114 protein-coding genes and 4 tRNA genes (1 of these 118 only partly in view) are annotated in these 110,660 nt (G+C 62.3%); 57 read left to right on the top strand and 61 right to left on the bottom strand.

What is annotated here, in order from left to right; all coding sequences use genetic code 11:
- Together HQ843_RS15850 and HQ843_RS30040 are read left to right on the top strand one after the other, a co-directional pair.
- On the top strand, positions 1-638 hold the 3' portion of the coding sequence (locus HQ843_RS15850; protein WP_180897415.1) for a WYL domain-containing protein. Its footprint begins 190 nt before the window's first position; 638 of the gene's 828 nt are visible here — the last part of the coding sequence; its start codon lies off the left edge, out of view; it ends in the stop codon at positions 636-638.
- A 127-nt stretch (positions 639-765) separates the two neighbouring features.
- On the top strand, positions 766-999 hold the full coding sequence (locus HQ843_RS30040) for a transposase (RefSeq protein WP_180902168.1): 234 nt from the start codon (positions 766-768) through the stop codon (positions 997-999).
- Positions 1,000-1,131: 132 nt separating this feature from the next.
- On the opposite strand, the gene HQ843_RS15840 is transcribed toward HQ843_RS30040, so the two are convergent.
- A complete protein-coding gene (locus HQ843_RS15840) occupies positions 1,132-1,851 on the bottom strand; it encodes a GntR family transcriptional regulator (protein WP_180897416.1) in 720 nt (239 codons plus the stop codon).
- A gap of 137 nt (positions 1,852-1,988) precedes the next feature.
- On the opposite strand from HQ843_RS15840, the gene HQ843_RS15835 reads away from it, so the two are divergent.
- The 6 genes from HQ843_RS15835 to HQ843_RS15810 are packed head-to-tail and all read left to right on the top strand — an operon-like array spanning position 1,989 to position 7,277.
- Entirely contained in the window at positions 1,989-3,023 is a 1,035-nt protein-coding gene (locus HQ843_RS15835; RefSeq protein ID WP_180897417.1) for an ABC transporter substrate-binding protein, read from the top strand.
- Positions 3,020-4,459: a dihydropyrimidinase gene (gene hydA / locus HQ843_RS15830; protein WP_180897418.1), complete on the top strand. Its 1,440-nt coding sequence runs from the start codon at positions 3,020-3,022 to the stop codon at positions 4,457-4,459. The genes HQ843_RS15835 and hydA overlap by 4 nt, the downstream gene beginning before the upstream one ends.
- Positions 4,450-5,211 carry an SDR family oxidoreductase gene (locus HQ843_RS15825; protein WP_180897419.1) on the top strand — a complete coding sequence of 254 codons (762 nt, stop codon included), beginning with the start codon at positions 4,450-4,452 and terminating at the stop codon, positions 5,209-5,211. Before hydA ends, HQ843_RS15825 begins: the two co-directional genes overlap by 10 nt.
- Before the next feature lie 25 nt (positions 5,212-5,236).
- The gene (locus tag HQ843_RS15820; RefSeq protein ID WP_180897420.1) at positions 5,237-5,671 is read left to right on the top strand and encodes a GlcG/HbpS family heme-binding protein; all 435 of its coding nucleotides are present in this window, start codon (positions 5,237-5,239) and stop codon (positions 5,669-5,671) included.
- Positions 5,668-6,501, top strand: a complete 834-nt coding sequence (locus HQ843_RS15815; RefSeq protein ID WP_180897421.1) for an ABC transporter ATP-binding protein — start codon at positions 5,668-5,670, stop codon at positions 6,499-6,501. The genes HQ843_RS15820 and HQ843_RS15815 overlap by 4 nt, the downstream gene beginning before the upstream one ends.
- A complete protein-coding gene (locus HQ843_RS15810) occupies positions 6,498-7,277 on the top strand; it encodes an ABC transporter permease (protein WP_180897422.1) in 780 nt (259 codons plus the stop codon). Before HQ843_RS15815 ends, HQ843_RS15810 begins: the two co-directional genes overlap by 4 nt.
- Here the strand turns inward: HQ843_RS15810 and HQ843_RS15805 are convergent.
- The 7 genes from HQ843_RS15805 to HQ843_RS15775 form a co-directional block, all read right to left on the bottom strand.
- Complete coding sequence (locus HQ843_RS15805; protein WP_180897423.1) at positions 7,202-8,086, bottom strand: transcription termination/antitermination NusG family protein; 885 nt, start codon at positions 8,084-8,086, stop codon at positions 7,202-7,204. The two genes, HQ843_RS15810 and HQ843_RS15805, sit on opposite strands and share 76 nt — an antisense overlap.
- 8 nt (positions 8,087-8,094) lie before the next feature.
- A complete protein-coding gene (locus HQ843_RS15800) occupies positions 8,095-8,829 on the bottom strand; it encodes a hypothetical protein (RefSeq protein WP_180897424.1) in 735 nt (244 codons plus the stop codon).
- Positions 8,819-9,277 (bottom strand): hypothetical protein, encoded by a 459-nt coding sequence (locus HQ843_RS15795; RefSeq protein WP_180897425.1) that lies wholly within the window; start codon positions 9,275-9,277, stop codon positions 8,819-8,821. Before HQ843_RS15795 ends, HQ843_RS15800 begins: the two co-directional genes overlap by 11 nt.
- A complete protein-coding gene (locus HQ843_RS15790; RefSeq protein ID WP_180897426.1) occupies positions 9,252-9,647 on the bottom strand; it encodes a hypothetical protein in 396 nt (131 codons plus the stop codon). The genes HQ843_RS15795 and HQ843_RS15790 overlap by 26 nt, the downstream gene beginning before the upstream one ends.
- A gap of 343 nt (positions 9,648-9,990) precedes the next feature.
- Positions 9,991-10,143, bottom strand: coding sequence for a hypothetical protein (locus HQ843_RS15785; RefSeq protein WP_180897427.1), 153 nt, complete (start codon positions 10,141-10,143; stop codon positions 9,991-9,993).
- A 68-nt stretch (positions 10,144-10,211) separates the two neighbouring features.
- The gene (locus HQ843_RS15780; protein WP_180897428.1) at positions 10,212-10,460 is read right to left on the bottom strand and encodes a hypothetical protein; all 249 of its coding nucleotides are present in this window, start codon (positions 10,458-10,460) and stop codon (positions 10,212-10,214) included.
- Positions 10,457-10,960, bottom strand: a complete 504-nt coding sequence (locus HQ843_RS15775; RefSeq protein WP_180897429.1) for a hypothetical protein — start codon at positions 10,958-10,960, stop codon at positions 10,457-10,459. Before HQ843_RS15775 ends, HQ843_RS15780 begins: the two co-directional genes overlap by 4 nt.
- Positions 10,961-11,280: 320 nt before the next feature.
- On the opposite strand from HQ843_RS15775, the gene HQ843_RS15770 reads away from it, so the two are divergent.
- The 4 genes from HQ843_RS15770 (at position 11,281) to HQ843_RS15755 (ending at position 14,497) form a co-directional block, all read left to right on the top strand.
- Positions 11,281-11,466 carry a hypothetical protein gene (locus tag HQ843_RS15770; protein ID WP_180897430.1) on the top strand — a complete coding sequence of 62 codons (186 nt, stop codon included), beginning with the start codon at positions 11,281-11,283 and terminating at the stop codon, positions 11,464-11,466.
- A gap of 197 nt (positions 11,467-11,663) precedes the next feature.
- Positions 11,664-12,518: a hypothetical protein gene (locus tag HQ843_RS15765; protein WP_180897431.1), complete on the top strand. Its 855-nt coding sequence runs from the start codon at positions 11,664-11,666 to the stop codon at positions 12,516-12,518.
- A complete protein-coding gene (locus HQ843_RS15760; protein WP_180897432.1) occupies positions 12,511-13,053 on the top strand; it encodes a hypothetical protein in 543 nt (180 codons plus the stop codon). The genes HQ843_RS15765 and HQ843_RS15760 overlap by 8 nt, the downstream gene beginning before the upstream one ends.
- A 184-nt stretch (positions 13,054-13,237) precedes the next feature.
- Positions 13,238-14,497, top strand: coding sequence for a site-specific integrase (locus HQ843_RS15755; RefSeq protein WP_180897433.1), 1,260 nt, complete (start codon positions 13,238-13,240; stop codon positions 14,495-14,497).
- A gap of 17 nt (positions 14,498-14,514) precedes the next feature.
- On the opposite strand, the gene HQ843_RS15750 is transcribed toward HQ843_RS15755, so the two are convergent.
- The 3 genes from HQ843_RS15750 to HQ843_RS15740 form a co-directional block, all read right to left on the bottom strand.
- A tRNA-Pro gene (locus tag HQ843_RS15750) sits at positions 14,515-14,591 on the bottom strand.
- Positions 14,592-14,653: 62 nt separating this feature from the next.
- Entirely contained in the window at positions 14,654-15,124 is a 471-nt protein-coding gene (locus HQ843_RS15745) for a DUF192 domain-containing protein (RefSeq protein WP_180897434.1), read from the bottom strand.
- Between the two features lie 143 nt (positions 15,125-15,267).
- Positions 15,268-15,846, bottom strand: a complete 579-nt coding sequence (locus HQ843_RS15740) for a cold-shock protein (RefSeq protein WP_180897435.1) — start codon at positions 15,844-15,846, stop codon at positions 15,268-15,270.
- A 160-nt stretch (positions 15,847-16,006) separates the two neighbouring features.
- On the opposite strand from HQ843_RS15740, the gene HQ843_RS15735 reads away from it, so the two are divergent.
- The 3 genes from HQ843_RS15735 (at position 16,007) to HQ843_RS15725 (ending at position 16,873) form a co-directional block, all read left to right on the top strand.
- On the top strand, positions 16,007-16,447 hold the full coding sequence (locus HQ843_RS15735; protein WP_180897436.1) for a VOC family protein: 441 nt from the start codon (positions 16,007-16,009) through the stop codon (positions 16,445-16,447).
- A 167-nt stretch (positions 16,448-16,614) separates the two neighbouring features.
- Positions 16,615-16,689: transfer RNA gene (locus HQ843_RS15730), tRNA-Glu, on the top strand.
- A 109-nt stretch (positions 16,690-16,798) separates the two neighbouring features.
- Positions 16,799-16,873 (top strand) — tRNA-Glu (locus HQ843_RS15725).
- Positions 16,874-16,933: 60 nt separating this feature from the next.
- On the opposite strand, the gene recJ is transcribed toward HQ843_RS15725, so the two are convergent.
- The 6 genes from recJ to HQ843_RS15695 form a co-directional block, all read right to left on the bottom strand.
- The gene (gene recJ, locus HQ843_RS15720; RefSeq protein ID WP_180897437.1) at positions 16,934-18,748 is read right to left on the bottom strand and encodes a single-stranded-DNA-specific exonuclease RecJ; all 1,815 of its coding nucleotides are present in this window, start codon (positions 18,746-18,748) and stop codon (positions 16,934-16,936) included.
- Positions 18,749-18,870: 122 nt separating this feature from the next.
- Positions 18,871-20,184 carry a homoserine dehydrogenase gene (locus HQ843_RS15715; RefSeq protein WP_180897438.1) on the bottom strand — a complete coding sequence of 438 codons (1,314 nt, stop codon included), beginning with the start codon at positions 20,182-20,184 and terminating at the stop codon, positions 18,871-18,873.
- 139 nt (positions 20,185-20,323) lie between these two features.
- On the bottom strand, positions 20,324-20,620 hold the full coding sequence (locus HQ843_RS15710; RefSeq protein WP_180897439.1) for an acyl carrier protein: 297 nt from the start codon (positions 20,618-20,620) through the stop codon (positions 20,324-20,326).
- A 275-nt stretch (positions 20,621-20,895) separates the two neighbouring features.
- On the bottom strand, positions 20,896-22,113 hold the full coding sequence (locus tag HQ843_RS15705; protein ID WP_180897440.1) for an LL-diaminopimelate aminotransferase: 1,218 nt from the start codon (positions 22,111-22,113) through the stop codon (positions 20,896-20,898).
- 177 nt (positions 22,114-22,290) lie between these two features.
- Positions 22,291-22,485, bottom strand: a complete 195-nt coding sequence (locus tag HQ843_RS15700; protein ID WP_180897441.1) for a hypothetical protein — start codon at positions 22,483-22,485, stop codon at positions 22,291-22,293.
- 78 nt (positions 22,486-22,563) lie between these two features.
- On the bottom strand, positions 22,564-22,959 hold the full coding sequence (locus HQ843_RS15695) for a GFA family protein (protein WP_180897442.1): 396 nt from the start codon (positions 22,957-22,959) through the stop codon (positions 22,564-22,566).
- A 65-nt stretch (positions 22,960-23,024) separates the two neighbouring features.
- Between HQ843_RS15695 and sfsA the strand changes: the two genes are divergently transcribed.
- The 5 genes from sfsA (at position 23,025) to HQ843_RS15670 (ending at position 27,846) form a co-directional block, all read left to right on the top strand.
- Positions 23,025-23,732 (top strand): DNA/RNA nuclease SfsA, encoded by a 708-nt coding sequence (sfsA, locus tag HQ843_RS15690; RefSeq protein WP_180897443.1) that lies wholly within the window; start codon positions 23,025-23,027, stop codon positions 23,730-23,732.
- Positions 23,733-23,764: 32 nt separating this feature from the next.
- Positions 23,765-24,598, top strand: a complete 834-nt coding sequence (gene map, locus HQ843_RS15685) for a type I methionyl aminopeptidase (protein ID WP_180897444.1) — start codon at positions 23,765-23,767, stop codon at positions 24,596-24,598.
- A 50-nt stretch (positions 24,599-24,648) separates the two neighbouring features.
- The gene (gene radC / locus HQ843_RS15680; RefSeq protein ID WP_180897445.1) at positions 24,649-25,446 is read left to right on the top strand and encodes a RadC family protein; all 798 of its coding nucleotides are present in this window, start codon (positions 24,649-24,651) and stop codon (positions 25,444-25,446) included.
- A 183-nt stretch (positions 25,447-25,629) separates the two neighbouring features.
- Positions 25,630-27,042 carry a Si-specific NAD(P)(+) transhydrogenase gene (gene sthA / locus HQ843_RS15675; RefSeq protein ID WP_180897446.1) on the top strand — a complete coding sequence of 471 codons (1,413 nt, stop codon included), beginning with the start codon at positions 25,630-25,632 and terminating at the stop codon, positions 27,040-27,042.
- 3 nt (positions 27,043-27,045) lie between these two features.
- Positions 27,046-27,846 (top strand): aminoglycoside phosphotransferase family protein, encoded by an 801-nt coding sequence (locus HQ843_RS15670; RefSeq protein WP_180897447.1) that lies wholly within the window; start codon positions 27,046-27,048, stop codon positions 27,844-27,846.
- A 298-nt stretch (positions 27,847-28,144) separates the two neighbouring features.
- On the opposite strand, the gene tig is transcribed toward HQ843_RS15670, so the two are convergent.
- Both tig and HQ843_RS15660 read right to left on the bottom strand, forming a co-directional pair.
- Positions 28,145-29,728, bottom strand: a complete 1,584-nt coding sequence (tig, locus tag HQ843_RS15665; protein ID WP_246710120.1) for a trigger factor — start codon at positions 29,726-29,728, stop codon at positions 28,145-28,147.
- A gap of 196 nt (positions 29,729-29,924) precedes the next feature.
- Positions 29,925-30,000 (bottom strand) — tRNA-Thr (locus tag HQ843_RS15660).
- A gap of 165 nt (positions 30,001-30,165) precedes the next feature.
- Between HQ843_RS15660 and HQ843_RS15655 the strand changes: the two genes are divergently transcribed.
- Positions 30,166-30,939 carry an NAD kinase gene (locus tag HQ843_RS15655; protein WP_180897449.1) on the top strand — a complete coding sequence of 258 codons (774 nt, stop codon included), beginning with the start codon at positions 30,166-30,168 and terminating at the stop codon, positions 30,937-30,939.
- A 29-nt stretch (positions 30,940-30,968) separates the two neighbouring features.
- Here HQ843_RS15655 and HQ843_RS15650 read toward each other — a convergent pair whose 3' ends face one another.
- On the bottom strand, positions 30,969-31,562 hold the full coding sequence (locus HQ843_RS15650; RefSeq protein ID WP_180897450.1) for an NUDIX domain-containing protein: 594 nt from the start codon (positions 31,560-31,562) through the stop codon (positions 30,969-30,971).
- A gap of 111 nt (positions 31,563-31,673) precedes the next feature.
- Between HQ843_RS15650 and HQ843_RS15645 the strand changes: the two genes are divergently transcribed.
- Both HQ843_RS15645 and HQ843_RS15640 read left to right on the top strand, forming a co-directional pair.
- On the top strand, positions 31,674-32,546 hold the full coding sequence (locus tag HQ843_RS15645; protein WP_180897451.1) for a 23S rRNA (adenine(2030)-N(6))-methyltransferase RlmJ: 873 nt from the start codon (positions 31,674-31,676) through the stop codon (positions 32,544-32,546).
- Complete coding sequence (locus HQ843_RS15640) at positions 32,543-33,145, top strand: glutathione S-transferase (RefSeq protein WP_180897452.1); 603 nt, start codon at positions 32,543-32,545, stop codon at positions 33,143-33,145. Before HQ843_RS15645 ends, HQ843_RS15640 begins: the two co-directional genes overlap by 4 nt.
- A 303-nt stretch (positions 33,146-33,448) precedes the next feature.
- Here the strand turns inward: HQ843_RS15640 and HQ843_RS15635 are convergent, their stop codons facing one another.
- Positions 33,449-34,093 carry an outer membrane protein gene (locus HQ843_RS15635; protein ID WP_180897453.1) on the bottom strand — a complete coding sequence of 215 codons (645 nt, stop codon included), beginning with the start codon at positions 34,091-34,093 and terminating at the stop codon, positions 33,449-33,451.
- Positions 34,094-34,394: 301 nt separating this feature from the next.
- On the opposite strand from HQ843_RS15635, the gene HQ843_RS15630 reads away from it, so the two are divergent.
- The 7 genes from HQ843_RS15630 (at position 34,395) to HQ843_RS15600 (ending at position 40,164) form a co-directional block, all read left to right on the top strand.
- Entirely contained in the window at positions 34,395-35,165 is a 771-nt protein-coding gene (locus tag HQ843_RS15630) for an SDR family oxidoreductase (RefSeq protein ID WP_180897454.1), read from the top strand.
- Positions 35,162-37,198 carry an excinuclease ABC subunit UvrC gene (uvrC, locus tag HQ843_RS15625; RefSeq protein ID WP_180897455.1) on the top strand — a complete coding sequence of 679 codons (2,037 nt, stop codon included), beginning with the start codon at positions 35,162-35,164 and terminating at the stop codon, positions 37,196-37,198. The genes HQ843_RS15630 and uvrC overlap by 4 nt, the downstream gene beginning before the upstream one ends.
- A 128-nt stretch (positions 37,199-37,326) precedes the next feature.
- Positions 37,327-37,923 (top strand): CDP-diacylglycerol--glycerol-3-phosphate 3-phosphatidyltransferase, encoded by a 597-nt coding sequence (gene pgsA / locus HQ843_RS15620; protein ID WP_180897456.1) that lies wholly within the window; start codon positions 37,327-37,329, stop codon positions 37,921-37,923.
- Entirely contained in the window at positions 37,920-38,174 is a 255-nt protein-coding gene (gene moaD / locus HQ843_RS15615) for a molybdopterin converting factor subunit 1 (RefSeq protein ID WP_180897457.1), read from the top strand. Before pgsA ends, moaD begins: the two co-directional genes overlap by 4 nt.
- Before the next feature lie 3 nt (positions 38,175-38,177).
- Positions 38,178-38,639, top strand: coding sequence for a molybdenum cofactor biosynthesis protein MoaE (locus tag HQ843_RS15610; protein WP_180897458.1), 462 nt, complete (start codon positions 38,178-38,180; stop codon positions 38,637-38,639).
- A 116-nt stretch (positions 38,640-38,755) separates the two neighbouring features.
- Positions 38,756-39,463: a DJ-1/PfpI family protein gene (locus tag HQ843_RS15605; protein WP_180897459.1), complete on the top strand. Its 708-nt coding sequence runs from the start codon at positions 38,756-38,758 to the stop codon at positions 39,461-39,463.
- 26 nt (positions 39,464-39,489) lie between these two features.
- Positions 39,490-40,164, top strand: coding sequence for an FkbM family methyltransferase (locus HQ843_RS15600; protein ID WP_180897460.1), 675 nt, complete (start codon positions 39,490-39,492; stop codon positions 40,162-40,164).
- A 54-nt stretch (positions 40,165-40,218) separates the two neighbouring features.
- Here the strand turns inward: HQ843_RS15600 and ndk are convergent, their stop codons facing one another.
- Together ndk and HQ843_RS15590 are read right to left on the bottom strand one after the other, a co-directional pair.
- Positions 40,219-40,641 carry a nucleoside-diphosphate kinase gene (gene ndk, locus HQ843_RS15595; protein WP_180897461.1) on the bottom strand — a complete coding sequence of 141 codons (423 nt, stop codon included), beginning with the start codon at positions 40,639-40,641 and terminating at the stop codon, positions 40,219-40,221.
- Between the two features lie 97 nt (positions 40,642-40,738).
- Positions 40,739-41,407 carry a glutathione S-transferase family protein gene (locus HQ843_RS15590; protein WP_180897462.1) on the bottom strand — a complete coding sequence of 223 codons (669 nt, stop codon included), beginning with the start codon at positions 41,405-41,407 and terminating at the stop codon, positions 40,739-40,741.
- A 137-nt stretch (positions 41,408-41,544) separates the two neighbouring features.
- On the opposite strand from HQ843_RS15590, the gene HQ843_RS15585 reads away from it, so the two are divergent.
- Positions 41,545-42,057, top strand: coding sequence for a DinB family protein (locus tag HQ843_RS15585; protein WP_180897463.1), 513 nt, complete (start codon positions 41,545-41,547; stop codon positions 42,055-42,057).
- Positions 42,058-42,100: 43 nt separating this feature from the next.
- Complete coding sequence (locus tag HQ843_RS15580) at positions 42,101-43,981, top strand: ABC-F family ATP-binding cassette domain-containing protein (protein ID WP_180897464.1); 1,881 nt, start codon at positions 42,101-42,103, stop codon at positions 43,979-43,981.
- An 87-nt stretch (positions 43,982-44,068) separates the two neighbouring features.
- Here HQ843_RS15580 and metF read toward each other — a convergent pair whose 3' ends face one another.
- The 7 genes from metF to HQ843_RS15545 all read right to left on the bottom strand — a co-directional run bounded on the left by metF (position 44,069) and on the right by HQ843_RS15545 (position 51,332).
- Entirely contained in the window at positions 44,069-45,010 is a 942-nt protein-coding gene (gene metF / locus HQ843_RS15575; RefSeq protein WP_180897465.1) for a methylenetetrahydrofolate reductase [NAD(P)H], read from the bottom strand.
- Positions 45,011-45,014: 4 nt separating this feature from the next.
- Positions 45,015-46,019 (bottom strand): ArsR/SmtB family transcription factor, encoded by a 1,005-nt coding sequence (locus HQ843_RS15570; RefSeq protein ID WP_180897466.1) that lies wholly within the window; start codon positions 46,017-46,019, stop codon positions 45,015-45,017.
- Positions 46,020-46,455: 436 nt separating this feature from the next.
- On the bottom strand, positions 46,456-47,814 hold the full coding sequence (locus tag HQ843_RS15565) for a LysM peptidoglycan-binding domain-containing protein (RefSeq protein WP_180897467.1): 1,359 nt from the start codon (positions 47,812-47,814) through the stop codon (positions 46,456-46,458).
- Positions 47,815-48,082: 268 nt separating this feature from the next.
- On the bottom strand, positions 48,083-48,736 hold the full coding sequence (locus tag HQ843_RS15560) for a protein-L-isoaspartate(D-aspartate) O-methyltransferase (protein WP_180902169.1): 654 nt from the start codon (positions 48,734-48,736) through the stop codon (positions 48,083-48,085).
- Positions 48,737-48,753: 17 nt separating this feature from the next.
- On the bottom strand, positions 48,754-49,512 hold the full coding sequence (surE, locus tag HQ843_RS15555; RefSeq protein ID WP_180897468.1) for a 5'/3'-nucleotidase SurE: 759 nt from the start codon (positions 49,510-49,512) through the stop codon (positions 48,754-48,756).
- A 7-nt stretch (positions 49,513-49,519) separates the two neighbouring features.
- Positions 49,520-50,803, bottom strand: a complete 1,284-nt coding sequence (gene serS / locus HQ843_RS15550) for a serine--tRNA ligase (protein ID WP_180897469.1) — start codon at positions 50,801-50,803, stop codon at positions 49,520-49,522.
- A 64-nt stretch (positions 50,804-50,867) separates the two neighbouring features.
- Complete coding sequence (locus HQ843_RS15545; protein ID WP_180897470.1) at positions 50,868-51,332, bottom strand: hypothetical protein; 465 nt, start codon at positions 51,330-51,332, stop codon at positions 50,868-50,870.
- Positions 51,333-51,393: 61 nt separating this feature from the next.
- Between HQ843_RS15545 and HQ843_RS15540 the strand changes: the two genes are divergently transcribed.
- A complete protein-coding gene (locus HQ843_RS15540) occupies positions 51,394-51,696 on the top strand; it encodes a hypothetical protein (protein ID WP_180897471.1) in 303 nt (100 codons plus the stop codon).
- A 111-nt stretch (positions 51,697-51,807) separates the two neighbouring features.
- A complete protein-coding gene (locus tag HQ843_RS15535; protein ID WP_180897472.1) occupies positions 51,808-52,035 on the top strand; it encodes a hypothetical protein in 228 nt (75 codons plus the stop codon).
- Positions 52,036-52,241: 206 nt separating this feature from the next.
- Here the strand turns inward: HQ843_RS15535 and HQ843_RS15530 are convergent, their stop codons facing one another.
- A complete protein-coding gene (locus tag HQ843_RS15530; protein WP_180897473.1) occupies positions 52,242-52,568 on the bottom strand; it encodes an HlyU family transcriptional regulator in 327 nt (108 codons plus the stop codon).
- A gap of 60 nt (positions 52,569-52,628) precedes the next feature.
- Positions 52,629-53,885: a threonine ammonia-lyase gene (ilvA, locus tag HQ843_RS15525; RefSeq protein WP_180897474.1), complete on the bottom strand. Its 1,257-nt coding sequence runs from the start codon at positions 53,883-53,885 to the stop codon at positions 52,629-52,631.
- 103 nt (positions 53,886-53,988) lie between these two features.
- Here ilvA and HQ843_RS15520 point away from each other — a divergent pair, with 103 nt between their 5' ends.
- From HQ843_RS15520 to HQ843_RS15500, 5 genes are all read left to right on the top strand, one after another.
- Positions 53,989-55,443: a TrkH family potassium uptake protein gene (locus HQ843_RS15520; RefSeq protein ID WP_180897475.1), complete on the top strand. Its 1,455-nt coding sequence runs from the start codon at positions 53,989-53,991 to the stop codon at positions 55,441-55,443.
- A 107-nt stretch (positions 55,444-55,550) separates the two neighbouring features.
- Positions 55,551-57,785: a phosphoribosylformylglycinamidine synthase subunit PurL gene (gene purL, locus HQ843_RS15515; protein WP_180897476.1), complete on the top strand. Its 2,235-nt coding sequence runs from the start codon at positions 55,551-55,553 to the stop codon at positions 57,783-57,785.
- Between the two features lie 45 nt (positions 57,786-57,830).
- Positions 57,831-58,064 carry a BolA/IbaG family iron-sulfur metabolism protein gene (locus HQ843_RS15510; RefSeq protein WP_018064326.1) on the top strand — a complete coding sequence of 78 codons (234 nt, stop codon included), beginning with the start codon at positions 57,831-57,833 and terminating at the stop codon, positions 58,062-58,064.
- Between the two features lie 129 nt (positions 58,065-58,193).
- Positions 58,194-58,529 (top strand): Grx4 family monothiol glutaredoxin, encoded by a 336-nt coding sequence (grxD, locus tag HQ843_RS15505; RefSeq protein WP_180897477.1) that lies wholly within the window; start codon positions 58,194-58,196, stop codon positions 58,527-58,529.
- A gap of 278 nt (positions 58,530-58,807) precedes the next feature.
- Entirely contained in the window at positions 58,808-60,058 is a 1,251-nt protein-coding gene (locus tag HQ843_RS15500; protein ID WP_180897478.1) for a multidrug effflux MFS transporter, read from the top strand.
- A 278-nt stretch (positions 60,059-60,336) separates the two neighbouring features.
- On the opposite strand, the gene HQ843_RS15495 is transcribed toward HQ843_RS15500, so the two are convergent.
- The gene (locus HQ843_RS15495) at positions 60,337-61,038 is read right to left on the bottom strand and encodes a DUF899 family protein (protein WP_180897479.1); all 702 of its coding nucleotides are present in this window, start codon (positions 61,036-61,038) and stop codon (positions 60,337-60,339) included.
- A gap of 117 nt (positions 61,039-61,155) precedes the next feature.
- On the bottom strand, positions 61,156-61,983 hold the full coding sequence (locus HQ843_RS15490; RefSeq protein ID WP_180897480.1) for an inositol monophosphatase family protein: 828 nt from the start codon (positions 61,981-61,983) through the stop codon (positions 61,156-61,158).
- Between the two features lie 277 nt (positions 61,984-62,260).
- Between HQ843_RS15490 and rpsD the strand changes: the two genes are divergently transcribed.
- Positions 62,261-62,878, top strand: coding sequence for a 30S ribosomal protein S4 (rpsD, locus tag HQ843_RS15485; protein WP_180897481.1), 618 nt, complete (start codon positions 62,261-62,263; stop codon positions 62,876-62,878).
- A 75-nt stretch (positions 62,879-62,953) separates the two neighbouring features.
- On the opposite strand, the gene ald is transcribed toward rpsD, so the two are convergent.
- Positions 62,954-64,072: an alanine dehydrogenase gene (gene ald, locus HQ843_RS15480; protein WP_180897482.1), complete on the bottom strand. Its 1,119-nt coding sequence runs from the start codon at positions 64,070-64,072 to the stop codon at positions 62,954-62,956.
- Positions 64,073-64,218: 146 nt separating this feature from the next.
- On the opposite strand from ald, the gene HQ843_RS15475 reads away from it, so the two are divergent.
- Positions 64,219-64,680, top strand: a complete 462-nt coding sequence (locus tag HQ843_RS15475) for an Lrp/AsnC family transcriptional regulator (RefSeq protein ID WP_180897483.1) — start codon at positions 64,219-64,221, stop codon at positions 64,678-64,680.
- A 2-nt stretch (positions 64,681-64,682) separates the two neighbouring features.
- Here HQ843_RS15475 and HQ843_RS15470 read toward each other — a convergent pair whose 3' ends face one another.
- Complete coding sequence (locus tag HQ843_RS15470; RefSeq protein WP_180897484.1) at positions 64,683-65,264, bottom strand: GNAT family N-acetyltransferase; 582 nt, start codon at positions 65,262-65,264, stop codon at positions 64,683-64,685.
- Positions 65,265-65,401: 137 nt separating this feature from the next.
- On the opposite strand from HQ843_RS15470, the gene HQ843_RS15465 reads away from it, so the two are divergent.
- Positions 65,402-67,390: a bifunctional 2',3'-cyclic-nucleotide 2'-phosphodiesterase/3'-nucleotidase gene (locus HQ843_RS15465; protein WP_180897485.1), complete on the top strand. Its 1,989-nt coding sequence runs from the start codon at positions 65,402-65,404 to the stop codon at positions 67,388-67,390.
- Between the two features lie 405 nt (positions 67,391-67,795).
- On the opposite strand, the gene HQ843_RS15460 is transcribed toward HQ843_RS15465, so the two are convergent.
- Both HQ843_RS15460 and cckA read right to left on the bottom strand, forming a co-directional pair.
- Complete coding sequence (locus HQ843_RS15460) at positions 67,796-68,926, bottom strand: hypothetical protein (RefSeq protein WP_180897486.1); 1,131 nt, start codon at positions 68,924-68,926, stop codon at positions 67,796-67,798.
- Positions 68,927-68,966: 40 nt separating this feature from the next.
- Complete coding sequence (gene cckA, locus HQ843_RS15455) at positions 68,967-71,561, bottom strand: cell cycle histidine kinase CckA (RefSeq protein WP_180897487.1); 2,595 nt, start codon at positions 71,559-71,561, stop codon at positions 68,967-68,969.
- Between the two features lie 254 nt (positions 71,562-71,815).
- Here cckA and HQ843_RS15450 point away from each other — a divergent pair, with 254 nt between their 5' ends.
- Entirely contained in the window at positions 71,816-72,172 is a 357-nt protein-coding gene (locus tag HQ843_RS15450; protein WP_180897488.1) for a flagellar biosynthetic protein FliO, read from the top strand.
- A 73-nt stretch (positions 72,173-72,245) separates the two neighbouring features.
- Here the strand turns inward: HQ843_RS15450 and dksA are convergent, their stop codons facing one another.
- A complete protein-coding gene (dksA, locus tag HQ843_RS15445; RefSeq protein ID WP_180902170.1) occupies positions 72,246-72,665 on the bottom strand; it encodes an RNA polymerase-binding protein DksA in 420 nt (139 codons plus the stop codon).
- Between the two features lie 357 nt (positions 72,666-73,022).
- Here dksA and HQ843_RS15440 point away from each other — a divergent pair, with 357 nt between their 5' ends.
- The 4 genes from HQ843_RS15440 to HQ843_RS15425 all read left to right on the top strand — a co-directional run bounded on the left by HQ843_RS15440 (position 73,023) and on the right by HQ843_RS15425 (position 77,066).
- Positions 73,023-73,532 (top strand): SixA phosphatase family protein, encoded by a 510-nt coding sequence (locus HQ843_RS15440; protein ID WP_180897489.1) that lies wholly within the window; start codon positions 73,023-73,025, stop codon positions 73,530-73,532.
- Between the two features lie 331 nt (positions 73,533-73,863).
- A complete protein-coding gene (locus HQ843_RS15435; RefSeq protein ID WP_180897490.1) occupies positions 73,864-75,342 on the top strand; it encodes a YcjX family GTP-binding protein in 1,479 nt (492 codons plus the stop codon).
- Positions 75,339-76,415 (top strand): YcjF family protein, encoded by a 1,077-nt coding sequence (locus tag HQ843_RS15430; RefSeq protein WP_180897491.1) that lies wholly within the window; start codon positions 75,339-75,341, stop codon positions 76,413-76,415. The genes HQ843_RS15435 and HQ843_RS15430 overlap by 4 nt, the downstream gene beginning before the upstream one ends.
- Before the next feature lie 105 nt (positions 76,416-76,520).
- Positions 76,521-77,066, top strand: coding sequence for a hypothetical protein (locus HQ843_RS15425; RefSeq protein WP_180897492.1), 546 nt, complete (start codon positions 76,521-76,523; stop codon positions 77,064-77,066).
- Positions 77,067-77,078: 12 nt separating this feature from the next.
- On the opposite strand, the gene folK is transcribed toward HQ843_RS15425, so the two are convergent.
- From folK to HQ843_RS15405, 4 genes are read right to left on the bottom strand one after another with little or no spacing between them, the layout of a single operon-like run.
- Complete coding sequence (gene folK / locus HQ843_RS15420) at positions 77,079-77,591, bottom strand: 2-amino-4-hydroxy-6-hydroxymethyldihydropteridine diphosphokinase (protein WP_180897493.1); 513 nt, start codon at positions 77,589-77,591, stop codon at positions 77,079-77,081.
- Complete coding sequence (folB, locus tag HQ843_RS15415; RefSeq protein WP_180897494.1) at positions 77,581-77,949, bottom strand: dihydroneopterin aldolase; 369 nt, start codon at positions 77,947-77,949, stop codon at positions 77,581-77,583. The genes folK and folB overlap by 11 nt, the downstream gene beginning before the upstream one ends.
- On the bottom strand, positions 77,946-78,818 hold the full coding sequence (gene folP, locus HQ843_RS15410; protein WP_180897495.1) for a dihydropteroate synthase: 873 nt from the start codon (positions 78,816-78,818) through the stop codon (positions 77,946-77,948). The genes folB and folP overlap by 4 nt, the downstream gene beginning before the upstream one ends.
- A 34-nt stretch (positions 78,819-78,852) precedes the next feature.
- Positions 78,853-79,173 carry a 2Fe-2S iron-sulfur cluster-binding protein gene (locus HQ843_RS15405; RefSeq protein ID WP_180897496.1) on the bottom strand — a complete coding sequence of 107 codons (321 nt, stop codon included), beginning with the start codon at positions 79,171-79,173 and terminating at the stop codon, positions 78,853-78,855.
- Between the two features lie 518 nt (positions 79,174-79,691).
- Here HQ843_RS15405 and HQ843_RS15400 point away from each other — a divergent pair.
- Complete coding sequence (locus HQ843_RS15400) at positions 79,692-86,060, top strand: apolipoprotein A-IV repeat region-like domain-containing protein (RefSeq protein ID WP_180897497.1); 6,369 nt, start codon at positions 79,692-79,694, stop codon at positions 86,058-86,060.
- A gap of 309 nt (positions 86,061-86,369) precedes the next feature.
- Here HQ843_RS15400 and HQ843_RS15395 read toward each other — a convergent pair whose 3' ends face one another.
- Entirely contained in the window at positions 86,370-86,906 is a 537-nt protein-coding gene (locus HQ843_RS15395) for a hypothetical protein (protein ID WP_180897498.1), read from the bottom strand.
- Between the two features lie 184 nt (positions 86,907-87,090).
- On the opposite strand from HQ843_RS15395, the gene thrC reads away from it, so the two are divergent.
- From thrC to HQ843_RS15370, 5 genes are all read left to right on the top strand, one after another.
- Positions 87,091-88,485: a threonine synthase gene (gene thrC, locus HQ843_RS15390; protein WP_180897499.1), complete on the top strand. Its 1,395-nt coding sequence runs from the start codon at positions 87,091-87,093 to the stop codon at positions 88,483-88,485.
- 28 nt (positions 88,486-88,513) lie between these two features.
- Positions 88,514-89,812, top strand: coding sequence for a M16 family metallopeptidase (locus HQ843_RS15385; RefSeq protein ID WP_180897500.1), 1,299 nt, complete (start codon positions 88,514-88,516; stop codon positions 89,810-89,812).
- A gap of 126 nt (positions 89,813-89,938) precedes the next feature.
- Entirely contained in the window at positions 89,939-90,532 is a 594-nt protein-coding gene (locus HQ843_RS15380) for a GNAT family N-acetyltransferase (RefSeq protein ID WP_180902171.1), read from the top strand.
- Positions 90,533-90,541: 9 nt separating this feature from the next.
- Positions 90,542-93,433, top strand: coding sequence for an EAL domain-containing protein (locus tag HQ843_RS15375; RefSeq protein ID WP_246710119.1), 2,892 nt, complete (start codon positions 90,542-90,544; stop codon positions 93,431-93,433).
- Positions 93,434-93,907: 474 nt separating this feature from the next.
- Complete coding sequence (locus tag HQ843_RS15370) at positions 93,908-94,858, top strand: IS110 family RNA-guided transposase (RefSeq protein ID WP_180897501.1); 951 nt, start codon at positions 93,908-93,910, stop codon at positions 94,856-94,858.
- A gap of 168 nt (positions 94,859-95,026) precedes the next feature.
- Here HQ843_RS15370 and HQ843_RS15365 read toward each other — a convergent pair whose 3' ends face one another.
- A complete protein-coding gene (locus HQ843_RS15365) occupies positions 95,027-96,091 on the bottom strand; it encodes a zinc-binding metallopeptidase family protein (RefSeq protein ID WP_180897502.1) in 1,065 nt (354 codons plus the stop codon).
- A 69-nt stretch (positions 96,092-96,160) separates the two neighbouring features.
- Positions 96,161-96,811 carry a YqgE/AlgH family protein gene (locus HQ843_RS15360; protein WP_256432916.1) on the bottom strand — a complete coding sequence of 217 codons (651 nt, stop codon included), beginning with the start codon at positions 96,809-96,811 and terminating at the stop codon, positions 96,161-96,163.
- Positions 96,812-96,913: 102 nt separating this feature from the next.
- Here HQ843_RS15360 and HQ843_RS15355 point away from each other — a divergent pair, with 102 nt between their 5' ends.
- From HQ843_RS15355 to HQ843_RS15345, 3 genes are all read left to right on the top strand, one after another.
- Positions 96,914-97,726 (top strand): protein-disulfide reductase DsbD domain-containing protein, encoded by an 813-nt coding sequence (locus HQ843_RS15355; protein ID WP_180897504.1) that lies wholly within the window; start codon positions 96,914-96,916, stop codon positions 97,724-97,726.
- Between the two features lie 38 nt (positions 97,727-97,764).
- On the top strand, positions 97,765-98,250 hold the full coding sequence (locus HQ843_RS15350) for a peroxiredoxin (protein ID WP_180897505.1): 486 nt from the start codon (positions 97,765-97,767) through the stop codon (positions 98,248-98,250).
- Positions 98,251-98,405: 155 nt separating this feature from the next.
- Positions 98,406-99,506, top strand: a complete 1,101-nt coding sequence (locus HQ843_RS15345) for a hypothetical protein (RefSeq protein WP_180897506.1) — start codon at positions 98,406-98,408, stop codon at positions 99,504-99,506.
- A 6-nt stretch (positions 99,507-99,512) separates the two neighbouring features.
- Here HQ843_RS15345 and HQ843_RS15340 read toward each other — a convergent pair whose 3' ends face one another.
- The 15 genes from HQ843_RS15340 to HQ843_RS15275 all read right to left on the bottom strand — a co-directional run bounded on the left by HQ843_RS15340 (position 99,513) and on the right by HQ843_RS15275 (position 110,046).
- Positions 99,513-99,821 (bottom strand): Dabb family protein, encoded by a 309-nt coding sequence (locus tag HQ843_RS15340; protein ID WP_180897507.1) that lies wholly within the window; start codon positions 99,819-99,821, stop codon positions 99,513-99,515.
- Between the two features lie 18 nt (positions 99,822-99,839).
- Positions 99,840-100,292 carry a ribonuclease HI gene (gene rnhA, locus HQ843_RS15335; RefSeq protein WP_180897508.1) on the bottom strand — a complete coding sequence of 151 codons (453 nt, stop codon included), beginning with the start codon at positions 100,290-100,292 and terminating at the stop codon, positions 99,840-99,842.
- Complete coding sequence (locus HQ843_RS15330; RefSeq protein WP_180897509.1) at positions 100,289-101,257, bottom strand: homoserine kinase; 969 nt, start codon at positions 101,255-101,257, stop codon at positions 100,289-100,291. Before HQ843_RS15330 ends, rnhA begins: the two co-directional genes overlap by 4 nt.
- Before the next feature lie 4 nt (positions 101,258-101,261).
- Positions 101,262-102,257 carry a 4-hydroxy-3-methylbut-2-enyl diphosphate reductase gene (gene ispH, locus HQ843_RS15325; protein WP_180902173.1) on the bottom strand — a complete coding sequence of 332 codons (996 nt, stop codon included), beginning with the start codon at positions 102,255-102,257 and terminating at the stop codon, positions 101,262-101,264.
- A gap of 5 nt (positions 102,258-102,262) precedes the next feature.
- Complete coding sequence (locus tag HQ843_RS15320) at positions 102,263-102,742, bottom strand: mismatch-specific DNA-glycosylase (RefSeq protein ID WP_180897510.1); 480 nt, start codon at positions 102,740-102,742, stop codon at positions 102,263-102,265.
- Positions 102,735-103,463: an SURF1 family protein gene (locus HQ843_RS15315; RefSeq protein WP_246710118.1), complete on the bottom strand. Its 729-nt coding sequence runs from the start codon at positions 103,461-103,463 to the stop codon at positions 102,735-102,737. Before HQ843_RS15315 ends, HQ843_RS15320 begins: the two co-directional genes overlap by 8 nt.
- A complete protein-coding gene (locus HQ843_RS15310; RefSeq protein ID WP_180897511.1) occupies positions 103,456-103,842 on the bottom strand; it encodes a DUF983 domain-containing protein in 387 nt (128 codons plus the stop codon). The genes HQ843_RS15315 and HQ843_RS15310 overlap by 8 nt, the downstream gene beginning before the upstream one ends.
- 37 nt (positions 103,843-103,879) lie before the next feature.
- A complete protein-coding gene (locus HQ843_RS15305; protein ID WP_180897512.1) occupies positions 103,880-104,161 on the bottom strand; it encodes a GNAT family N-acetyltransferase in 282 nt (93 codons plus the stop codon).
- A 60-nt stretch (positions 104,162-104,221) separates the two neighbouring features.
- Complete coding sequence (locus HQ843_RS15300) at positions 104,222-105,106, bottom strand: cytochrome c oxidase subunit 3 (protein ID WP_180897513.1); 885 nt, start codon at positions 105,104-105,106, stop codon at positions 104,222-104,224.
- 289 nt (positions 105,107-105,395) lie between these two features.
- Complete coding sequence (locus HQ843_RS15295) at positions 105,396-105,980, bottom strand: cytochrome c oxidase assembly protein (protein WP_180897514.1); 585 nt, start codon at positions 105,978-105,980, stop codon at positions 105,396-105,398.
- 9 nt (positions 105,981-105,989) lie between these two features.
- Entirely contained in the window at positions 105,990-106,124 is a 135-nt protein-coding gene (locus HQ843_RS29780; RefSeq protein WP_256432915.1) for a hypothetical protein, read from the bottom strand.
- A 4-nt stretch (positions 106,125-106,128) separates the two neighbouring features.
- Positions 106,129-107,055: a heme o synthase gene (locus HQ843_RS15290; protein WP_180897515.1), complete on the bottom strand. Its 927-nt coding sequence runs from the start codon at positions 107,053-107,055 to the stop codon at positions 106,129-106,131.
- A gap of 72 nt (positions 107,056-107,127) precedes the next feature.
- Positions 107,128-108,777 (bottom strand): cytochrome c oxidase subunit I, encoded by a 1,650-nt coding sequence (gene ctaD, locus HQ843_RS15285; protein WP_180897516.1) that lies wholly within the window; start codon positions 108,775-108,777, stop codon positions 107,128-107,130.
- Positions 108,778-108,787: 10 nt separating this feature from the next.
- Positions 108,788-109,660, bottom strand: coding sequence for a cytochrome c oxidase subunit II (gene coxB / locus HQ843_RS15280; protein WP_180897517.1), 873 nt, complete (start codon positions 109,658-109,660; stop codon positions 108,788-108,790).
- Between the two features lie 230 nt (positions 109,661-109,890).
- Positions 109,891-110,046, bottom strand: a complete 156-nt coding sequence (locus HQ843_RS15275) for a hypothetical protein (protein WP_180897518.1) — start codon at positions 110,044-110,046, stop codon at positions 109,891-109,893.
- Here HQ843_RS15275 and HQ843_RS15270 point away from each other — a divergent pair.
- The gene (locus HQ843_RS15270) at positions 110,045-110,656 is read left to right on the top strand and encodes an invasion associated locus B family protein (RefSeq protein WP_180897519.1); all 612 of its coding nucleotides are present in this window, start codon (positions 110,045-110,047) and stop codon (positions 110,654-110,656) included. The two genes, HQ843_RS15275 and HQ843_RS15270, sit on opposite strands and share 2 nt — an antisense overlap.
- The last annotated feature ends 4 nt before the right edge of the window (positions 110,657-110,660 follow it).

The following is a 110,660-nucleotide window of genomic DNA, read 5'->3' as shown; positions in this document are numbered from 1 at the left end:
CAAATAACCGGGTTATCGGAGGCCGCCTGGTGCTGTCTGAAATGGCGGCGCTCCCGGAAACGCCTGTGTTTACTAGAATGCCGGCAATCGAGCTTTGGCTAAGGGACAATCTCGGAGGCTCGGGTTATTTTGAAGTGGAGATCGGGCGGCGAAGCCCCGAAGCCTGGTTAATGAGGATGGTGACAAGGTCCATCCGCTCCCGAAAACCATTGAGCATCACCTATCATTCTCGACGCAGTGTTGGCACAAGAATTGTATCCCCGCACGCCATTGTGCGTATAGCGGGGCGTATGCATATCCGCGCATATGACCATTCGAAAAACGAGCATCGCGACTTCGTCTTGTCCAGAATTACCGATGCGACCCTGAGCGTCGAAGGAACACCGTTCATCGGAGCAGAAGAGGACAAAAACTGGAATTGTTTCCAAACAATACTGATCGAAGACCTAAGCAACGGCAATGACCCCACTGCTAGGCTAGGCATTCGTTCCGATTTTGGGCTGAATGCTGAAGGGCAGCGAAACATGCGAGTTCGCGAGCCATTGGTTCAATATTTGATCGACAACATGAATCCCGGGTATTCGCCTCCTGTGCGGGTATCAATGGTAACTCGATTGCAGCGAGAAAATGAATCTTAACCAGCATGAAAGTGATCTTTGAAGGCAGGCACTCAGTGCACGGGATTGTGTGGTCAGGTAGCAATGCCACTCGACTTCGCCCTCACAGTCCGACGACATCATATAGCTTCTCGGCAAAAGCCTTGTCATTCGACAGCTTGAAGCTGCCCCAAGCCGAGAACCGGCACCCGCCAAGGCTCGGCTCGTTAAACAGCCCCGAATCGAGATCGTCGCACCAGACCGCGGTGGCGGATATGCGCAGGCTGCCGCACAAGCCCTGCCACACGCCGATCAGGTTGCCGACCGTTGGCATCTGTTGGAGAACGCCACCACGCCTTTCCGGGCGCCGTTGGCAAATCGATGTGACAGATCCGCATGGTGATTGACACAGCAACCGTCAACCCGAAGCTCCTGACTGCCGCCGAGCGTTTGCAATACGAGGAGTATGCCTCCAGGTCAGACAGAATGGCGGCAAGTCTGGAAAGTGATTTCGAAGTCGTGTTTCAGAAACCGCTTACCGGCCGAACACGCCCAGCATATCGAAGGCGACCGGGCGGCGGCGGTCGAGGATGAGGGCATCCTGCAGTTCGGCGATGTGCTCTCGCATCAGCGCCACGGCCTCGTCGACCTCGCCCTTAGCGCAATGGTTGATCAGTTCATCATGATGATCATGCCAGCCGGCAAGCCCGATCTGGTTGTCGAACAGATTGACGATCAGGCTGGTGCGCGCCACGAGGAGGTGAACCTGTTCGGCCAGGATCGGATTTCCCGAGAGTTCAGCCATCAAGACGTGGAAGCCGCCTGAAAGGTGGATGGCCTCGCGCATGTGGCCCTGTTCGCGGAGCTTGTGCTCCTGTTCGATATTTTCTTGCAGCCGTTCGATCGCCCTTGGATCGGCCGCGCGCGCCACCGCCTCGGTGGTGCCCGCCTCGATGGCGATGCGCGCGGCAAACACGGCGCGTGCCTCGTCCGCGTCAGGGGCGGCAACGAAGGCACCCCGCTTCGGCAGGAAAATCACAAGCTTCTCCCAGGTCAGTCGCTGAAGCGCCGTGGCAATGGTGCGTCGGCCGACACCCAGCGCCTCGACCAGCGCCAGCTCCGTCAGCTTTGTCCCGGGCAGAAGCCGCTGGTCGACGATGGCCGAGAAAAGGTGCTCATAGGCATCCTCAACCGTCTCCACCCTCGGCCGGTTCCGGTCATTCATCACGCCGACGAGCTTGCCAGGCTGCTTCATTTGTGGACGTCCTCTGCACTCTTTGGTGCACGATATTGTGCACAATTTTGTCCGCATTGTTGTTTTTATTTATGTTTACAGTCTGGCACACCGCTTGCAAGACCATTTCTGTCAAGTCCATCAAAAAGGGGAAACAAATGACAGGACTGAAATTTTCACGCCGGGCCTTCGTCGGAGCCAGTCTCGCGGCACCTTTCATCCTGAAGGCCGGGGGTGCTGCGGCCGAGACCACGGTAAAATTCTCGTTCGCCGCACCGTTTGACGGTTCGAACGCCGCCTTTTTCCTGGCTGAGCAGAATGGCTGGTACAAGGAAGCCGGCCTTTCCTGCCAGTTCGATGCCGGCGGCGGTTCCGGCGAGGCCGTCTCGCGCGTCGGTTCGGGCGTCTATGACGGCGGCATTGCCGACATCAACTCGATGGCGGAATTCAACGCCAAGAATGCGGGTGCCGCGATCCGCGATGTCTACATGGTCTATTTCCGCAGCCCGCTCTGTGTCGGAACGCTGACGAAATCCGGTATCGAAAAGCCTGCGGACCTGCAGGGAAAGACCATCGGCGCGGCAGCTCCGGATGGAGCCTACCGGCTGTTTGGAGCTTATGCCAAATATGCCGAAATCGATCCAGCAACGATCAAATGGAACATGGTCGGTCTTCAACTACGTGAGGCAGTGCTGGCCGGCGGTGATGTCGACGCCATTCTGGGATTCGATTCGACGATGTATTTCGGCCTGATAAAGGCCGGGATCGCGCCTGAAGACATCAAGTTCCTCTATTATTCCGAGGTCGGGCTCGATCTCTATGGCAACGGCTTCATCCTTTCGGATGCCTTCCGTACCGGCAATCCGGAAGCGGCAAAGGCCTTTGTCGAGGCAAGTGCCCGTGGCTGGCAGGCGGCAGCAGCCGATCCCAAGGCCGCCATCGCCGCGCTCAAGGCCAAGGCGCCGCTGATCAACGCCGATCTGGAGGAGCAGAAGCTTCTCTGGCTGATCAAGAACCAGATGACGACGCCGGAATCGAAAGCCAACGGCCTCGGCGCCGTCGATGACGCACGCCTTGCCAAAAGCATGGAGGCGGTCGCCACGGGATTCGGTCTTCCGGACGTCCCTGCCCCGGCCGATGTCTTCGACCCGTCCTTCCTGCCCGCCGAAAGCGTCAGGAAGCTGCCTGCATGACCTTTGACCTCGTCATCCGTCACGGCACAGTCGCAACCGCGTCGGATGTGTTCAAAGCCGATATCGGCATCCGGGACGAACGTATCGTCGCCATCGCGGATCGTATTCCCGATGGTGACCGGGTGATTGATGCCTCCGGGAAGCTCGTGCTTCCCGGAGGTCTGGATACGCATTGCCATCTCGACCAGCCACAGGTCCCCGGCCTTGCCTCAAAGGGCGCTCGCATGGCTGACGGTTTCCGTTCCGGCAGCATTTCGGCGGCTTTCGGCGGCACGACGACGATCGTTCCGTTCTGCGTCCAGCATCGCGGCCAGTCGCTCACCGCCGCCGTTGCCGACTACCATGCCCGCGCCGAAGGGCAATCCGTGACCGATTATGGCTTTCACCTGATCGTCAGCGATCCGACGCCCGCGGTGCTCGGCCAGGAACTGCCAGCGCTCATCCGGCGCGGCCATACCAGCCTCAAGGTCTATATGACCTATGAGGCGATGCAACTCAGCGACCGCCAGATCCTCGATGTGTTCGAGACGGCGCGGCGGGAAAAGGCGATCGTGCTCATTCACGCCGAAAACCACGAGATCATCGGCTGGCTTGCCGACCGGCTGGAACGGGCCGGTCGCACGAGCCCGGTGGCGCACGCCCATTCGCGGCCCCTGCCGGTCGAGCGCGAGGCGACCCATCGCGCTGTCACCCTTGCCGAGATCGCCGGCGTGCCGCTCGTCATCGTCCATGTCACCGGCGGCGATCCCCTGACCGAGATCCGCCGCGCCCGCGAGCGCGGCCATGTGGTGATCGCCGAAACCTGCCCGCAATATCTTCTACTGACCGAGCAGGACCTCGACATGCCGGACATGCTGGGCGCCAAGGTGATGTGCAGCCCGCCCCCGCGCGACACCGCCGCCCAGGCGGCCCTATGGCAGGGAATTGAGGACGGCACTGTCGATATCTTCAATTCGGATCATGCGCCCTACCGCTTCGATGCCGAGGGCAAGCTGAAGGCCGGTCCGGCTCCTTCGTTCCGCGCCGTGGCCAACGGGATTCCGGGCCTCGAAACACGGATGCCGATCCTGTTCAGCGAAGGCGTGATGAAGGGACGCATCGATCTGTCCCGCTTCGTCGCGCTAACGGCGACCAACAATGCAAAGCTCTATGGCCTCGCGCCCCGCAAGGGCACGATCGCCATCGGCGCCGATGCCGACATCGCCTTGTGGGACCCGGAAAAGCGGGTCACGATCGAGAACGGCATGTTGCATCACAATGTCGACTACACGCCTTTCGAAGGGCTGGAGATTCAAGGCTGGCCGGTCACTGTCCTTTCCCGTGGGGAGGTCATTGTCGACCAAGGACAACTGCTTGCCCGGCCGGGACGCGGATGCTTTCTCACCCAGGAGACCTCGTCCACCTGGAAAACAAGGGAGATCAGATCATGGATCTGAAGATTGCCGGAAAACGCGCGCTGGTTCTTGGCGGCAATCGCGGCATGGGGCTCGCGATCGCGAAGGCACTCGCCGGCGAAGGCGTGAAGCTAGCCATCGCGGCGCGCGATGAGACCGCGCTTGCAGCGGCGGCGGCTGAGATCGGCGGAGCCGAAACTCACGTCGTCGATCTGGCAGAAACCGGAACGCTCCCGGACTTCGCCGAGCGCGTCGGACCGGTCGACATTCTGGTCAACAATACCGGCGGCCCACCCTATGGCAGCGCGATCGGCCGCGACCTCGCCGACTGGGAAGACAGCTTTCGCGCCATGTCACTTTCCGTGATCGGCCTCACCGATCTTTTCCTGCCGGCTATGCGCCAGAGCGGCTGGGGCCGGGTTCTGACCGTCGTCAGCACCGGCGCCGTGCAGCCGATCCCGGTGCTCGGCATTTCCAACACGCTTCGCGCCGGGCTGATCGCGTGGTCGAAATCGCTGGCCCCGGAAGTGGCAAAGGACGGCGTCACCGTCAATGTGCTGATGCCGGGACGGGTCGCGACCGAGCGGGTCGCCATCACCGATGAGGCAACCGCCGCGCGCGAGAGCGTTACCGTCGAGACCGTGCGCGAGCGATCCTTCGCCCAGATTCCCATGGGCCGCTACGGCGCGCCGGAGGAGATCGCCGCCATGGCCGCCTTCCTCTGTTCCTCGCCGGCCTCCTACGTCACCGGCAGCGTCGTCCGCGTCGATGGCGGCTATGTGCGCCATGTCTGAACCATTTTCCGGAGACCTTCCGCCCATGCCTACGCTTCGTTCCGCTCCCCGGCTCACCCATCGCGGCGCGCTCAGCATTCTCGACGCCGCTGTTAATGCGGCAGAGACGCTCGGGATTCCGCAATGCATCGCGATCGTCGACGAGGGCACCAATCTGATCGCCTTCGCCCGCATGGATGGATCGCGCGTGCTTTCGATCGAAAGCGCCACGCGCAAGGCGATGACCGCCGCTTCGACTGGCCTTCCGACCGGCAGCCTGCCGGAGGAAAAGGCACTGCCACTCGCCGAAGCGACATCGGGACGGATGACCAATCTTCCCGGCGGCCTGCCGCTCATTGTCGACGGCATCATCGTCGGCGCGATCGGCGTCGGGTCCGGTACAGGCGATCAGGACGTCGAGATTGCCAAGGCCGGTGTTGCCGCTTTCGAAAAACTGCTCGCTGAGGAGGACGAGCAATGACGATGGCGAGCCACGAACCGGCAACCAGGATCGCCCAGCTGGAGAATGTGCGGGTCCGCTTCGGCAAGGGCGATGATGCCTTCCTGGCGCTCGACCAGACCAACCTGACCGTTCATCCCGGCGATTTCGTCGCCATGGTGGGACCATCCGGCTGCGGCAAGTCGACCATTCTGAAACTGGTGGCGGGCCTGCTGAAGCCGAGCGAAGGCAATGTCTTCGTTGCCGGCCGCGAGGTCGGCGCCGAGAAGATAGGCATCGGCATGGCCTTTCAGAATCCGACCATGCTGCCATGGCTGACGATTCGCGAAAACATCATGCTGCCGCTGAAGATCGTCAAACCCTTCGCCGATACGTTCGGCCGGGACAGGAAAACCGTGTTCCGGGATCGTGCGGAGGCGCTTCTCGTCCGCGTCGGGCTTTCCGGCTTCGGCGATCGCCGGCCCTGGGAGCTTTCCGGCGGCATGCTCCAGCGTGCCAATCTCTGCCGCGCGCTCATCCACGAGCCGGCTTTGCTGATGCTCGATGAACCGTTCGGCGCACTCGACCAGTTCACCCGCGAGGAACTCTGGGCCGTGCTTCAGGACCTCTGGATCGAAACCAGACCGACCGTCTTCTTCGTCACCCACGATCTGCGCGAGGCCGCCTTTCTCGCAAGCCGCATCCTGGTTATGAGCGCCCGGCCCGGCCGGGTGACAGAGGACCGCGCGGTTGGCTTTTCCCGTCCGCGCACGCTCGAAACCACCTTCGAGCCCGCCTTCGCCGAGCTCACCAACGAATTGCGCCGCCTGATCTTCGAGGCTCGCCTGAAACAGCAGGAGGTCACGGCATGAAGCTCTCCCGAACCACCATCGAGCATCTGAAATCGGCAAGCTTCATCGTGCTGCTCTTCGTCTTCTGGCAGGTCGCCTGCGTGGTCTTTGAGGTCAGTCCGATCGTGCTGCCGAAGCCATCGGCAATCATCTCGACCCTGATCGTCAACATGCCGGCGCTGTGGCCGCATATCCTGCAGACCCTGCTGACGACCCTCGTCGGTTTTTTCTTCGGCATGGTGATCGGCGTCGCCCTCGGCGCCATCGTCGGCATGTCGCGCACGGCCTATAACGTCGCCTATCCGCTGCTTGTCGGCTTTTCCTCGATCCCCAAGGTCGCCGTCGTGCCGATCTTCGTGCTCTGGTTCGGCTCCGGCACGCTGCCGGCCGTGCTGACCGCACTCACCACCTGCATCTTTCCGATCGTCGTCAATGTTGCTACCGGGCTCGCCACCACCGAGCCGGAGATGGAGGACGTGCTGAAGGCGCTCGGCGCAACGCGCTACCAGGTCCTGCGCAATGTCAGCCTGCCCAGAACCATGCCCTATTTCTTCGCCTCGCTGAAGGTGGCGGTGACGCTGGCCTTCGTCGGGACGGTGCTGTCGGAAACGGTCGCCGCCAATCGCGGCATCGGCACGGTGATGATGATGGCGACGGCAAGCTTCGACGTTCCCCTCGCCTTCGCCGGCCTGTTCGCCCTCGCCGTCCTCGGCATCCTTCTCTACGCGGTCTTCGCCGTGATCGAGAAGCGCGTCTGCGGCTGGGCCACCCGCAAGCAGGACCTCGCCGTGACCTGAACGCTCATGGCCTGAAATGCCCAACGTGGCCGACAAAAGCTCGGCCGCGACAGGAAAACTATACCCTGAAACCAGCAAGAGGAGAATGACGCATGCCACTCGATCCAGCCAACGGTTATCCGCATACCCCTGAAGGCTACGCCGCGTTCGCCGGTGACCAAAAACGCCAGGCGTTCCAGTATTTCAAAGACATAGATACGGCGATGCGCAGCAACTATGCGGCCAACATTGCCAGTATCGGGGCCAGTATCTATCCGCTCCTCTACGTTGAATCGACCTTCGACGGCGGGCGCTACACGCTGGCGACAGACCGGAACACCCGTTACGTTCATCAAAATGTCGGCGAGATCTACGACATCACCAAGGCGACCTCCCACATTCCCCTCGGCATCTTCTCCATCATTTCGGGTTGCCGTCACATGCTCCTGCCTGAGCAATCCCCTCAGCGCCTTCGCCGTGCTGACGAAGCGGACGAGGACATAACCGGTCATCAGCACCTCGTCCTGCGGCGGCAGCAGCCTGCCGCGACGTCTGCGCCGCTTGCCCTGGCGCATCGGCACCAGAGCCTCGGCTCCGATCGCCTTCAGCGCTGCCTCGGTTGCCTGCTCGTGACCCGGATGAACCGCTGCCACATACCAGCATGCCGTCTCGCTTGCGGTGTTGGCGGCAAGCGCGCCATCTTCGTCCTGCCGGATGCGCCGGATCGTGTCGTCGCGGTGCATCCTGCGCAGACTGCGTTCGCCCAGTTCCGCTTCGAGCCTGTCCCTTGCCGCTGCCCCTGCGTCTGCCGTCATCCCAGTCGTCATCATTGCCACCATCATCGTGCTGCCGCCTCGCCCTGCCGGATCCGCTGTATTTTCCCGAAGAAACCCGTCAGTGCCGCTGCCGGCGTTCCGCCCGGCGGGAAGTAGATCCATTGCGCCCGCCCGGGATCCGGAAGCCACGGAAAGCACCGGGCGTCATGTTCGGCCTGCCAGGCGAGCCACAGATCGCTACCGACACGCACCTGTTCGAAGTCCGCACCGGCAAGCACCGTCTCCGCCGTCACCCGCACCCCCCTGCCCGGATGGTGCAGCGCCTGCTCGTGCATGGCGTTCACCGACGGCCAGCCCATCTTCTGCATCCGCTCGTGCTGGAGTGAGCTGCGGTCCTGCCGGCCTGCGGCAATCTCATGCTCCTGGAACCGCGTCAGCGGCGGCAGCTTCATGGCAGGCTCGCCAAGCCGGATGAAGCGTTCTGCCATCCACGCCTTGCCGAAGGTCGCGGCAATGGCCGGGCCGGTTGCCGGGGCTTCCATGCCGTCCGGCACATCCTGCCAGCGCTTGTCCCTCAGATAGGTGCTGGCGGCAAACTTCACCGCCCTGCCCTTCAGCGCAGCAAGGGTGAGGAAGGCCGGCAGCAGGGTGGAGGCCTTCTCCCGGTCTTCCGTGGTCATCGCCTGCCATTCGGCAAAGGCCCGTTCGTCGCTGTCATCGCCGAAGGTCGACCATTGCCGGTAGAACTTCAGGAAGGACTTTCGCACCGTCCTGCGGTCTTCGCTCTCAGTGGTCATCGCGCTCTCCCGTGGTTGGCATTGCCCGCTTTGCGGCGGCTTGCGCCATCAATGCCCTGGCGGCTGCGACCTTCTCCCGGCGGCGCTGCCGTTCTTCCGGCGAGATGGGTCTCGAAAGCCGCCGGCGCTCTTCGATGCCCTTCAGCCGTTCGCGTTCGATCCGCAGCATCTCCCGGTCATGGCGGGCGGCATCATCGATCAGGGCGGAGAGCTCGGCCGGCTTCGGCAGGAACGAGCGGAAGCGCTCATAGCGGCCAAGCCTGAGGTTTGTGAACACCCGACGCATGGCCGCGACCGGCTTGTCGCGCAGCACGCTGGCATAAAGCTCCGCGGCCATCTCCGGGTCGATGCTGTCGGGCACCGTGAAGCCGCACTGCATCAGCGAGGACAGCATCAGATCCGAGCGATGCTCGCCTGCCGGTTCAAGGGCCGCTTCGTGGGCTGCCATGCGCTGTCCAGTCTGATCTGCCGATGTCGACGTCGACGTCGATGACGTCCGTCTCCCGGTTGCCAATGTCGTCACTGTTGCCATTGTCGTGCCTCATGCGTTTGTCGAGGGATGCCTGCACCCGCCTGTTGTGTTCCCGGATCTGTTCGGAGCGAGATGTGCCTGAAGGCCGTGGCGGCGATCTGGCCTGCGATGGTGGGGACGCGGCCGGCCTGTCGGTCCAGCGGTCCTGGTTGAGCCATGTCGAGAGATTGCACCATGGCCGGTCGTCACGCTTGGCGACGTAGCGCCTCAGCCCGTCCATGATCGTGTCGAGGTCCGCCCGCTGCCTTGCCGACGCCCATGCCTTCAGCGCCGTCTTGCGGGCCACCTTCTGCGGGTAGAGCGGCCAGACATGGGCATCGAACTCCGCCGTCAGCCCGGTGATGTCACCACCGCGTCGACGAGCCCGGGTGCCGACTGTGCCGGCGGCTTCGGTTACTGCCCCGCTCCCGGCGGATGACGGCCTGTCGGTCCCCGGCTCCCGTCCCGGTTCTGCTCCGAGGTCTGGCCCAAGGTCAGGGTTGGGACCGGTATCCGGTTCTGCTGCAAACAGACCCGTCTCCGTCTCGACGGGGGGATTTTTCTTTTGGGCCCCTTTAGGGGCCTTTTCTTTAAGGGGGGAATTTTCCTGTTGGGGGGGGAAGTGTCTTTTTGTGCCGCACCGTAACGCGTTACGTCACGGGAAACAGATCCGGATTGCGGCGGGCAATGCCGGCAACCACCATGCGCGACACGCCCCACGCCTCGGCAATCGCCGTCAGCGCCTTGCCATCCCGGCGCATCGCGGCCATCGCCTCTATCTCCTGACGGTCCCAGTGCTTCACAAGGCCTCTCCTTTCCGTTCGGGATGCCCGCCCGTGACTAAGGGCGGGACACCGGAGCGGAAGGACGATCAGTTCCGGACCGGCTTGATGCCGCCGGCTGCAAACGACTCCAGCCGCCGCCAGTCGGTCGCAGCCTCGATCGCTTCCATGCAGAGTGCGTCCAGTTCCTCCTCGGTGAGGTCGCGCGGCGGGGTCATTGCCGGCGTTTCTGCCTGAGCGGGGCGGCAATCTTCTTCCGGCTGCCATGGCCGGGGCCGGATCTCGCCGGGCATCACCCGGTGCGATGGCGCTTCGGCAAAGGGAAATGCGCCTTTCATCGTCCGTTCCTCCCGCCGGGCACCGAAAGACCGCCGCCGGCAATCGCGCCGATCAGGCAGCGTTTCAGGCGGTCCTCGCTCAATTCCTTGTCGGAGAGTTTCTGCAGGCATTGATGCGCTTCCGCAGGCGTCACATGCCCGTCTGCCAGCGCTTCGAGGATCGTGCTTATCAGTTCGCTTTCACTTGCCTGATCGCCGGCCATGCACTGGATTAGCGACAGCGCCGTCCTGCTGCGCTCATCCGGTTCGCTCAGCCGCCGGCCAGAAGCCGCAGCCATGGCCTCGGTCACCAGCGGCGCGTCGGTATCCTCTTCCAGGATCCGCGCCACCGGGATCGGCATGATGTCGGTATCGTGCTTGCCGTTCCAGCGGCCGACCGAGCTGGTCGAGCGGTTGGTAATCAGCGCAACGCGCTCGATCCCCCCTGCCCTTTTGATCAGGTCGCGCTGGGCGCAGCGGACGGCGAGAATGAACGGATCGATGGAGGGCTCTTCGGCCATGTCTCTCCCTTTCGAAAACAACAAAAGGCCATGCGCGCCGGGGAATACCCGGCGTCGTTTCCCATGGCGGGACGGTGGATCGCGGTTTAGGGTCAGGTCAGTCGGATAAGGCCCCTAGGGCGGGCGAAGCCGGAAGGGGCAGCAGCATGGGCCGGGGGCCGCAGCAGTTGAAAGGGACCAGCGCCGGAGCAGGCACCCACACCCGCTCCGGCGCACCCCGCGCGGACCGGCCAGGAGGAGAAAGCCGGTCACACGCCGCGCGCTGCAACGGACCGGCAAGACAGCCGACCGGAGCGTGCGAAGGGAAAAAGGGAAAGGCCATGCCGCGCGCAGAACATTGCACGGGGGCATGGCGTGACCGGAACAAAGCCGGCAAGGTGTCCGCGATGCCGGTCTGGCAACTGCGGATCTGGGGGAGAGAAATTCAGCATACCGGTCACAAACAGATCGAACGCCGAAGAAACAGCTTCAAAGAAATTGTCGAGGCACCAATTTTTCGCGCGTAACCCGTTGCCTGCGACAGGCACAGGTCTGGGCATAGCCTCTTGGCTCGGATTCATCGTGGGCCTTTGTGCCGGCATAGGCATCACCGCCCTTCTCGCCCTCTCCATCCTCGGAAACTGAGCATCTGCAGCCTCAGCGAAGCATGGGCGTCCGCCCGCGTTTCTCGCTTTCCCCTAAATCAACTTCGGGAGCCAGTACGATGAAGCCAGAGGCAGTCGATGGAATGAGCGCAACCAGCCAAGAGGCGGAGCCTCTGTCAGATCCGCTCGCATGCACCTTCAACGCAAAATGGCTGTGGCCGACGAAGGCCGTGATCGACTATGCCCGTTCGCAGGATCCGGCACGCTTTCCCCTCGATCATATCGGTGTCGAGCCGGCGCCGGAGGGCGGTGTGTTCATCAGTGTCTTCAGCCGTCACGCCATGGCCGTGATCCACGATCCGGACGGCAGGGCATCCGAAGCCGTGACGCTCGACCTTCCCGACGAGGCCTTCGACCTCTGCCGGCCACAGGCCCCGGCCAGGATGTTCTCCTGCGGCTGGGAACATGCCTTCAACCTGCCGGAATGGACACAGGCCGGAGAAGCCCTGTTCCACGAGGCCGGAATGATGATCTTCCCGAAGATGGCACCGCCCAGTTGGCATGCCGATACCGGAGAGGGGGAGGACTTTCTGCCCGCGCTGTTCCAGCAGACTGCATCCGACTGCAAACGCCTGATGCCTGGCCACGATTACCGCATCAGCCGCGGTATTCCCCACGACTGGAGGCGGTTGATCGCAAACTGGATGGCAGGTTCGTTCGGGGCCGACGAGGTCCGCTTCAACCCGCAGATACCGGCTCTGTTCTCCAGCTTCCTCGATCTCATGAGCCCTCACCAGACACTCAGCACAAAGCACTGGCTGCGAAAGACCGGGCCGAATGTGATGACCGTGGCGGGTCATCCGGAGTTCATCGGCTTCTGGATGCCGATGCGGGAGGCAAGGCCAGGCGATGAACCGGCAGAGTTCGAGCACATCCCGGCAAGGTTTCTGAATGAAGTATCCTGCCATGGCTAACCGTCTACCCGCACGCGAGCGGCTGGATGGGTATCGCACGCTCGTTTCCAGAGCAGTCCCGCTGGCTGATATTCTGGCCGATACCGCCGGCATGCATCTTGAGGTCACGGGCCCGGGCGAACCGGAAATCATCTGCTCGCTTCCGGTCACCTGCCCTGCCGACAACCGCGAACTGATCCGAAGGCATATCGAAATCCCCGCCGACCTGATCGGCATGCTGGATGCCGCCGCCAGACGCGATGCTGAACGACAGCGCGAGATCGAGCGGCTGAGACAGGCGCTCGAAGCCAGGGGCGGCAAATCAGCGAAGGACTATGCCGCCGAGTGCGCCATGAAGTGCGCCGAACCGGCCTTCATGCGGTTTCTGATCGAGCGACACGACCTGCCGCATCCGGCGACAGACAAGACGGCCGCAACGCGCGTGCGATCCGTGCTGGCGATCACAAGCCGCAGCCAGTTGAATACAGACTCCGCCGCCGCAGCGCGATGGCGAGGAATTGTGCAGGAATTCGAAAATTGGAGTAGGGGCAAATGACAGATACGATCCAGCCTGAAGACATGATCGATCAGGACACGCTTCTAGACACTTATCCTTGGCTATCGATCCACATCGTCAGCCGCTGGCGCACGAAAGGCCACATCCGGTTTTTCTGTGGCAAGGAAGGAAAGCTGGTTTATCCTCGCGGCGACATCGAAACGGCTCTGGGCAGGGAAATGGCATGGCAGCAGGAAGAAAGCCAAGATTATTCGAATATCGCGGGCTGTGGATCGGTGAAGAACCCGGCCGAACTGGCCTCTATCGCTACTGGTACGATCAGCGAACCCGCAAGGTTAAGCGAAGAGCGCTCGAAGCGCAGGATATTGAGCAAGCGAAGGAAGAGCTGATCGACATTCTCGGCAGCGTCGGCGCATCGCGCGGCGGACCGGAGGCTGCCAGCCTTGCCGATGTCATGGCGCACTATTTGGAGCACAAGGCCGAGCCAAAGGGGCCACGCGCGGCCAGCGCCGCCAGACGTGCGGCGGAACTGGCACTCGATGCCGCCGAAACCTTCAGCCCGCACCCGATGATCGGCCATCTGACACGACTAAATCAGCAGCGCATGTGGACGTGGATGAGTACCGAGCACGGACTGAGCCCGAAGTCGATCACCACCTACATGATTTCGGTGCGCGCCGCCGTCAATTTCGCCGCCATCCCGCAGATCGTAGCAGTCGGCGATGAAAAGCAGGAAGTGCAGCTGCTGACATCAGCGATCCCGATCTTCTGCAATCAATCCGAAACCGCCGATCACGTCGGAGGCGAGATGTCGCGACCGCGCGACTATATCCCGACGTTTGAAGAGCTCGGCCGATGGATCGACCGGATCTCGAATGAGGATGATTTTCGGTATGTGGTGATTGCCCTCAACACGGCCGCAAGAAACGAAGCGATCTTCGATCTTCGCATCGACGGCCAGGTGGACTTCAACAGCGGCACGATCGACCTCAACCCGCCCGGCCGCCGCCAGACGAAGAAACGCCGCCCTGTCATCCGGCTGACCACCGGCCTTGCGGCATGGCTGGATCACTGGAGAGACGACCGGCCCATCCGCCAGTATCAGGATACGGTCGAGAAGCGGCTGAACGCCATGGGCAAGGACCCGGCGCCGAAAGACCAGAACGGCCGCTCCCTTGCCCCGCTCAACATGCCGGAAATGACCTGCTACACCCTCCGGCATTTCATAGCGACAAATATGCGCCGCGCCGGTATCGCCGTCTCGCGCGAGCAACGTTCAAAATGGCTGGGCCACGTCGTATCGGAAGGGTCAAGAACGACCGATTGGTACGAAAAATTCGATCCTGACTATCTCGAAGACCCGATGCGCGCCACCGAGATGATAATCCAGAAGCTGCAGAATCACACTCACAAGAGCCTCACTGCACCCACGATGCACTCACAAGGCACGATACGTCTGGTATCAGGACCAGAAAAACAATAATGATTTCAATGGGAAAGTGGTCGGAGTGGAGAGATTCGAACTCCCGACCCTCTGGTCCCAAACCAGATGCGCTACCAGGCTGCGCTACACTCCGCCGTTGCGGCCCGGATACACGGTTCGCGGGCCGACCGCAACAGTTAAAGAGGTGATCGGGCGTTATTGCTTCAGCGCCGGGCCGGTGACCGTGTCGCCGGGCTTCAGCCCATAGGCCTGAGCCTGCCCGCCGGCGAGTTCGAGCACATATTTCACCGGCTCGCGCGAGGCGATCACGCGCTTGGAGCCGGGCTCGGCCTCTTCGTGGAAACCGGCCACCGAGCCATCGGCGCGGATGAAGACCATATCGAGCGGGATCAGCGTGTTGGCCATCCACATCGAGGCGGCACGCGGCTGGCCGAGATCGAAGATCATGCCGTGGTCGGGGGCAAGCCCGGTGCGGTACATCAGACCGCGCTGGCGCTGTTGCTCGGTTTCGGCAAGCTCGACGACGATCTCATGGTCGCCGGTCGCGGTGTGCAGCGTCAGTTCCGATGTATCGAAGGCAACCTCGGTCTGGGCGAGCGCGAGCCCGCTGAACAGCAGCAGGAACGCAGCCGCCAGCATTTTCCAGTTGCCGAAAGAACGTGTCATGGGGTCCTCGCCTCGATCTTCGGCGGTTACGCCGCCATGACCGACCTTATGCGGCGGCGGCGCAAAACTCAACGCGGTTGCGTCCGCAGGCAGAAGTCGTGAAGGGAGAAGCCGGCAGACGGCCCGATCGCGATCGAAGAGCCTCAATTGGTGCGGTGTTGCGGGTTGGGTATGTCCGGATGGACCTCAGCCGCCATCAGCCCCTTCGGCCCGTCGCCGAAACGCACCAGCACGGCCTGCCCCTGGATCAGTTCCATCAGGCCGTAGCGGCGCAGGGTTTCCATGTGGATGAAGATATCCTCTGTGCCCTCGCCGCGCGTCAGGAAGCCGAAGCCCTTTTCGCGGTTGAACCATTTGACGATCACCCGCTCCAGCCCGCTCGTCGCCTCGACATGGACATGGGTCTTCACCGGCGGCATCTGCGAGGGATGAACGGCGGTCGACTGGTCCATGGACAGGATTCGGAACGCCTGATAGCCGCGCTCCCGCTTCTGCGCCAAAGCGACCACGCGGGTTCCTTCCAGTATGGTCTGGTAGCCGTCCTTGCGCAGACATGTGACGTGGAGCAGGATATCGTCCATGCCGTTATCGGGCACCACGAAACCAAAACCCTTGCCGACATCGAACCACTTCACGAAACCGGTAACCTCGATCAGCTCTCCGGCTTCAAGGCCCGCATCCTCTGCGGCAGAGTATCTTTCCGCTTGAGACCTCTCGGCCATATCGCCCCGCTCCTTGAAAAATCCAGGCCGCGAATTAACTGATTCTTCGCATAAGAGTAACATTCATCCATCCGATTCCTGCAATACCTAAACGCATGAAATCGGGAGTTGCGGCAAATCTCCGCAGTAATTTTCAGACTAGCCCACAGGAAAGTGACAAATGCATTATCTCCACACCATGGTCCGCATAACGGATATCGACGCTTCTCTGCGCTTCTATTGCGAGTTGATGGGGCTGAAGGAAGTCCGCCGGATCGAAAACGAGAAGGGCCGGTTCACCCTGATTTTCCTCGCCGCGCCGACCGATCTTGAAAAGGGCGACGGCGAGCATGTGCCGAAACTCGAGCTGACCTACAACTGGGACCCGGAGGAATATTCCGGCGGCCGCAATTTCGGACACCTCGCCTATCGCGTCGAGAATATCTACGATTTCTGCCAGAAGATGGCCGATGCCGGCGTCACGATCAACCGTCCGCCGCGCGACGGCAACATGGCTTTCGTGCGTTCGCCGGACGGCATTTCGGTCGAAATCCTGCAACAGGGCGAAGCGCTTGCCCCTCAGGAGCCATGGGCTTCGATGCAGAACACCGGAAGCTGGTAGGTCCGCATCGCTCCGTACCGGGCTCGTCCGGATTTTAGGCGGAAAAAACAAATACTTATTGAGGCGCCCACCCCGGCGCCTCTCACGTGTCTTTTTTTTGAAGAATTCGCTGATTTGCGCTTGCGGCAATTCATCTGCCTTATTATAAGGGCGCCCAGCGACCACATGCGCCCTTCGTCTATCGGTTAGGACGCCAGATTTTCATTCTGGAAAGAGGGGTTCGACTCCCCTAGGGCGTGCCATCCGCTCAAGGTGTAAACCTTGCAGGATGCATCCGAAGGCTTGGCTTTCGGAAACTGTGTTTGCGCGGCGGCGGTTCCGGTTTTGCGGTGACCGCCGTTTTTGAAATGTGCGCCCTTCGTCTATCGGTTAGGACGCCAGATTTTCATTCTGGAAAGAGGGGTTCGACTCCCCTAGGGCGTGCCATTTCAAATCCTTCGGGAATTTTCTGCCGAAAGCCTGCATTGGCGCGTGTACCCCTTCACATCACGACGGATTGGCCGCATCGATGATTCGGAGCTGAACCCGGCGCTGGCCCTGCCAATGGTCGCCGGCAAGCGTTCCGGCAACATGCAGGCTGCGACCGCGCGCGCCGAGCAGAACCTCACCCAGCGGCTTGTCTGCGGCACGGAAGGCGATACAGTCCAGCGTCGTTCCCTCCGCGCTCTCCAGCCGCACCTTCACATGACCGCCGGCGCCGATCACGCGGGCATCGCGCACCCGGTGCTGCGGCAGCGCGAACACCGGCTGCGGATGGCCGGAGCCATAGGGGCCCGCCGCCTCCAGCCGGTCGATAAGGTCGAGCGTGGCGCCCGAGGCGCTGAGCGCGCCGTCGATCTTCAGCACCGCATCGGCGGCCAGCGCCTCGACCGCGTCGCGGGCGTGATCCTCGAAAAAGGCCCTGAGCGGCGACAGCTTATCCCGCGTCACCGTCAGGCCCGCCGCCATGGCATGCCCCCCGCCCTTGACCAGCAGCCCCTCGCCGACCGCAAGACGCACCATGCGCCCGAGATCGAAGCCGGCGATCGATCGTCCCGAGCCGGTGCCCCGGCCGTTCGCATCGAAGGCGATCGCGAAGGCGGGCCGGCCGAACCTGTCCTTGAGCCGCGAGGCCAGCAGGCCGACAATGCCCGGATGCCAGCCCTGCCGCGCCGTCACGATCACGCCCGCGCCGCTGCCGTCTCCGAATTCGGCGATCGCGTCGGCCTCGGCCTCCTGCAGCATTGCCGCTTCGATCGCCTGCCGCTCGCGGTTGAGCTGGTCGAGGCGTTCGGCGATCGCCTCGGCCTGTTCCGCGTCATCGACGGTCAGAAGCCTGCTTCCGAGCGCCGCATCGCCAATCCGCCCGCCGGCATTGATGCGCGGGCCGATCAGGAAACCGAGGTGATAGGGCGTCACCGGCCCGGCAAGACCGGCGCGCTTGAACAGCGCCGCAAGTCCGGGATTGGAGAGCGCGCGCGCGACGATCAGCCCCTTGACCACATAGGCGCGGTTCAGCCCCTTGAGCGGCACCACGTCGCAGACCGTCGCCAGCGCCACGAGATCGAGCCAGGACAGGAGATCGATCCGGCCCGCGCGCATGTCTCCGGCCTGCCGCAGCGCCCTGTGAGCCGCCACCAGCACCAGAAACACCACGCCGGCGGCACAGAGGTGTCCCTGCCCCGAAAGATCATCCTCGCGGTTGGGATTCACCAACGCCGTGCACTCCGGCAGGTCGACGCCGACCTGGTGATGGTCGATCACCACGACATCGATCCCGCGCGCCTTGGCGACGGCAAGCGATTCGTGGCTGGTCGAGCCGCAATCGACGGTGACGATCAGCTTCGCGCCGTCCGCAATCAGGCTTTCGATCGCCTGCGGGTTCGGCCCGTAGCCTTCGAAGATGCGGTCGGGAATATAGATCTCGACCTCGAGGCCGAGCATGGTGAGAAAGCGGTACATGAGCGCGGACGAACAGGCCCCGTCGACATCGTAATCGCCGAAGACCGCAACCTTCTCGCCACGGTTGACGGCCTCGATCAGGCGCGCCACCGCGGCCTCGCAATCGGTCAGGCTGAACGGATCCGGCATCAACGAACGCAAGGTCGGGTCCAGAAACGCAGGCGCGTCATCGACCGGCACGTCGCGTCCGACAAGCACCCGCGCGATCAGTTCCGAGAGGCCGTGGTTCTGCGCCATGGCAAGCGCCCGGTTTTCGCCGGCCGCCCCCAGACGCGGCACCCAGCGCAGACCGCGCGCCGATTGCTCGACGCCGAGAAAGGCGCGCGGGGTCGTCTTGCGTTGGGCGGCATTGTCAGTCATCAGGCCTAGGCTCCGCTGGGACGTCTTGCCCCTTCATAGCGCCAAGTCCACCGTCATGCCATCGGTGCATCGACGACACCGGCGCGGGGAGGTTTCCGGATCGCCGGCCGTCCCTGTGATCTTCAGGGCTTTTCGATACGGATGACCTGCGGCTTGCCGACGATATAGCCATCGCTCTCCATCGCCGTCACGGCATTGCGGATCGAAAGCTCGGTGGTCGCGTGGGTCACCATGATGATGGTCTTGGTCGGCGCGTCACGCTCGCCATTGACCGAATGCTGAACGATCGATTCGAGCGAAATCTGGTTGTCGGCCATCCGCCGGGCGATCGCCGCGATCACCCCGATCCGGTCCGCCACCCGCATGCGGATGAAATAGCCGCCCTCGTGGCTGCGCATGCGCGCCCGCTTGTAGGGCTCCAGCGATTTCGCCGGCCTGCCGAGCGCCGGCACGGTCTGCGCGCCGGGGCGGGACTTGGCGATGTCGGCGATATCGCCGAGCACGGCGGATGCCGTGGCATCGCCGCCGGCGCCTGGGCCGACCATCAGCAGATCGCCGAGAATATCGGATTCGATCGCCACCGCATTGGTGACACCGTCGACCTGGGCGATCACGGTATCATGCGGCACCATGGTCGGATGCACGCGCTGCTCGATGCCGCCGCCGGTGCGCTGGGCGACGCCAAGCAGCTTGATGCGATAGCCGAGTTCGGCCGCCGCGCGGATATCCTCCTGGGTGATGTTGGAAATGCCCTCGAGATAGATATCGTCACAGGAGATTTCGCAGCCAAAGGCAAGCGAGGTCAGGATTGCAAGCTTGTGGGCGGTGTCGTTGCCGTTGATGTCGAAGGAAGGGTCGGCCTCGGCATAACCGAGCCGCTGGGCTTCCTGGAGGCAGTCCTCGAAGGAAAGCCCCTCCTTCTCCATCCGGGTGAGGATGTAGTTGCAGGTGCCGTTCATGATGCCGTAGACGCGGGTCATGGTATTGCCGGTAAGCGATTCCCGGATCGCCTTGATGACCGGAATGCCGCCGGCGACCGCAGCCTCGAAATTCAGCAATACGCCTTTTTCTTCAGCTTTGGCGGCAAGCGCCACGCCGTCTTCGGCCAGCAGCGCCTTGTTGGCCGTCACGACGTGAATGCCCCGTTCGAGCGCCGCGTTCACCGCATCGCGCGCAGCCCCCTTCGCACCGCCGATCAGTTCGACCAGCACATCGATATCGGCGTCCCGCGCCATCGCCACCGGATCGTCAAACCAGACGGCGGAGGACACGTCGATGCCGCGATCCTTTGTGCGGTCGCGCGCCGATACCGCCGTCACCGAAATGGCGCGGCCGCAGGCGACGGCAAGGTTTTCATGTCGTTCGCTGATGATGCGCACAAGCGAGGCGCCGACGGTTCCAAGACCGGCGACGCCGATTTTCAGGGCATCTGCCATGGGGTATTCCTACTGACCAAAATTCCACGTTCGGACGCAAGCGTCCGCGCCTCATTTAGATCGTTTCGGCGGCAAATGAAACATTCAGGACAGGGAAATTTGGGAGAGCGGGCTCGGGGATGGCTTCGATCGGTGGCATTCACGCCCCTGCTACATCATCGCCGCGGACGCACACTTCTACTGGACGCGCGCGTTGTGAATAGTGGGCGCGCGATTTGTGAATAGTTTCGACCAGATCGCCGACGGTTTCGCTGGAGCACAGATATTCATCCATAATCATCACAGCGAACTCATCCTCAAGGGCCATTCCCAGCTCAACGATATCGAGCGAGTTAATGCCGAGGTCGTCCAAGGTGACTTCTTTGTTTACATCGCGCTCGGCTGAGCCGATGACGGCGATGATCGTCTTCTTAACTCGGCTGAAGGTTTCACACATTCGCAGTTCCTCCGCTAGAAGCCCTACCGAGAGGTGCGGTTTCGCCTGCCAGCCAGGCAAAATCCGAACTTGAAACCATTCTCACAGGGTTCTCTTGTAATTCATGTTAGCGCTATCATAGCTAATTTAAAAGGGGTTTCTTTCCCTAGGATAAACTAAATCTGATCAGAGGAATGCACTATTGGTTATGAACGTGGCATGAACATTGAGCGATCAGGAAAGCCTACGCCCTCCTGATCAAACCGCACGGAAAGGGCGCGCCCTCTCCGGCCAGACTACCGATGCGCCTTCAGCGATACGATATTGTCGGGCGCAACCGAGGTGGTGGCGAAGAAGCGCTTGAGGTTGCGCGCCGCCTGACGGATGCGATGCTCGTTCTCGACCAGCGCGATGCGCACGTAATCGTCGCCCTGCTCGCCGAAGCCGATGCCGGGGGCAACGGCAACATCGGCCTTTTCCACCAGCAGCTTTGAAAATTCGAGCGAACCCATCGCGGCAAACGGCTCCGGGATCTTCGCCCAGGCGAACATGGTCGCCGCCGGCGGCGTCACCTGCCAGCCGGCCTTGGCGAAGCTGTCGACCATCACGTCGCGGCGCTTGTGGTAGATCGAGCGGACCTCCTCGATATCCGTGCCATCGCCGTTCAGCGCGTGGGTGGCGGCAACCTGGATCGGGGTGAAGGCGCCATAATCGAGATAGGACTTCACCCGCGCCAGCGCCGAAATCAGCCGCTCATTGCCGACGGCAAAGCCCATGCGCCAGCCCGGCATGGAATAGGTCTTGGACATCGAGGTGAACTCGACAGCCACGTCCTTGGCGCCCGGCACCTGCAGGACGGACGGCGGCGGCGCGCCATCGAAGTAGATTTCCGAATAGGCAAGGTCCGAGAGCACGATGATCTCGTGCTTTTTGGCGAAGGCCACGACCTCGCGGTAGAAATCGAGGCTCGCCACTTGCGCGGTCGGGTTGGACGGATAGTTGAGCACCAGCGCGATCGGCTTCGGGATCGAGTACTTCACCGCCCGCTCAACCGGTCCGAAGAAGCTGTCATCCGGCTCCCCCGGGATCGAACGGATCACCCCGCCGGCCATCAGGAAGCCGAAGGCGTGAATCGGATAGGTCGGGTTGGGGCAGAGAATCACATCGCCGGGCGCGGTGATCGCCTGCGCCATGTTGGCAAAGCCTTCCTTGGAGCCGAGCGTCGCGACGATCTCGGTGTCCGGGTTGAGCTTGACGCCGAAACGGCGGGCATAATACCCCGCCTGGGCGCGCCTCAGACCCGGAATGCCCTTGGAAGACGAGTAACGATGGGTGCGCGGATCGCGCACGACCTCGCACAGCTTGTCGACCACGGATTGCGGGGTCGGAAGATCGGGATTGCCCATGCCAAGGTCGATGATATCGGCGCCCGCCGCTCGCGCGCTCGCTTTCAAACGGTTGACCTGTTCGAAAACGTATGGCGGCAGTCGCCTGACCTTGTGGAACTCTTCCATCTTCTTCCTCTTGGAACAATGAGTTGAACGACCCTTCGAAGGATCGACGAAACGAGAGCAGGAAAAACCGGCTCGACGCAAGATTCAACTGCGCTTGCGTCAATTTTGCGGCAGAAATCCTAATACTCTGTTTCATCCTTGCCACAGGGCGGGCCGGGTGTGGCCGCTTTCGAGCGGCTACTGCGCGGCGGGAAGGCCGGCCAGACCGTCGAGCTTGGTCGTCATGGTGGCGACATCCTCATCGGTAAACTGCGCATAGGCGGCCGTGCCGGTATCGCAGACATCCGGCTTGCCGCAGGTGGTGGAGCAGGCGGCAACAAGCGCGGCCGCCGCAACAAGGGTCACGCTCAAGATCATCCGGCCGAATTTCATCGCATCTCTCCCGGCGCCGAGGCGGCGCAAATCAGTCGCGCGCAAATCTGCCCGGTTTGGGCGCGCGGCGCAAGCAGGTCAGGTCTCCGTTCGCCCCTCGCCTTCCCGGTCACGCTCGTAACGATGGACGACCGGCAGGGGCGGAAGCCAGGATTCGCGGCGGACGGTCCAGAGTTCGTAGCTCGGCCTGAACCGGTCGGTCTCATCGAAAGTTCCGAGACTGATCTCGACTTCATCCCCGCTTACCGCATAGACCGGAGAACCGCAGGTCGGGCAGAAATAGCGCCCCTCGAAGCAACTGGCCTCCCCGGCAATGCTGACGGCATCTGCCGGGAAGATCGCAACCGCCTGGAACGGCGCGCCGCTATGTTTGCGGCAGTCAAGGCAATGGCACACCCCGACCCGATAGGGCTCGCCCGAAACCGCGATCCGCACCCTGCCGCAAAGGCATCCGCCGGAAATCCGATCTGTCATCATCTCATCCTTTGTTTGTCGCCTGCCTCTTGCCATAAACGGTGCAGAGGCTAAAACGGCAATTCATGCAGTTCGATCCTCCCCTGATACCGGCAATACTGATCCGGCGCTACAAACGCTTCCTTTTCGACGCCGTTCTGGAAGAGACCGGCGAGACGATCACCGGCTCCTGCCCGAATACCGGCTCGATGCTCGGCCTCAATACGCCCGGCTCGCGCATCTGGCTGTCGCGCAATGATGACGGCAAGCGCAAATATCCCCACCGTTTCGAACTGATCGAGGCCGACGGCACCGTCGTCGGCGTCAATACCGGATTGCCGAACCGGTTGGCCGAGGAGGCGATCGGCACGGGACTGATTGCCGATTTCGCCGATTATCCGGTGATCCGGCGCGAACAGAAATATGGCCGCCAGAGCCGGATCGACCTGATGCTTTCAGCCGATGACCGTCCCGACCTTTATGTCGAGGTCAAGAATGTCCATTTCATCCGCACACCCGGCATTGCCGAATTTCCCGATACGCCGACGGCGCGCGGAACCCGGCACCTTTCCGAACTTGCGGATATGGTCGCGGCCGGAAAGCGGGCGGCGATGGTCTACCTGATCCAGCGCAATGACTGCGAACGCTTCGCCATCTCGGCCGATCTTGACCCGACCTATGCGGAGGCGTTCAAATGGGCCCGTCGCGCAGGCGTGGAAGCCTATGCGATAAAATGCAATGTATCCCGTGACAGCATCACGCCAGATGCTACAGTATCAGTTGAAGACATGTGAGCGCACACGCCGGGGCGGTGCGGAGGATGACCATGATAAACTACGTCGACGCGGCGACGGCGCCGCTGAAGAACGACGGCACGATCCGCCTTTATGACGACGCCGCGTTCGAGAAGATGCGTCAGGTCTGCCGCATCACCGCAAGCTGCCTCGACAGCCTCGCCGATCTGATCCGGCCCGGCGTGACCACCGAGGAGATCGACCGCCATGTGCTGCAGTTCGGCCTCGATCACGGCGTGGTTCCGGCAACGCTCGGCTATCGCGGCTACAAATATTCATGCTGCACCTCGATCAACCATGTCGTCTGTCACGGCATGCCCAATGCCAAGCCGCTGCGCGAAGGCGACATCATCAATGTCGACGTCACCTATGTTCTGGACGGCTGGCACGGCGATTCGAGCCGGATGTATCCGGTCGGCCAGTTGAAACGGGCGGCCGAACGGCTGCTGGAAGTGACTTACGAATCACTGCTGCGCGGCATCGCCGCGGTAAAGCCGGGCGCACGCACCGGCGCGATCGGCGAGGCGATCCAGTCCTATGCCGAAGGCGAGCGTTGCTCGGTGGTGCGCGATTTCTGCGGCCACGGCGTCGGCCGGCTGTTCCACGATGCGCCGAACATTCTGCATTACGGCCGGAAAAACGAAGGGCCGGTGCTGAAGGAGGGCATGCTCTTCACCATCGAGCCGATGCTCAACATCGGCAAACCGCATGTGAAGGTGCTGAATGACGGCTGGACCGCCGTTACCCGCGACCGCTCGCTTTCGGCCCAGTACGAGCATACCGTCGGCGTCACCAGCGATGGATGCGAGGTGTTCACGCTCTCGCCCGGAGGCCACGACCGGCCGGGCCTCACGCCTGCGCTTTAGGCCGTTTCAGGATTGAAACCGATGTTTCCTGCTATCGTTCCAGGAGCCGCATGACAAAACCGCCCGCCAAAGGCAAGCCTGCCGGTCTCGAAGAAGACGGACCCGACGAGCGGGCGTTCTTCGCCGACCAGCCGCCCGAGCGGCCGTTCCGGGGCGGCGATATCCGTGACAAGACCCCAAGCCATGTCCATGGCCACCGCGACCGGCTGCGGGCCCGGTTCAAGGAGAGCGGCGCCAATGCGCTTGCGGATTACGAAATCCTCGAATTGCTGCTGTTTCGCCTGATCCCGCGCCGCGACACCAAGCCGATCGCCAAGGCGCTGATCGAGCGGTTCGGCTCGCTGGGCGGTGTTTTCGGCGCGCCTTCGGAACTGTTGCAGGAGGTCTCCGGCATCGGCGAGACCGTCGCCTTCGACCTCAAGCTGATGTCGGCACTTGCCCAGCGCAGCCTGAAAAGTTCGCTGAAGGACCGCCCGATCCTCGGTTCATGGTCGTCGGTCATCGATTATTGCAACGCCGCCATGGCGCACGAGACCCGCGAGCAGTTCCGTCTCCTGTTCCTCGACAAGCGCAACAAGCTGATCGCCGACGAAATCCAGGGGATCGGCACGATCGACCATACGCCGGTCTATCCCCGGGAGGTGATCAAGCGGGCACTGGAACTGTCGGCGACCGCGATCATACTTGTCCACAACCACCCGTCCGGCGACCCGACCCCCTCGCGCGCGGATATCGACATGACCCACATGATCATCAACAGCGCCAAGCCGCTCGGCATCACGGTGCATGACCACATCATTATCGGCAAGGACGGCTATGTCAGCTTCAAGGGGCTGAAGCTGATCTGAGCCCATGGACTCCTTATGCAGCTTGTGGCTGTATGTAATGAAAACATCACGGAGCAGCATCATATTGCGGCGCGAAGACGAGCGCTGTTGCAGCGCGGAAGCATTTCACTTTGACGACGAAACACTCTAATCGTGCCTTCGGCACATCTCTTTGAATTTGAATAACCAAATCGGGGTGATTTTATGAATTCTTACGATCTGGTCGTGATTGGCAGCGGCCCGGCCGGCCGGCGCGCTGCGGTGCAGGCCGCCAAGCTTGGCAAGACGGCGCTGGTCATCGACAAGGGCTCGCAGGTGGGCGGGGTTTCCGTCCACACCGGTACAATCCCCTCCAAGACGATGCGCGAAACCGTGCTGAACCTCACCGGCTGGCGCGAGCGCGGCTTCTACGGACGCTCCTACCGGGTCAAGCAGAAGATCACCGCCGACGACCTGCGCGCCCGCCTGATCAAGACGCTGGATTACGAGATCGACGTACTGGAATGGCAGTTCGAGCGCAACCGCGTCGAGCAGGTGCGCGGCTTTGCCCATTTCGTCGATGCCAATACGATCGAGATCGAGAAGGACAGCGGCGAAATCCAGCGGGTTCACGCCGAGGCAGTGCTGATCTCGGTCGGCACAAGGCCCTATCGGCCGCCACACGTTCCCTTCGACGGCCAGACGGTGATGGACAGCGACGAGCTGCTCAACATCAAGGCGATCCCGCGCTCGATGATCGTCGTCGGCGCCGGCGTGATCGGGATTGAATATGCCACCATCTTTTCGGCGCTCGATACCCAGGTGATCGTGGTCGAGCCGCGCGACAGCATGCTGGATTTCATCGACCGCGAGATCCGCGACAATTTCGCGGCGCAACTGCGCGATCGCAACGTCAAGCTGCTGTTCGGGGCGGGCGCGGACAAGGTCGAGAAGATCGCCGACGGCAAGGCGCGCGTCACCCTTTCCAACGGCCGGGTGCTGATGGCCGAATCGGTGCTGTTTGCGGCGGGCCGACAGGGCGCCACCGACACGCTGAACCTCCAGTCCGTGGGCCTTGAGGCCGATCATCGCGGCCGTATCAAGGTCGATCCGATCACCTTCCAGACCAACGTGCCGCATATCTATGCCGCCGGCGATGTGATCGGGTTTCCGGCCCTTGCCTCGACCTCGATGGAACAGGGCCGCATCGCCGCCCGCCACGCCGTGGGCGCGGAGGCCGAGGAGCCGCCGCAATTCTTCCCCTACGGCATCTATGCCGTGCCGGAAATGTCGACCTGCGGCATGACCGAGGAGGAAATCCAGGAACGCGGCATCGCCTATGAATGCGGGATCGCGTTCTTCCGGGAAACCTCGCGCGGCCACATCATGGGCCTTCAGAACGGCCTGCTGAAAATGATCTTCTCGATGAAGACCCACCGCCTGCTTGGGGTCCATATCGTCGGCGAGGGCGCAACCGAGCTGATCCATATCGGCCAGGCGGTGCTGAACCTCAAGGGCACGGTCGAGTATTTCGTCGAGAACACCTTCAACTACCCGACGCTCGCCGAAGCCTACAAGATCGCCGGCCTCGACGCTTCCAACAGGATTGCGATGCTGGAAGCCGCCGAGCAGGACTAGCCCGTGTTCGAGGCGCTGCTCGACGACTGGCGACTGACGCCGGACGGCGCGCCGATCGTGACCGCGACCGGTACGCTTCTGCCGGTGATCCGCGACGGCGCGCCCGCCATGCTGAAGCGGTTCAGTGACGACGAGGAGGAAGCCGGCGCGGCATTGCTGCGCTGGTGGGGCGGCGATGGCGCTGTCCGGCTTCTCGCGCAAAGCGGCGATACGATCCTGATGGAGCGGGCGACGGGCCCGGCCTCGCCGACCGCCATGGCGCTTGCGGGCGAGGATGACCGGGCCTGCCATATCCTGTGCCGGACAGCGTCACGGCTGCATGCGCGCCGCCCTGCCCCTTTGCCGGACCTTGTGCCGCTTGACGCGCGTTTCGCGGCCCTGAGGCGGACCCGCCACGCGGCGTTGTCCCATGCGGCCGAAATCGCCGGTCGGCTTCTGGCGGACCAGAGCGATCTCTGCCCGCTTCACGGCGACCTGCACCACGGCAACGTTCTTGATTTCGGCGAACGCGGCTTTCTCGCAATCGACCCGAAGGGCGTCTTCGGCGAGCGCGCCTTCGATTTCGCCAATATCTTCTGCAATCCTGATCTCGCCCACCCCGAACACCGGATCGCCCGCGACCCCGCCCGCTTCGCCCGACGCCTTGCCATGGTCGCGCAGCAGGCCCGGCTCGATCCCGAGCGGCTGCGCGCGTGGATCATCGCATGGTGCGGTCTTTCCGCGGCCTGGTTTCTCGAAGACGACAATCCGCTCGCGGAAATCCCGCTGGAGATCGGCGCGATCGCGCGCGCGACTGGCGCGTGAGGTCTTGCGCGAAAAACGCTCTCCCCGCCGGAGACAGGGCAATGGCGTCACCGCATAGCCCCCAGCTCTTCTCGCCCCGGAGGGGAGAGATGTCGCGACAGCGACAGTGAGGGGGGAGTCCGTCCCCTCGGACGCCCTCACGTTTGGAAATGCTGTTTCACCCTCACTGCCCCTTTCGGGGCATCTCTCCCGCAAGCGGGAGAGAGTATCGGGAGCAAGCCATGCCGGTAGCCACAAACGAAAAACGCCCGGCATCATCATGCCGGGCGTCCTGTTGCGATAAACGCAGGTTCTTGAATCAGGCCTCGTCGGCCTTCTTCTTCGGAGCGGCCTTCTTCTTCGGCGCGGGCTTCGCATCGTCGTCGGCATCAGCCTTGGCGGCAGCCTTCTTCGGTGCTGCCTTCTTGGCCGGAGCCTTCTTTTCGGCGGGCTTTTCAGCCTCGTCCTGAGCCGTATCATCTTCCGACTTGGCAGCGGCCTTCTTCGGCGCGGCCTTCTTCTTGGCGGCAGGCTTCGTCTCGTCCGTCTTGTCGGTCGAAAGCTCGTCCTCGTCCTCAGCCATCAGCTCCTCCTTGGAGACCGTGACATCCTTGACGTCGATGCCTTCGAGCAGATGGTCGACCACCTTTTCCTCGAAGATCGGCGCGCGCAGCGATGCCTGGGCGCCGGGGGTTTCGCGGAAGAACTTCAGGATTTCCTGCTCCTGACCGGGATACTGGCGCATCTGGTCGTAAAGCGCGCGCTGCATTTCCTCGTCGGAGACCTGAACGCCGGCCTTCTCGCCGATTTCGGAGAGCACGAGGCCGAGACGAACGCGGCGTTCGGCAAGCTTGCGGTATTCGCCGCGCGCTTCCTCTTCGGTGGTGTCCTCATCCTCGAACGACTTGCCCGAGCGCTCCAGATCGGCATTGACCTGACGCCAGATGTTTTCGAACTCGGCATCGACCAGCGACTGCGGGGCTTCGAAAGAATACTGTTCGTCGAGTTGGTCAAGGATCTGACGCTTGACCTTCTGACGCGTGAACTGGCTGTACTGGCCGACGATCTGCTCGCGCACGATTTCGCGCAGACGATCGGCCGATTCCAGACCCAGTTTTTCAGCCAGTTCGTCGTTGATCTCCAGCTTGCCGGCGGAGGCGACGTCCTTGACGGTGACCTCGAAGACGGCTTCCTTGCCGGCCAGATGTTCGGCCGGATAGTCTTCCGGGAACGTGACCTTGACCTGCTTTTCGTCATCGGCCTTGACGCCGACGAGCTGTTCCTCAAAACCGGGGATGAAGCGGTTGGAGCCAAGCACGAGCTGCGAATCGGTGTCGCTGCCGCCATCAAAGGCTTCGCCGTCGATCTTGCCGACATAGTCGATGGTGACGCGGTCGCCATCGGCGGCCTTGCCCTTCTTGGTCTCGTATTCGCGGGCGTTTTCGGCAACCGCCTTGACCTGGTCCTCGACTTCCTCATCGGAAATCTCGACAACCGGGCGCTCGACCTTGATGCCGTCGGTCGGCTGAAGCTCGAACTTCGGAAGCACTTCGTAGGTGACGGTGAATTCGAAATCGAGTTCGCCGTTCAGAACCTTGTTGGCTTCGGCCTCGTCCTCGGTCATGTCGATCTTCGGCTGGCCGGCGGCGCGTTCACCGCGCTCGGCGATCACCGACTGCGGCTTTTCCTGCAGCGTCTCGTTGACGATTTCCGCCATGATCGACTTGCCGTAGAGCTTCTTCAGATGCGACATCGGCACCTTGCCCGGGCGAAAGCCGTTGATGCGAACCTTGTCCTTGGCATCCGCCAGGCGTTCGTTCATGCGCGCCTTCAGATCATCCGCAGGAACTGTGATCTTGATTTCGCGCTTCAGCCCTTCGGCGAGCGTTTCGGTTACCTGCATATCCATACCTTCATTTCATGTCGGCTCGAAAGCCGTTGGGTTACATGCGCAAACGCGGCGTCATGGCCGGGCGCGACTTCTTGCAATATCCTTGGCATTTTGACAAGCTTTTCCGGGCCTGGGCAAAATGGCGCCAGGGCATCTACCTGGCGTAAGTGTCGATTTGACGACTTTCGCGGTATCCCTGAAAGCGACTTGGTGCCCCCGGCAGGATTCGAACCCGCGACCCTCTGATTACAAATCAGATGCTCTACCAACTGAGCTACAAGGGCATTGGGCATGCCAACTATCAGATTTGGCCCCGCTGTAAAACGAAAAAATCATCTATTTCGCCGCTATTTGGCTGATGCATGAAAGATCGGCGCCGCGAAGGGCTTGCAAATCGGGGCCCGCTCGGGTGATCTGGCCCCCGCGCGAAACCCGAACGGAAAAGCGATATGCCCAAACCCAGTCCCGCCCTCTGCTTTCTGTCTTCCGGCGCCGAAGATGCCGAAACCGCCTCAGTGGAACTCACCAGGCTCTACGGCAATGTCGCGCCGGAACAGGCGGATTTCATCGTGGCGCTCGGCGGCGACGGTTTCATGCTGCAGACGCTGCATGAATACATGAACTCCGACACCCCGGTCTACGGCATGAACCGCGGCTCCGTCGGCTTCCTGATGAACGAATATTCGACCGACGACCTGCTCGGCCGTCTGACAGTCGCCGATATGAACGAATTGCGCCCGCTGCGCATGACCACGCGCAATGCCGACGGGACGTCGTCGATCGCGCTTGCGATCAACGAGGTCTCGATGCTGCGCCAGTCCCACCAGGCCGCCAAGCTGCAGGTCAGCGTCGACGGAAGGGTGCGCCTGCCGGAGCTTGCCTGCGACGGCATTCTGGTCGCAACCCCCGCCGGCTCGACCGCCTACAACCTCTCCGTCCACGGCCCGATCATACCGCTGGAAGCACCGCTTCTGGCAATCACGCCGGTCAGTGCCTTCCGGCCGCGGCGCTGGCGCGGCGCGCTTCTGCCCAACACCGCCGTCGTCGATATCGAAGTGCTTGAACCGGAAAAGCGGCTGGTCAACGCGTTTGCCGACCATACCGAGGTCAAGCACGTGCTCCATGTCCGCATCGAGCAGGATCCGGCCGCCCGCGCGAAAGTGCTGTCCGACCCGAACCGCTCGTGGTCGGAACGCATACTGGCCGAGCAGTTTTCGGACTGAGCCACATGCCTTCGGCGGCAGGCGATAACCTAAAGCCCGAACACCGACCTGTTCATCGCCGCCCATTGCAGCATGATGATCGTCTTTGCGTCGCTGATATCGCCCGAGGTCACCATCGCCATCGCTTCGTCGAGGGTCAGCGTGACGATCTCGATATCCTCGTGCTCGTCGGAAAGCCCGCCGCCGTCATCGACCCGCATGCTGCTGTCGGCGACCGCCGCGAAGCAGTGGACGATTTCGGTGAGGATGCCGGGCGCGGAGATCATCGCGGTGACGGGAACGAGATCGCCGACCGCGTAGCCGGTTTCCTCGCGGGCCTCGCGGATCGCGGCCTCCTCAGGCGTTTCGCCGTCATCGATCAGGCCCGCGGCAAGCTCCAGCAGAAAGCCGTCGCGACCGCCCATCGCATAGACCGGAACGCGGAACTGCCGCACCAGCACGAACTTGCCGAGATCGCGATCATAGACCAGCACGCAGGCGGCCTCCGGGCGCTCGCACACCTCCCAGGAGCGCTCGCTCTCGCTGCCCTTGCTGTCGCGATAGCGGAAGACATATTCGACGATCCGGCTCCAACCCTCGAAAAGCGTGTTTTTCTCGAGAATTTTAACGCGATTCGTGGTCATGGAGGGTTCCTTGTCGAAAGCGAGCGGACGGATGCCGCTTGTAAAGCCGCGCTTGTAAAGCGATGCCGACAGTCATAATAACATCCGCGCCGAAGGCAATGCGAGGACGCGATGAATTACCGCCATATCTATCACGCCGGAAATTTCGCCGATGTTCTGAAACATGCCGTGCTCGCCAATGTCATCCGCTATTTCCAGCGCAAGGACGCCGCCTTCCGGATTCTCGATACCCATGCCGGCATCGGCCAGTACGACCTTTCGAGCGGAGAAGCCGAAAAGACCGGTGAATGGCGCGATGGCATCGGCCGGCTGCTTGCGGCCGACCTGCCGGGTGATGTCGCGGCCCTGCTTCAGCCCTATCTCGATTGCGTGCGCGCCCTCAATCCGGACGGCGGCGTGAAAACCTATCCCGGCTCGCCGCGCCTTGCCCGCATGCTGATGCGCAAGCAGGACCGGCTTTCGCTGATGGAACTGCACCCGGACGATTACGAGACGCTGCATGTCGCATTCGACGGCGATTATCAGGTCCGCGCGACCCATCTCGACGGCTGGCTCGCCCTTGCCGCCCACCTGCCGCCCAAGGAACGGCGCGGCATCGTTCTGGTCGATCCGCCGTTCGAGGAACCGGGCGAGTTCGACCGCCTCGCCGATGGGCTGGCAAAGGCCCATCGCCGTTTCGCGACCGGCACCTACCTGCTCTGGTATCCGATCAAGAACGGCGCGCCAGTCTCAGCCTTCCATCAGACGTTGAAGGATCTGGCGATCCCGAAAATCCTCTGTGCGGAACTTAGCGTGAGGAGCGATCGCGACACCGGTCTGGCGGGCTCCGGCCTGGTCGTCGTCAATCCTCCCTATACGCTGGCGCGCGAACTCGATATTCTGCTGCCCTATCTGAAGACCTGCCTGGCGCAGGACCGTTTCGCCCGCGCCAGCCGTTTCTGGATCGCCGGCGAGAGCGCTCATGAGAAAGAAGACGGCCGATGAAACTGTTTTATGCCCCCGCCTCGCCCTTCTCCACCAAGGTGGTGATGGCGGCCCATTATCTCCGCCTCGGGCTCGACGTCATGCCGACCGCGACGCCGGACAATCCGGCCGATCTCCTGGCGGCCAACCCGCTCGGCAAGATCCCGACCCTCGTCGCCGACAGCGGCGAAACCTATTACGACAGCCGCACCATCATGCATTATCTAAACGGCATCGCCGGAGACGATGCCCGGATCTATCCGCGCAGCCCGGAAAAGCGCGCGGCCGTGGAACGCACCGAGGCGCTCTGCGACGGCATCTGCGACGCCGCGATTCTGGTGATCTACGAGAAACGTTTCCGCACGCCGGAGACCTGGCATCAGCCTTGGGTCGACCGCCAGTGGGACAAGGTGCGCCGCGGTCTCGACCACCTCGACGCCCATCCGCCCGCATTCGGCAAGCGGCTCAATGCCGGCCATTTCGCGCTCGCCAGCCTGCTCGGCTATCTGATGCTGCGTTTTCCCGGCCAGTGGGAAGAGCACCGCGTCCGCCTTGCCAACTGGCCGGCGGCGTTCGAGGAGCGCTTTCCGGATTACGCCCGGCTGCGGCCGCAGGTATAGTCAGCGGTTCGCCCCGGCGCGGTCCGAACCAAAAAGGCCCGCCTCGCGGCGAGCCTCCAGAATGCTGACAAAGCCCTTCCCTATCTTTTCCGTCATGCCGGGCTTGACCCGGCATCCAGGGCCATACGTGGTGAATCTCAGGAAAAGTCTTTGAGCGCAAGGACTTGGCGCTTGCTGGATTCCGGCTCAAGGCCGGAATGACGGCAGAGCGGAGGCTACGCCCCGAGCGGGCACGAGCTTTGTCGACAAATTGAAGGCCCGCCTCGCGGCGAGCCTTCCCCTGCATCAAGCGTTGTCGGGTTCTCAGAAGTGAACGCCGAGACCGACCTTGACGGTGTTTTCCTGAAAGCCGCGATCATAGGTCGCGCCGTTCAGTTTGAAATCCTGCTTGCCGTAATCGGTGTAGCGATATTCGAGGCGGGCCGAGATGTTGTCCGTGATCATGGCTTCGGCACCGGCGCCGACCGTGTAGCCCCAGCCCATCTGCGTGTCCTTGTCGCCTGTCTGCTTGGCAACCAGCTTGGAACCGGCGAGACCGGCCGTGCCGTAAAGCAGAACCGGATCCATGGCGAAGCCGACGCGGCCGCGCAGCGAGCCGTTGACGCCCTGTTCCATCTTCACATTCGGGTTGACCACTTCACTCTGGTTCGAGGTGGCGAGATCGGCTTCGACGCCGTAGACGATCGAGCCGCTCTGCAGGTTGTAGCCGCCGAACAGCGTGCCGCCCCAGCCATCAGCGTTGAAATCGCCTTCGTTGAACGTACCCCAGTCCCAGTTGGCGGCGCCGCCGAGGTAGAAGCCGCTCCAGTTCGAAATCTTGGCCGGCGGCGCGTAGCTTACCGGGCTCGGTTCATAAGGGGCAGAGACGATGGCATCCGCGGCCTGTGCCGCGCCAGCGCCTATCAGTACCGCCATCGCGACGGCGGTCGTCGTTTTGAAATTCCGCATCTTGTCTCTCCTTTAACGTGCCCGCCGACTGTATTCTCGCGGACTGCACTTGAGAGAAGAAATAGGCGCGGATAATTATCTTTTCAATGCTACCAAAATTAACCTTATAACTATCGTTAACAGGATATTTATACACAGAAATAATAAAAACAATAAAGTTAATACATTATTTATATTCAAATCAATTTCGATCCCGTGCGGTCTTCATTTCCCCCGGGCCTCCAGGGTGCTACAAATTCCGTTTGGCCGTTGCTGCGGCAAGGCGATATAAGCTTCGCACCGCCGTTCGAAGGATGCATCAATGCAGCAAAAACCGCTCTCAAGAACCGTTCTCGTCACCGGCGGCGCGAAAAGACTTGGCCGCGCCATCGTCGAGGGCATGGCCAATTACGGCTTCAATGTGGCGATCCATGCCAATAGCAGTTTCAGGGAGGCGGAATCGCTGGCGCAATCGCTCGCCGACAGCGGCATCGAGGCCCGCGCCTTCCAGGCTGATCTCCTCGTCCCCGATCAGACGGGCCGCCTGATCGGCGCGGTCAACGATGCGATGGGGCCGGTCGCTATCCTGGTCAACAACGCCTCGCTTTTCAACGATGACGAGGCCGCCCGCTTCGATGCCGCGCAGTTCGACCGTCATTTCGCCATCCATGTGAAGGCGCCGCTGATACTGGCCGAGCATTTCGCGCGGCAGGCAGGCGGCGGGCGAACCGGCCTGATCGTCAACATGATCGACCAGCGGGTCTGGGCGCTCGGCCCCCGCTTCTTCACCTATACGCTCTCCAAGAGCACGCTCTGGACCGCGACCCAGACCATGGCGCAGGCGTTCGCGCCGAACATCCGCGTCAACGCGATCGGCCCCGGCCCGACGCTGAAAAACGTCCGCCAGAGCGACGAGGATTTTGAAAGCCAGGTCCGAGCCCTTATCTTAAGACGAGGACCGGCGCTTTCGGAATTTGCGGCAACGATTCGCTATCTATTCGAAACGCCTTCGATCACGGGCCAGATGATCGCGCTCGATGGCGGGCAGCACCTGGCCTGGGAAACACCGGATGCAGCGGGTATCAATGAATGACACGCAACGCGCCTGACGGCGGCATTGTTTATGACGACGAGGATGATGACGGCCTCCCCGAGGTCGCCGTGCCTTCGGCCGACGCGATCCAGTGGAATGACGCGGCGAGCGAGCAGCATGCGCTGAAGGGCGCCGAGCTGATCGCCGAATTCGTCAAGCGCCTGCCGAACGCGCCCGGCGTCTACCGCATGTTCAATGCCAATGGCGACGTGCTCTATGTCGGCAAGGCACGGTCGCTGAAAAAGCGCGTCACCAATTACGCGCAAGGGCGCGGCCACTCCAACCGCATCGCCCGCATGGTGTCGCAAACCGCCCATATGGAATTCGTCACCACCAGGACGGAAACCGAAGCATTGCTGCTTGAAGCCAACCTTATCAAAAGGTTGCGCCCACGTTTTAATGTTCTGCTGCGCGACGACAAATCCTTTCCCTACATCCTGATCACCGGCGACCACGAAGCGCCCGCGCTGTTCAAGCATCGCGGCGCCCGCGCCCGCAAGGGCGATTATTACGGGCCGTTCGCCTCCGCCGGCGCGGTCGGGCGCACCATCAACGCGATGCAGCGCGCCTTCCTGATCCGCTCCTGCACCGACAGCGTCTATGAAAGCCGGACGCGCCCCTGCCTGCTCCACCAGATCAAGCGCTGTTCGGCCCCTTGCACCGGTGAAATCTCGAAAGCGGGCTATGACGAACTGGTCGACGAGGCCCGCGCCTTTCTCTCCGGCAAGAGCAGGCAGGTCCATGCCGAGCTTGCCGAGGCGATGAACGCGGCGTCGGAAAACCTCGATTTCGAAAGCGCCGCGATCTATCGCGACCGGCTGTCCGCGCTTTCCCATGTGCTCGGCCATCAGGGCGTCAATCCGGCAGGCATCGAGGAAGCGGATGTGTTCGCGATCCACAATGAGGGCGGGCTCTGCTGCATCCAGGTGTTTTTCTACCGCACCGGCCAGAACTGGGGCAACCGCGCCTATTTCCCGAAAGCCGATCCGTCGCTGACCGGCGCCGAGATCCTGAACGCCTTCCTGGCGCAGTTCTACGACGACAAGCCGATCCCGAGGAATATATTCCTGTCCGAGGAAATCGAGGAACAGGCGCTGCTGGAACTGGCGCTGTCGGAACGGGCCGAACGCAAGATCCAGATCACCGTGCCGAAGCGCGGCGAAAAGCGCGAGGCGGTCGAGCACGGCCTTGCCAATGCCCGCGAGGCCCATGGCCGCAAGCTCGCCGAAACCGCGACGCAGTCGCGCCTGCTCGCCGGCTTTGCCGAAACCTTCGGCCTCCCCCACCCGCCGCGCCGGATCGAGGTTTATGACAACTCCCACATCATGGGCACGAATGCGGTCGGTGGCATGATCGTCGCCGGACCCGACGGGTTCGTGAAGGCGCAGTACCGCAAGTTCAACATCAAATCGACCGAGATCACGCCCGGCGACGATTTCGGCATGATGCGCGAGGTCATGACCCGCCGTTTTGCAAGGCTGATCAAGGAGCATGGCAGCCCCGACCGCAGCCCCGACCACAGCCCCGACCACAGCATTGCGCCGGACGGCGACATCGAAGCCCCCTTCCCCGCCTGGCCGGACGTGATCCTGATCGACGGCGGACAGGGGCAGATGTCGGCGGTGCGGGCGATCCTCGACGAGCTCGGAATAGCCGATGCGGTCACGGCGATCGGCATCGCCAAGGGTGCCGACCGCGAGGCCGGGCGCGAGCGCTTCTTCATGGCGGGACGGCCCGATTTCTCGCTGCCGCCGCGCGATCCGGTGCTCTATTTCATCCAGCGTCTGCGCGACGAGGCTCATCGCTTTGCGATCGGCTCCCACCGGGCGCGCCGCAAGAAGGAGATGGTCCGCAACCCGCTCGATGAAATCGCCGGGATCGGACCATCGCGCAAGCGCGCGCTGCTGCAGCATTTCGGCTCGGCCAAGGCGGTCTCGCGCGCGGGCCTTTCGGACCTTGCCGGCGTCGACGGGATTTCGGAGGCGATGGCGCGGCTGATCTACGGTCATTTTCACGAGGGCGGGCGCAAATAGCGGCCGTATCGCGTAAATTGTGAAAACCTGTCACAGGTTTAATGCCGCGCCGCATTGACCTCGGGCTTGCATTGGAAGCATTTTGCGGCTGGGCGCGACCTCCCCACGCAAGCAGATGGAATGACGCGATGGCATCGAAAGCTTACAACCTACCCAATCTCCTGACCTATGGCCGCATTCTGGCAGTGCCGCTGATCGTTCTCTGCTTCTTTCTGGAGGGAAAGCTCTCCAGCTCGGATTTCGCCCGCTGGGCGGCGCTGACGATCTTCGTGATCGCGTCGCTCACGGATTTCCTCGACGGCTATCTCGCGCGCGCCTGGAACCAGACCTCCAATATCGGCCGCATGCTCGACCCGATCGCCGACAAGCTGCTGGTCTCCACATGCCTGCTGCTGCTGGCCGCCGATGTCGAGCGCACGATTGCCGGCTGGACATTGTGGGCCGCGATCATCATCCTGTGCCGCGAAGTGCTGGTATCGGGCCTGCGCGAATATCTCGCCGGTCTCAAGGTCTCGGTTCCGGTCACCCGGATCGCCAAGTGGAAGACCGCGACGCAGATGGTGGCGATCGCCCTGCTGCTGGCAGGCCCCGCCGGCGACAAGGTCATCCCCTACACCACCAATCTCGGCATTGTGCTGTTGTGGGTCGCGGCCGCGCTGACGATGTATACCGGCTACGACTATTTTCGCGCCGGGATCAAGCATGTGGTGGAGGCGGAACGATGACCAAGCTTGTCTATTTCGCATGGGTGCGCGAGCGGATCGGCGCCGGCGAGGAGGAACTCGATATCCCCGCCGATGTCACGGACGTCGCGGGGCTGCTCGCCTTCCTCCAGACGCGCGGCGACAATTATGCCGCCGCCCTCGTCGAACCGGAGGTGATCCGGGTCGCGCTCGACAGGTTTCATGCCGAGCATGATGCGCCGATTGCCGGCGCGCGCGAGATCGCGCTGTTTCCGCCGATGACGGGAGGGTGAGCAATGCGGATCATCCCGAAAGTCAGAATACAGGCGGAAACATTTGATATTGCAGCAGAAATAAACGATCTCACCAGCAACCATACAGATATCGGCGCGACCGTGAGCTTCACCGGCCATTGCCGTGACGAAGGCGGCAGGCTCGAAGCGCTGGAGCTAGAGCATTATCCCGGCATGGCCGAGGCCGAGATTACCCGGATCGCAGATCAGGCGATCGAACGCTTCGGACTTCTCGGGCTGACGGCGATCCACCGTTTCGGGCGGATGCTGCCCGGCGATCCGATCGTGGTGGTGATCGCCGCCGCCAGCCATCGCCATGCCGCCTTCGACGGTGCATCCTTCGTGATGGACTTCCTGAAGACCGACGCGCCATTCTGGAAGAAGGAACACCTGAAGAATGGCGGAGCCGGCGCATGGGTAAACGCCCGCGAACAGGATGGGCAGGCCCGCGGGCGTTGGCAATAAAACGGTCACGATGTTGCGATAGAAGCGCGATTGCGGGGTTGCCCGGATTGCAAATAGCTCTATCCTCCGGATGACCCCTGTTTCAATCGATTTACCGCGCGACGAGGACCACCGCCATGACCGCCAGTGCCGCCTCTATAGATGTCGGCTTGATCATGTATCCGGGCCTGACCCAGCTCGATCTGTTCGGGCCCGCCGACGTCCTCAATCGCATGCCAGGCACCAATATCAAGTTTCTCTGGAAAAATCTCGATCCGGTGATCGTCGATCGCGGGCTTCGGGTGCTGCCCAACACCACATTCGGGCAGTGCCGGAGCCTCGATATCGTCTGCGTTCCCGGCGGGCCGGGCCAGATCGCGCTGATGGATGACGACGAGACGCTGAACTTCCTGCGCCGGATCGCGCCCGGCTGCCGGCTGGTCACCTCGGTGTGCACCGGCTCGCTGGTGCTCGGGGCGGCCGGCCTGCTGAAAGGCTACCGCGCCACCTCGCACTGGTCCTCGGTCGAGCAACTGGCGCTGTTCGGCGCCAAGCCGGTGCATGAGCGCGTCGTCGTCGACCGCAATCGCATCACCGGCGCGGGCGTCACCTCGGGCATCGATTTTGCCTTAAGGGTGGTCGAGGACATGACCGACAGGGCAACCGCCCAGCAGATCCAGCTTCAGATGGAATACGACCCCCAGCCGCCCTATCGCTGCGGCACGCCGAAGACCGCGCCGCCGGAGATCGTCGACGCCGTGCGCGCCCGCTTCCACATGTTCCAGTCCACCCGCCGTTCGGCCAGCGAACGCGCCGCCGAACGGCTAAGCACTCAAAAACAGTGAACTCTTGCTGTGGGGATAGCATTCATATGCATACAGACCACCGACGCTTCCGCATCATTGAAAGACACGGGATTGATCTCGTCCTCGATGTAGGAGCGAATGTCGGCCAGTTCGCTCAGCAACTGAGACAGTCCGGATATCAGGGGCGTATTGTTTCCTTTGAGCCGATGACGTCAGCGTTTTCCGAACTGAAAAAGGCAACCGAAGCGGATGAGCGGTGGACCTGCATCCAATCCGCAATCGGAGAGGAAGACGGCTTCGCTACGATTAACATCTCGGAGAATTCCTTTAGCAGTTCAATTCTAAAGGCTGAGCAGTGGTCGATGGAGGTCGAACCCTCGATCCGGCCCATAGCTCAGGAAAAGGTGCGAGTTCAAAGGCTCGACCATGTCTTCGACGAGGTGGTTCGTCCCAGCGAGCGTGTGTTTCTGAAAATCGACACACAAGGTTTCGAGCTGCCCGTCATCCGCGGCGCTCTCGGCGCCTTGCAGCGCATCGCACTCATTCAGCTTGAAGTGTCATTCAAGCCCGTCTACGCTGACGAACAGCCGGTGCATGATGTCCTGGCGACTATGGCAGGTCTCGGCTATCGCATCGTGCTGATTGGCGAAGGGTGGGAAGACCCGCAATCAGCCGAACTTCTACAGGCGGATTTCATGTTCACCGCCCGACGGTTCAACAGCTCAAGTACTGTCGGATAAAGCCCGCTCTCACGCGGGCTTTATCAAAGAATGCGGCAACCTATGCTGAAGGCTTTAGCCGACGATTTCGGTTTCGGAGAACCAGAAGCCGATTTCGCGCTTTGCGGTTTCCGGCGCATCCGAGCCGTGAACCGAGTTTTCGCCCATCGACAACGCGAAGGTCTTGCGGATCGTGCCCTCGTCGGCCTTTTCCGGATTGGTCGCGCCCATGATCTCGCGGTTCTTCAAAACGGCGTTTTCGCCCTCCAGAACCTGGACCACGGTCGGGCCGGAACACATGAAATCGACGAGTTCGCCGAAGAACGGACGCTCCTTGTGCTCGGCATAGAAGGCTTCCGCCTCGCGCTTCGCCATCCATACCCGCTTGGAGGCGACGACGTTGAGGCCGTTTTCCTCGAAAACCTTGGTGATCGCGCCGGTCAGGTTGCGCTTGGTGGCATCCGGCTTGATCATCGAAAAAGTGCGTTCAATCGCCATGTTATGGTCCTTTGCGTTCATGAAATTTGGCCGGTGTATAAAGCGGTTTCGGCCAAAATGGAAGCAGTCGGACACGACGAATTTGCGCGGCTGACGATTATGACGCTTCGGTGAAGGCCTGGCAGCGTTCGAACCAGTTCGTCACCGGGTCATTGGCATCGAGCAGGCCTGAATTACCGGTCTTGAACGCCCATTGCAGGGCCCCGAAGACGATGTAGTCGGAAAACAGCGGTTCGGCGCCGCCGATGAAGGGCTGGCTCTTCAGCATGACCCTCAGCGGCTTCAACTTGTCGGCGAAAGCGGCGATTTCCGCCTCGCGGCCGGTCATGACCTCTTCAAGCGTTGCGCCGAGGCGCGCTTCCCGGCTTTCACGGAAATAGGCCTGGTCGACCGGGGACAGCATGTCGTGGATATTCTTGAGCGCGATCCGGGTGATGGCGGGATGAAGCGTCGACTGGGAATAGGCCTCGACGAACCGCGCCATGCCGGCCCCGCCCTCGCCCCTGAACAGCGAAGGCGCGTCCGGATAGGTCTGTTCGAGATAGAGCGCGATCGCGAAACTGTCGGCGATCAGCCTGTCGCCGTCCATCAGGATCGGCACCGTTTTCGAAAACCCGTTCTCGAGCTTCGCGATCTCGGTGAAGCCCACGGGCTTTTCCGTAAAATCGAGCCCCTTGTGCCTCAGGGCCTGCACGATCTTCCAGCAATGAGGAGAGAAGCGGATGTCGGGATCGGCGCCGCAAAGCGTGTAGAGAATACGAACCATGAAAAACTCCTTCCGTCCTGATTTCGAAACTAGCACGTTCGGCGGCAATGACGCATGACACTTATTGCTGAAACCATCAAAATTTCTCGCTGGTAAGCGGCGCAGGCCGCGCTATTGTGCAGCCAAAGGAGAAGCTCATGCTGCAGCATTACCGCCGTTTCGCCGCCTACAATGCCTGGGCCAATGACCTCGTATATGCCGCTGCGGCAGAACTTCCCGATGAGGATTATCGCCGCGAACTCGGCGCCTTCTTCCCCTCCGTTCACGCCACGCTCAATCATGTTCTTTATGCCGACGGGGTGTGGATGACGCGGTTTGCGGGTCAGGATACCGGCCCGGTCCTGCTCGACACGATCCTGTTCGAGGATTTTCAGATGCTGAAGGCGGCGCGCGAGGAGATGGACCGCAAGATCATCGGTTTCATCGGCGGGCTCGACAGCGTTGAAGGAACATTTTCCTATCGGCGCGGCAATCCGCCCCAGCCCTATACCGACCGGCTGGGCACAACGCTGGCGCATTTCTTCAACCACCAGACCCACCACCGGGGCCAGGTCCATATGATGCTGACCATGCTCGGCCGCCCGTCGCTCACGCTCGACATGAGCTACTTCCTGCGCACCCCGGAAGGACGCGCGCTCGCGGACGCTTGAAGCAGAGCTTGCCAAGCGGTCCGGTTTCAGACAAAACCCCACCATGATCTCGATATCCGACCTTACCGTCCGCGTCGCCGGACGCCTTCTGATCGAAAACGCCACCGTTTCCATTCCCGATGGGATGAAGGCGGGGCTTGTCGGGCGCAATGGCGCCGGCAAGTCGACGCTGTTTCGCGTGCTGACCGGGCTGCTTGCGCCCGAGACCGGCACGGTTTCGCTGCCGAAGAGAGCGCGGATCGGCCAGGTCGCCCAAGAGGCGCCGGGAACCGAGGACCCGCTGATCGATATCGTGCTGGCCGCAGACAAGGAACGCGCCGCGCTGCTGGCCGAGGCGGAAACCGCGCACGACCCCGACCGGATCGGCGAAATCCACACGCGGCTTGCCGATATCGACGCCCATTCGGCCGAGGCGCGCGCGGCCAGCATCCTCTCGGGTCTCGGCTTCGACGAGGAGGCTCAAAGGCGTCCGGCATCGTCGTTTTCCGGCGGCTGGCGCATGCGCGTTGCGCTGGCGGCGGTGCTGTTTTCCGAGCCGGATCTGCTGCTGCTCGACGAGCCGACCAACTATCTCGATCTTGAGGGTACGCTCTGGCTGGAGGATTACATCCGCCGCTATCCCTACAGCGTCATCATCATCTCGCATGACCGGGACCTTCTGAATACCGCGGCCAACGCCATCGTCCATCTCGATCAGAAGAAGCTCACCTTCTATCGCGGCTCCTACGACCAGTTCGCCCGCCAGAAGGCCGCCCAGGACGAGTTGCAGATGAAGGCGCATGTCAAGAACGAGGCCCAGCGCAAGCATCTGCAGAGCTTCATCGACCGATTCAAGGCCAAGGCCTCGAAGGCCAGACAGGCGCAAAGCCGGGTCAAGGCGCTGGAACGGATGGGCACGGTTTCGGCGGTGATCGAGGATCACGTTCAGGGCTTTTCGTTCCCCGCGCCTGAAAAGATACCCGCCTCCCCGATCGTCGCGATCGAGGGCGGCGCGGTCGGCTATACGCCGGGCAAGCCGATCCTCACGGGGCTCGATCTGCGCATCGACAATGACGACCGGATCGCGCTGCTCGGCTCCAACGGCAACGGCAAGTCCACCTTCGCGAAGTTCATCTCCGGCCGGCTGAAACCGGAAAGCGGCACGCTGAAGCTCGCCCCGCAGCTTTTGACCGGCTTCTTCGCCCAGCACCAGATCGACGACCTTGTGCCGACGGAAAGCGCGATCGCCCATGTGCGCAAGCTGATGCCGGCGGCAGCGGAGCCAAAGGTGCGCGCCCGCGTCGCCCAGATGGGTCTTGCGACGGAAAAGATGGATACGCCCGCCCGCGATCTTTCCGGCGGCGAGAAGGCGCGGCTGCTGATGGGCCTTGCCGCCTTTCACGCACCCAACCTGCTGATCCTCGACGAGCCGACCAACCATCTCGATATCGACAGCCGCAACGCGCTGATCCAGGCGCTGAACGACTATCCCGGCGCGGTCATCCTGATTGCCCACGACCGTCATCTGATCGAGGCGACCGTTGACCGGCTCTGGCTTGTCCACGATGGCACGGTGAAGAACTATGATGGCGATCTCGATGATTATCGCGATCTGATCATCTCCGGCGGCAAGCCGAAGGCGGCAAAGCCCGCCGTCGAGGACACACGCTCGAAATCCGAACAGCGCAAGAGCGCGGCCGACCGGCGCGCCTCGCTGGCGCCGCTGAAGAAACAGATCGATCTGGCCGAGAAGAAGACCGCGAAGATCGAGGAAATCATCGCCAGGCTCGATGCCGATCTCGCCAATCCCAAGCTCTACACCCAGTCGCCCGAAAAGGCGAAGGTGATGATCCAGGCGCGCGCGAACGCGGCGGCGGAACTGTCAAAAATCGAAGAACAGTGGATGGCGCTATCGGCCAGATACGAAGCCGCGATGGCCGACTGAAATAGCGGTCGATATTCCGGATATTGTACCTTGGCGCGTCGGGTTAACGAAAAATCGCTTTCTCGCCCGACGCGCTGATCGCCGCTCCTATCCTGTCCGCCCCAGCCTCTCCTCGGCGAAGCCAGCCTCGCGGGCGACGTTGCCCCGCGCCCTTGCGGCAGGCTTGAGGCCCAGACGCTCGAACACCGCTATCTGCAACCTGGAGCGGTTCATCGTGTAGAAATGGAACTCCGAAATGCCGCGCTTCTGCAGGTCGAGCACCTGCTCGGCGGCAATGTCGGCCGCGACCTCGAAATGCGCCGCCGGATCGTCGGCAAGGCCGCCGAGACGCCGTTCGAGGAAATCCGGTATGCTCGCGCCGCACATCGCCGCAAAGCGCCTGAGCTGGTTGAGGTTCTGCACCGGCATGATGCCCGGCAGCACCGGGATCGTCACCCCTGCCCTCAGCACGTCGTTGAGATAGTCCTCGAACACGTCATTGTCGAAGAAGAACTGGGTCAGGGCGCGGTCGGCGCCGTTCTCGGCCTTGGCCTTCAGCATCGCGATATCGGCGGCGCGGTCGGCGCTTTCGGGATGCTTTTCCGGATAGGCCGAGACCGAGATGTCGAAATCATCGATCGCCTTGAGGCCCACCACCAGTGCCGCGGCATTCTCGTAGCCCCCCGGATGCGGACGATAGGCCGCGCCGACGCCATCCGGCGCATCGCCGCGCAACGCGACGAAACGCTTCACGCCGGCATCGCGGAATCTGCGGATCACGGCGTCGACCTCGCCGCTGGTGGCGTTCACCACTGTCAAATGAGAGGCGGTGACGAGATCGGTCTCATCGATCAGGCGCTTGACGGCATCGAAGGTCGGGGCCTGGCTGGAAGCGCCGGCGCCATAGGTGACGGAGACGAATGCGGGATCATAGGCCGACAGCGCTTCCACCGCCCGCCACCATCCAGCCGTGGCCTCCTCGCTCTTCGGCGGGAAAAATTCGAACGAATACTCGATCGGACGCGCGTGCGTAGCGGTTACGTCGGTCATTGCCTCAGACACTCCTCGCAAAAGTCTTTTCATTGCCGCCGGCGACAAGCAGGCGGGGATCGCGCGCAAGCCAGACCGTCACCGTCAGGGAACGTCCGCTTGCGGCCGCGAAGGGAAGATCGGTCACCTTTTCCACATCGAGGCCGGCTGCCTGCATCCAGTCCTCCATCGCCTGATGGGAGAAGCCGAGACGCAGATGGGCATGGTCGGCGCGCAGATATTCCAGATCGTGCGGCGCGAAATCGATGACCGCCAGCCGGCCGCCGGGGCGCAGCACGCGCGCGGCCTCCGCGATCGCAACGTCCGGGTTTTCGAGGAAATGCAGCACCTGATGGATAATCACCAGATCGAAATCCTCGCTTTCCAGCGGTAGGTTGAGGATATCGCCGAGCCGCACGACCGCGCGGGTCAGGCCCTCGGCATCAAGATTGGCGCGGGCGACGGCCAGCATGTCGCGGCTGGCATCGATGCCGACGGCGCGGCGATAGACATCCTTCAGCAAAAGCAGCATGCGCCCGGTGCCCGTGCCGAGATCGAGCATGTTCTGCACCGGCTTGTCGCCGATCAGGCCGACAAGGCAGTTTTCCACCTCGGCCTCGGAAATGTGGAGACGGCGCATCTGGTCCCATTCGCCGGCATGCTGGGCGAAATAGGCCTCGGCCTTTTCCGCCCGCGCCTGTTTGACGGCCGCAAGACGAGCGAGGTCTCGCTTCAGCGCCGAATCCTCCTGCGAGGCGTTCTCCAGAAGCTGGCGCACGAGACGGGCGGGCGAGCCCTCGTCCCTGAGCCGGAAATAGGCCCAGGCGCCTTCCTGATAGCGGTCGATCAGCCCGGCCTCGGCGAGCAGTTTCAAATGCCGGGAAATGCGCGGCTGCGACTGGCCGAGGATATCGGTCAGATCCGAAACCGTGAGGTCGCCGGCCGCAAGCAGCGCGATCAGCCGCAGCCGTGTGGGCTCGCCCACCGCCTTCAGCACCTCCACCATGGTTTCCAGATCGAACTTCGCCATCGCCCCAAGCCTTCATCAAGATATAAAGATATGTTTATATTGATTGCGGAGGTTGCGCAAGCCTGTTGATGAAGCATGGTACAGTAGAGGGGCGGCGCTGCACACCACCGCAAGACGGCGTAAGCAAAGCAGCAAACCTGATCAGCCGCACATTATGCAAAAAAACACGATGCCGATCGGCGCCGCCAGTTTTCTGACAAACGCCTCCCCACATTCCGCGTCATCCTCGTGCTTGACACGAGGATCCAGGCCGCTCGGCAGAGGCGCTGTCGTTCTTGGCAAATTCAATATGACAAGCCGCCTGGATGCTCGGATCAAGTCCGAGCATGACACAAGACGAGGGGCCGATGACAAATGATGGTCAAGGCCTCTTGCTTTGTCAGCAGTCTGACGGCGCCGTTCGGCGCCGCGGAGCTATCTGGTGGTGAGAGCCTTCTCAACCGTTGAGGAACGGCATCGGATCGACGGCGGTGGTGTTGTCGCGGACCTCGAAGTGAACCATCGGGCGCTGCGCCTTGCCGCTCATGCCGGATGTGGCGATGGTCTGGCCGCGCTGGACGCTGTCGCCGCGCTTGACCGTCAGTTCCTCGGCATAGCCGTAGACCGTCACCCTGCCGTCGTCATGGCGGATCAGGATAGCGTTGCCGTAGTCGGAAAGCCCGTCATCGGCATAGACCACGACGCCGTTTTCGGCGGCCTTGATCGGCGTGCCCTGGGGAACCGAAATATCGATCCCCTCGCTGATGTCATCGCCGTAGGGCTGGCCGAAGCCAACGACGACCGCGCCCTTGACCGGCCAGCGATAGGTCGCAATTCCGGTGCCTTCCGGCACCACTTCGCCCGCATCGGAGCGAACGGCGACCTCCTCGACGACGGCGGTCTTTTCGGCGGCCGGCGGCTGATAGGGTTTGGGGCTGTCGCCGGTCTGCGCGGTCTTGTTGACCGGCGTTGTCGGGGCGGCAGCAGTCTCGACCGGCGCCACCGGCTGGGCCGGAGCGCCCTGGCTCGGGATCGCAAGCTTCTGGCCGATGCGGATATTGGCGGAACTCAGGCCATTGGCGGCCTTCAGCGAATCAACCGTGACGCCATAGGATTTCGCGATCGTATAAAGGCTGTCGCCGCTTTTCACGGTGTAGACATTGCCGTCACCGCTTTCGCCGTTGCGGGCGGGCGACGCGCTGCTGGTCGCGTCCACGCTCTGGCGCTCGCGAACGCCGGCCGTGCCCGGCAGAACCGCGACGCGCTGGTCGGGCGTATCGGAAGGAAGCTGCGTGGGAGCTGCCGGCGGCAGACCCTGGGTCTGGCTCGCGGATTTGGCGACCGATGGCTGACTGGAGATCACCGGAACGACGAGAACCTGGCCGGGGCGGACCTGCGAAGCGCTGGTGAACCCGTTCAGCCTGAGGATATCCTGTTCGCTGACGCCGTTGCGGCTGGCAAAGGCGGATAGCGATTCATCCGAGCGCATCATCACCCGCCGGGTCGCCACGTCCTGGGTGCTGGAGGGCAGCGAACTCGGCGCGCCGACAGCGGCCGGCTGCGGCGCAGGGTTGGCGGGCTGCGCCAAAGCCGCCGTCTGCACCGGCGCGGCTACCGGCGGCGGCAGCGCGTTGCTCTGCACCGTCACCGGCGTGGTCGCCATCCGCGCGCCCGAACCTGCGGTGGTCGCGGTATTGATCGGCTGGTTGCTGACAACAGCCTGGCCGGCCGAGGGCATAGACTGATAGCCACCGCCGCCGACATTGGCGGGCGGCACGAGCTGCTGATATTGCGGAACGACCGAGCCGGTGGTCATCGTATCCGGCCCATTGCTCAGGCGGGAGGTTTCAGAACTGCACCCGGCGGCCAAAATGGCCAGCGACGAAACGAGGAGTACGCCTTGTGTTGCTTTGCCGACTTCCGGCAGCCCAGAAATACGCATGAACCGACCCTGTACGCTTGAACTCTTTACTGCAGCGGTTTTAACCACATCAGAGTTACCGCACGGTTAAAGCCGACGAACGAGCGCAAAATTCAGCGATAAAAAAGGAAACCGGCGCCCGATCCGCCGGAAAACCGGAGCGCTAAAGAGCCTTGGAAAGTCCGCGCTCGGCGGGAAGATAGGGAACCTCGAACAGGTCCTCGCGTTCGAAACGGCTTCCGATTCGCGTCATGCGCACCATCAGCGGCAAAGCGCCTTCCCTGAGCAGCGGCGCCATGATGACGCCGTTGGATACGAGTTGCTCGACGCGGACGCGCGGTATTTCCGGCAGCGCCACGGTATAGAGAATGCGGTCGAAGGTCCCCTCGCCGGTCATCCCCTCGCGGCCATCGGCCTGCCGCACGACCACCCTTTGAAGCGAAAGTTCGGCAAGGCGCTTGCGCGCGAGTTCGGCGAGCGTGCGATAGCGCTCGACCGTCAGCACCCGCTCGGCGATGCGGCCCATGATGGCGGCGGTATAGCCCGAGCCCGTGCCGACTTCGAGCACGCGCTGTCCGGGCTTGATCTTCAGGATATCGATCAGGCGAATGGCGAGATCGGCGCTTTCCATGAACGCCCCGCATTCGATCGGCACCGAGCGACCGCTATAGGCATAGGGCGCCATATGCGAGGGCGTGAACAGCGAGCGCGGCGTCGCCTCGACCGCCGACAACAGGTCGAGATTGGTGACGCCGCCGGCGCGAAGACGCATGACGAGGGCCGCAAACCCTTCCCGTTCCTGAAGCTTCGTCGCCACAGCCATACCTTTTCAAATCACCCGAGCGCCGCCTTGATCCTGTCGCGAACCGCATGGTCGGTCAAGTCGAGCTTCAGCGGCGTTACCGACAGATAGTTCTCTCCGATCGCCTGCAGATCGCTGTCGTCGGCAAAGGCGCTGAGGCGCTCGCGGAAGGTCAGCCAGTAATAGGGCAGCCCCCGGCCATCGCTCCGCTTGTCGACCGAAAGCCCCGATTCGAGCTTGCCCTGCGCCGTGACCCTGACGCCCCTGACGTCGTCGGGCGCGCAGCACGGGAAATTGACGTTGAGAAACGTGCCCTCGGGAAGTTCGAGCGACAGCAGTTTGTCGATCAGCGACGGGGCGTGGCGCTCGGCCACTTCCCAGGGGAAATACCGCCGGCCATTGTCGTAATTGCCGGTCTGGCTGAGCGCGATCGAGCGAACGCCCTGCATCGTCCCCTCGATGGCTGCGGCGATCGTGCCGGAATAGGTGACGTCGTCGGCCATGTTGGCGCCGGAATTGATGCCCGAAAGGATCAGATCCGGCGGCTCGGGCAGCACTTCGCGCACGGCCATGATCACGCAATCGGTCGGCGTGCCGCGCAGCGCATATTGCTTCTCGCCCATCTGCCGCAGCCTCAGCGGTTCCGACAAGGTCAGAGAATGGGCAAGGCCGCTCTGGTCGGTCTCCGGCGCCACCGTCCAGACATCGTCGGAAAGTTGGGCGGCAAGCGCCTGCAGCACGGCAAGGCCGGGTCCGTGAATGCCGTCGTCATTGGTCAGCAATATGCGCATGTCGCTCTCACTTCGCCGTTTCGATGCGGGTCATGCCGCCCATATAAGGCACCAGCACATCCGGAACCGTGACAGAACCGTCTTCGTTGAGATAATTCTCGACGACGGCGATCAGCGCCCGGCCGACCGCCACGCCGGAACCGTTCAGCGTATGCACGAACCGTGTCTGCTTCTCATCCTTGCCGCGATAGCGCGCATTCATGCGCCGCGCCTGGAAATCGCCGCACACCGAGCAGGACGAGATTTCGCGATAGCTGTCCTGCCCCGGCAACCAGACCTCGATGTCATAGGTCTTGCGCGCCGAAAAGCCCATATCGCCGGTCGAAAGCGCCATCACGCGGTAATGCAGGCCGAGCTTCTTCAGCACATCCTCGGCCGCCGCCGTCATCCGCTCCAGCTCATCGAGCGAATTGTCGGCGTCGGTGATCGAGACCATTTCGCATTTCAGGAACTGGTGCTGGCGCAGCATGCCGCGGGTATCACGGCCGGCAGACCCCGCCTCCGAGCGGAAGCAATAGGTGAGCGCGGAATAACGCAACGGCAGTTCCTCCGCCGGCAGGATTTCGCCCGCAACCAGATTGGTGAGCGGCACCTCCGCCGTCGGGATCATCCAGCGATCATCCGAGGCCTTGAACAGATCGTCGGCGAATTTCGGCAATTGCCCGGTTCCGAACAGCGCCTCGTCACGCACCAGAAGCGGCGGGCTGACCTCAAGGTAACCGTGCTCGGTGGTGTGCATGTCGATCATGAACTGGCCAAGCGCGCGCTCCAGCCGGGCGAATGCGCCGGTCAGCACCGTGAAGCGCGAGCCGGAAAGCTTGGCGGCGCGTTCGAAATCCATGCCCCCGAGCGCCTCGCCGATTTCGAAATGCTCTTTCGCGGCATGGTTCCAGCCGGGTTTCTGGCCCCACTGGCGGATTTCGACATTCGCCTCCTCGTCCGCGCCGACCGGCACGTCGTCGAGCGGCACATTGGGAATGCCCGCGAGAAGGTCGTCAAGGGCTGCGGTCGCCGCGCGCTCCTCGGTCTCCAGCGTCGGCATCGCGGTCTTGAGTTCCGAGACCTCGGCCTTCAGCTTCTCGGCAAGCGCGGTATCCTTGCGGCCCATCGCCATGCCGATCTCCTTGGATGCGGCGTTGCGGCGGGATTGCATTTCCTGGAGGCGCTGCACCACGGAACGGCGCTTTTCATCCAGATCGACGATTTCTGCGGCAAGCGGCCTGGCGCCGCGCGCGGCAAGCGCCTTGTCGAGCGCCTCCGGGTTTTCGCGAATCCATTTGATATCGAGCATGATGAAGCTTCCAGAATTAAAAAGGGTAGCCGGCTGTTTTCCCAGCGGCCCTCTTGTGCCCAACTCATATCGAAAGCGCAAGTGGAAGGCCAAGCGCGCAGCCATAAGATTGCATCGAAGAACCGACGGAGAAGCTGACGATGTCCATCCAGAATGGACGACCTTCCGTATCTGAAACGACATCATCATCTTCAAACAGGCCGGCATCGACCATCAGCGTTTTCAAACCGAAGGTGTCGACCTGCAACTCGATGAAGTCCACGGCCGTCGCGCCAAGCACATCACGCAGCTTCTGTTCGAAGCTTTCATCCGTTGGCTCTTCGATATCCGCCGGACCGGTGGTGACAAGGATATCCGCATCGGCGAGCACGGCGACATCGTCACCCGTACCCGTGGTGCCGCCATTGCTGACGCTCACCGTTCCGCCATTGCCAGCACTCCCGATGAGCGAGACCAGAAGATTGCCGCCGATGCCGCCGACTTCCCAACCGATATTCGACGTTGTTTCGACGTCGCTGGAGAGCGTCACAACCTGTTCGGGGCCGTCCTCTCCATCTCCGCCTGAGCGCGGTGGAACGAAGAGGGCGCCATTGCGGCCAAAAAACAACCTGCTTGACGGCGTTGGGTCCGACGACGGCAGCTGGCGGCTGGGGATTTCCTGCTGCCGAGCCGGAGCTGAAGAAGTCGTCTTCGAAGCGTGTCGTCTGCTGCGCTACCGGAAAATATGTCGTGCCATCCGCGACCGGACTGCCGACGACCGCGTCGCCGCCCGAAATAGAAACAATGGTAAAGGAAACGGAAGAGCTGTCGTTGTTATAGAAGGTCTCACCAACAGACTTCACCAGAAAGGTGAAGCCATCCGCAGTTTGAACGAAGGCCCGGTCAGCAATTGACCATCTGGTAAAAAACGCAAATATCTTATGCGTTTACCATGACGTATTTCAGAAGATCATATTGCTTACAGGAGAAATCCATAATAAACTCCGCCACGGAGGAAAACTATTATGGCTCACTACAAATGCAGTGATTGCATGATGGTGCAGAACACCGGCCGTGTTTGCCGGCGTTGCGGGAGCTACAGCCTTGTTGCGCTTGAAACCCATGGTGGCGCTGTCATGGAACGGGAGCGCAACACGCAGGTGCCCGCCGCGGCATCATTCAACATGCCCGTATGGCTGTCATTTTTTGGAATTGCTATTCTGACCAGCTATTTGCTGCTCTTCCATATGTGACGCCCAGCTCCGAACGTCGATTGCCAACTCCGCCGCGCAGGATGCGCGGGCGGAATGTTCCCGATTATGCTCGTCTTTCAGCCCGCGGCAGCACGATAGCTCTCATGCGCCTGACGGTTTCCGCTGCATTTCGTCCGCCCTCAAACCGGCGTCGATCCGCTCTCTGTTTGTTGCCCCGCTGTTCGCTGCCGCGAGCGGGAAATAATTTACGCCGTGCGGCTCTTGGCGCCGTCGGAAAACAACGACTTGCCGTTCTGGTCGATGATCTGCTTGCCCTTGCGGAAGGTCCACTCGATCGCCTCGTCCTGCGAGGAGAACAGGTCGGCGCGGATGAAGGTGCGCGTCAGGGTCTCGTCGCTCACCTCTTTTTCGATTCGTCCCTGAAGGCGATACTGCGCCCCTTCCTTGACCGGCTCGGCGAAGATGATGCAATCCTCGTGGACGATCGATTTCACCGCCTGCTCGTTTTCCCGCCCCTCGCCGCTGGCGCCGCCAGAAAACAGTGAGCCAATCCGAGAAAAAAACGATGCCATCTTCGAAACTCCTTTTTTGTCTTTCTAGCCGATCGGCGACTGCTGCGCCAGCGCTGCCCGTCAGATGATCAGGTTGGCGAGAATCTCGTTTTCCGTAATATCCTGATATTTCAAGCCGTTTCGCGCAAAATTCTCAAACAGGACATGAAAGTTCTCCGGTCGCGAGGTCTCGATGCCGATCAGGATGGAGCCGAAATTGCGCGCCGATTTCTTTAAGTATTCGAACCGCGCGATATCGTCATCCGGCCCGAGAAGAGCGAGAAAATCCTTGAGCGCGCCCGGGCGCTGCGGCAGGCGCAGAACCAGGTATTTCTTCAGTCCCGAATAGCGCATCGCGCGCTCCTTCACATCGGGAAGCCGGTCGAAATCGAAATTGCCGCCGGAAACCAGAACCACGATCTTCCGTCCGCGCACCTTGTCCGCCGGCAATCTGGCAAGCGCGGTCAGCGCCAGCGCGCCCGCCGGCTCCAGCACCACGCCCTCGACATTCAGCATCTCCGTCATGGTGACGCACAGCGCGTTTTCCGGCACCGCCATCACCTGATCCGGCGAAAACCTTTTGAGCGCTTCGAAATTGGCGTCGCCGATGCGGCCGACCGCAGCCCCGTCCACAAAATTGTCGACATCGGCGAGCGTCACGATCTCGCCGTCGGCAAGCGAGCGTTTCAGGCTCGGCGCGCCCTCCGGCTCGGCAAACAGATAGGCCTCGTCCGGCAGGCGATCGCCGAAATAGCTTGTTATTCCTGCCGACAGCCCGCCGCCGCCGACCGGCATCACGATCAGATCGGGCAACCCGTCCCGTTCCGGCCAGGCATCCTCGATCTCGCTCGCAACCGTTGCCTGCCCCTCGATGATATCGGGATCGTCGAACGGCGGCACCATGATGCCGTCATTATCTGCCGCAAATTTGCGGGCGGCCGAATAGCAGACATCGAAAATATCGCCGACCAGTTCGATGCGGATGAAGCCTTCGCCGAAAGTCCGGGTCTTGTCGATCTTCTGCTGCGGCGTCGTGACCGGCATGAAGACCACGCCCTCGACGCCGAAATGCCGGCAGCAGAAGGCAAAGCCCTGGGCGTGATTGCCGGCTGACGCGCAGACGAACACTTTCGAGGCCCCGCCCCCGGCCTCGCCCATGCGCTTGCGCATGAAATTAAAGGCGCCGCGCAGCTTGTAGGAGCGCACCGGCGACAGGTCCTCGCGTTTCAGATAGATATCCGCGTCGAACTTCGCGCTCAGATGCGCGTTGCGCTGCAACGGCGTCGCATCGAAAAGATCTCTGAGCGCGGTTTTGGCCGCTATCACGTTGTCGCGCATTTCCTGCTTCCCATTGAGTTTGTCCGACGACACCGCTATGGCATACAAACCGGGTCACGAAAAAGCCCGTATCTGACAAGAAAGTATGACAGGGAACTGACCCTTGAACGCCACGCTTCTGCGGTCTGCCTTCTATATCGCGGCGATTTGCGGCATTTATCTCGCAGCCGCGATGTTCGTTCCGGCCATGGTAGACCTCTATTACGCGAATGCCGACTGGCAGGTTTTCGCCCTTTGCGGCTTCATGGTCGGCGGCGTGAGCGCGGTCACCGCGGTTGCCATGCGCGGCAATCCGCCAGCCTTCAGCCGGCGACTCGGCTTCTTCCTGGTCAACCTGTTGTGGATGACTTTCGCCCTTATCGGCGCGATCCCGATCTATCTGGCGAGCGGCGAACTGACCTTCGCGCAGTCGCTGTTCGAATCGGTGTCGGCGATCACCACGACCGGTTCGACGGTGTTGACGGGGCTCGACCACACCGCCCCCGGCCTGCTTCTGTGGCGCTCCCTGCTGCAGTGGATGGGCGGCATCGGCATCGTCGCGCTCGGCCTGTTCATCCTGCCGTTCCTCCGCATCGGCGGCATGGCCTTCTTCAAGATGGAATCATCGGATACCGGCGACAAGCCCTTTGCCCGGATGGCGAGCTTCACCCGGGCGTTTCTGGCGATCTATCTCGGCATCACCCTGCTTTGCGCGATCTGCTACGGTCTTGCCGGCATGTCGCAATTCGATGCGTTCAACCATGCCCTGACGACGGTGGCGACCGGCGGCTTTTCCACCCACGACGCCTCATTCGGTTATTTCGACAGCCCTGCCCTGCTGTGGGTCGCGGGCTTTTTCATGACGCTGTGCAGCCTGCCGTTTTCGATCCTGATCCTGTTCGTCGTGCGCGGCAGGCTCGATTCGCTGCGCGATCCGCAGATCATGCTGTTCCTCGGCTATCTGTTTGTCGCGGTGTTCCTGCTCGCGCTTTATATCAGCCTCAATGACCAGATGGACTTCGTCACGGCGCTGACCCAGTCCTTCTTCAACGTGTCGTCGATCCTGTCGACCACGGGTTACGCCAGCACCGATTATTCGCAATGGGGCACGTTCGCGGTGGTGCTGGCGTTCTTCCTCACCTTCATGGGCGGCTGCTCGGGGTCGACGGCGGGAGGAATAAAATCCTACCGCTTTCTGATTCTGTTCAACATGCTGCGCACCGGCATGAAGAAGCTGATCTATCCGAACGCGGTCTATTCGGTTCGCTACGGCCGGCTCAGCGTCGATTCGGAAACCCAGCGCGCCGTTTCGATGTTCTTCACCGCCTATATCCTGCTCTGGGCCTTCGGCAGCCTCGGCATGTCGCTGCTCGGCTACGACCTGATCACCTCGACCACCGCCGTGCTGACCGCGCTCTCCAATGTCGGCCCGGGCCTTGGCGATATCATCGGGCCGGCGGGCAATTTCTCGACCCTTGCCGATCCCGAGCTTTGCCTGTTGTCGATCATGATGCTGCTCGGCCGTCTCGAAATCCTGACCGTCGTTGTCGTGCTGATGCCGATGTACTGGCGCGGCTGACGCTCCGGCCGGACTGGAAAAACCGAAAAACCATGTCGCCTCGCGTTGCAACATCGTTTATGGAACGCGAAGACCATCTGAAAACCAAAGCGGGATGCTCACGTCTCATGACCCTTTCGAACAGCCAGGTCATCACCCCCGAACTGATCGCCGCCCACGGGCTGAAGCCGGATGAATACGAGCGGATATTGTCGCTGATCGGCCGCGAGCCGAGCTACACCGAACTCGGCATCTTTTCGGCGATGTGGAACGAGCACTGCTCCTACAAGTCCTCCAAGCGCTGGCTCCGGACGCTGCCGACCACCGGCCGCCGGGTCATCCAGGGTCCGGGCGAGAATGCCGGCGTGGTCGATATCGATGACGGCGACTGCGTCGTCTTCAAGATGGAGAGCCACAACCACCCGTCCTATATCGAGCCCTATCAGGGGGCCGCGACCGGCGTCGGCGGCATTCTGCGCGACATCTTCACCATGGGCGCGCGTCCCGTTGCCGCCATGAACGCGCTGCGCTTCGGCGCGCCGGACCATCCGAAAACGCGCCACCTCGTCTCCGGCGTGGTGGCCGGCGTCGGCGGCTACGGCAATTCCTTCGGCGTTCCGACCGTCGGCGGCGAGGTCGAATTCGATGCCCGCTACAACGGCAACAATCTCGTCAACGCGTTTGCGGCCGGCATCGCCCGCACCGACGCGATCTTCTATTCCGAGGCCAAGGGCATCGGCCTGCCGGTCGTCTATCTCGGCGCCAAGACCGGCCGCGACGGCGTCGGCGGCGCGACCATGGCATCGGCCGAATTCGACGCGGACATCGAGGAGAAACGCCCGACCGTGCAGGTCGGCGACCCCTTCACCGAGAAATGCCTGCTCGAAGCCTGCATGGAACTGATGAAGACCGGCGCGGTGATCGCGATCCAGGACATGGGCGCTGCCGGCCTCACCTGCTCGGCCGTCGAGATGGGCGCCAAGGGCAATCTCGGCATCGAACTCGACCTCAACCGCGTGCCGGTGCGCGAGGAAAACATGACGGCCTACGAGATGATGCTCTCGGAAAGCCAGGAGCGCATGCTGATGGTGCTCGATCCCGAAAAGGAAGAGGTCGCCGAGGCGATCTTCCGCAAATGGGGTCTCGATTTCGCGATCGTCGGCAAGACCACGGACGACCTGCGTTTCCGCGTGCTGCACAATAACGAGGAAGTCGCCAACCTGCCGATCAAGGATCTCGGCGACCAGGCGCCGGAATATGACCGCCCGTGGCGCGAACCCGATACCCGCGGCACGCTGCCCGCCCACCTGGTCGAGGCGCCCGCCGATTACAACGAAGCGCTTTTGAAGATCATCGGCGGACCGAACCAGTCGAGCCGGCGCTGGGTCTATGAGCAGTATGACACGCTGATCCAGGGCAATTCGCTGCAGCTTCCGGGCGGCGATGCCGGCGTCATCCGCGTCGACGGCCATCCGACCAAGGCGCTGGCGTTTTCCTGCGACGTGACCCCGCATTATGTCGAGGCCGATCCGTTCGAGGGCGGCAAGCAGGCCGTTGCCGAGTGCTGGCGCAATATCACCGCGACCGGCGCGGAACCGCTGGCGTCGACCGACAACCTCAATTTCGGCAATCCCGAGAAGCCCGAGATCATGGGCCAGTTGGTCAAGGCGATCGAGGGTATCGGCGAGGCCTGCCGCGTACTCGATTTCCCGATCGTCTCGGGCAATGTCTCGCTCTACAACGAGACCAATGGCGAGGCGATCCTGCCGACGCCGACGATCGGCGGCGTGGGACTTCTCGCCGACTGGCGCAAGATGGCGCGGATCGGCTCGTTTGCCGAGGGCGACCATGTCATACTGATCGGCAATGACGGCGAGCATCTCGGCGCATCGACCTATATGCGCGATGTGCTTGGCCTGATCGACGGCCCGGCGCCCACGGTCGACCTCCAGCTTGAACGCCGCACCGGCGATTTCGTGCGCTCGGCGATCAATAACGGGCAGGTCACCGCCTGCCACGATATTTCGGCGGGCGGCCTTGCGGTCACCCTTGCGGAAATGTGCATGGCCGCCGGCAAGGGCATGGAAATCAGCATCGCCCAGGCGCGCGGTCCCGCCCACGCCCTGCTCTTCGGCGAGGATCAGGCGCGCTATGTCATAACCGTGCCGGCGCAATACGGCAATTTCGTCTGCGCCTCGGCGGAAGGCAGCGCGATTGCCTTCCGCAGGCTCGGGATCGTGAACGGCGATGCGCTGGTGATCGACGAACTTGTTTCCACGCCCGTCGAGGAGTTGCGCACCGCCCATGAAATGTGGTTCCCTCGCTTCATGGCCGCATCAGGCGGCGACAACCAGTCGGCATAAGATGGCAGCCGGCATAAGAACGACATCCATCGAGGAGCATTCACCATGGCGATGAGCGCGGGCGAAATCGAAGACATGATCAAGGCCGCCCTTCCCGATGCCAGCGTCACGATCCGGGATCTGGCAGGCGACGGCGACCATTTCGCGGCCGAAGTGGTATCGGAAAGCTTCAGGGGCAAGACCCGGGTGCAGCAGCACCAGATGGTCTATGACGCCTTGAAGGGCAATATGGGCGGCGTCCTGCATGCCTTGGCGCTGCAGACCTCCGCTCCCCAATAGCCAAGCGGGCCCCATTCGGCTTTCGGTCAATTCATCGCCGCACGGGGTTGGCGAATGTCAATCGATCGATTATATGCTGAAAGCAAATAATAGCTACGGACCTTGAACCCGTATGTGAAAGGATTGCACATGAGTGACATTCAGACTGCCATCAAGAGTGAAGTCGACAGCAATGATGTTGTGCTGTTCATGAAGGGGACCCCGCAATTTCCCCAGTGTGGCTTCTCCGGACAGGTCGTCCAGATTCTCGACTATCTCGGCGTCGATTACAAAGGCGTCAACGTGCTTGCCGATGGCGACCTGCGCCAGGGCATCAAGGATTTTTCCAACTGGCCGACGATCCCGCAGCTTTACGTCAAGGGCGAGTTCCTCGGCGGCTGCGATATCGTGCGCGAAATGTTCCAGGCCGGCGAGCTTCAGGACCATCTGTCGACCAGGGGCGTGGAAGTTCGCGGCGCGGCCTAGAGTGTCGGGCGGAAAACCGGGATCCGGTTTTTCGCTAACCCGACGCGTCAAGATAAGGAATCTGGAGCATCGGGCGATGCCAACCAATCGTCCGATGCTCTGGAGCGCCGTGCGTCCCGTCGGACGCACAAAGGACGCTCTAACGTATTGAATCTGCGCATCCCGGCAAATCTTGCCATTCGCGGGCGCGCTTTTGAGTGCGCCTGCTTTTGTGACCTCACCGAATTGACCGGGCGCCGCATCTGCGGCGCCTTCTTTTGCTTTCAGGATTGATTGTTGTGACAGAAACATTACAGACACCGGCGGCGATTGCCCGCAAGGCTCCCGGAAAGTGGGAACTGGTTGCCATGATGGCGGGGCTGATGGCGCTCAATGCGCTCGCCATCGACATCATGCTGCCCGGATTGAAAGAGATCGGCGCCAGCCTCGGCGCCACCTCCGATAACGAACACCAGTTCATCATCACCTCCTATGTTCTCGGCTTCGGCATCGCCCAGCTTGCCTATGGGCCGATCGCCGACCGCTTCGGGCGCAAGAAGCCGCTGCTCGTCGGACTGGTGATCTATTTCATCGGCGCCGTGCTCTGTGCCTTCGTGCCGAGCTTCACGCTGATGCTGCTGGTGCGTTTCTTCCAGGGCCTCGGGGCCGCGGCCACCCGGGTGATTTCCGTGGCGGTTGTTCGCGACCTGCATGGCGGCCGCGCGATGGCCGAGATCATGTCGCTGATCATGATGGTATTCATGATCATCCCGATCATCGCGCCCTCGATCGGCCAGACGATCATGCTGTTCGGCGACTGGCACCTGGTGTTCGTGTTCCTGGCGCTTGCCGCCCTCGGAAACTTCCTCTGGGTCACCTTCCGCCTTCCGGAAACGCAGCACCCGGAAGACGTGGTGGAACTGACGCCGAAGGCGATTGCCCGCAGCGCCAGGACCGTGCTGACCAACCGCGTCGCGCTGTTCTACACGCTCGGCACCACCTTCATCATGGCCTGTATTTTCGGCTTCGTGAATTCGGCGCAGCAGGTCTATGTCGAAATCTACGGTCTCGGCACGCTGTTTCCGGTAGCCTTTGCCGGCATCGGCATCGTGATGGCGATCTCATCGCTGGTCAATTCCCGCATCGTCGGGAAGGTCGGCATGCGCAGGTTGTCCCATGGCGCCATGATCGGCTTCACGGTTACCAATGGGCTGTGGCTGCTGATCGACCTGATGTATGGCGGCGTCATGCCGTTCTGGCTGTTTTATGGCCTGTTCATGGTGGCCTGGTTCCAGTTCGGCTGGATCGCGCCCAACTTCAATGCGCTGGCGATGGAGCCGCTCGGCCATGTGGCGGGCTCCGCCTCGTCGATCCTCGGTTTCTCCAGCACGGCGTTTTCAGCGCTGATCGGGGCGATGATCGGGCTTGCCTATAACGGCACCACCACGCCGATGATCGCGGGCTTCTTCGTCTTTGCCGCAATCGCGCTCGGCTTCACGCTGATCGCCGAGAAGGGCAAGCTTTTCCAGCCTCACAACCCGGAAATCTGAGGTCGCGACGAGACGCAAACAAGGGCGCCCTTGCGGCGCCCTTCAGACTGCTGACAAAGTCCCTTTTCCGACTCCTCCGTCATGCCGGCCTTGAGCCGGCATCCAGGGCCGCTTGTGGTGAAGTTCAGAAAAGAGTCTTTGCGCGCAATGACTTGCGCTTGCTGGATCCCGGCTCAAGGCCGGGATGACGGCAGAAAGCGAGGCAACGCCGTGATGGCGCACGATGTTTGTCAACAAACTGAAGGGCGCCCTTGCGGCGCCCTTTTTCTTGGCCGGGTTCAGTTCCCGCCGTCATAGGACAGGCTCGGATACCAGTCGCCGCCCCTGCCCTCGGGCGTGGTATCGAGCAGCAGCCAGAGCGTGTCCTGCTGAACCGCGCCGCGCGGATCCTGACCGGGGTCGGACATATCGAAGCCGATTTCCTCGCTCCAGAAATGGCGGATCCTGCCGTCGCGGCGGGTGAACACCGTATAGCCCGGCATATCCGCATCCTCTGCACTGACATAGTCGCGGGTAAAATCTCCGTCCGTGTCGGAATAGAACGGGATCTGCCTCCAGCCGCGGTCGCGTTTCCACTGTTCAAGCCGCTCGATCGGCGAACGGGCCGTGACCGCCACGGCCACGCGCTGACGGATATCCTCGATCTTGCCTTCCCAGGTGCCGACCATCGACGTGCACATCGGGCATGGCGCCTTGCGCTGCGGCCCATACATGAAGCTGTAGATCACCAGCGTATCCTTGTCGCCGAAAAGCTCCGAGAGCGTCACCGGGCCAGCCAGACCGGCGAAAACATAATCGCGCGGCACCTCGCCGCCGGGCGGCAATGCCCGGCGCAATGCGGCCGTTTCCTCGATCTGCCGCCGCAATTCGATTTTCCTGATCAGCAAGGCGTTGCGCGCCGTGCGATAGGTCGCATCCTCATTGGGGAAATGCGCCGTATTGCGGGCCGCAAGCTCTGCCGCCGGAACGAGATCGCTCATGATAAAACTCCTCCTGCTTCACCTGACCCATTTTAAGTTGATATCAACTTAAAATGCAAGACCCTGTGTCGCGGTCGGCAATCCGATCCCGCAAGGTCGATCCCGGCAGGAAGCCGCCTAAAGCGTGAAGACCTTTTCCTTCAGTTCCATCCAGCTGTCCTTGTCGGTTGCGCCGAGCAGGCCGCCGTCCAGATGGCTTGGCAGGTAGGGCGAGCCGTCGTAGCGGGCGATATAGCCGCCGGCTTCCTGGCCGATCAGCACGCCTGCCAGGTGATCCCACGGCATCAGCTTGAAATAGGTGAAGAAATGCAGGCCGCCGGCGGCAAATGCGCGGTATTCGACGGCGGCGCAGCGATAGCTGGCGGCGTAGCGCACCTTTGCGGTATTGGCGAGAAGCGTGGCCCGGTTTTCCTTCGGCATGAAGGCAACGGACGCCGCCCCGAGCATCTCCTCGAGATTGACCGGCGCGGCAACCGTCATTTTCCGCGCGGCGCCATTGGCGCGCTTCAGCCAGGCGCCGCCGCCCTTTTCCGCCATCATGAAATCATCGCCCAACGGGTCATAGATCAGGCCGGCGACGGTTTCGCCGTTGACGACGACGGCGGCCATCACGCCAAAGCCGGAAATGCCATGGGCGAAATTGAAGGTGCCGTCGATCGGGTCGACCACGACCGCGACTTTCGCGTCCTTCAGTTTGAGGAGCAATTCCGGATCGGCGGCAACGCCTTCCTCGCCGATGAACAGCGCCTCGGGCAGGATCTCGGCGATGCCGGCCTTGATCACCCGTTCAGCAGCGGTGTCGGCGATCGTCACCAGATCGCTGGCCTCGGTCTTCTCGGCGACATCGGCCGCATCGAGATTGCGGAAACGGGGCAAGATTTCCTGTCTGGCGGCGTGTCGCATCAGCCCGGCGATGGCGTCGAGCGTTTCGGAGGTGATCGGCATTCTTGATATTTCCTGGCTGGGAGGGTTGTTGCACCCGGTTAAACCATGACCGCCATGCTCGAGTCCATGCCGCGGGCGTTGACTTTCGGGCAAAACCCGACTATCAGCGCGCCAACACTGAATTGTTCGGTGTTCTAACCGACATGTCCCGTGGTTTTCCGGGCGCTTTTTTCCGCGAAAACCTGTCAGGTCCTTCGAAAGAAGGCGCCAAAGGAGGGCGTGTTTCCTTGGGCTCCCGGCCATGCCGGTCCCGTTTTGTTGAGATTAAGGAAATACGATGAGCAAGCGCGAATCGTCCAAGCATAAAATCGACCGCCGTATGGGCCAGAATATCTGGGGCCGTCCGAAGTCCCCGGTCAACCGCCGCGAATACGGTCCCGGCCAGCACGGCCAGCGCCGCAAGGGCAAGATGTCCGATTTCGGCGTGCAGCTGCGCGCCAAGCAGAAGCTGAAGGGCTATTACGGCGAACTGCGCGAAAAGCAGTTCCTCGCGATCTTCGAGGAAGCCAACCGCCGCAAGGGCGATACCGGTGAAAACCTGGTAGGCCTGCTCGAAAGCCGTCTCGACGCGATCGTCTATCGCGCCAAGTTCGTGCCGACCGTTTTCGCGGCCCGCCAGTTCGTCAACCACGGCCACGTCACCGTCAACGGCGTTCGCGTCAATGTCGGCTCCTACCGCTGCAAGGCCGGCGACGTAATCGAGGTGCGCGAGCGTTCCAAGCAGCTTGCTAGCGTTCTCGAAGCGACCCAGCTCGCAGAGCGTGACGTTCCCGAATACATCGACGCCGACCACCACAAGATGACCGCCACCTTCGTTCGGGTCCCGTCGCTCGCCGACATCCCCTACGCCGTCATCATGGAACCGAACCTCGTGGTCGAGTTCTACTCGCGTTGATCTTTCGCGATACGCAATGCGAAAAGCCGCCTTTCGGGGCGGCTTTTTTTGTTGGCGAAAGTGGATGGCGCGGCCTCAGGCGACCTTGAGGGCCGCCTCGGGACCTGCAAGCTCGTAGCCGAGCGCTGCGGCAACGGCGGCATTGGTCACGCGGCCGCGATGGACATTGAGCCCGTTGCGCAGATGATGGTCCTCGGAAAGTGCTGCAAACCCCTTGTCGGCAAGCATCAGCCCGTAATGCAGCGTCGCATTGTTCAAGGCGGCAGCGGAGGTGATCGGAACCGCCCCCGGCATATTGGCGACGCAGTAATGCACCACCCCCTCGACGACGAAGGTCGGATCGGAATGGGTGGTGGCGTGCGAGGTCTCGAAACAGCCGCCCTGGTCGATCGCAACGTCGACCATGACCGCGCCGGCCTTCATGCCCGGCAGCATTTCGCGGGTCACGAGTTTCGGAGCGGCCGCACCCGGCACCAGCACCGCGCCGATAACCAGATCGGCGGCGAAAATCTCGCTTTCGAGCGCTTCCATGGTCGAGTACAGCGTTTTCACCCGGCCGCGAAACAGATCGTCCAGCGTGCGAAGGCGCGGCAGCGAGCGGTCGAGGATCGTAACCTCGGCGCCAAGGCCCGTCGCCATCAGGGCGGCATGCAGGCCGACGACGCCGCCGCCGATCACCACCACCTTGCCGGGCTGCACGCCCGGAACGCCGCCGAGCAGAACGCCGAGCCCGCCATTGGCCTTCTGCAATGCGGTGGCGCCGGCCTGGATCGAAAGCCTGCCGGCCACTTCCGACATCGGCGCCAGGAGCGGCAACCCGCCGCGCTCGTCGGTCACCGTCTCATAGGCGATTGCCGTGACGCCGGAGGCGAGAAGTCCCCTGGTCTGTTCCGGATCGGGCGCCAGATGCAGATAGGTGTAGAGCAACTGCCCTTCCCTCAACTGCGCCCATTCCGAAGGCTGCGGTTCCTTGACCTTGACGATCATATCCGCTCTGGCAAAAACAGTTGCCGCATCCGGGGCGATCGTGGCGCCCGCCGCGCGGTAGGCGTCGTCTCCCGCGCCGATTCCGGCGCCCGCGCCGGTCTCGATCATGACCTGATGGCCATGCGCGACATATTCGCGGACCGATGCCGGCGTCAGGCCGACACGGTATTCATGATTCTTGATTTCCCTGGGACAGCCGACAAGCATTTCGATCTCCTCACTCCAATCGGGGCAACCTGCCTTCGATTGAAACGCGAAATCGCAGCAATGTCCTTGCAAAGTTAACCTTGATTTTTCACTTTTTCCGTATATTTTTCGAAAAAGAATAACAAAAATCGAAGGGTATTCGAACGATGGACATCGACGACATTGATCGTGCGATCTTGAAGGCGCTCCAGAAGAACGGCCGCATCACCAATGCCGACCTGGCGGAAACCGTCGGCCTGTCGCCGTCAGCCTGTTCCAGACGGCTCGATATATTGGAAAAGAGCGGCGTGATCGAGGGCTATACCGCCAGAATTTCGCCGGAAGCGCTCGGCTACAAGATGGTGGCGATCGTGCAGATTTCGCTTTCCGGCCAGTTCGCCCGCACGCTCGCCGAATTCGAGGAGGCCGTCAAGCGCTGCCCGAACATCATCGTCTGCTACATGGTCTCGGGCGTCTACGACTATACGCTCCGGGTGGCGGCGAAGGACCTGAAGGATTACGAACGCATCCACCGCGACTGGCTGTCGGCGCTGCCGCATGTAGTGCAGATCAACTCGTCCTTCGCGCTGAGGCCGATCATCGAGCGGATCAATGTCGGAGTGGATTGAGGCTATCCCTTGTTCGGCTTCACCAGCAGCAGCCAGTTTTCGCCCTCCGCCTTCCAGTCCTCGGCGGTGACGATTGCCGCGCGCGCGGTCTCGCGAAAGCCGAGCCGGTCGTGAAACCTGCGTGCCGGCGCATTGCCGTCGGAGACGATCAGGGCGAGATCGCGCCCGCCGGCCATCCGCTCGGCCTTTTCCATCAAAATTGTGCCGAGCCCGCGCCGGCGATACTCCGCATAGGCGGCAAGCACGTGGATATAGTAGCAGCCGAAAGCCTGCGACTTCAGCGCCTTCAGCGGTTCGAACACGGCATGCTCCGCCTCGCCGGTCGGCGTGTCATGCTCCAGCGGATAGGCAAGCAGCAGGGCCACGATGTCGGAGCCGAGGGTTGCGACCGTGCCGTTCGTCCAGTTGACCGCCTGATCGACGCGCTGAACGCTGTCACGCCCGGCCTGCCAGGGATCGCCCTTTCCGCCCTCCAGCCGCCCCCAGCGCCACAGCGGCAGACCATGATCGGCGATATTGATAAGCCGCACCATGTCCGGCGCATCCTCCGGCGTCGCGCGCCTGATCGTAAAACTCGAAACCAATCCACCCCTCCCCCAGTTGACCCAAAGCCGCCTGTGCGCCTAGCCTGTCATTAAGCTTTCACAGACTTGCAATTCATTCCATGATCATTGTCAACCGCTTGAGGGTGCGAAGCACCACAACGGAAACGGAGCTGCCAATGTCCGCGCTTTTCGAAACTCACCTTATCTCCCGACGCACACTGCTGCGCGGCATGACCGCGGCCACCGCGATGGTCGCCCTTCATCCTTTCTCAGCAAGGGCCGCCGGCAATCAGGCGCATCTGAGACTGATGGAAACAACCGACATCCATGTCAACGTGTTTCCGTATGACTATTACGCCGATAAGCCCAACGACACGATGGGTCTCGCCCGCACCGCCTCGATCATCGACGCGATCCGCGCCGAATCGACCAATTCGATGCTGATCGACAATGGCGACTTTCTGCAGGGCAATCCGATGGGCGATTACATCGCCTATGAGCGCGGCATGCAGGACGGCGACGTCCACCCGGTGATCAAGGCCATGAACGTGCTCGGCTATGATGTCGGCACGCTTGGCAATCACGAGTTCAATTACGGCCTTGATTTCATGCACAAGGTGCTGGCGGGCGCGAACTTCCCCTATGTCTGCGCCAACCTGACCACCGGAGCCCTGGCCGATGACCCGACCAAAGACGATCTGATGGTCAAGCCCTACCTGATCCAGGAGCAGATGATCACCGATGGCGACGGCAACAAGAGCCCGGTAAAGATCGGCTTCATCGGTTTCGTGCCGCCGCAGATCATGGTCTGGGACGAGAAGAACCTTTCCGGCAAGGCCAATACCCGCGATATCGTGGAGGCGGCGCAAGCCTGGGTGCCGGTGATGAAGGACGAAGGCGCCGATATCATCGTGGCGTTGTCGCATTCCGGCATTGATGGCACCGGCCCCGCGCCGCTGATGGAAAACGCCTCGCTCCACCTTGCCGGCGTCGAAGGCATAGACGCGGTCTTCACCGGCCACCAGCATCTGGTTTTCCCCGGCTCGGATGATTTCGCCGGCATTGAAGGCGTCGATATCGAAAAAGGCACGCTCAAGGGCAAGCCCGCCGTGATGGCCGGTTTCTGGGGCTCGCATATGGGCCTGATCGACCTGCTTCTGGAAAAAGACGGCAACAGCTGGACGATCGTCGACTTCACCACCGAGGCGCGGCCGATCTACCACCGCACCGAGGACCGCAAAGTCGTTGCCAATGTCGAAAGTGATGCCGCGGTCATCGCCGCCGCCGAGGCCGATCACGAGGCGACGCTGGATTATGTCCGCACGCCTGTCGGCAAGACATCGGCGCCGTTGCAGTCCTATTTCGCGCTTGTTGCCGACGACCCGTCCGTCCAGATCGTTTCCAAGGCGCAGACCTGGTACACCAGGGACATGCTGAAGGACACGGAATACAAGGACTTCCCCGTCCTCTCCGCCGCGGCGCCCTTCAAGGCCGGCGGTCGCGGCGGTCCGGATTACTATACCGAGGTCCCGGCCGGCGACATCGCCATCAAGAACGTCGCCGACCTCTACCTCTACCCGAACACCGCCCGCGCCGTGCTGATCAACGGCGCTGAGGTGCGCGAGTGGCTGGAAATGTCGGCGGGCATGTTCAATCAGATCGAACCGGGAGCCACCGACGCGCCGCTGCTGAACCCGGATTTCCCGTCCTACAATTTCGACATCATCGACGGCGTGACCTACAAGATCGACCTGTCGAAACCGGCGCGCTACGCCAAGGACGGCAGCCTCGCCAATCCGGACAGCCACCGCATCGTCGATCTTGCCTATGACGGCAAGCCGATCGACCCCGAGCAGCAATTCGTGGTGGCGACCAACAACTACCGCGCCGGCGGCGGCGGCAATTTCCCGGATATCAATTCGGATGTGATCGTGTTCGTCGGCCCTGACACCAACCGCGACGTGATCGTCCGCTACATCGTCGATCAGGGCACGATCAACCCGTCGGCCGACTTCAACTGGACCTTCGCCCCCATGCCCGGCACCACCGCCACCTTCGAAACCGGCCCCCGCGCGGCGGAATACATTTCCGATGTGAAGGGCGCGAAGATCGAAACGGCGGGCGATGGAGAGGGCGGGTTCGCGCTTTATCGGGTGGTTTTGTGATCGGTTGAATTTTCGGCAGTTGCAATAGCAGGGGGTGGGCTTGGGGGCCGCTGACAAAGCCGCCCCACCCTCTTTCGTCACCCTCGGGCTTGTCCCGAGGGTCTAAGCACGTACCCGCGCGACAAGCGTTTCGGGTTAAAAAGGAAGAAAGAACAGCGTGTTACCAACCGCAGACCCCGCTCGCATAGAGGGGTGATTAGATCCTCGGGTCAAGCCCGAGGATGACGCAGAATACAGGAAGACGTGTGTCAGCAGCCGAGGGTCAGACTTGGAATCGGCCATTGTTTGTCCCCTCTGACCCACTTCGCGCAATCCTCGGGCTTTGACTCAGTGAGTGCAAATCCAGCACAGTGGGAACGTATCGTCAATCAAATCGAATGTCGGAAAACTTAGAACAAGCCTCAGTTATCGAGAGGGCTGAATCAGTCTCCCGTTCACGCGGAATTTAGAAACTCGTCGGTTTCGCGACATCCTAATCAGCGCATCGTCGTCGTCTAATCGTTTCCCACTGATATCGGTCGCGGCAATTCCAGAGTTGTCGATCAAGCAATTGTGAAATTTCAGAACTCCGAAACACCGCGCCTCAATAAATGTCTCTGCAAAGGTGCAAGCTTCAAAAATGACGTCCCCTAAGACGGCCTCCTCAAACCGAATTCTCGAAAGGTTATAATTAACTAGGCGCACTTGGTGCAGGTGAATACCACGTAACGCTAAGCCCTCGTCATCATGCTCCAATTCCAGCCACCGCCGTCTCCAGTTCGTGCGAGCGACCGCCGAGAGAGCCGCCATGACAACGAAGTCAGTGGCTGGAAGCGTCGCAGGGTCGAAAGTACGTCTTTTTTTATAAACCATTTCTGTTGGGGCCGCGCAGCGCTCCAACAAGAACTGGCGAAGCGTCCTAAGCACAGGCTCTTGATATTCTCGATAATCTTCCCGCGCGACTACTGACAACAATTCGATACCGCCCAGCTTGGAACTGTCTGCCGCAGCACCCAGCAACTCGATACCCTTTTGATAGCGATTTGCGACAGCCGCGCGCTGATTTACGCGGTAACTTCTCAAGGCAAGAAATGCTGCGATAATCGCGACTACCGTTGTCATCAAGCCAATGATGAGATCGTACACGCTCTTGGAACCCACCCAAAATTCGTAGGCGATCTTTCCGTCTGGAGTGGCAAGCGAAGTCAGAACTTCTTTAAGACTTGGGACCGCCATGACTATAAAAAATACCGTAGCCGCTGCGGCCAAGACATAGACAGGCCAGTCCCCGCGCCGCCGCTGCCTATAAGTAGTTAACCTGGTCAGCCGCTCTTCTGCTAACAGCACTGCAAAAATTCCTCTCCGATATGCACGGCGGAACATCCTTGAGATTTTTCTGCGCAACTTTAGAAACCCTTTAGTCATACCTGCATCAGTACAACTACTTGGCCTGCCTAACAAATAGGATGTAGCACTGGCACCAACATGTGTACGCTTGTTGGGTGCCATTTTTGAAAGGAAAGGTGGCGATGCTGCGGTTGCTTTCAGCTTGAGCACCGATGATTTCAGAACGTCTGAATTGGGGGCGCAAAAAACCTCACCCCTCCCGGATCATCTCCCATACCGCCGCCACCAACTGTTTCAGATTATACGGCTTCGGCAGAAACCCGAATTTGGCGTCTTCGGGCAGGTTCTTGGCAAACGCGTCATCGGCGTAGCCGGAGACGAAGATGAATTTGAGGTCGGGATAGATCCGGCGCGCCTCGCGCAGCAGCGTCGGGCCGTCCATCTCCGGCATCACCACGTCGGACACCACGATATCGACCGCGCCTTCGAGCTTTTCGAGGATCTTCAGCGCGTGGACGCCGGTGTCGGCCTCGTAGACGGTGAAACCACGCATTTCCAGCATGCGCTTGCCGGAGCGGCGCACCGCATCCTCGTCTTCCACCAGCAGCACCACGGCGGACTGGCCGGTGAGGTCCATATCCTCCTCGCGCGGGGCCTCGTTGTCGCTCTCATTGCCCTCGCCGAAGGCGGCGGCGATCGGCTTGCCCTTGTGGTCCTTCGGGGCCTCGGCCATATCCCTGTCGCCTTCAGCCCGCACATGGCGCGGCAGCAGAATGATGAAACGCGTGCCCTTGCCGACTTCGGAAACCGCATGGAGATAGCCGCCCGACTGGGTGACGATGCCATAGACCATGGCAAGGCCGAGGCCGGTGCCCTTGCCGACATCCTTGGTGGTGAAGAACGGCTCGAAGATCTTGTCCAGCACTTCCGGCGGTATGCCCGTGCCGGTATCGGCAACCTCCACCATCACGAAATCGTTCTCCGGCACCTCGCGCACGCCGAGGCTTGCCACCTCAGTCGCCGGCACATTGCGGGTGGTCACCGTCAGCGCGCCGCCGCCCGGCATGGCATCGCGGGCATTGACCGAGAGATTGGTGATCACCTGGCCGAACTGGCCGGGATCGGTCTTCACCGGCCACAGATTGCGGGCGAAATCGGTGGTGAGACGAACATCCGAGCCGCCGGTGAGGCGTTCGATCATCATCCGGTTGTCGCCGATGACATCGTTGAGATCGACCACTTCCGGCCGCATCGTCTGCTGGCGCGAGAACGCCAGCAATTGCCGCACCAGGCCCGAGGCGCGGTTGGCATTGCGCTTGATCTCGACAAGGTCCGCGAACTCCGGATCGGAGGCCCGCGACTGCAGCAGAAGATGATCGGCCGACAGCAGGATCGCGGTCAGCACATTGTTGAAATCATGCGCGATGCCGCCGGCAAGCGTGCCGACCGCATTGAGCTTCTGGGTGCGCGCCATCTGCGCCTCCAGCGCTTTCTGCTCGCTGATCTCGATGACATAGACGAGCGCCTGCGCTTCCGGGGCGGAGCCGCTGGCGCCATGGACGAAGAAGCGGAAATGCCTGCTGTCGTCGCTGAAATGACGCGCCTCGAAGGGCGCGATATCGCTCCTGCCCTCGGCGGCCGCCGCCAGCGCCTCGTCCAGCCGCGGCCGATCATTGGCATCGATCAGGCCGCCGGCGCGCGTCCCCGAGCCGATATCCTCGCGCCGCACCAGATCGGCGAACATGGTCAGAAAGCGGGTATTGGTGGTCAGCAGCCTGCCGTCGCGGTCGACGGTGGCGATCGCCATCGGCGTATCGTCGAAGAAGCGGCCATGGGCGGCATCGCCCGCGCTCTCTTCAGCCTCGCGTTTGACGATCACCGTCCGGCTTTCGCCCGGCCGGCCTTCGCGCCCGCCGACAGCCTCGTGGAGCATGACGACCGGCATGGTGTGGCCGGATGAAAGCCTGAGGTTCGCCTCGATCCGTTCGCTGACGCGGGCGCCGGGTTCGGGATCGAGCGCTGCCAGAAGCACCATGCCGTCGCCAGTCGCAAGATCGGCAAACTTCAGCCTGCCGGGCACGAAGGCTGCAAGGTCAACGCCGAGCCAGCCGGCTAGGGTAGCGTTCATGTAGCGCAGCTTGCCCTCGCCGTCCGCCGCCAGAAAGCCGACCGGCGCATGGTCGAGATAATCGATCGCCTTCTGCAATTCCCGGAAATAGCGCTCCTGCTCCTGGCGCTCCTCGGTGATGTCGGAGATCTGCCAGATGTGAAAATTGCGGGTATTGGCGCGGCTGTCGGTCACCGGGAAGAACCGGGCGCGAAGACGATACCAGCGCGGGCCTTCCTCGTTCGAAAGCGGCTTGGCGAGACGAAACTCCTCCTGCCCGTCACGGCCGGCGCGCACCGACTGGCTGAGACGATAAAGCACTTCCGAACTCTCCGGCTCCTCCGACAGCAACATGTCGAGCGTGGAAGGCTCCGCCGCCCCCGTGAGCCGCCCATAGGCCGCATTGGCATAGACCAGCCGGTTGCGATGATCGGTGATGACCACCGCTTCGGGGTACTGATCGAGAAACGGCCGGGCGAAGTGATTCTGGCGGCCCGTCGGAAAAAGCTCCACCAGACCGGTCAACGCGGCCAGCACGAAGAACACGCCGAGCACCGCAAACAGGCCGAGGATCGCCAGCAGAAGATCGGCCGGCAGATAGCCGCGATACTGATAGGCGAGTGCCACGATCGTCGCCAGGATGAGCAGCACCAGGGCCAGCCGGGAGATGATGCCGGCGCCGAAGCCGCGCCTGACCGTGGTCTCGCTTCCCGTGTCGTCCTTTTGCCCTGATGTCATTGAAACCTCGTCGTCCGTCCGGCCCGCGCCGCGAAAACATCGTTCGTGCCCGATGCAACAGGATCGGCCAGTTCTGCAAGCCAATATAGCGACAAATGCTTAATTTTGGGTATTGCCGCCCGGTTTCGGCCATCCCGTGCGCCGTTCTGGTGATATTGCCAAAAAAGGCGGGATTTCAATCCGTAAGCCATGCTAGATTGTCGCGCAAATGCGCAGACAAGGCGCGGACATGGCATAGCAGTGAAAGGCAGACGATGGGCGACTTGAGCTTCAGCAACGTGATTTTCGATTTTCCGCTGGTGGCGCTCGGCGTGATCATCCTGATCATCGTTGCGATCTGGGTTCTGATGCATCTCCGCCCGCCATCGCCCTTCATCAGGGGCGGCAAGAACCGCAAGCCGCGGCTGTTCGTGGTCGATGCCGCAGCCGTCGACGCCCGTCGCCGGGTGGTGCTGATCCGGCGCGACAATGTCGAACATCTTGTGATGATCGGCGGTCCGAACGATATCCTGCTGGAAACGCGCATACCCGCGCCCATCGGCGCGCGCCGGACGCCTTCGGGCGATGAGCCCGCACCAAAACCCGCAACCGCGCCAACCGAACCCAGGTGATTCGGCGACCACCCTGAACAATAATGACAATCAAAAGGCCGCGTCCTCTGGCGCGGCCTTTTGATGTGTCATGCTATTCGTCGCGGTAGACTTTTTCACGTCGCTCGTGACGTTCCTGCGCCTCGATCGACAACGTGGCAATCGGCCGCGCGTCGAGCCTGCGAAGCCCGATCGGCTCACCCGTCTCCTCGCAGTAACCATAGGTTCCCTCGTCGATGCGACGCAGCGCCGCGTCGATCTTCGAGATCAGCTTGCGCTGGCGATCACGCGCACGCAACTCGATGGAACGGTCGGTTTCGGAAGAGGCCCGGTCCGCCAGATCGGGATGGTTGGCGCTTTCGGCCGCCAGATGCTCAAGCGTTTCACGCGCCTCACGCAAAATGTCGTTACGCCAGGCGATCAGTTTGGCCCGAAAATAGGCTCGCTGGTTGGGATTCATGAACTCTTCGTTATCGGAGAGAACATAGCTACTAAGATCAATGTTCTTGTTCAAAGCCATTCTCCTGAACAACACCCCACGGGCGGTGTATATCCCAAACAAACACGCCAGTTCAAGCCTCTGCTTCATATTTGAGCAGGTAAAAAACTGTTGAAAAATTAGGCCCCGCCTGAAGATTGCCCTCTCTGTCGCAATGCCGTTGCAAAATTGCGCGGCTGCCGTCCCGGCGATCGCTTCCACGCGCTATACGTGCAGCGCGACCACCGGTAATCACCCGGGAAACGGCGAATATTGGCGGCAAAAAAGCGTGAGGCCTTGTGAAAAAATCATGGTAAAGACATGGTCGGTTTTTGAATGTCAGCGCGGCCAACCCCGCGTTTCCAACCGCTCCACGCCGCTTCGAGATTGAGAATGTCGACCATCAACCCGCACCCCGACCGGATCTATCTTCTGCGCCACGCTCAGGCGGTCTGGCCCGAACCGACCATGCGCGATTACGATCGGCCCCTGTCGAAGCGCGGCGTTGACGACGCCGCCGAACTTGCCGGACGGATGAAGGAAAGCGGCTACGTTCCGGGCCTGATCCTGTCATCTTCCGCAATGCGATGCCGGCAGACGGCGGATGCGGCCTACCGCACGCTTGGCCGCGCGCCGGAGTGCCGATTCGTCGATGACTTCTATCAGGCCGCCCCCGTGACCTATCTGGAGGCGCTGGCCGAAAACGCGGATGCGAAAACCGTGCTGATCTGCGGCCACAATCCCGGCATCGAGGAAACGCTGCTGATGCTGGTGGGCGCCGACGCCTTCAACAAGGCCTGCCCCTACGGCTTTCCGACCGCGGGCATGGCGGTGATCGACCATGCGGGCAACGGAAGCGAGGGACCGCAATGGGTTCTCTCGTCGTTCCTTGCGCCGAACTAGAGCATCAGAACCGGTTCAGTTTGCTGACAAACCCAGTAAGCGAGCACGGCGTTGTCTCCCTCTCCGCCGTCATTCCGGCCTTGAGCCGGAATCCGGCAATCTCCAGGTCCTTGCGCGCAAGGACTCTTGTCTGAGATTCACCGCAAGCGGCCCTGGATGCCGGGTCGAGCCCGGCATGACGGAGAAGTTTTGGGGATGACTTTGCCAGTAGCCCGGCCAGTAGCCCGGTTTGCGCTTTTTCACCCGAGGCTCCAGCGCGGGCCCTGCCGCCGCTTTGATCCTTGCGTCGCCTTACCTATATTGCGGGTAAACCCGTGAAAGGAAGCCGAATTTGACGCCGATCCATACGTCGCTTGGCGACAATGCCAGACTTACGCTCGACAACATCACGGATCGTGCATCGGACCTCGTGCAGCCGACGTTGCGGCTCGGCGTCACCGGCCTGTCGCGGGCGGGCAAGACGGTGTTCATCGCCTCGCTGGTCCACAACCTTTTGCACAATGGCCGCCTTCCCTTCTTCGAGGCGATGCGCTCCGGCCGCATCTCCGATATCCGGCTGGAACAGCAGCCCGACGACCAGATCCCCCGCTTCGACTACGAAACCCATATCGACAGGCTCGTGGACGAGCGCGTCTGGCCCGATTCGACCCGTGCGGTTTCCGAACTGCGCCTGACATTCCATTACCAGAGCGCGCGGCGCTGGAGCCGGATGTTCTCGCGTGGCAAGATCTCCATCGATATCGTTGATTATCCAGGAGAATGGCTGCTCGACCTGCCACTGCTCGGTCAGGATTTCCGCACCTTCAGCCGCGAGACGGAGGCCCGGGCCGATACGCCCGCGCGCGCCGCTCTCGCCCGCGACTGGCTGGCGCTTGCCGGCTCGCTCGATTACGACGCGCCGGCCGACGAGAAGACGGTGAAGGCGCTGCATGAAAGCTTCGCAGCCTATCTGACCGCCTGCCGGGCGGATGAGCATTCGCTCTCCACCCTGCCCCCCGGCCGTTTCCTGATGCCGGGCGATCTCGACGGCTCGCCCGCCCTCACCTTCGCGCCGCTGCCCGGCCTTGGGGATCAAAAGTTCAGGCGCGGGTCGCTTGCCGCCCAGATGGAGCGGCGCTTCGAGGCCTATAAATCCGTCGTGGTGAAACCGTTCTTCCGCAACCACTTCGCCCGTCTCGACCGCCAGGTCGTGCTGGTCGACACGCTGCAGGCTCTGAGCCGCGGCCCGGAGGCGATCGCTGATCTCGAGCGCGCGCTTTCCGAGGTGCTGTCCTGCTTCCGGCCGGGGCGCAATTCCTGGCTCTCCTCGCTCGCGCGGCGGCGGATCGACCGGGTGCTGATCGCCGCGACCAAGGCCGACCACCTGCACCATGAAAGCCATGACCGGCTGGAAAAACTGACGCAGCGGCTGGTCAATGACGCTATCAGGACGATCGGCATTTCCGGCGCCGGGATCGATGTGATGGCGCTTGCCTCCGTCCGCGCCACGCGGGAAGCGACGGTCGAGTCCGGGTCCGAGGTTCTGCCGGTGATCGTCGGAACGCCTATAAATGGCGAGAAGATCGGGGCGGAAACCTTTGACGGAACACGGAAAACAGCGATTTTTCCCGGTGACCTTCCAGCCAATCCGGAGGCGTTCTTCCGCATGCTGAAGCGCGGCGGCGAAGTGCCGGAAAGCCTTGCCGAGATCAACGCGGTGCGGTTCCGGCCGCCCGAAATCGACGCTGACGCCAGCGAGGGTGGGCTGTCGATACCCCATATCCGGCTCGACCGGGCGCTGCAATTCCTGATCGGAGACAGACTGGCATGAGCCCTGACCATCCCCGTCGCCCAGCGGTGTTCGACATCGACGACAAGACCCCGGGGAAAAAGACCCCGCGAAAAGAAGACGAACCGCGCCGCGCGCCCCGTCATTTCGATCCGCCGGAGGTGACGCCGGATGAGGAGGACCCGTTCCTGCGCGGTGCGGAGGCAATCGCGGCGGATGAGATGGAGCCCCCGGTCGCCACGATGAAGAAGCGCGGCTTCTCGTTCTCCAAGCTTGCCGGCATCGCCTTCGGCATCCTGCTGTCGCTTGCGATCGGGTTGTGGATCGATGATCTGGTGCGTTCGCTGTTCGCCCGCGCGCCCTGGCTCGGCTGGCTGGCGCTCGGCGCGGTGGTGGTGGGCGGCGCGGCGGCGCTGGTGGTCGCGGCGCGCGAGATCATCGCGATCATGCGGCTTGGCGCGATCCAGCATATCAAGGTGAAAATGGCCGAGGCTCATGCCGGCAGCGATGCCGCAAGCGCCCGCGTTGCCGCCCGCGAGCTTGCGACGCTGCTCGCCTCCAGGGCAGAGACCGCGCGCGGCCGGCAGCGGCTGTCGGACCTCGATGAGGATGTGGTCGACGCGCCCCAACTCGTCGAGTTCTGCGAGCGCGAAATGATGGCGCCGCTCGACCTCAAGGCGCGCGCGCTCATTCTCGCGGCCTCCAAGCGCGTCTCGGTGGTCACCGCCATCAGCCCGCGCGCCGCCGTGGATATTCTTTATGTCTTCTACGAATCGATCCGTCTGATCCGCAACATGGCGGAGCTTTACGGCGGACGTCCCGGTTCCGTCGGCATGTTCCGGCTGATCCGCGACGTGATCTCGCATCTGGCCGTCACCGGATCGATCGCGGTCGGCGACAGTCTGATCCAGCAGGTCCTCGGCCATGGGCTCGCATCCAGGCTTTCGGCCCGTTTCGGCGAGGGCATGATCAATGGCCTGATGACCGCCCGCATCGGCATCGCCGCCATGGATCTGTGCCGCCCGATGCCGTTCTACGCCCTGAAGCGCCCCGGCATGGGCGATTTCATCGGCGATCTCGCGCCCGGCGAAAAGCGCGACCTTTCCAACCCGTAATGGATTGTTCACAAGCATAGATTGTGCGCAAACCAAAACTTAACCATTCGCCGTCATGATTGGCCGAACGCACCGAACCGATGTCTTGCGTAACCGGAACAGTCGATGGCAAACAGAGCCCGCACCCTTCGCACCGCCCTGCTGATCGCGGCCCTCGCGGCAGCGCTTCCGGCAAGCGCCGTTGCCGAAAGCGATGACGACGCGTTTTTCCGTCAGGTTGCCGGCAAATGGGTCGGGCCCGGCAAGATCATCGAGGGCAAGCTGAAAGGCACGCGGTTCAAATGCGAGCTTGACGGGCTGCCGGTGACGGGCGCGGAAGGCGGCTTCAAGCTGGACGGCAAATGCCGCGCCGGCCTGTTCTCCCACCCGATCACCGCCGTGTTCATCCGCGACGGCGACAGCTATCGCGGCCAGTTTCTCGACGGTGAGGATGGCGACGGGCTCGCGGTTACCGGCGGAAACATCGAGAACGGGAAAGCGGTCATTGCGCTGAAACGCCAGAAGGTCGAGGGCGCGCTGGTGACCAGCCTGCTCGGCGAGGATGATCTCAACATCACCCTCCTGATCAAGGGCGGCACCCGCTACGTTCCGGTCATCGGCCTGTCGCTCAAGCGCGAAGGCGATCCCTTCACCGTCGGCGCGATCAAATAGCAGCGGGCGGCGTCACGCCGTCCACCACGACCCGTCATCGCTGACAGCGACAATCCCCGAGATATCGGCTTCGGTGACCCATTCGGCTACCGGACGGCCATTGACGGCCATGTCGGGTGCGATTTCGGCAAGCGGCATCAACACGAAGCCGCGTTCCAGCATACGCGGATGGGGGATGGTGACAGTTTCGGTTTGAAGCGCCCGCGTGCCGTAGGTCAGGATATCGATATCGATCAGCCGCGGCCCCCAGCGGACATCGCGCACCCGTTTCAGTTCTTTTTCGATATCGAGGCAGCGCTGCATCAATGCCTCCGGAGACAGACTGGTTTCCACCAGCGCGCAGCAATTGATGAACGGCGGCTGCTCGACAAGGCCCCATGGCGGGGTGCGGTAGAGCTTCGAGACGGCGACGACCTCAGCGCCCTCCCCGTCATTCAGCATCCGCAACGCACGGGCCATGGCCGACGCCGGATCGCCGAGATTGGCGCCGAGCCCGAGGGCGGCCAAAACCGGTTCAGCGGACATCGCGAACCAGCCTCGCCTCGACATGATCGAGAATGCCCGGGATCGGCACCGAGGGTTTGCGCACAGCCACTTCGACGCGCATGATTGCCTGATGGTAAGCCGCAACCGCTTCGGCGATCGCGCTGGCGAGCGCCTCGATCAACTGGAAGCGCCGGCCCGTCACGACCTCTTCCACCACCGGGTAAAGCCCGCCGTAATCGACGGCATTGGTGAAATCGTCGGCAAGCGCTGCGGGATCATCGACATCCACGATGACGTCGACGAAGAACCGCTGTCCCAGCCGCTCCTCCTCCGGCATCACCCCGTGACGGGCATAGAAGGCGCAGTTCTTCATGGTGATCGTATACCGTCCGCTCATGATCGGTCTCCATACCGTCGGGAAATGATTGCATCGGCGGCGGCGAGCGCCGCCCTGTTGGCCGCGACATTGTGCACGCGAAATATCGCGCCGCCGGCAAGCCGCAGCAGCGCCGTGGTCGCGGCCGTGGCGAAATCGCGGGAAAGATTGTCGTCAGCGCCGGCAAGGGCCGCGACGAACCGCTTGCGCGAGGTTCCGATCAGGAGCGGCAGGCCAAGCGTATGCAGCCGCTCCAGATGCGTCATGATTGCGAGATTGTCGTCGCTGTCCTTGCCGAAGCCGAAACCGGGATCGATGACCAGCCGATCGTCGGCAAGCCCCGCCGCGCGCGCCGCGCCAAGCGCCTTTTCGAGAAAGGCGAACTGATCCGCCATCGGATCGGAGACCATGTCCGGCCTGCGGCTTGTGTGCATCAGGCAATAGGCAGCACCGCTCGTTGCCGTCACCGCCAGTATCTCCGGCTCGGCCGTGCCGCCGGAAATGTCGTTGACGATGTGGGCGCCCGCCGCCACCGCAAGCCGCGCGGTTTCGGCGTGATAGGTGTCGATGGAGATCAGCGCATCGGTTCTCGCAGCCAGTGCCTCGATCACCGGAAGGACGCGATCCTGCTCCTCGGCCGGCGCAACATCGGCAGCGCCCGGCCGCGTCGACTGCCCGCCGATATCGAGGACCGCCGCCCCCGCCGCCACGGCCTGAAGCCCGAAGGCGACCGCCGCCTCGGTATTTTCGAACTGTCCGCCATCGGAAAACGAATCGGGCGTCACATTGACGATCGCCATCAGCGCGCCGGCAGGCCCGAGCGTCAGGGACCGCCCATGCGCGCATCCAAGATGGCGCGGCAGAAAGATGCTGGCGGAAGCTTCGATCATGATGTTCCCCGGGGCCGTCCCGGCCCTGCCGCGTTCAGCCCTGGCTGTCGGGCACGCGCACTGTCAGGCCATCAAGTTCGGCCGACATGGTGATCTGACAGGAGAGCCTTGAATTGGCGCGCACATCGATTGCGAAGTCGAGCATGTCTTCTTCCATCGGCTCAGGCTCGCCGACCTTCTCGGTCCAGGCTTCGTCGACATAGACGTGACAGGTGGCGCAGGCGCATGCGCCGCCGCATTCCGCCTCGATGCCGGGTACGCCGTTGCGGACCGCATTTTCCATCACGGTCGAACCGTCCTGCACCTCGAGGTTATATTCGGTATCGTCATTACCGATGAATTTCAGTTTGAGCATTAGCGGGGCCTTGGTCTTTTCGGGAGAAGCGTTCAGCGCTAATTGAGACATATGCGCGGGGCAGTCAATATCGCCGCTTTTCATATGAGCCCATATGGGATGACAGAACGCCGCCGTGAAGTTCGCGTGTTTTGGTTTTGTGAAAGCCTCAGAAAAGGCGCATTATGGTTAATATTTGCTAAACATCGGAATTTGATCGGTTTTTGCCGTCATGAAACGCTATTCGCCGCAACCGATCATGGGGACGTATACGGAGAAGACTTTCACGTTGTTGTGTGCGTTTGGCGAATGTGCGATTAAAAGGCGGGGATAATCCTTTGAAATAGAAGACATTTGCCCGGGTTTAACGGCCTTTTGGATATGTAAAAGACCCCGTTGGAAAAGGCATCTGGACGCTATTTCACGAATGTGTGCCGAACCAGGCCGGTCGGAATGGCCGCCTGGTCCGGGATTGAAATTGAGTAATCGGGCCGGTTTTCGCCTCCAGGCAAGACCGCCCGTGTGTTGCGAGGCGTATTATGGCGAACCAAACTGGCGGCTCTTCGCTCGACGATCAGGCACTCCATGCACTGGAGGACGCGCTTGCATCCGATGTGGCGAGCGACGACCCTTCCGGGGAAGCCGGCGCGGACAAGAAGAAAGCCCCGCGGCTGAGCGCGCCGTCACAGCGCCAGCAGCGTACGCAGCCCCCGGAACAAGGCGAGCGCGCCACCGCCGCCCGGCCGAAATCCCCTGAATTCCGCCCCGCAAACGATCCCGGCATCACCTCGACCCAGCGGGTGCTGCGCTCCTTCGAGCGCCGCTCCACGGTCAAGGCGCTGCGCAATTCGACAATCATGTCCGCCGGCTGGCTGGCGCTCGGCATCGGCGGTACGCTGGTCGCCTTCGGCTCGGAGATCTTCCGGGCCCGTTCCTTCGCCGATATTCTCTCGATCGACGGCATCGGCCTTGCCGCTGCCCTGACGGTCGCGCCGATCTTCGTGTTCTACGCCTTCAACCTGATGCTCGCCCGCGCCCGCGACATGCAGGAGGCCGCCCGTTCGATGGCGGAGGTGGCGCTCAGACTTTCCGATCCGGACGAAAACGCCGCCCAGCAGGTCCGCAATGTCGGTCAGGCGGTGCGGCGCGAAGTCTATGCCATGAATGAAGGCATCGAGCGCACCATCGCGCGCGCCTCTGAACTGGAAAATCTCGTCCATTCCGAAGTCAATGCGCTTGAGCGCAGCTATGCCGAAAATGAAATGCGGATCCGCAATCTGGTGCAGGAACTGACGGCCGAGCGCGAGGCCGTGGTCAACCACGCCGCCCGCATCCGCACTTCCCTGCTTGGCACCAACGACCAGATGAAGGCCGACATCGCCCAGGTGATGGAGGAGCTTACCCGCACGGTCGGCACAGCCGGCGACGGCGTCGCCAAGATGCTCGAGACCCGCGCGGCGACCCTGAGCGAGAATACAAGCCGTGCGGCCGAGTCTCTCGGCGACCTGCTGGAAGAACGCTCGGCCACGCTGCGCGACGCTTTCGATCACAGCTACGGCCAGTTGAGCGAGCTCTTCGATGACCGCTTCAACGACCTTTCCAGCCGCTTCGACGAGCGCGGCCGTTCGCTGATCAGCGACTTCCACACCAGCGCCACCGCTCTGAACGAAGACACGGAACGTCTCACGGCGGCGCTCAGCGAGCGCGGCGCCAAGCTTGACGAAATCCTGTCCGAGCGCACCGCCAGGCTCCGCGACGTCGCGGAAAACAGCGAAACCGCGATGAACGCGGCGCTGGAGCGCGTGGTCGGCGGCCTGACGGAGACCATCACCGAGACCGAGGCCCGCTTCACCCAGAAACTCAACGATGCCAACGCCGAGGCCGCAAGCCGGTTCGACGAACGCAGCCAGTATGTCGATCAGCGCCTCGAAGCCACGCTGACAAGGCTCGGCAGCAGCATCGACAGCCGGATGGAGACCTTCACCGGCGCGCTCGAAGCCAGCGGCAACGCTCTGGAAGACCGGCTCAATGGCGGCGTCGAGCGTGTTTCGCGCTCGCTTTCCGAGGGCGAATCCACCATCGGCAACATGCTGGAGACCGCATCCGAGCGGCTTCAGGAGCGCATGAGCGACGAGACCCAGGCGCTTGCCGCCGCCCTGTCGGCCAATGTCGAGGCCCTCGACCAGACGCTCGAAAGCCGCGGCCGCGAGCTTGGCAGCAAGATCAGCGCCGAGCATGAACGCCTCGATCAGGTCTTCGACGAAGCCGGCAACCGCCTGGAAGGCAATATCGCCCGCCTCAACCAGCAGCTTGCCGGCGGCGAGGCCAATATCGCCGCCTCGCTGAGCGATGCCGCCGAGCGGCTCGGCGAGCGCATGAACGATCAGGCGATCATGCTGACCACCACACTTTCGATGAGCGAAGAAAGCCTCGCCCAGACGCTCGAGTCCCATTCGACCAAGGTCGAAGACAGCATGCGCGCGGGCAATGAACGCCTGAGCGGTACGCTCTCCGGAGTTTCGGAGCGCCTCGACGCCCAGCTCGAACGTTTCAATACCCAGGTCGGCAACGGCGAGACCGGTATCGCAGCAACGCTCGAAAACGCCTCGCGCCGCCTCAAGGAACATCTGGACGAGCACCAGTTGGAGCTCGCCACGACGCTTTCGGCGAGCGAGGCCACGTTCGGCCTGACGCTCGAAAACCAGGCCGGCAGGCTCGATGACACGATCCGCCTCAGCCGGGAGCAACTGGACGGCACGCTCAACACGGCGGCTGACAGGCTGGAAGAACGCCTCGCCCGCTTCAACGCCCAGATCGGCGACAGCGAAACCGGGATCACCGCGTCGCTTTCCGCCGCATCGGAGCGCCTGAGCGAAACGCTGAACGACCAGGCCATCATGCTCACCACCGCGCTTTCGGCGAGCGAAGAGTCCTTCGCGCAGACGCTGGACACCCATTCCGCGCGGCTGGAAGAAACGCTCGGAGCCGGTCAGAACCAACTCGACGGCACGCTTAACGCCGCCGCCGGCAGGCTGGAAGAACGCCTCGCAAGCTTCAATGCCCAGATCGGCGACAGCGAGACGGGGATAGCCGCGTCGCTTTCCGCCGCATCGGAGCGCCTGAGCGACACGCTGAACGACCAGACCATCATGCTCGCGACCGCGCTTTCGACGAGCGAAGAAACCTTCGCGCAGACGCTGGACACGCATTCCGCGCGCCTTGAAGAGACGCTCGGCGCCGGACAGGGCCGGCTGGGCAAGGCGCTGGAACAGGCAACCGGCGAGATCGGCAGCCAGTTCGAACGCTTCACCGACCGGCTCGGCGCCGGCGAGGCAGGCATTTCCGCGGCCGTCGCCGGCGCGACCGAGCGGCTCGACCAGCATTTCGACCGCCTCGCCCACGGTCTGGGCGATCGCGAAAGCAGCATCGCGGCGACATTGAGCGAAGCCGGCAACCGGCTCGACGAACGCTTCACCGACCATGCCATCATGCTGGCGACGACGCTTTCGACCAGCGAGGAAACCTTCGGCCAGACGATCGAATCGAATACCGAGCGTCTTGCCGCGGCGCTCAATGCCGGTCAGAGCCGTCTTGCCGGCGCCTATCAGGACGTGGCGAGCCGCCTGCAATCGGCGATTACCGACCAGACCAGCGCGCTTGACGGTCGTATCAGCGAAATCGACAGCCGGATCGCGGAAACCTTCAGCGTCCGCGAATCCGGGATCCGCGATGCCTATCGCGAGGGTCAGACCCATCTCGAGGACACGCTGCGCGAAAGCGCCGGCGAGATCCAGCGCGCCTTCGATCAGGCAAGCGCGCAGGTCAACGAGACCCTTACCGACCAGACCACCAATATCTCCGCATCGATCGCCGCCTCCACCAGCCTGCTGGAGATGACGCTTGAAGGCCGGCAGGAAGCACTGCGCAACACCATCGACAAGGCCGGCGTCACGCTGGAGGACCGCCTGCGCGGCTCGGCCGGCGCGATTGCCGAGAAGGTCTCGACGGCTGCCGGGCTCATCACCCGCTCCGCCGAGACGATGACGGAGCGGGTGGAATCCTCCTTCGGCACGCTCAATGAGGCGCTCAACCGTCATGGTGAGACCGTCGAGAAAGGCACTTTCCGGATCGAGGGCGTAACCGAGGAAGCCGGACGCCGGCTCGACGACGCGCTGACAAACCACGTCACCGCGATCGAACGCTCGTCCGACGCGGCGCGAACCCGGTTCGAAAACACCTTCGCCGAACAGCGCTCGGCCTTCGAGCGCACCGCCAATGACGCCAGCGGCCAGCTCAGCGCCTCCGCCGACGCGCTTCATGAGCGCATCTCCGGCACGCTGGAAGCCAATGGCCAACGTCTGGAGCAGGCAGGCGGAGCGGTTTCGGAACGGCTCCACGAAACCCTTCTGACCCACGAAAACACGTTCTCGCTCATCGGCGAACAGCTTGACGAGCGGCTTAACAGCATGCTGGACGAAAAGGCGCGCGGCATAGAATCCGCCTCTTTCTCCGCTGCCGACCGTCTCGGCGAGACACTGGACGCCCGCCACAGCCGGATCGCCGAGACCCTCGAACAAGGCCACGGTCAGATCGCAGGCACCCTTGAACAGAGCCACGACCGGATCGCCGGAACCCTCGCACAGGGCCACGACCAGATCGCCGGCTCTCTTGAACAGAGCCACGGACGAATCGCCGGGGCCCTCGATCAGGGCCATGGCCAGATCGAGGAGCGCTTCGGCAGGCTCGAACAGGCGCTCGATCACGGCATCGGCAACATCAACACGACCATGGACCGCCGCACCGGCGAGCTGGCAGGCCGCCTGCGCGACACCGTCGCGGAAGCCTCCGGCGACATGACCCGCAATGCCGAGGAGGCCCGCCAGAGGCTGGAAGCCGCCGGCAACGCCTTCACCGAGCAGGTGACGGGCACGGTCGCGTCAGCCCGCGAGGGCATGGAACTGTCGGCCAACGCGATCTTCGAGCGCGCCCGGCACTTGCAGGATGCGCTTGCCGAGCAGGCCAGAGCCGCCAACGAGAATGCATCGGAAAACAGCACCCGCGTCAGCGACATCCTTTCTGCCGCCAGCGCGCGGATCGACAGCCAGGTCGACACGATCCGGACCACGATGAGCGATGCCGAAAGCCTGCTTGCCGAACGCAGCGAGCGGATGAACGCCGGCATCTCCGAAGCCGCCGGCGCGATCTCGCGATCGATGGGCGATACCGAGCGGACCATGACCGAAAAGGCCGCAGCGCTTCGCGACAATCTCGGCGCGCAGATTGCGTCGCTGCAGGAAATTCTCGGCGCCGCCGACCGGGCGCTGGCCGCCCGCAGCGAAGCCGTCGGCACCGCGCTCGACGAACGCTCGCGCGACCTCAACTCGATGCTGGCCGGCCGCACCGCCGAACTCAATGCCCTGATCGATGAAAAGGCGCAGCCTCTGATCGCCCGCTACGCCGAAACCGGCCGCGTTGCGGCAGAGGAAATCCGCCAGGCCGCCGACGACACCAGCCGGCAGCTTCGCGATGAAAGCAATGCGCTCGCCGGCAATGTCGAGGCGCTGGTGCGCCATCTCGGCCAGAGCCATCAGCTTCTCGCCGGCGTCGTCAACCAGGCGGCCGAAAGCCTGTCTTCCGTCGACGAAAACCTCAACGCCACCGCAAGCCGGATCAACGAAACGGCGGAACGGTCCGCTGCCTCGATGTCGGCAGCCGGCACCATGCTCGGCAACAAGGTCGACGCGCTCGACGGCAGCGCTTCCGCCTCGCTTGCCGCGGTGCGCGAACTGGTCGAGCAGATCGAAGGCCATGCCGGCATCCTGGACCGCGCCTCGAACCTGATCGGCTCCGCCCAGTCCAATCTCGCCAACACCCTCAGCGAACGCCAGGAAGCGCTCGGCCTGCTGTCCAACGGGCTTGCCGAGCGTTCACAGGAAATCGAGCGCGGCCTGAAGGCGGTCGCCGCCATGATCGCCTCGACCATGGACGAGACCGGCCGGGAAGCCCATTCGATGTCGCAGCGCGTGGGCGAGACCATGCGCGGCTCGGTCGAGGACGCCGCGAAGCGCTTCTCCGGCGCCACCAGGGAGATCGAGCAGGCCGCAGCCGCGATCCGCGCCGAGCTTGACGATACCCGCGAAGCCGTCAAGCGCGGCATTCACGAGATGCCCGAGGAAGCCCGCGAAAGCGCGCAGGCCATGCGCAAGGCCGTCGAGGACCAGATCCGCGCGCTTCAGGATATCTCCACGCTGGTCTCGACCTCGCGGAGCCAGCTTTCGCAACCCGCGCCGCGACAGACCGCCGCGCCTGCCGCCGCGCCGCGCGGCAATGACAGCCTGCCGTCGTTTTCGGCCCCGCCCGCCGGCAGCATCGCCACCGAACGCAACTTCGGCAACGGCGAGACCAGGGCCGCCGCCGCGCCGGCGCAGCCCACCCGTCAGGCCGTGACCCGCACGCCGGGTTCCAGCGCGCCCGGCGGCGAAGGCTGGATCAGCGACCTGCTGCGCGCCGCCGCCCGCGAGGAAGCCGGCCAGAGCGAAAGCCGCAAGGCGGCCGAACGCCGCCCGGCCACCGATACCCTGAACGCGCTCTCGGTCGATATCGCCCGCGCAATCGACCACGACACCGTGGCCGATCTCTGGCAACGGTATCAGCAGGGCGAGCGCGATATCTTCAGCCGCCGCCTCTACACGCTGAAGGGCCAGCGCACCTTCGACGAAATCAAGACGCGCTATGAAGGCGACCGCGAATTTCGCGCCTCCGTCGACCGCTACATCGCCGATTTCGAAAAGCTGCTGTCGGATGTGATGCACAACAACCGCGACCGCAGCGTGGTCCAGTCCTACCTGACGTCGGACACCGGCAAGGTCTACACCATGCTCGCCCACGCGGCGGGAAGGCTGCGATAAGCCTAAACTGAAAGCACGAAAAAGGCGGCCTCAGAGCCGCCTTTTTTTTTGCTGTTGATGAAGCCGCGGTTTCAGAGTTTGAGAACCTCGCCGCCGCCCCACAGGCGTCATGCTCGGGCTTGACCCGAGCATCCATACTGCAGAGGCCGTTGATCAGAATGGTATTTTTGAGACTGTGCGATCCCGCCTGGATCCTCGGGTCAAGCCCGAGGATGACACAGGATAGGTAAGCGGATTTATCAAAAAAGCTGAAGGCGGCCTCTGCGCCGCTTTTTTTATTGTTCCATCACCGAGAACCGCAAACTCCGCTCAGCGGGCGATCCCGACCCTGACGGCGGTGTTCGGGCCTGCCGTCAGCGGCACCGGCAGATCGTCGGCGCGGAACAGGAACTGGGTCGACATGCCTTCGGCCGGCATCGTGATTTCCTGGTTGATCACCTGCTCGTAAACCGCGACATCGCCATCGACGACTTCGACGCGGACCGGGACCTGATAGGTGCCGGACCTGGCCTTCGGGCCGCCGACGAGACGGCCGGCGATCGAAATCTGCTCAAGCAGCTTGTCGCCGGTGGGCGCGGCCGCGCAGGTGCGGCTGAATTCCCCGAGCGAGACCTGATAGACCAGATTTTCCGGCGTCTCGGCATTGGCAGGCGAATAGATGCGTTTGAAGGCGACCTCGTCATCGAGGATCACCTTCGGGCAGAGCTTCGTCAGTGCAGTCAGGTTGATGCCCGGGGTGACCGGTCGGGCGGTAGCGGGTTCCGGCTCGGGCGTACTCGTCGAGCATGCCGCCAGTCCCGAAATTGCAAGAACGGCCGCCACGCGGCGGGTATTGCGAAATGACACGGCGAAACTTCCTTTCCTCTCTCAAGGGCTTTTCAAGCCCTCCGGCTTTGCTTTATATCAGCGCCAACACAGATTGTCTGGTCGACCGCCCCCCGTCTCCATTAGAACGGTCTTAACAGGTAAGGTCAAAGCCTGCCACAAGCTAGACAATTTCCGGATTCTGGCAAGCACAAAGGGGCTTTGCGTGGACTATATTTCAACTCGCGGCGAGGCGCCCGTCCTCGGCTTTTCCGATGCGATCCTGGCGGGCCTTGCCCGTGACGGCGGGCTCTATCTGCCGCGCGAATGGCCGCAAATGTCCGCTGACGACATCCGGGCGCTGCGCGGAAAATCCTATCAGGAGATCGCCTTTATCATCATCAAGCCGTTCATCGACGGTGAAGTCGCCGATGACGAACTGAAGACGATGATCGACGAGGCCTACGCCACCTTCCGCCACGAGGCGGTTGTTCCGCTGGTCCAGAGCGGGGCGAACCGCTTCACGCTCGAACTGTTCCACGGCTCGACGCTCGCCTTCAAGGACGTCGCGATGCAGCTGCTGGCCCGGCTGATGGATCATGTGCTGGCAAAACGAGGCCAGCGCGCCACGATCGTCGGCGCGACATCGGGCGATACCGGAGGGGCCGCGATCGACGCCTTTTCGGCAAGCACGCGCACCGATATCTTCATCCTGTTTCCACACGGCAAGGTCTCGCCGGTCCAGCAGCGGCAGATGACCACGCTTGGCGCCGACAATGTCCATGCGATCGCCGTGGAAGGACATTTCGATGACTGCCAGAGCCTCGTCAAGGCGATGTTCGCCGATGGCGGCTTTCGCGACGAGGTGAAGCTTTCCGGCGTCAACTCGATCAACTGGGCGCGGATCATGGCGCAGGTGGTCTATTATTTCACCGCCGGCATCGCGCTCGGCGCACCCGACCGCGCCCTCGACTTCACCGTCCCCACCGGCAATTTCGGCGATATCTTCGCCGGTTATGTCGCCACCAGGATGGGGCTTCCGGTCGGCCGGCTGGTGATCGCCACCAACGAGAACGATATCCTCGCCCGCGCCCTCGAAACCGGACGCTATGAAATGCGCGGCGTCGAGGCCACCACATCGCCGTCGATGGATATCCAGATCTCGTCCAATTTCGAACGCCTGCTGTTTGAGGCGAGCGGCCGCGACAGCGCCTATGTGCGCCGCGCCATGGCCAGCCTGAAGCAATCCGGCGCCTTCGACATCGAGGGGGATACGCTTGTCGCGATCCGCGCGCTGTTTGCCGCCGGAAGGACGGATCAGGCCGGGGCGGCTGCCGAAATCGCACGTTCTCTCAGGGAAACCGGCGTGCTGATCGACCCCCACACCGCCGTCGCCGTTGCCGTCGCCAGAAAGCACGAACGCGCGGAAAACCCGATGGTGGTGCTGTCGACCGCCCATCCCGCCAAGTTCCCGGACGCAGTAAAATCGGCAAGCGGTATTGACCCGGCGCTTCCCTCATGGCTTGCTGGCCTGATGGACAAGGAGGAGCGTTTCAGTGTCCTTTCTCCCGACCTGGATGCCATCGAGGCCTTTATTCGTTCTGGCTTCCGTCAAGGTTGAGCACTGATCAAAACGAAAGCAGGACCGCATGACAGTAGAGTACACCCGGCTTTCTTCCGGGTTGACCGTCGTTACCCAGAACATGCCCCATATCGAAAGCGTCGCGATCGGAACCTGGATCAAGTCGGGTTCACGCAACGAGTTGCAAAACGAGCACGGCATCGCCCATCTTCTGGAACACATGGCGTTCAAGGGCACAAAGCGCCGCACCGCCCGCCAGATCGCCGAGGAGATCGAGAATGTCGGCGGTGAGGTCAACGCCGCGACATCCACCGAGACAACATCCTATTACGCCCGCGTGCTGAAGGATCACGTTCCGCTCGCCGTCGATATCCTCGCCGATATTCTCACCGGCTCGGCCTTCGAAGAAGATGAACTGGCGCGCGAGAAGAACGTGATCATGCAGGAGATCGGCGCCGCCAGCGACATTCCCGACGACGTCGTGTTCGACAATTTCGCGGGCGCGGCGTTTCGCGACCAGACCATCGGGCGGCCGATCCTCGGCACCCCGGAGACGGTGATGGCGTTCACGCCGGACGATATCCGCCGCTATCTCGCCCGCAACTACACCACCGACCGCATCTTCATCGTCGCCACCGGCGCGATCGATCATCAGGCCTTCGTGCGGATGGTGGACGAGCGCTTCGCGGCGCTGCCGCGCAAACCCGAAACGCCGCCGCATATGGAAACCGCGATCTATACCGGCGGTGAGGTGCGCGAAAGCCGCACGCTTTCGGATGCGCAGGTCATCCTCGGCTTCGAGGGGCCGGCCTATCACGCGCAGGATTTCTACTGCTCGCAGATTCTCGCCAATATCCTCGGCGGCGGCATGTCGTCGCGCCTGTTCCAGGAAGTCCGCGAGATCAGGGGGCTGTGCTACTCGGTCTATGCCTTCCACTGGGGCTTTTCCGATTCGGGCGTGTTCGCGGTCCATGCCGCAACCGGCGGCGAGCAATTGCCCGAACTGATGCCCGTGCTCGTGAACGAATTGCAGCGCGCGGCCGATCATTTCGACGAAAGCGAGATCGAACGCGCGCGACAGCAGATCCGGGCCCAGCTTCTGATGGGCCAGGAAAGCGCTGCCGCCCGCGCCGGACAGATCGCCCGCCAGGTGATGCTCTGGGGCCGGCCGATCCCCAACGAGGAAATGATGCTGCGCATCGAAAGCATCACGCCGCGCCGCCTGACCGATCTTGCCGGCCGATCCTTCTACGATGCGCCGCCGACGCTTTCGGCGATCGGACCGCTGGAGCAACTGACGCAGCTTGAGGATATCGCCGGCAGACTCACATTCAATCACAAGCAGGCGGTGAATGCGGCCGGGTAGACCAGAGGGCCGCAGAGCCGGTCGTGCCGGCAAGGCGGCGCCGGCTTGCCGTGAACCACGGGACGGCTTCGCGCGCGCATCCGGCGGTTCAAGCAGCCGGCCGCCGGAGTGACAGACGTGGTTGCGTTGCTGCTTTCGCCCCGGGCGCGCCGGCGCCACCGATTCGCACTGCAATCCACGGACCATCTGCTGCGGCTGCCGCGGGCATCGGATTTCGGCGAATGGAAGACGCTTCGAACCCGCTCTCGCGCGTTCCTGCAACCGTGGGAGCCGGTCTGGAGCCCCTCCGATATGACCGAGCGCGGTTTTCGCAAGCGCATCGCCCGCGTCAAGCTCGAATTCGATGCGGGCTCCGGCATCCAGCTTTTCATCTTTCTGAACAACCCCGAGACGCTGATTGGCGGCATCACGATCGGCCTGATCCGGCGCGGCGTGGCGCAGACATGCGTGCTTGGCTACTGGATGGGCGAACAATATGCCGGCAAAGGCCATATGTTCGCCGCACTTCAACTCGTAATACGCTATATCTTCGATGAGTTGAGGTTGCACCGGATCGAGGCGGCCTGTATCCCCACCAATATACGCAGCGCTTCGCTGTTGCAAAAAGCCGGCTTCACCAGGGAGGGGTATTTGCACAAATATCTGCGCATCAACGGCGAATGGCAGGACCATCATCTCTTTGCCCTGCTCAAAGACGACTACGACCGCAAAGGGAATTGAAGACCACCGATGCCAATGTCCCCCCTCACCGGCTGGTTCTGCCGAAAGCTTCAGGCCCTGATTATCGCGATCCTCGCGTTCTTCGCCGTGGCGGTGCCCGCATTTTCGCTCGAACCGGTCGAAGTGTCACGCGGCGACGTCGCCATCGACCTGACCTCCCAGGTCGAGCTTTATCCCAATGAGGGCGACACGTTCCAGATCTCGACGATACCCGACCCGAACGGCATCCGGCGTCGCATCGAGGTCCGCTCCACCGGCAACAACCATGCCGGCGACTGGGCGGTGTTTTCGCTTGCCAATATTTCCGACGAGCAGCTCGATCGCCTGATCGTCGCGCCGCATTTTCGCCTCGTCGGCTCCGGCCTGTTCTGGCCGGATCTCGGCTCGTCAAGGATCGAGGCGATCACGCCAAGCGAGGGGTTTGCGCTGAACCGCGTCAACAGCGACGACGCCGACGTGTTTTCGATCACGCTCAATCCCGGATCGGTGATCACCTTCGTGGCGGAACTGAACAGCGCGGAACTGCCGCAGCTCTACATGTGGGAACCGGAAGCCTACAAGGATACCGAAAACGCCTTCACGCTCTACCACGGCATCGTTCTGGGGATCGCCGGCCTGCTTGCGGTGTTCCTGAGCATCCTGTTCGTGGTCAAGGGAACCTCGGTGCTGCCGGCGACCGCCATGCTTGCATGGTCGGTGCTGCTCTATGTTGCGATCGATTTCAATTTTCTGAACCAGATCATACCGTTATCGGCGTCCGATCAACGGATATGGCGGGCGAGCGCCGATGTCGCGATCGCCTTCTCGCTGGTGGTCTTCCTGTTCACCTATCTCAATCTGGCGCGCTGGCACGCCCAGCTCGGCTATGGGACAGCCGCCTGGGGCGTGCTGCTGATGGCGCTGTTCGGCGTGGCGCTGTTCGATCCTTCGGCGGCGGCCGGCATCGCGCGCGTCTCGTTTGCCGCAACCGTCCTCGCCGGCATCGCGCTGATGTTCTATCTGAGTTTCAGGCGCTATGACCGCGCGATCCTGCTGATGCCCGCCTGGGCGCTGATCGTGGCCTGGCTGTTTGCCGGATACATGGCCGTGACGGGCAGGATCGACAACGACATCGTTCAGCCCGCGCTCGATGGCGGACTGGTGCTGATCGTGCTGCTGCTCGGTTTCACCGTGATCCAGCACGCCTTTGCCGGCGGGGTCTACCAGCCGGGCCTGTTCTCCGATCTCGAGCGTCAGGCGCTTGCCTTTCTCGGCACCGACGCCACGGTATGGGACTGGGATGTCGGCCGCGACCGGATCGTCACCGAACCCGATTTCGCGCCCAAGCTCGGCCTTTCGCCCGGCGCGCTCAACGGCCCGGCGCGGACATGGCTGCAATATCTCCACCCCGCCGACCGGGACCGGTTCCGTTCCACCCTCGACCTGTTCCTCGAATGGCGGCGCGGTCGGCTGAAGCTCGAATTCCGCGTGCGCGCCAATGACGGGCATTATCATTTCATGATGATCCGCGCCCGGCCGGTGCTCAGCACCGATGGCGAGGTGATCCGCTGCGTCGGCACGCTGAGCGACCAGACCGACCAGAAGGTCTCGACACAGCGGCTGCTGCAGGATGCCGTCATCGACAACCTGACCGGCCTGCCGAACCACACCATTCTCATCGACCGCCTGCAATCGCTGATCGCGTTGTCGCGCACGGCGCCGCATCTCCACCCGACGCTGATCGTGGCGGATATCGACCGGTTCAAGGAAATCAACGAGACGCTCGGCTTCGCCGCCGGCGACAATATCCTGATCGCGCTGACGCGCCGTATCCAGCGGCTGCTGAAGCCGGAGGATACGCTGTCACGGATATGGGGCAGCAGCTTCGCCATCATCCTGCAATCCCACAACGAGCCTGATGCCATCGCCGAATTCACCGATGCGCTGACCGCCGCGATCGATGTGCCGATCACGTTCGAGAACCGCGAGATCGCCCTCACGGCGGCAATCGGCATCGCCTCATGGCACGACGATCACGAAACCGCCGAGGCGTTTCTCGAGGATGCCCGGCTTGCGATGCTGCGCGCCAAGCGCATGGGCGGCAACGCGGTCGAAACCTATCGGCCGGCGCTCAGAATGCTTGATGACGAACGCAAGCAGCTGCAAGCCGATCTTGGCCGGGCGATCGACCGCCAGGAGATGGCGGTGCTCTACCAGCCGATCGTGAAGTTCGAGGGGCAGAAGCTCGTCGGCTTCAGTTGCTCGCTCAACTGGAAGCATCCCCAGCGTGGCGATGTCTCCGCCGGTGAGATTTTCGAGCTCAGCCGGGAAAGTGGTCGCTCCGCGGAACTTATTCTCTATACCGCCCGGCAGGCTGCAAGTGATGTTGCGGCATGGCAGCAATCCGTCGCCAACATCCGTCCATTTGTGATGATCGAGCTCAATAGCAATGAAATGCTGAGAACCAGCACGCTGATCGAGCTCGAAAGCATCGTGCGCGAATCCGAAGTCGCGCCGCGCCAGATCGTGTTTTCCATTCCCGAGGATATCGTGCAGGAAGCGCCGGAACAGGCCAAGCTGGCATTGCAGTATCTGCGCACCATCGGCGCGGGCGTCACGCTTTCGGGCTTCGGCAACGGTCACGGCTCGCTGACGCTGCTGAAGAGCTTCCGCTTCGACGCAACCTATGTCGACAGCGCGATCTTCAAGCACAATCAGGAACCACAGGTGGACATCGTCAAGGCGTTCAGCGATCTTGCTGGCCGCCTCGGCACGACAACCGGGATTAGCGATCTGGACAATGAGGCCGACGCCGCCGCCTTTGCCGAAGCCGGCTGCACCTATGCGACCGGCCCGATATACGGCGGCGCCATCGCCTCATCCGCCGCCACCCGGCTTCTGCGGGAAGGCGGCGGAAGCTGAGAAACGCCGAGCAAGGCCGCGTTTACCGCGCACCTGCCTGAGCACGAGTATGTCTCACGCGACAAGCAGAGCCCGGCTCTGCCGGGCCCAGACTGCTGACAAAGCCCGCTCCTCTCTCGGCCGTCATGCTCGGGCTTGTCCCGAGCATCTAAGCACGCATCGACACGACGAGTGCCTCGGCCGAAGAGCCATTCAAATGCCGTACATTACGAAACGCCAACGCCGCTCGTGCTGAACCGTGATAGATCCTCCGGTCAAGCCCGAGGATTGTTTGTTGAATGCAGGTTATGATGTTGGCGCAGCTGCGGGCTCTTTCACAGCCCGCAGCTGCTGTGGCAGGCGACCGTCCGAGGATTGGGCAACACCCGACGTCATCAAGGTCACTGCCGCACTCTGCCATCGCTTGGAGAGTTGATTGGGCCGCTGCCTGGCACGCCCGCAAACAATCCGAAGCCTAGAGAGGATAGCATCACCATGACCTTTTTGCATCATCCCCCGTGCCGTTGCCTTGGCGTCGATGTCGCCAAGGACACCATCGCCGTTTTTGACGGCCGCATCGCGACGGTCATTCCCAACCAGCGAAAACAGATCCGGCACTTCCTGCGAAAGTGCGATGTCGACCTGGTCATTTGCGAGCCCACCGGCGGCTACGAGATCATCTTGATGGAAGAATGCCGGGGCCTGAAACTTCCGCTCCATCGCGCCGACACACGCAAGCTCAAGGCTTTCATCCGGTCACGCGGCCGCTTGGGCAAGAGCGATGCGATCGATGCGCGGGAAATGGTCGCCTATGGGCTGGAGCGATGGGCAACCCTGCCTTTATGGCATGCGGAGGACCCCTGTGAGGCAAGGCTCAAGGCTCTCGTGCGCCGCCGCGCCGATCTGGTGGCCATGAGGGTGGCCGAGCAGAATCGCGCCAAGGCCCCAAGCGCGCGCGAACTGGGCGGGCGCGACCTGGCCGCCACCTTCAAGGCCCTGCTCACTGTCCTCAACCGGCAGATCGTGCTTGTCGACAAAGCCATCAGTGCGCTGATGCGCTCCGCATCCCTTGTGCAGAGGGCCAGGACCGCAACCGCCATGAAGGGTATCGGCGAAACGACGGCCGCAGCCCTCATTGCCGCCATACCGGAACTGGGGAAGATGGACCGAAAGCAAGCAGCGGCTCTGGCGGGCCTGGCGCCTCATCCAAACGAAAGCGGCAACAAGATCGGCTACCGCAGGATGCGCGGTGGACGGCCAGCCGTGCGAACGATCCTGTTCATGCCCGCCATGCAGGCCGCACAAGGAAGGGGCGAATTCGTCGAATTCTACAAACGCCTCATCCACAACGGTAAAAAGCCAATCGTCGCCCTCGCCGCGGTCATGCGAAAGATAGTCATCACATTGAATGCAAGGTTCAGAGACCAGCTAAGCCAACAGAGTTGATGACGTCCGTAAAAAAGATGGGTTGTCAACAAACTGAGCCCGACTCTGCCAGGCTCGCCTGCAGTCTAGAGCATCGGGCGATTAATTGGCATCGCCCGATGCTCTAGATTCTTTATTTTGACGCGTCGGGTTAACGAAAAACCGGATTCCACTTTTTCGCCCGACGCTCTAAGCGGCGCTTGCTCTGGACTTGGGGCCGTTCAGCATCCTGATGATGTAGTCTATCTTCGCGACGATTTCCGGCGTCAGGACGAAGGGGTAGAAATCCCGCTGCCCCATCGAGCGATGGATTGCGTTCATCGCGATCGTCAGGGGTATCCAGGCTTCCGCGAGGCGCTTCCCGCTGACGCATTTATAGGGGTCGCCGAGCGGTTCCAGCCGGGCATCGTCGACGGCAAGACCGAAGGCACGCGCGGTCTCCAGCGTATCGACGATGTGAAGCGAATGCGCGAAGCTTTCGGCGAAATCCTCCCAGGGATGCGTCGCGGCATAGGCGCTGACGTGATGGTCGGGCCAGTTCGGCGGCGGGCCGTTGCGGTAATGTTGCTCAAGCGCTTCCTGATAGTCGGCGCGTTCATCGCCGAAGACGGCGCGGTAGCTTTCAAGCCGGCCGTCGTCGCGCACCAGCAGGTCCCAGATGTAATGGCCGACCTCATGCCGGAAATGGCCCAGCATGGTGCGGTAGGGCTCGTTCATCTGGTCGCGGATGATTTCCCGGGTGACGTCGTCGGCCTCGGCCGCCCGCAACGATATCAGCCCATCCTCATGGCCTGTCATTGCCGGCGTGAGCGAACCGTCAGCCGCGACGTTATCCTCCAGGAAATCGAAGACGAGACCGTTTTCCGGGTCCTGCTTGCGCGTCGGCGTTTCCACGCCCCAGCGCAACAGGGAATAAAACAGGTGCCGCTGGGCAGCGCCAATCCGCTTGAAACGGCTGAGGCCGATTTCGGTGGTGGTGTCCGGTATCAGATTGTTGTGCCGGCAGGACAGGCAGAATGTCTCGTCGTCGTCTTCATCGACCAGCCAGTTGCACACGCCGGACTTGGTGTTCTCGCAGAGCCTGAACCGGCGGCTTGCGTCGTCCGCCTTGTGCCACAGATCGCGATCCCCCTGCTTGACGGCATACATGGCAATATCATTCGGCGCGAAGCCAAGCCGGTGACCGCACGCGACACAGGTATCATTGTCGAAATAAACGGCTTTTCCGCAATGATCACATTCAAAGATCTTCATGGAGGCCTCGTAATTGCGTCTGTCATCATTGGCAGACGGCCCCTAAACGGGAACCCGGGCCGAATTGTTTCAGGCGTGCCCGATATTGGTGGAAAGCGAGGAGGGGCGCACGCCCATCGAAAACAAGGCCCGCTCGTATTTGCTGTCGAGATCGCGATCGAAAACCATGTCCTCGACCGCCGGGCATGTCAGCCAGTCATTATTGGCAATTTCGCTTTCAAGCTGGCCGGGGGCCCAGCCGGTATAACCGAGAAGCAGGGTTGCCCGGTCCGGTCCCCTGCCGGCGGCGACCGACCTCAGGACATCGAGCGTGCCCGTCATCGCCAGGTCGTCGCTGATCGGAATGCTGCCCTCGCCCGAATAATCGTAGGAGTGCAGCACGAAACCGCGACCGGGCTCCACCGGACCGCCGCACAGGACCGGAAATTCGATCAGGGAGGGCATGTGAATATCATCGTCGTCCCCGACCAGATCGAGCTGCTGAAGGACCTCGGGGAGGGTCACGGACTGGGCGCGGTTGATGATAAACCCCATCGCGCCATCGCCGGAGTGAGCGCAGATATAGATCACGCTGCGTTCGAAATCGCTCTCCGCAAGCTGCGGCATGGCGATCAGGAACTGGCCGTCGAATGGCCCGCGTTCACGCCCTTTTGCAAAGTTCTCCAACACGTCGGTCTCCAGCGAACTGTTTGCGCCGCTTTCAAAATTCACCGTAGGCATGAAACCAACATGGGGCAAGGTCACGCAATGTTCAAATCAAATTGTGCGCGATATCAGCGATGCGCCATATCGCCGCCACGCTCGCTGCGCTAAAGAGCAGGCATGAAGACACGCCGCATCCTGTTCATCGCCACACTGGCCCTGCCCGCTTTCACCGCCATGGCCCATGCCGGACAAACCGCATGGGCGGAAGATGCCGGGGGGCGCATGCGCATGATCGTGACCGCGCCCGACGATAACGGGACGATCCGTGCCGCGCTGCAGGTGGAGCCCGCCGAAGGGTTCATCACCTATTGGCGCGAGCCCGGCGAGAGCGGCATCCCCCCGCAGATCACGGTCAACGGCAGTAACGATGTCACGCTCGAGGCGATCGCCTATCCGGTGCCCAAGCGCATCGATCTCGCCGGCGTGACCGACATGGGCTATGACGGACCGGTGACCTTTCCGCTCACCCTGAAGGCAGCGCCAGGCACGCTTCCGGAAATTGAGGTCAGCGCCTTTATCGGGCTTTGCAAGGATATCTGCATTCCGTTCCAGACGACGTTCGAGATCGCCTCTTCCACCTATGCCGACAGCGCCGTCGACACCGCAATTCTCGCCGTCGCAGCAACCACGCTGCCGGAAGCGCCATCGGCCGATTTCCGGGTGGAGCGCGCGGTGAACACCGGGCTGGCCCTGGAACTCGCCCTCGCCCTGCCCGATCCCGGCAACCCCGAAATCACGCTCGCCAGCAGCGACGGCTTTATCGTCAAGGCTCCCGCGGGAGCGATGAAGGACGGGTTTTACACAATCTCCATACCGCTGAAATCCCTTCCCGACGGGCAGGATTCGATCGATGGCGACTGGCTGCTGCTGGCCAAGGCCGGCGGCCGGGCGATGGAAACGCCGCTTGTGTTTGAAACCGTCTCACCGTAGGTTTTGCCCCCAGAAGAGGATACGAGAAGGAGTTTTCCATGTCTGTTTCAAAGGGCGACACGCTGCCCTCCTCCACCCTGCGCGAGCTTACCGAAAACGGTCCGGAGCAGGTTTCCACCGACGACATCTTCAAGGGCAGGCGCGTGGTGCTGTTTGCGGTCCCCGGCGCGTTCACGCCGACCTGCTCGATCAACCACCTGCCGACCTATCTCGAAAACCGCGACGCCATTTTGAGCCGCGGCGTTGATGAGATCGCGGTGGTGGCGGTCAACGATCCGTTCGTCATGGGCGGCTGGGCGAAAGCCACCGGCGGCGAAGGCAAGCTGCGCTACCTCTCGGACGCCGATGGCGCGTTCACCAAGACGCTCGGCATGGAGGTCGATATCCCCGGCCCCGGTCTCGGCATGCGCTCCAAGCGCTATTCCATGCTGGTCGAGAACGGCAAGGTGAAGGAACTGAATGTCGAAGAAAACCCCGGCGAAGCCACGGTTTCGGCTGCGGCGACCATTCTCGGGCAGCTCTGATCGGGCGAAAAACTGGATTCCGGTTTTTCGCTAATCCGACGCGACAAAACAAGGAATCCAGCGCATCGCGCATCGCCACATCAATTACGCGCGATAACAAACAAGTACATGTTCTCCGACGGCTCTGATAGGATGCCCGCGATCGGAGGACCCGAATGCAACGCGTTGCCAGCACAACCGTTCGGCGGACGGCAACGGCGATTATCGCCGCGGCACTCGTCGTCTCGACACCCTTCGTGGTGCCGAACGGTATCGAGGCTGTGAAACTGCTTGCCGTTCGCAATGACCCGGTGAAGCTGACGGATTACCGGCTGGACCAGCTCACCCCCGCCGATTACGACCGCGCCATCCGCGAGGCGCTTGCAAGCGACGACCCGGATCTCGCCGAAAGCCTCGTCACGCTTGCCTTCAGCCGGAACGTCGATGTCGACGGGCCCTTGCGCGACCGCGTCGAAATCGCCGTTTCCGAAGACAACAGCCTCGGCAACCAGATTTATGAGTTGTGGGACGGCGCGCTGACCGGAGAACCGGACAGCGCCGTCGGACTGGTGGGGGCGATTGCCACCGACCTTACGACCGTCGGCGATGTTCGCGACATCATCATCGAGGGCGGATCGTATCTGCAGGGGGAGGATTACGATCCGCTGATCCTCGGCCTGTCGGTGGCGGGGCTGGCGATCACCGGTGCGGTGATCCTGTCCGGCGGCTCGGCCTCCACTGCCAAGATCGGCGCCAGCACGCTGAAGGCCGCAAGCAAAGCCGGCGCGATCGCCACCCCGCTCAGGCGGTCGTTCACGCGGCTTTCGGGTCAGGTGGTCAGCGGCCCGGCATTGCGCAAGAGCCTGCCGCTGCTCAAGCGCGGCAACGTGCCGGCGGCAAGACGGGCGCTGGCAGGCTCGCTCGATACCAAGCCGCTGGTGAAGATGCAGGACGCCGCCATGGAAGTCGGCTCGGTGATGAAAAAGAACGGCTTCAAGGCCGGCACGGACATGCTGAAGGTGGCCGACACCCCGGCGGATCTCACCAAGCTCGGCAAGCTCTCGACCCGCTTCGGCAAGCGCTTCCGCGCCGTCGTTTTCCTGCTGGGATCAGGGGCGGTCACGCTTGCCGGCGTGATGCTGACGGCGGCAAGCTGGACGGCAACCTTTGCGCTTTGGCTCGCGGGCGCGGCCTATTTCGGCTATCGCGCCCTCAGGATCGGCTGGCGGTTTCTGTTTTATCCGGCCGGTCGGATTTTGGTCCGGCTCTGGGCCTGAGCGAGGTCAGACCGTCATGTCGAAGACGAGGATGCCGGAAATCCCGCCTGCCGCGGCGGCGACGAGTTTCTCGCTGACGGCCTGGTGATCGGGATGATCGAGATAGGCGTCGCGCGCGGCCGAATCCTCGAAGGTCACGACGAAACCATCGCCATAGCCGCTGTCGAGGCCCTCGGGCGAGACGTTCGCGCCCGACTTGAAGTCCACCATGCCGGGGAGGACGCGCTTCAGCCCGGCGATCTCATCGTAAAGCGCCTGCTTTTCCTCACCGCCGATTTCCTGGCGAAACCGAATGAATACAAAATGCATGATCATGAAAATTTCCGAAGCGCTTCAGCGCCCTGGCCCCTGTTTGAACGGTTCCATCCCCTGACGCGCCAATTCGTCGGCGCGTTCATTCTCTTCGTGGCCGGCATGGCCCTTCACCCAATGCAGGGTGACATCGTGCCGGTTGCGCTCGGCTTCAAGAGCCTGCCATAATTCGGCATTCTTGACAGGTTTTTTCGCGGCGGTCTTCCAGCCGTTCTTCTTCCAGCCATGAATCCATTTCGAAATGCCGTCCTTGACGTATACGCTATCGGTATAAAGGGCCACCGTGCAAGGTTCCCTCAACGCCTTCAACGCCTCGATCGCGGCCATCAGCTCCATGCGATTGTTGGTCGTCAGCTTTTCGCCGCCGCACAGATCGCGTTCCTTGTCGCCGTAGCGCAGCACAGCGCCCCAGCCGCCCGGGCCGGGATTGCCCGAGCAGGCCCCGTCGGTAAAAATCTCAACTTGCTTGTTCAAGCCCGCTCCAGTCCGTATTCGCCGGCAGTTTCGACAGAACGATGAAAGCGCAGATAGCGCAGATATTCGAGCGGGTCCTTTTTCACGACCATGGCCCCTGCCGGCGTGTTCAGCCAGTCGTAAAGCCGGGTCAGGAAAAACCGGAGCGCCGAGCCGCGGCAAAGCAGCGGCAGCGCCGCGATCTCGTCCTCGCCAAGCGGCCGCACGCTCTGATAGCCCTCGATCAGCGCCCGCGCCTTGGTGACATTGAAGGACCGGTCCTTCTCGAAGCACCAGGCATTGAGGCAGATCGACAAATCATAGGCGAGGAAGTCATTGCAGGCGAAATAGAAATCGATCACGCCGGAAAGCTTGTCGCCGATGAAAAACACATTGTCGGGAAACAGATCGGCGTGGATGACGCCCTCCGGCAGATCCACCGGCCAGCGATCCTCAAGGGTCGCGAGTTCCATGGTGATCTCGTTCTCAAGCCCCGGCTGAACCTCGTCGGCCCGGGCAGCGGATTTATCCCACAGATCGACCCAGCCCCTGAGCGACAGCGCATTCCTGCGCGACAGCGCGAAATCCTGGCCGGCAATGTGCATCCGGGCAAGGGCGGCGCCCAGTTCACGGCAATGCGCGGCGGCGGGCTTTCTGAGCCACATGCCTTCCAGAAACGAGATCAGCGCCGCCGGACGACCGCAGAGCCTGCCATAGGGCGCTCCATCGTCGCGGGCGAGCGGCAGCGGGCAGGACAGGCCGCGATCGGCCAGATGCTGCATCAGGCCGAGATAGAACGGCAGGTCGCCCTCATCCACGCGCTTTTCGTAAAGCGTCAGGATCAGCGGGAATTTCTCGGTATGGAGCAGGAAATTGGAGTTCTCGACGCCTTCCGCGATGCCGCGATAGGACAGAAGCTCCCCGACGTCATAGGCTTTCAGAAACTGCCGGAGATCGTCTTCATTGATATCGGTATAGACGGCCAAATGCTTATCGTCCGTTGACGAAGGCCATGTCCTCGACGGTCAGTTCGACGTCGCGGAGCTGGCGGTTGACGAGGAAATGTTCGTTTTCGATCGTGGTTTCGGCAAGTTCGATCGTGGTGTCGAACCGCGCGCGAAACGCCTCGATGATCTCGTTCACAACGACTTCCGGGGCCGAGGCGCCGGCCGAAATCCCGAGGGTGCGGATCGGGCCGATCGCATCGAAATCAAGTTCGGCGGCGCGCTGGACGAGGATCGCAGCCGTGGCGCCCGCCCGTTTGGCGACTTCGACAAGACGTCGGGAATTGGACGAGTTCGGCGCGCCGACGATGATGAAGAGATCGCAGCCGGGCGCTGCCGCCGACACCGATTCCTGACGGTTGGTGGTGGCATAGCAGATCGAATCGGCCGACGGCGCGGTGAGGTTCGGAAACCGCTCGCGAAGCCTGGCGATCACCTCGGCCGTATCCTGCACCGACAGCGTGGTCTGGGTCACATAGCCGAGATTGTCCGGGTCGGCGGGCTGGTAGCGCTCGGCATCCTCCACCGTCTCGACCAGCGACACCGCGCCCTCGGGCAATTGCCCCATCGTGCCGATCACCTCCGGATGGCCGGCATGGCCGATCAGCACCACATGGCGGCCGAGCCGTTCATGGCGCATCGCCTGCTTGTGAACCTTGGAAACCAGCGGGCAGGTGGCGTCGAGATAGAACAGATTACGGTTCTCGGCATCGGCCGGCACGGATTTCGGCACGCCATGGGCGGAAAACACCACCGGCTGCTCGCGGTGTTCCGGCGGGATCTCGTCAAGCTCCTCGACGAAAACCGCGCCGCGCGCCTCAAGCCCTTCCACGACGTAGCGGTTATGCACGATCTCGTGACGCACATAGACCGGCGCGCCGTAGCGCTTCAGCGCCAGCACGACGATCTGGATCGCCCGGTCGACGCCCGCGCAGAAGCCGCGCGGGCCGCAGAGGCGAATGGTCAATGGGGTCATGGTCATCTCGCTCAAATCATCTCGGGCAACTGATACCAATGATGGCGGTCCTTTGTCCAATGTCCGTTTGCGCCCGATGTGGACGGAAGTGCGGCAACCGGTATCCCGTCGAGCGCGCGGTCCTGCAGCCCGCAGGCAATCCTGCTGTCCGAAAAATAGATGCGCGCGCCGGCAAGACTGGTGAACGCGATCAGTTTCGGGCGGAAATGCCGCATCTTCTCCTCGAAGGCCGCAATATTGAAGGCCGACATTGTCAGAGCCTTGTCCATGCCGCTTTCGCTCTGATTGAGATCGGTGAGCCCGATGCCGTAATCGAGAAGCCTGCGGAAATCCTTGGGCGAAACCAGTTCCGGCGTCAGCCCGACAGCGTGCAGCGTGCGATAGAACCGGTTGGAGGGATTGGCGTAGAAAGAGCCGGTGCGCGCCGAGATGTGCCCCTTTGCCGTGCCGCAGAACACGATATCAAGGCCCGGCGCCAGAAGGTCAATCATGCCGTCGCCGTCCGCGCCATGCCAGCAGGCCGACAATGACCGCAAGCGTCACTGCCAGCCCATACCAGGTGATCGCATATTGCAGATGATCGTTCGGGAACGAGATCCGGGTCACCCCGCCGACGGGCAGCCCGCCCGGATTGGGGGCGTCACCGGCATCGATGAAGAACGGCAGCACCGCATCGGCTGAAAGCCCGCTCGATCGCGCCATCGCATCGAGGTCCTTCCAGTAGAAGATGTTCTGCGCGATATCGTTGTCCGGCACGATGGCGGACGGCTTCTGGTCCAGCCGGTCGCGGGCAAGGCCGGAGATTTGGACGGCGCCGGTCACCTGCCCTTCCGGCCGGGTCGCGGGGTCCTTCATGTCGAACGGGACGAAGCCGCGATTGACGAAGATCGCGCGGCCATCCTCAAGCCTGAGCGGGGTATAGACAAAATAGCCGGACTGGCCCTCGTGAGTCGCGAAGAAATGCCGCTCGCGATCATGTTCGAACCGGCCCGTCACCGTCATCGGCCGGTATTCGAGTTCGCCTGCCGGCAGTTTCTCGACCTCGGCAAGCGTAAGCGGCGTTTCCTGAAGTCGCTGGTCGACGGAAGCGAGCAAGGCCTCCTTCCAGTGCAGCCGGCGCACCTGCCAGTTGCCGAGTGAAATCAGGGTCACGAAGGCAAGTGCCGCCAGCGCCAGCCCAACCACCCGCATGAGCAGCAGACGTCTAGGCATCGTCATCGCGATTGATCACGCCCTCGGCGGCGGAGTGGCGATATTGCAGCACGATCAGCACGCCCTTGAAGGCGCGCAGCGCGGCAAGCGACAGCGCGATCGCGAGCGGCGCCCAGATGACGATATGCACCCAGAACGGCGGCGAATAGGAGATCTCGGTCCACAGCACCAGCGCGATCACCAGAAAGCCGACGGCCAGCATCACGAAGACAGCCGGACCGTCCCCCGAATCGGCAAAGCCGTAACTCAGACCGCAGGATTCGCATTCCGGCTTCAATGTCAGAAAGCCGTCGAAAAGCCGGCCCTTGCCGCAGCGCGGGCAGCGCCCCTTGAGGCCGGAAAGAATGAGCGGGGCTAGCGGATTGGTATCTGCGGACATGAAACTCTACGCCTCCCGGTCGGCGGGAGGCACCTCTTCACTTGATGACGTCGTTCCAGGCGTCGTGATTGCGAATGCTGAGCGCCCTGAAGAACGGGCAGAGCGGTATGATCTTCCAGCCGCCCTTGCGCGCCTCGGCGACCGCATGTTCGGCGAGAACCTGGCCGACGCCCTTGCCGCGCAGCGCATCCGGTACACCGGTATGATCAATGATGATCAGTTGATCGGAGCCGCGGGAATAGGTCATCTCGGCCTCGTGACCGTCAACGACCGTGTAGTAGCGTCCGCCCGAAGCGGTCTTTTCTTCCTGTACCGACATGATGTTCCTTCCCGAAAAACCGACCGCCGCCTCGATGGGCGGCGGAGGGTCATTTCAAATTCAGTGGCCGGTTTCAGCCAGAGGCGCGCCCCATCCGCCCCAGATGTAGATGGCGAAGAACAGGAACAGCCAGACCACGTCCACGAAGTGCCAGTACCATGCGGCGGCCTCGAGGCCGAAATGCCGCTCCGCCGTGAACGACCCGCGGGCCGCGCGGATCAGACAGACGATCAGGAAGATCGTGCCGACAATCACGTGGAAGCCGTGGAAACCCGTCGCCATGAAGAATGTGGCGCCATAGATCGAGTTTTTGAAGGCAAACGGCGCCTCGTAATACTCATAGGCCTGAACGCTGGTGAACAGCAGACCAAGCAGGACGGTGATGGTCAGGCCCTGGATCAGTCCCTTGCGATCACCGTGCAGCAGGGCGTGATGCGCCCAGGTCAGCGTGGTGCCGGACAGAAGCAGGATGACCGTGTTATAGAGCGGGAAATGCCAGGGATCGACAACTTCAATGCCGGTCGGCGGCCATGTGCCGCCGGTTGCTTCCACGCGCGCCGCCTGGATCGCCTCGCCGGTAAACAGGCTGGCGTCGAAGAATGCCCAGAACCAGGCCACGAAGAACATCACCTCCGAGGCGATGAACATGATCATGCCGTAGCGCAGATGCAGCGAGACGACCGGTGTGTGGTGCCCCTCGCGCCCTTCCCTGATCGCGTCCGACCACCAGCCGAAAAACACGTAGATGATGACGGCAAGACCGATCAGCATCAGCCACGGCTGGGCCAGATTGAGGCCGAGAATATTGAACGAACCACCGCTGAGATAGCGCATATAGCCGACGCCGCCGAAGCACAGCAGGAAAACGCCTATGGAGGCGACAAGCGGCCAGGGGCTTGGATCGATGATATGATAATCGTGGTTCTTGTGATGCGCGTCTGCCATTCCTGGTCCCCGTTTCCTCTCTCCCTGAAAACCGCGCGCCCCACGTCGGGCGCCGCTTCAGTAAACTAGCATCTACACCGTTTCCGGTCTCTGGCAAATCGGCCTTTGCATGTGCGCATTTGGTCCGAGTTTGCCGTTTTAATCAATCCCCGCGAACGATAATCCGCAGGCGGTGGCGGCGCTCCTCCAGAGCATCGGGCGATGAGTAGGCATCGCCCGATGCTCCAGATTCTTTATTTTGACGCGCGGGGTTAACGAAAAACCGGTAACCACTTTTTCGCCCGACGCTCTAGGAGCGGCCCCCGGGGGTCGCTGCCGCCGCCTTCGCGGCGACCGGCTTTTCGTGCTCGAAGAACGTGTAGGACAGCGTCAAAACCCTGATATCCTTCGTCTCTTCCGCCTCCGTAATAGCGGGATCAACGAAAAAGACGACAGGCATCTCCAGCGTTTCGCCCGGCTGCAGCACGGTTTCGGTGAAACAGAAGCACTCGACCTTGTTGAAATAGGCCCCGGCCTGAAGCGGCGTCACGTTGAAGATCGCCTGCCCGAGAACCGGCTCGCTGCTCTTGTTGCGGGCCGTGAACATCACCTGCACCGTTTCGCCGATCCTGGGCGATACCGACTTCTGCTCCGGCTTGAATTCCCAGTCCAGGCCCGGCGCGACATTGGCGTCGAAGGTCACCTTGATCGTCTTGTCGAGAACCACGCTGGAATACTGCTCGACACGCTGGGCCGTGCCGTTATAGCCCGTGACCTGGCAGAATATCCGATAGAGCGGCACGGCGGCGAAGCTCATCGCGGTCATGCCGAACACGAAGACGAGGCACATCAGGACGACGGCGCCGTTGTTGCGTTTCCCGCTCTTGTCCGTCATCACCCCTCCTCAGGCCGTTCCGAACTTGACCATGGTGATGATGTAGAACAGCACCACGAGGCCGAAAAGCACGAAGCCGAGCGCGATATTGCGCGCGCGCCGGGCTTTCTTCTGCTTGTCGTTCAATTTCACTGTCTCGATCATGGCCTCACCCGAAAACCAGCATGGCCGCGCGATCGACGATCAGGCCGGCAAAGATCGCGGCCAGATAAAAGATCGAAAACGCGAACATCTTCTTCGCCGGCACCATCTTGCTATCGCCCTCGGCCATCGCGCGCACCTTCAGCGACTGGTAGACGAAGTAGCCCCCGAGGGCCGCGGCAAACACCGCGTAGAACGGGCTCGCAAGACCGGTCAGCGCCGGAGCGACGCCGGCGATCGCGGTCAGAACCGCATAGACGACCATCTGGTTCTTGGTGGATTTCTCGCCCGCCACATTCGGCATCATCGGGATGCCGACATCGGCATAATCCCGCATCTTGAACAGCGCCAGCGCCCAGAAATGCGGCGGGGTCCACAGAAAGGTGATCGAAAACAGGATGATGCTGTCAAGCGATACCGACCCGGTCACCGCCGCCCAGCCGATCATCGGCGGGAAAGCGCCGGCAGCGCCGCCGATAACGATGTTCTGCGGCGTCGCCCGTTTCAGCCACATCGTGTAGAACACGGCGTAATAGAAGATCGTAAACGCCAGAAGTCCGGCGGCAAACCAGTTGACCGCAAGGCCAAGCGTCGCCACCGAGAAACAGGCGAGCGCAATGCCGAAGGCAAGCGCTTCCTCGCGGCGGACCCGGCCGGCCGGGATCGGCCGGTTCGCGGTGCGCGACATTACCGCATCAATATCGGCGTCATACCACATGTTGAGCGCGCCGGCCGCGCCCGCGCCGACCGCGATGCACAATATCGCGACCGCGCCCATGACCGGATTGATCGATCCCGGCGCCAGGAACAGGCCGGCGAAGGCGGTAAACACCACCAGCGACATCACCCGCGGCTTCAGCAGCGCGAAATAGTCCCGCCCGGTTGCTTCCGAAAGCACGAGATCGCCGCCGAGGTCGTTGTCGATTACTGTCATTGTCAGCTCTCATTTCAAAAAAGACCGCGCGCCAGTTGCCGGCGCGCGAGCTTTGTTGTTTGTGGCGCCGGCTTAGCGGATGCGCGGCAGTTCCGACCACTGGTGGTAGGGCGGCGGCGAGGAAAGCTGCCATTCGAGCGTGGTCGCGCCCGGGCCCCACGGATTGTTTCCGGCGACCCGCTTCCTGGCGAAGGCCTCGAAGATGCCGAACAGGAAGATCAGAACGCCGACGGCCGAGATATAGGAGCCGTATGACGAAACCGCGTTCCAGCCCGCAAAGGCATCCGGATAGTCGATATAGCGACGCGGCATACCGGAAAGGCCCAGAAAGTGCTGCGGGAAGAACACCAGGTTCACGCCGACGAACATTACCCAGAAATGAATGTGGGCAACCTTCTCATTGTACATGTAGCCGGTGATCTTCGGGAACCAGTAGTACCAGCCGGCGAAGATCGCGAACACCGCGCCGAGCGACAGCACGTAGTGGAAGTGCGCGACCACGTAATAGGTGTCGTGCAGCGACCGGTCGAGACCGGCATTGGCGAGCTGCACCCCGGTCACGCCGCCGACGGTGAACAGGAAGATGAAGCCGATCGCCCAGACCATCGGCGCGCGGAACGAGATCGACCCGCCCCACATCGTCGCGATCCAGGAGAAAATCTTCACACCCGTCGGAACCGCGATCACCATGGTGGCGAACACGAAGTAGCGCTGGGTGTCGAGCGACAGGCCGACCGTATACATGTGGTGGGCCCAGACGATGAAGCCGACCGCGCCGATCGCGACCATGGCATAGGCCATGCCGAGATAGCCGAACACCGGCTTCTTCGAGAAGGTCGAGATGATGTGGCTGATGATGCCGAAGCCCGGCAGGATCAGGATGTAGACCTCCGGATGGCCAAAGAACCAGAACAGGTGCTGGAACAGGATCGGATCGCCGCCGCCATCCGGCGAAAAGAAGGTCGTGCCGAAATTACGGTCGGTCAGCAGCATGGTGATGCCGCCCGCCAGAACCGGCAGCGACAGCAGCAGCAGGAAGGCGGTGATCAGCACCGACCAGGCGAACAGCGGCATCTTGTGCAGGGTCATGCCCGGCGCGCGCATGTTCAGGATGGTGGTGATGAAGTTGATCGCGCCGAGAATCGACGAGATACCGGCCACATGAAGGGCAAAAATCGCCAGATCGACGGCTGGGCCCGGCATGCCGCTCGTGGAGAACGGCGGATAGAGCGTCCAGCCGCCGCCGACGCCGTTTGAACCCGCAGGGCCCTCGACGAACATCGAAAGCAGCAGCAGCAGGAAAGCGGGAACGAGCAGCCAGAAGGAAATGTTGTTCAGGCGCGGAAACGCCATGTCGGGCGCGCCGATCATGATCGGCACCATCCAGTTGGCGAACCCGCCGATCATCGCCGGCATCACCATGAAGAAGATCATGATCAGGCCGTGCGCGGTGGTGAACACATTGTAGAGATGCTTGCCCTGGTCGACGGCGGCCGCGCCGGAATCGCCATAGACCATGGCGGCAAGGCCGTTGAAGATCTGAATGCCGGGCTCCTGCAATTCCATACGCATGGCAATCGACAGAGCGCCGCCGATTATGCCCGCACAGATCGCGAAGATCAGATAGAGCGTCCCGATATCCTTGTGGTTGGTCGAGAAAAGCCACCGCGCGGCAAAGCCGGGCTTATGGTCGTCGTCGTGAGCGTGCGCTGCTTCGGCCATATCGCCCTCCTCAATTCTTGTCGGCGAGCATGACGGCGTTTTCGCCCTGCTCTTGATTGTCGATGCTTGCCATCAAAGCGCGGTTGGCGGCTTCGACGTCGGTCGCGGCAGATGCCTGCCAGGTGGTGAACTGCTCAGGCGAGACGGCGCGGATACCGATCGGCATGAAGGCGTGGTCCTTGCCGCAGAGTTCCGAGCACTGGCCGTAGTAGATACCCTCGGCCTCGGCCTTGAACCATGTTTCGTTCAGTCGGCCGGGAACGGCGTCGATCTTGATGCCGAAAGCCGGCATGGCGAAGGAGTGGATCACGTCGGTGGGCGCAGCCGTGACGAGCAGACGCACGGTCGCGCCGACCGGCACCACCATCTCGTTGTCGACAGCCAGAAGCCGCGGATACGCCGCCTTGTCTTCCTTGCCGTATTCGGCGCGCTGGTCATCCGTCAGCATGTAGGAGGCATAGGAAATGGCGCCGTCCTCGATCTCGGGATAATCATAGCTCCAGAGCCACTGCGTCGCCGTCGCCTTGATCGTCAGGTCGGGCTCTTCCGGCATGGTGAGCTGGTTGGTCAGAAGGTTGAAGGACGGCACGGCGAGAAACAGCAGTATAAGCACGGGCGCGACCGTCCACACCACCTCGATCGCGGTATTGTGGCTGGTGCGCGACGCGGTCGGATTTTTCGAGGCCCGGAACTTCACCATCACGAGAATCAGAAGCGCCAGCACCAGAAGCACGATCGGCACGATAAACCAGAGCGTATATTGCTCGAACCAGCGTATCTGATGCATGATCGGCGATGCCGCCGGCTGCATTCCCGTCTCCCACGGCTGCGGCTGCGCGGCGAAGGCGCTCCCGCTGCCCGCAAGACAGAGAAGACCTGTCATGCATGCTCTGGTTTTATTCATCACGTTGAATTCTCCCACCAATGTTTGACCTCGGTCAAACCGGATCCTGTTCGATTGCGCCAGAAGGGGTACAACAGCCCGCCGCGCGTTGGCGCCATGATAGCATCTCAAAACCCCGGCGCACCCCTTGCCCGGAGAACAAGCGACGCCATCGACCGGTTTTTCTCCCTCAGTCACAATTATGCCATAGCATTTGCCAATTTGAAGCGTCAAATTGTCTCATGCGGCACACGCACCCAGTGATATTTCGCCGTGGTTTCCCAGGTCAAGTCCTTCTTCAGCCGTTGAAAATTTCTTTTGAACGCGGCACAAAGCCTGGTGTCGGAAAAGAGACGTTTCAAATCACCCGAGGAGCCCGCGCCCATGCCTGTATTTCCCGCACATCATGCGTTTCGCACGGCCGGGGCGCTGGGCGTCGCCGCCCTGCTTTTCGCCGCCGCCCTGCCCTCCGCCGCCCAGGAGACCGCGGACAGCCCGGAGAAAACATCAAAGCCCGTCGCAGAGCCGGAACCGCAGCCCGCACCGCCGCAGCCGCCCGCCGACAACAGCGTGGTGAGAGAGAATCACGGCGCGTGGTCGATGATCTGCGACCAGCCGCCCGGCTCCACCGTCCAGCAATGCGCCTTGATGCAGAACGTGATCGCCGAGGACCGGCCTGAGATCGGGCTTTCGATCGCGGTGTTGAAGACGGCCGACCGCGAGGCGAGACTGCTGCGCGTCCTGACGCCGCTCGGCGTGTTCCTGCCGGAAGGCATGAACCTGTTCATCGACGGCGTGGATATCGGCAAGGCCTATTTCTCGCGCTGCTATCTCGACGGCTGCTATGTCGAGGTCGATATCGACGAAGACCTGATGAAGATCCTGCGCGCCGGCACCGAGGCGGTGTTCACGCTCAATTTCTCGGTCGATCAGAACTCCATCGGCATTCCGGTCGACCTCTCGGGCTTTGCAGAGGGCTATGACGCCCTGCCCTGATATC

This window comes from Martelella sp. NC20, from assembly GCF_013459645.1.
GTDB lineage: Bacteria > Pseudomonadota > Alphaproteobacteria > Rhizobiales > Rhizobiaceae > Martelella.
This window is presented reverse-complemented; position numbering and strand designations above follow the sequence as displayed.

What these genes read in the sequence shown, in the direction of transcription:
- HQ843_RS15840 (WP_180897416.1), bottom strand. Translation starts at nt 1,851, where the DNA reads ATGAAGCAGCCTGGCAAGCTCGTCGGCGTGATGAATGACCGGAACCGG.
- HQ843_RS15835 (WP_180897417.1), top strand. Translation starts at nt 1,989, where the DNA reads ATGACAGGACTGAAATTTTCACGCCGGGCCTTCGTCGGAGCCAGTCTC.
- hydA (WP_180897418.1), top strand. Translation starts at nt 3,020, where the DNA reads ATGACCTTTGACCTCGTCATCCGTCACGGCACAGTCGCAACCGCGTCG.
- HQ843_RS15825 (WP_180897419.1), top strand. Translation starts at nt 4,450, where the DNA reads ATGGATCTGAAGATTGCCGGAAAACGCGCGCTGGTTCTTGGCGGCAAT.
- HQ843_RS15820 (WP_180897420.1), top strand. Translation starts at nt 5,237, where the DNA reads ATGCCTACGCTTCGTTCCGCTCCCCGGCTCACCCATCGCGGCGCGCTC.
- HQ843_RS15815 (WP_180897421.1), top strand. Translation starts at nt 5,668, where the DNA reads ATGACGATGGCGAGCCACGAACCGGCAACCAGGATCGCCCAGCTGGAG.
- HQ843_RS15810 (WP_180897422.1), top strand. Translation starts at nt 6,498, where the DNA reads ATGAAGCTCTCCCGAACCACCATCGAGCATCTGAAATCGGCAAGCTTC.
- HQ843_RS15805 (WP_180897423.1), bottom strand. Translation starts at nt 8,086, where the DNA reads ATGATGACGACTGGGATGACGGCAGACGCAGGGGCAGCGGCAAGGGAC.
- HQ843_RS15800 (WP_180897424.1), bottom strand. Translation starts at nt 8,829, where the DNA reads ATGACCACTGAGAGCGAAGACCGCAGGACGGTGCGAAAGTCCTTCCTG.
- HQ843_RS15795 (WP_180897425.1), bottom strand. Translation starts at nt 9,277, where the DNA reads ATGGCAGCCCACGAAGCGGCCCTTGAACCGGCAGGCGAGCATCGCTCG.
- HQ843_RS15780 (WP_180897428.1), bottom strand. Translation starts at nt 10,460, where the DNA reads ATGAAAGGCGCATTTCCCTTTGCCGAAGCGCCATCGCACCGGGTGATG.
- HQ843_RS15775 (WP_180897429.1), bottom strand. Translation starts at nt 10,960, where the DNA reads ATGGCCGAAGAGCCCTCCATCGATCCGTTCATTCTCGCCGTCCGCTGC.
- HQ843_RS15770 (WP_180897430.1), top strand. Translation starts at nt 11,281, where the DNA reads ATGCCGCGCGCAGAACATTGCACGGGGGCATGGCGTGACCGGAACAAA.
- HQ843_RS15765 (WP_180897431.1), top strand. Translation starts at nt 11,664, where the DNA reads ATGAAGCCAGAGGCAGTCGATGGAATGAGCGCAACCAGCCAAGAGGCG.
- HQ843_RS15760 (WP_180897432.1), top strand. Translation starts at nt 12,511, where the DNA reads ATGGCTAACCGTCTACCCGCACGCGAGCGGCTGGATGGGTATCGCACG.
- HQ843_RS15755 (WP_180897433.1), top strand. Translation starts at nt 13,238, where the DNA reads ATGGCAGCAGGAAGAAAGCCAAGATTATTCGAATATCGCGGGCTGTGG.
- HQ843_RS15745 (WP_180897434.1), bottom strand. Translation starts at nt 15,124, where the DNA reads ATGACACGTTCTTTCGGCAACTGGAAAATGCTGGCGGCTGCGTTCCTG.
- HQ843_RS15740 (WP_180897435.1), bottom strand. Translation starts at nt 15,846, where the DNA reads ATGGCCGAGAGGTCTCAAGCGGAAAGATACTCTGCCGCAGAGGATGCG.
- HQ843_RS15735 (WP_180897436.1), top strand. Translation starts at nt 16,007, where the DNA reads ATGCATTATCTCCACACCATGGTCCGCATAACGGATATCGACGCTTCT.
- recJ (WP_180897437.1), bottom strand. Translation starts at nt 18,748, where the DNA reads ATGACTGACAATGCCGCCCAACGCAAGACGACCCCGCGCGCCTTTCTC.
- HQ843_RS15715 (WP_180897438.1), bottom strand. Translation starts at nt 20,184, where the DNA reads ATGGCAGATGCCCTGAAAATCGGCGTCGCCGGTCTTGGAACCGTCGGC.
- HQ843_RS15710 (WP_180897439.1), bottom strand. Translation starts at nt 20,620, where the DNA reads ATGTGTGAAACCTTCAGCCGAGTTAAGAAGACGATCATCGCCGTCATC.
- HQ843_RS15705 (WP_180897440.1), bottom strand. Translation starts at nt 22,113, where the DNA reads ATGGAAGAGTTCCACAAGGTCAGGCGACTGCCGCCATACGTTTTCGAA.
- HQ843_RS15700 (WP_180897441.1), bottom strand. Translation starts at nt 22,485, where the DNA reads ATGAAATTCGGCCGGATGATCTTGAGCGTGACCCTTGTTGCGGCGGCC.
- HQ843_RS15695 (WP_180897442.1), bottom strand. Translation starts at nt 22,959, where the DNA reads ATGACAGATCGGATTTCCGGCGGATGCCTTTGCGGCAGGGTGCGGATC.
- sfsA (WP_180897443.1), top strand. Translation starts at nt 23,025, where the DNA reads ATGCAGTTCGATCCTCCCCTGATACCGGCAATACTGATCCGGCGCTAC.
- map (WP_180897444.1), top strand. Translation starts at nt 23,765, where the DNA reads ATGATAAACTACGTCGACGCGGCGACGGCGCCGCTGAAGAACGACGGC.
- radC (WP_180897445.1), top strand. Translation starts at nt 24,649, where the DNA reads ATGACAAAACCGCCCGCCAAAGGCAAGCCTGCCGGTCTCGAAGAAGAC.
- sthA (WP_180897446.1), top strand. Translation starts at nt 25,630, where the DNA reads ATGAATTCTTACGATCTGGTCGTGATTGGCAGCGGCCCGGCCGGCCGG.
- tig (WP_246710120.1), bottom strand. Translation starts at nt 29,728, where the DNA reads ATGCAGGTAACCGAAACGCTCGCCGAAGGGCTGAAGCGCGAAATCAAG.
- HQ843_RS15655 (WP_180897449.1), top strand. Translation starts at nt 30,166, where the DNA reads ATGCCCAAACCCAGTCCCGCCCTCTGCTTTCTGTCTTCCGGCGCCGAA.
- HQ843_RS15650 (WP_180897450.1), bottom strand. Translation starts at nt 31,562, where the DNA reads ATGACCACGAATCGCGTTAAAATTCTCGAGAAAAACACGCTTTTCGAG.
- HQ843_RS15645 (WP_180897451.1), top strand. Translation starts at nt 31,674, where the DNA reads ATGAATTACCGCCATATCTATCACGCCGGAAATTTCGCCGATGTTCTG.
- HQ843_RS15640 (WP_180897452.1), top strand. Translation starts at nt 32,543, where the DNA reads ATGAAACTGTTTTATGCCCCCGCCTCGCCCTTCTCCACCAAGGTGGTG.
- HQ843_RS15635 (WP_180897453.1), bottom strand. Translation starts at nt 34,093, where the DNA reads ATGCGGAATTTCAAAACGACGACCGCCGTCGCGATGGCGGTACTGATA.
- HQ843_RS15630 (WP_180897454.1), top strand. Translation starts at nt 34,395, where the DNA reads ATGCAGCAAAAACCGCTCTCAAGAACCGTTCTCGTCACCGGCGGCGCG.
- uvrC (WP_180897455.1), top strand. Translation starts at nt 35,162, where the DNA reads ATGACACGCAACGCGCCTGACGGCGGCATTGTTTATGACGACGAGGAT.
- pgsA (WP_180897456.1), top strand. Translation starts at nt 37,327, where the DNA reads ATGGCATCGAAAGCTTACAACCTACCCAATCTCCTGACCTATGGCCGC.
- moaD (WP_180897457.1), top strand. Translation starts at nt 37,920, where the DNA reads ATGACCAAGCTTGTCTATTTCGCATGGGTGCGCGAGCGGATCGGCGCC.
- HQ843_RS15610 (WP_180897458.1), top strand. Translation starts at nt 38,178, where the DNA reads ATGCGGATCATCCCGAAAGTCAGAATACAGGCGGAAACATTTGATATT.
- HQ843_RS15605 (WP_180897459.1), top strand. Translation starts at nt 38,756, where the DNA reads ATGACCGCCAGTGCCGCCTCTATAGATGTCGGCTTGATCATGTATCCG.
- HQ843_RS15600 (WP_180897460.1), top strand. Translation starts at nt 39,490, where the DNA reads ATGCATACAGACCACCGACGCTTCCGCATCATTGAAAGACACGGGATT.
- ndk (WP_180897461.1), bottom strand. Translation starts at nt 40,641, where the DNA reads ATGGCGATTGAACGCACTTTTTCGATGATCAAGCCGGATGCCACCAAG.
- HQ843_RS15590 (WP_180897462.1), bottom strand. Translation starts at nt 41,407, where the DNA reads ATGGTTCGTATTCTCTACACGCTTTGCGGCGCCGATCCCGACATCCGC.
- HQ843_RS15585 (WP_180897463.1), top strand. Translation starts at nt 41,545, where the DNA reads ATGCTGCAGCATTACCGCCGTTTCGCCGCCTACAATGCCTGGGCCAAT.
- HQ843_RS15580 (WP_180897464.1), top strand. Translation starts at nt 42,101, where the DNA reads ATGATCTCGATATCCGACCTTACCGTCCGCGTCGCCGGACGCCTTCTG.
- metF (WP_180897465.1), bottom strand. Translation starts at nt 45,010, where the DNA reads ATGACCGACGTAACCGCTACGCACGCGCGTCCGATCGAGTATTCGTTC.
- HQ843_RS15570 (WP_180897466.1), bottom strand. Translation starts at nt 46,019, where the DNA reads ATGGCGAAGTTCGATCTGGAAACCATGGTGGAGGTGCTGAAGGCGGTG.
- HQ843_RS15565 (WP_180897467.1), bottom strand. Translation starts at nt 47,814, where the DNA reads ATGACCACCGGCTCGGTCGTTCCGCAATATCAGCAGCTCGTGCCGCCC.
- surE (WP_180897468.1), bottom strand. Translation starts at nt 49,512, where the DNA reads ATGCGCATATTGCTGACCAATGACGACGGCATTCACGGACCCGGCCTT.
- serS (WP_180897469.1), bottom strand. Translation starts at nt 50,803, where the DNA reads ATGCTCGATATCAAATGGATTCGCGAAAACCCGGAGGCGCTCGACAAG.
- HQ843_RS15535 (WP_180897472.1), top strand. Translation starts at nt 51,808, where the DNA reads ATGGCTCACTACAAATGCAGTGATTGCATGATGGTGCAGAACACCGGC.
- HQ843_RS15530 (WP_180897473.1), bottom strand. Translation starts at nt 52,568, where the DNA reads ATGGCATCGTTTTTTTCTCGGATTGGCTCACTGTTTTCTGGCGGCGCC.
- ilvA (WP_180897474.1), bottom strand. Translation starts at nt 53,885, where the DNA reads ATGCGCGACAACGTGATAGCGGCCAAAACCGCGCTCAGAGATCTTTTC.
- purL (WP_180897476.1), top strand. Translation starts at nt 55,551, where the DNA reads ATGACCCTTTCGAACAGCCAGGTCATCACCCCCGAACTGATCGCCGCC.
- HQ843_RS15510 (WP_018064326.1), top strand. Translation starts at nt 57,831, where the DNA reads ATGGCGATGAGCGCGGGCGAAATCGAAGACATGATCAAGGCCGCCCTT.
- grxD (WP_180897477.1), top strand. Translation starts at nt 58,194, where the DNA reads ATGAGTGACATTCAGACTGCCATCAAGAGTGAAGTCGACAGCAATGAT.
- HQ843_RS15495 (WP_180897479.1), bottom strand. Translation starts at nt 61,038, where the DNA reads ATGAGCGATCTCGTTCCGGCGGCAGAGCTTGCGGCCCGCAATACGGCG.
- HQ843_RS15490 (WP_180897480.1), bottom strand. Translation starts at nt 61,983, where the DNA reads ATGCCGATCACCTCCGAAACGCTCGACGCCATCGCCGGGCTGATGCGA.
- rpsD (WP_180897481.1), top strand. Translation starts at nt 62,261, where the DNA reads ATGAGCAAGCGCGAATCGTCCAAGCATAAAATCGACCGCCGTATGGGC.
- ald (WP_180897482.1), bottom strand. Translation starts at nt 64,072, where the DNA reads ATGCTTGTCGGCTGTCCCAGGGAAATCAAGAATCATGAATACCGTGTC.
- HQ843_RS15475 (WP_180897483.1), top strand. Translation starts at nt 64,219, where the DNA reads ATGGACATCGACGACATTGATCGTGCGATCTTGAAGGCGCTCCAGAAG.
- HQ843_RS15465 (WP_180897485.1), top strand. Translation starts at nt 65,402, where the DNA reads ATGTCCGCGCTTTTCGAAACTCACCTTATCTCCCGACGCACACTGCTG.
- cckA (WP_180897487.1), bottom strand. Translation starts at nt 71,561, where the DNA reads ATGACATCAGGGCAAAAGGACGACACGGGAAGCGAGACCACGGTCAGG.
- HQ843_RS15450 (WP_180897488.1), top strand. Translation starts at nt 71,816, where the DNA reads ATGGGCGACTTGAGCTTCAGCAACGTGATTTTCGATTTTCCGCTGGTG.
- HQ843_RS15440 (WP_180897489.1), top strand. Translation starts at nt 73,023, where the DNA reads ATGTCGACCATCAACCCGCACCCCGACCGGATCTATCTTCTGCGCCAC.
- HQ843_RS15430 (WP_180897491.1), top strand. Translation starts at nt 75,339, where the DNA reads ATGAGCCCTGACCATCCCCGTCGCCCAGCGGTGTTCGACATCGACGAC.
- HQ843_RS15425 (WP_180897492.1), top strand. Translation starts at nt 76,521, where the DNA reads ATGGCAAACAGAGCCCGCACCCTTCGCACCGCCCTGCTGATCGCGGCC.
- folK (WP_180897493.1), bottom strand. Translation starts at nt 77,591, where the DNA reads ATGTCCGCTGAACCGGTTTTGGCCGCCCTCGGGCTCGGCGCCAATCTC.
- folB (WP_180897494.1), bottom strand. Translation starts at nt 77,949, where the DNA reads ATGAGCGGACGGTATACGATCACCATGAAGAACTGCGCCTTCTATGCC.
- folP (WP_180897495.1), bottom strand. Translation starts at nt 78,818, where the DNA reads ATGATCGAAGCTTCCGCCAGCATCTTTCTGCCGCGCCATCTTGGATGC.
- HQ843_RS15405 (WP_180897496.1), bottom strand. Translation starts at nt 79,173, where the DNA reads ATGCTCAAACTGAAATTCATCGGTAATGACGATACCGAATATAACCTC.
- HQ843_RS15400 (WP_180897497.1), top strand. Translation starts at nt 79,692, where the DNA reads ATGGCGAACCAAACTGGCGGCTCTTCGCTCGACGATCAGGCACTCCAT.
- HQ843_RS15385 (WP_180897500.1), top strand. Translation starts at nt 88,514, where the DNA reads ATGACAGTAGAGTACACCCGGCTTTCTTCCGGGTTGACCGTCGTTACC.
- HQ843_RS15375 (WP_246710119.1), top strand. Translation starts at nt 90,542, where the DNA reads ATGCCAATGTCCCCCCTCACCGGCTGGTTCTGCCGAAAGCTTCAGGCC.
- HQ843_RS15370 (WP_180897501.1), top strand. Translation starts at nt 93,908, where the DNA reads ATGACCTTTTTGCATCATCCCCCGTGCCGTTGCCTTGGCGTCGATGTC.
- HQ843_RS15365 (WP_180897502.1), bottom strand. Translation starts at nt 96,091, where the DNA reads ATGAAGATCTTTGAATGTGATCATTGCGGAAAAGCCGTTTATTTCGAC.
- HQ843_RS15360 (WP_256432916.1), bottom strand. Translation starts at nt 96,811, where the DNA reads ATGCCTACGGTGAATTTTGAAAGCGGCGCAAACAGTTCGCTGGAGACC.
- HQ843_RS15355 (WP_180897504.1), top strand. Translation starts at nt 96,914, where the DNA reads ATGAAGACACGCCGCATCCTGTTCATCGCCACACTGGCCCTGCCCGCT.
- HQ843_RS15350 (WP_180897505.1), top strand. Translation starts at nt 97,765, where the DNA reads ATGTCTGTTTCAAAGGGCGACACGCTGCCCTCCTCCACCCTGCGCGAG.
- HQ843_RS15345 (WP_180897506.1), top strand. Translation starts at nt 98,406, where the DNA reads ATGCAACGCGTTGCCAGCACAACCGTTCGGCGGACGGCAACGGCGATT.
- HQ843_RS15340 (WP_180897507.1), bottom strand. Translation starts at nt 99,821, where the DNA reads ATGATCATGCATTTTGTATTCATTCGGTTTCGCCAGGAAATCGGCGGT.
- ispH (WP_180902173.1), bottom strand. Translation starts at nt 102,257, where the DNA reads ATGACCATGACCCCATTGACCATTCGCCTCTGCGGCCCGCGCGGCTTC.
- HQ843_RS15320 (WP_180897510.1), bottom strand. Translation starts at nt 102,742, where the DNA reads ATGATTGACCTTCTGGCGCCGGGCCTTGATATCGTGTTCTGCGGCACG.
- HQ843_RS15315 (WP_246710118.1), bottom strand. Translation starts at nt 103,463, where the DNA reads ATGCCTAGACGTCTGCTGCTCATGCGGGTGGTTGGGCTGGCGCTGGCG.
- HQ843_RS15310 (WP_180897511.1), bottom strand. Translation starts at nt 103,842, where the DNA reads ATGTCCGCAGATACCAATCCGCTAGCCCCGCTCATTCTTTCCGGCCTC.
- HQ843_RS15305 (WP_180897512.1), bottom strand. Translation starts at nt 104,161, where the DNA reads ATGTCGGTACAGGAAGAAAAGACCGCTTCGGGCGGACGCTACTACACG.
- HQ843_RS15300 (WP_180897513.1), bottom strand. Translation starts at nt 105,106, where the DNA reads ATGGCAGACGCGCATCACAAGAACCACGATTATCATATCATCGATCCA.
- HQ843_RS15295 (WP_180897514.1), bottom strand. Translation starts at nt 105,980, where the DNA reads ATGACGGACAAGAGCGGGAAACGCAACAACGGCGCCGTCGTCCTGATG.
- HQ843_RS29780 (WP_256432915.1), bottom strand. Translation starts at nt 106,124, where the DNA reads ATGATCGAGACAGTGAAATTGAACGACAAGCAGAAGAAAGCCCGGCGC.
- HQ843_RS15290 (WP_180897515.1), bottom strand. Translation starts at nt 107,055, where the DNA reads ATGACAGTAATCGACAACGACCTCGGCGGCGATCTCGTGCTTTCGGAA.
- ctaD (WP_180897516.1), bottom strand. Translation starts at nt 108,777, where the DNA reads ATGGCCGAAGCAGCGCACGCTCACGACGACGACCATAAGCCCGGCTTT.
- coxB (WP_180897517.1), bottom strand. Translation starts at nt 109,660, where the DNA reads ATGACAGGTCTTCTCTGTCTTGCGGGCAGCGGGAGCGCCTTCGCCGCG.
- HQ843_RS15270 (WP_180897519.1), top strand. Translation starts at nt 110,045, where the DNA reads ATGCCTGTATTTCCCGCACATCATGCGTTTCGCACGGCCGGGGCGCTG.
- HQ843_RS15275 (WP_180897518.1), bottom strand. Translation starts at nt 110,046, where the DNA reads ATGGGCGCGGGCTCCTCGGGTGATTTGAAACGTCTCTTTTCCGACACC.